The organism is Campylobacter armoricus (genome assembly GCF_013372105.1).
Classification (GTDB): domain Bacteria; phylum Campylobacterota; class Campylobacteria; order Campylobacterales; family Campylobacteraceae; genus Campylobacter_D; species Campylobacter_D armoricus.
In genome coordinates, this window is sequence record NZ_CP053825.1 from 56975 (window position 1) to 172317 (window position 115343).

General features: G+C 28.7%; 122 protein-coding genes, 2 tRNA genes and 4 pseudogenes (2 of these 128 running past the window's edge). 83 read left to right on the forward strand and 45 right to left on the reverse strand.

Features of this window, described 5'->3' with window-relative positions; genetic code table 11:
• The 12 genes and pseudogenes from CARM_RS00340 to flgE all read left to right on the forward strand — a co-directional run.
• On the forward strand, positions 1 to 935 hold the 3' portion of the coding sequence (locus CARM_RS00340) for a DNA-directed RNA polymerase subunit alpha (RefSeq protein ID WP_139426338.1). Its footprint begins 79 nt before the window's first position; the window shows 935 of its 1014 coding nt (coding positions 80-1014); its start codon lies beyond the left edge, outside the window; the stop codon is at positions 933 to 935.
• 3 nt (positions 936 to 938) lie between these two features.
• On the forward strand, positions 939 to 1292 hold the full coding sequence (rplQ, locus tag CARM_RS00345; RefSeq protein ID WP_012660847.1) for a 50S ribosomal protein L17: 354 nt from the start codon (positions 939 to 941) through the stop codon (positions 1290 to 1292).
• Between the two features lie 117 nt (positions 1293 to 1409).
• Positions 1410 to 2309, forward strand: a complete 900-nt coding sequence (gene hisG / locus CARM_RS00350) for an ATP phosphoribosyltransferase (protein WP_139426336.1) — start codon at positions 1410 to 1412, stop codon at positions 2307 to 2309.
• Between the two features lie 8 nt (positions 2310 to 2317).
• Positions 2318 to 3598 carry a histidinol dehydrogenase gene (gene hisD, locus CARM_RS00355; protein WP_139426333.1) on the forward strand — a complete coding sequence of 427 codons (1281 nt, stop codon included), beginning with the start codon at positions 2318 to 2320 and terminating at the stop codon, positions 3596 to 3598.
• Positions 3595 to 4662 (forward strand): bifunctional histidinol-phosphatase/imidazoleglycerol-phosphate dehydratase HisB, encoded by a 1068-nt coding sequence (gene hisB / locus CARM_RS00360; RefSeq protein WP_139426331.1) that lies wholly within the window; start codon positions 3595 to 3597, stop codon positions 4660 to 4662. Before hisD ends, hisB begins: the two co-directional genes overlap by 4 nt.
• A gap of 66 nt (positions 4663 to 4728) precedes the next feature.
• Positions 4729 to 5427 (forward strand): hypothetical protein, encoded by a 699-nt coding sequence (locus CARM_RS00365; RefSeq protein WP_139426329.1) that lies wholly within the window; start codon positions 4729 to 4731, stop codon positions 5425 to 5427.
• A gap of 21 nt (positions 5428 to 5448) precedes the next feature.
• Positions 5449 to 6030: an imidazole glycerol phosphate synthase subunit HisH gene (hisH, locus tag CARM_RS00370; RefSeq protein WP_139426327.1), complete on the forward strand. Its 582-nt coding sequence runs from the start codon at positions 5449 to 5451 to the stop codon at positions 6028 to 6030.
• A 6-nt stretch (positions 6031 to 6036) separates the two neighbouring features.
• Positions 6037 to 6771 (forward strand): 1-(5-phosphoribosyl)-5-[(5-phosphoribosylamino)methylideneamino] imidazole-4-carboxamide isomerase, encoded by a 735-nt coding sequence (locus CARM_RS00375; RefSeq protein WP_139426325.1) that lies wholly within the window; start codon positions 6037 to 6039, stop codon positions 6769 to 6771.
• The gene (hisF, locus tag CARM_RS00380) at positions 6753 to 7520 is read left to right on the forward strand and encodes an imidazole glycerol phosphate synthase subunit HisF (protein ID WP_139426322.1); all 768 of its coding nucleotides are present in this window, start codon (positions 6753 to 6755) and stop codon (positions 7518 to 7520) included. The genes CARM_RS00375 and hisF overlap by 19 nt, the downstream gene beginning before the upstream one ends.
• Positions 7521 to 7529: 9 nt before the next feature.
• Positions 7530 to 8156: a bifunctional phosphoribosyl-AMP cyclohydrolase/phosphoribosyl-ATP diphosphatase HisIE gene (gene hisIE, locus CARM_RS00385; protein WP_139426320.1), complete on the forward strand. Its 627-nt coding sequence runs from the start codon at positions 7530 to 7532 to the stop codon at positions 8154 to 8156.
• Positions 8157 to 8453: 297 nt separating this feature from the next.
• Positions 8454 to 9032: pseudogene (locus CARM_RS08545) on the forward strand (NYN domain-containing protein); the annotation flags it as partial.
• Positions 9033 to 9190: 158 nt separating this feature from the next.
• Positions 9191 to 11614, forward strand: a complete 2424-nt coding sequence (gene flgE / locus CARM_RS00395; protein WP_139426318.1) for a flagellar hook protein FlgE — start codon at positions 9191 to 9193, stop codon at positions 11612 to 11614.
• Positions 11615 to 11777: 163 nt separating this feature from the next.
• Here the strand turns inward: flgE and CARM_RS00400 are convergent, their stop codons facing one another.
• The gene (locus CARM_RS00400) at positions 11778 to 12359 is read right to left on the reverse strand and encodes an ATPase (protein ID WP_139426315.1); all 582 of its coding nucleotides are present in this window, start codon (positions 12357 to 12359) and stop codon (positions 11778 to 11780) included.
• A 128-nt stretch (positions 12360 to 12487) separates the two neighbouring features.
• Complete coding sequence (locus CARM_RS00405; protein ID WP_139426313.1) at positions 12488 to 13729, reverse strand: multidrug effflux MFS transporter; 1242 nt, start codon at positions 13727 to 13729, stop codon at positions 12488 to 12490.
• Positions 13730 to 13854: 125 nt separating this feature from the next.
• Here CARM_RS00405 and CARM_RS00410 point away from each other — a divergent pair, with 125 nt between their 5' ends.
• The 12 genes from CARM_RS00410 to CARM_RS00465 all read left to right on the forward strand — a co-directional run bounded on the left by CARM_RS00410 (position 13855) and on the right by CARM_RS00465 (position 24522).
• Positions 13855 to 14124 carry a NifU family protein gene (locus CARM_RS00410; protein WP_139426397.1) on the forward strand — a complete coding sequence of 90 codons (270 nt, stop codon included), beginning with the start codon at positions 13855 to 13857 and terminating at the stop codon, positions 14122 to 14124.
• Positions 14111 to 14650, forward strand: coding sequence for a histidine kinase (locus CARM_RS00415; protein ID WP_139426311.1), 540 nt, complete (start codon positions 14111 to 14113; stop codon positions 14648 to 14650). Before CARM_RS00410 ends, CARM_RS00415 begins: the two co-directional genes overlap by 14 nt.
• Positions 14634 to 15917: a UDP-N-acetylmuramoyl-L-alanyl-D-glutamate--2,6-diaminopimelate ligase gene (locus CARM_RS00420; protein WP_139426308.1), complete on the forward strand. Its 1284-nt coding sequence runs from the start codon at positions 14634 to 14636 to the stop codon at positions 15915 to 15917. The genes CARM_RS00415 and CARM_RS00420 overlap by 17 nt, the downstream gene beginning before the upstream one ends.
• Positions 15918 to 16223: a YbaB/EbfC family nucleoid-associated protein gene (locus CARM_RS00425; protein WP_139426305.1), complete on the forward strand. Its 306-nt coding sequence runs from the start codon at positions 15918 to 15920 to the stop codon at positions 16221 to 16223. It abuts the gene before it with no gap.
• On the forward strand, positions 16220 to 17299 hold the full coding sequence (locus CARM_RS00430; RefSeq protein WP_139426302.1) for a DUF7488 domain-containing protein: 1080 nt from the start codon (positions 16220 to 16222) through the stop codon (positions 17297 to 17299). The genes CARM_RS00425 and CARM_RS00430 overlap by 4 nt, the downstream gene beginning before the upstream one ends.
• Positions 17299 to 18138: a polyprenyl synthetase family protein gene (locus tag CARM_RS00435; RefSeq protein WP_139426395.1), complete on the forward strand. Its 840-nt coding sequence runs from the start codon at positions 17299 to 17301 to the stop codon at positions 18136 to 18138. The genes CARM_RS00430 and CARM_RS00435 overlap by 1 nt, the downstream gene beginning before the upstream one ends.
• A gap of 659 nt (positions 18139 to 18797) precedes the next feature.
• Positions 18798 to 20714, forward strand: coding sequence for a transketolase (tkt, locus tag CARM_RS00440; protein WP_139426393.1), 1917 nt, complete (start codon positions 18798 to 18800; stop codon positions 20712 to 20714).
• A 1-nt stretch (position 20715) separates the two neighbouring features.
• The gene (locus CARM_RS00445; protein ID WP_412842206.1) at positions 20716 to 21816 is read left to right on the forward strand and encodes an MlaE family lipid ABC transporter permease subunit; all 1101 of its coding nucleotides are present in this window, start codon (positions 20716 to 20718) and stop codon (positions 21814 to 21816) included.
• Complete coding sequence (locus CARM_RS00450) at positions 21813 to 22535, forward strand: ABC transporter ATP-binding protein (protein ID WP_139426298.1); 723 nt, start codon at positions 21813 to 21815, stop codon at positions 22533 to 22535. Before CARM_RS00445 ends, CARM_RS00450 begins: the two co-directional genes overlap by 4 nt.
• Complete coding sequence (locus tag CARM_RS00455; protein ID WP_139426296.1) at positions 22535 to 23362, forward strand: MlaD family protein; 828 nt, start codon at positions 22535 to 22537, stop codon at positions 23360 to 23362. The genes CARM_RS00450 and CARM_RS00455 overlap by 1 nt, the downstream gene beginning before the upstream one ends.
• Position 23363: 1 nt before the next feature.
• Complete coding sequence (locus tag CARM_RS00460; protein WP_139426294.1) at positions 23364 to 23957, forward strand: ABC-type transport auxiliary lipoprotein family protein; 594 nt, start codon at positions 23364 to 23366, stop codon at positions 23955 to 23957.
• 43 nt (positions 23958 to 24000) lie between these two features.
• Positions 24001 to 24522 carry a flagellar FLiS export co-chaperone gene (locus tag CARM_RS00465; protein WP_139426291.1) on the forward strand — a complete coding sequence of 174 codons (522 nt, stop codon included), beginning with the start codon at positions 24001 to 24003 and terminating at the stop codon, positions 24520 to 24522.
• Between the two features lie 25 nt (positions 24523 to 24547).
• Here the strand turns inward: CARM_RS00465 and CARM_RS00470 are convergent, their stop codons facing one another.
• The gene (locus CARM_RS00470) at positions 24548 to 25087 is read right to left on the reverse strand and encodes a superoxide dismutase family protein (RefSeq protein ID WP_139426289.1); all 540 of its coding nucleotides are present in this window, start codon (positions 25085 to 25087) and stop codon (positions 24548 to 24550) included.
• Positions 25088 to 25201: 114 nt separating this feature from the next.
• Between CARM_RS00470 and CARM_RS00475 the strand changes: the two genes are divergently transcribed.
• Both CARM_RS00475 and CARM_RS00480 read left to right on the forward strand, forming a co-directional pair.
• A complete protein-coding gene (locus CARM_RS00475; RefSeq protein ID WP_139426287.1) occupies positions 25202 to 26089 on the forward strand; it encodes a helix-turn-helix domain-containing protein in 888 nt (295 codons plus the stop codon).
• A gap of 52 nt (positions 26090 to 26141) precedes the next feature.
• On the forward strand, positions 26142 to 26978 hold the full coding sequence (locus CARM_RS00480; RefSeq protein ID WP_139426285.1) for an NHL repeat-containing protein: 837 nt from the start codon (positions 26142 to 26144) through the stop codon (positions 26976 to 26978).
• 20 nt (positions 26979 to 26998) lie between these two features.
• Here CARM_RS00480 and CARM_RS00485 read toward each other — a convergent pair whose 3' ends face one another.
• The 6 genes from CARM_RS00485 to CARM_RS00510 all read right to left on the reverse strand — a co-directional run bounded on the left by CARM_RS00485 (position 26999) and on the right by CARM_RS00510 (position 31228).
• Positions 26999 to 27262, reverse strand: a complete 264-nt coding sequence (locus CARM_RS00485; RefSeq protein WP_139426283.1) for a TFIIB-type zinc ribbon-containing protein — start codon at positions 27260 to 27262, stop codon at positions 26999 to 27001.
• 50 nt (positions 27263 to 27312) lie between these two features.
• Entirely contained in the window at positions 27313 to 28002 is a 690-nt protein-coding gene (gene ung, locus CARM_RS00490; protein ID WP_139426281.1) for a uracil-DNA glycosylase, read from the reverse strand.
• 8 nt (positions 28003 to 28010) lie between these two features.
• Positions 28011 to 29318, reverse strand: coding sequence for a sensor histidine kinase (locus CARM_RS00495; protein WP_139426279.1), 1308 nt, complete (start codon positions 29316 to 29318; stop codon positions 28011 to 28013).
• A complete protein-coding gene (locus CARM_RS00500) occupies positions 29308 to 29994 on the reverse strand; it encodes a response regulator transcription factor (RefSeq protein WP_139426276.1) in 687 nt (228 codons plus the stop codon). The genes CARM_RS00495 and CARM_RS00500 overlap by 11 nt, the downstream gene beginning before the upstream one ends.
• 1 nt (position 29995) lies before the next feature.
• Positions 29996 to 30415: a DUF1104 domain-containing protein gene (locus CARM_RS00505; protein WP_139426274.1), complete on the reverse strand. Its 420-nt coding sequence runs from the start codon at positions 30413 to 30415 to the stop codon at positions 29996 to 29998.
• A gap of 63 nt (positions 30416 to 30478) precedes the next feature.
• Positions 30479 to 31228: an SIMPL domain-containing protein gene (locus tag CARM_RS00510; protein ID WP_161593808.1), complete on the reverse strand. Its 750-nt coding sequence runs from the start codon at positions 31226 to 31228 to the stop codon at positions 30479 to 30481.
• A gap of 90 nt (positions 31229 to 31318) precedes the next feature.
• Between CARM_RS00510 and mutY the strand changes: the two genes are divergently transcribed.
• Both mutY and CARM_RS00520 read left to right on the forward strand, forming a co-directional pair.
• The gene (gene mutY / locus CARM_RS00515) at positions 31319 to 32353 is read left to right on the forward strand and encodes an A/G-specific adenine glycosylase (protein WP_139426270.1); all 1035 of its coding nucleotides are present in this window, start codon (positions 31319 to 31321) and stop codon (positions 32351 to 32353) included.
• On the forward strand, positions 32343 to 33194 hold the full coding sequence (locus tag CARM_RS00520) for a radical SAM/SPASM domain-containing protein (RefSeq protein WP_139426268.1): 852 nt from the start codon (positions 32343 to 32345) through the stop codon (positions 33192 to 33194). The genes mutY and CARM_RS00520 overlap by 11 nt, the downstream gene beginning before the upstream one ends.
• Here the strand turns inward: CARM_RS00520 and CARM_RS00525 are convergent.
• On the reverse strand, positions 33183 to 34052 hold the full coding sequence (locus tag CARM_RS00525; protein WP_139426266.1) for a hypothetical protein: 870 nt from the start codon (positions 34050 to 34052) through the stop codon (positions 33183 to 33185). The two genes, CARM_RS00520 and CARM_RS00525, sit on opposite strands and share 12 nt — an antisense overlap.
• 105 nt (positions 34053 to 34157) lie before the next feature.
• Here CARM_RS00525 and CARM_RS00530 point away from each other — a divergent pair.
• Positions 34158 to 34245 (forward strand) — tRNA-Ser (locus tag CARM_RS00530).
• Here the strand turns inward: CARM_RS00530 and CARM_RS00535 are convergent.
• Positions 34246 to 34887 (reverse strand): putative metalloprotease CJM1_0395 family protein, encoded by a 642-nt coding sequence (locus CARM_RS00535; protein WP_139426264.1) that lies wholly within the window; start codon positions 34885 to 34887, stop codon positions 34246 to 34248.
• 130 nt (positions 34888 to 35017) lie between these two features.
• Here CARM_RS00535 and CARM_RS00540 point away from each other — a divergent pair.
• Positions 35018 to 35094, forward strand: a tRNA-Met gene (locus CARM_RS00540).
• 510 nt (positions 35095 to 35604) lie between these two features.
• On the opposite strand, the gene CARM_RS00545 is transcribed toward CARM_RS00540, so the two are convergent.
• From CARM_RS00545 to moaC, 7 genes and pseudogenes are all read right to left on the reverse strand, one after another.
• Positions 35605 to 36939: an anaerobic C4-dicarboxylate transporter gene (locus CARM_RS00545; RefSeq protein WP_139453973.1), complete on the reverse strand. Its 1335-nt coding sequence runs from the start codon at positions 36937 to 36939 to the stop codon at positions 35605 to 35607.
• Between the two features lie 18 nt (positions 36940 to 36957).
• Positions 36958 to 38370: an aspartate ammonia-lyase gene (locus tag CARM_RS00550; RefSeq protein WP_139426260.1), complete on the reverse strand. Its 1413-nt coding sequence runs from the start codon at positions 38368 to 38370 to the stop codon at positions 36958 to 36960.
• Between the two features lie 306 nt (positions 38371 to 38676).
• A complete protein-coding gene (locus CARM_RS08550; RefSeq protein WP_425321095.1) occupies positions 38677 to 39783 on the reverse strand; it encodes a methyl-accepting chemotaxis protein in 1107 nt (368 codons plus the stop codon).
• Positions 39784 to 39888: 105 nt separating this feature from the next.
• Positions 39889 to 40650: pseudogene (locus tag CARM_RS08555) on the reverse strand (cache domain-containing protein); the annotation flags it as partial.
• A gap of 69 nt (positions 40651 to 40719) precedes the next feature.
• Positions 40720 to 41841 (reverse strand): hypothetical protein, encoded by a 1122-nt coding sequence (locus CARM_RS00560; RefSeq protein WP_139427235.1) that lies wholly within the window; start codon positions 41839 to 41841, stop codon positions 40720 to 40722.
• A gap of 12 nt (positions 41842 to 41853) precedes the next feature.
• A complete protein-coding gene (locus CARM_RS00565; protein WP_139427233.1) occupies positions 41854 to 42117 on the reverse strand; it encodes an HP0495 family protein in 264 nt (87 codons plus the stop codon).
• Complete coding sequence (gene moaC, locus CARM_RS00570; RefSeq protein ID WP_139427231.1) at positions 42095 to 42568, reverse strand: cyclic pyranopterin monophosphate synthase MoaC; 474 nt, start codon at positions 42566 to 42568, stop codon at positions 42095 to 42097. The genes CARM_RS00565 and moaC overlap by 23 nt, the downstream gene beginning before the upstream one ends.
• Positions 42569 to 42651: 83 nt before the next feature.
• On the opposite strand from moaC, the gene CARM_RS00575 reads away from it, so the two are divergent.
• Together CARM_RS00575 and CARM_RS08560 are read left to right on the forward strand one after the other, a co-directional pair.
• Positions 42652 to 42813 (forward strand): highly acidic protein, encoded by a 162-nt coding sequence (locus CARM_RS00575; RefSeq protein ID WP_139427229.1) that lies wholly within the window; start codon positions 42652 to 42654, stop codon positions 42811 to 42813.
• A gap of 2 nt (positions 42814 to 42815) precedes the next feature.
• Positions 42816 to 43998 (forward strand): annotated as a pseudogene (locus CARM_RS08560) (MFS transporter).
• On the opposite strand, the pseudogene cheQ reads toward CARM_RS08560, so the two are convergent.
• Positions 43967 to 44442: pseudogene (cheQ, locus tag CARM_RS00585) on the reverse strand (cheVAW transcriptional regulator CheQ). The pseudogenes CARM_RS08560 and cheQ overlap by 32 nt on opposite strands.
• 102 nt (positions 44443 to 44544) lie before the next feature.
• On the opposite strand from cheQ, the gene CARM_RS00590 reads away from it, so the two are divergent.
• The gene (locus CARM_RS00590) at positions 44545 to 44928 is read left to right on the forward strand and encodes a group III truncated hemoglobin (protein WP_139427225.1); all 384 of its coding nucleotides are present in this window, start codon (positions 44545 to 44547) and stop codon (positions 44926 to 44928) included.
• Between the two features lie 14 nt (positions 44929 to 44942).
• Here the strand turns inward: CARM_RS00590 and CARM_RS00595 are convergent, their stop codons facing one another.
• The 4 genes from CARM_RS00595 to recA form a co-directional block, all read right to left on the reverse strand.
• A complete protein-coding gene (locus CARM_RS00595; RefSeq protein WP_139427223.1) occupies positions 44943 to 45626 on the reverse strand; it encodes an AMIN domain-containing protein in 684 nt (227 codons plus the stop codon).
• Positions 45616 to 45777: a hypothetical protein gene (locus tag CARM_RS08395; RefSeq protein WP_236103531.1), complete on the reverse strand. Its 162-nt coding sequence runs from the start codon at positions 45775 to 45777 to the stop codon at positions 45616 to 45618. Before CARM_RS08395 ends, CARM_RS00595 begins: the two co-directional genes overlap by 11 nt.
• A 116-nt stretch (positions 45778 to 45893) precedes the next feature.
• On the reverse strand, positions 45894 to 47138 hold the full coding sequence (gene eno / locus CARM_RS00605) for a phosphopyruvate hydratase (RefSeq protein WP_139427220.1): 1245 nt from the start codon (positions 47136 to 47138) through the stop codon (positions 45894 to 45896).
• Complete coding sequence (gene recA / locus CARM_RS00610; protein ID WP_139427218.1) at positions 47138 to 48172, reverse strand: recombinase RecA; 1035 nt, start codon at positions 48170 to 48172, stop codon at positions 47138 to 47140. Before recA ends, eno begins: the two co-directional genes overlap by 1 nt.
• Positions 48173 to 48279: 107 nt before the next feature.
• Between recA and CARM_RS00615 the strand changes: the two genes are divergently transcribed.
• The 3 genes from CARM_RS00615 to CARM_RS00625 are packed head-to-tail and all read left to right on the forward strand — an operon-like array spanning position 48280 to position 50210.
• Positions 48280 to 49143 (forward strand): menaquinone biosynthesis family protein, encoded by an 864-nt coding sequence (locus tag CARM_RS00615; RefSeq protein ID WP_139427216.1) that lies wholly within the window; start codon positions 48280 to 48282, stop codon positions 49141 to 49143.
• A gap of 27 nt (positions 49144 to 49170) precedes the next feature.
• Complete coding sequence (gene fliQ / locus CARM_RS00620; RefSeq protein ID WP_139427214.1) at positions 49171 to 49437, forward strand: flagellar biosynthesis protein FliQ; 267 nt, start codon at positions 49171 to 49173, stop codon at positions 49435 to 49437.
• Positions 49434 to 50210 (forward strand): UDP-N-acetylmuramate dehydrogenase, encoded by a 777-nt coding sequence (locus CARM_RS00625; protein WP_139427212.1) that lies wholly within the window; start codon positions 49434 to 49436, stop codon positions 50208 to 50210. The genes fliQ and CARM_RS00625 overlap by 4 nt, the downstream gene beginning before the upstream one ends.
• On the opposite strand, the gene CARM_RS00630 is transcribed toward CARM_RS00625, so the two are convergent.
• From CARM_RS00630 to topA, 5 genes are read right to left on the reverse strand one after another with little or no spacing between them, the layout of a single operon-like run.
• Positions 50203 to 50853, reverse strand: coding sequence for a hypothetical protein (locus tag CARM_RS00630; protein WP_139427210.1), 651 nt, complete (start codon positions 50851 to 50853; stop codon positions 50203 to 50205). The genes CARM_RS00625 and CARM_RS00630 overlap by 8 nt on opposite strands.
• Positions 50853 to 51611 (reverse strand): 3'(2'),5'-bisphosphate nucleotidase CysQ family protein, encoded by a 759-nt coding sequence (locus tag CARM_RS00635; protein WP_139427208.1) that lies wholly within the window; start codon positions 51609 to 51611, stop codon positions 50853 to 50855. Before CARM_RS00635 ends, CARM_RS00630 begins: the two co-directional genes overlap by 1 nt.
• A 39-nt stretch (positions 51612 to 51650) precedes the next feature.
• Complete coding sequence (locus CARM_RS00640) at positions 51651 to 52829, reverse strand: cation:proton antiporter (RefSeq protein WP_139427206.1); 1179 nt, start codon at positions 52827 to 52829, stop codon at positions 51651 to 51653.
• On the reverse strand, positions 52810 to 53646 hold the full coding sequence (locus tag CARM_RS00645) for a biotin synthase (protein ID WP_139427204.1): 837 nt from the start codon (positions 53644 to 53646) through the stop codon (positions 52810 to 52812). The genes CARM_RS00640 and CARM_RS00645 overlap by 20 nt, the downstream gene beginning before the upstream one ends.
• A 1-nt stretch (position 53647) precedes the next feature.
• Positions 53648 to 55732: a type I DNA topoisomerase gene (gene topA / locus CARM_RS00650; RefSeq protein WP_412842211.1), complete on the reverse strand. Its 2085-nt coding sequence runs from the start codon at positions 55730 to 55732 to the stop codon at positions 53648 to 53650.
• Positions 55733 to 55897: 165 nt separating this feature from the next.
• Here topA and CARM_RS00655 point away from each other — a divergent pair, with 165 nt between their 5' ends.
• From CARM_RS00655 to CARM_RS00665, 3 genes are all read left to right on the forward strand, one after another.
• A complete protein-coding gene (locus CARM_RS00655) occupies positions 55898 to 57613 on the forward strand; it encodes a motility associated factor glycosyltransferase family protein (protein ID WP_139427200.1) in 1716 nt (571 codons plus the stop codon).
• Positions 57614 to 57696: 83 nt separating this feature from the next.
• Complete coding sequence (locus CARM_RS00660) at positions 57697 to 59418, forward strand: flagellin A (protein WP_139454175.1); 1722 nt, start codon at positions 57697 to 57699, stop codon at positions 59416 to 59418.
• 787 nt (positions 59419 to 60205) lie between these two features.
• On the forward strand, positions 60206 to 61915 hold the full coding sequence (locus CARM_RS00665) for a flagellin A (RefSeq protein WP_151899163.1): 1710 nt from the start codon (positions 60206 to 60208) through the stop codon (positions 61913 to 61915).
• A gap of 28 nt (positions 61916 to 61943) precedes the next feature.
• Here the strand turns inward: CARM_RS00665 and CARM_RS00670 are convergent, their stop codons facing one another.
• The 5 genes from CARM_RS00670 to pseI are packed head-to-tail and all read right to left on the reverse strand — an operon-like array spanning position 61944 to position 70435.
• A complete protein-coding gene (locus CARM_RS00670) occupies positions 61944 to 63830 on the reverse strand; it encodes a motility associated factor glycosyltransferase family protein (protein ID WP_139427333.1) in 1887 nt (628 codons plus the stop codon).
• A gap of 34 nt (positions 63831 to 63864) precedes the next feature.
• Positions 63865 to 65715 (reverse strand): motility associated factor glycosyltransferase family protein, encoded by a 1851-nt coding sequence (locus CARM_RS00675; protein ID WP_139471208.1) that lies wholly within the window; start codon positions 65713 to 65715, stop codon positions 63865 to 63867.
• 1 nt (position 65716) lies between these two features.
• Complete coding sequence (locus tag CARM_RS00680) at positions 65717 to 67453, reverse strand: motility associated factor glycosyltransferase family protein (protein ID WP_139427337.1); 1737 nt, start codon at positions 67451 to 67453, stop codon at positions 65717 to 65719.
• 55 nt (positions 67454 to 67508) lie between these two features.
• Positions 67509 to 69398 (reverse strand): motility associated factor glycosyltransferase family protein, encoded by a 1890-nt coding sequence (locus CARM_RS00685; protein WP_139493257.1) that lies wholly within the window; start codon positions 69396 to 69398, stop codon positions 67509 to 67511.
• Positions 69399 to 69400: 2 nt separating this feature from the next.
• Positions 69401 to 70435, reverse strand: coding sequence for a pseudaminic acid synthase (pseI, locus tag CARM_RS00690; protein WP_139426626.1), 1035 nt, complete (start codon positions 70433 to 70435; stop codon positions 69401 to 69403).
• Positions 70436 to 70549: 114 nt separating this feature from the next.
• Here pseI and CARM_RS00695 point away from each other — a divergent pair, with 114 nt between their 5' ends.
• The 3 genes from CARM_RS00695 to CARM_RS00705 are packed head-to-tail and all read left to right on the forward strand — an operon-like array spanning position 70550 to position 72026.
• The gene (locus CARM_RS00695; RefSeq protein WP_139426624.1) at positions 70550 to 70972 is read left to right on the forward strand and encodes a chemotaxis protein CheX; all 423 of its coding nucleotides are present in this window, start codon (positions 70550 to 70552) and stop codon (positions 70970 to 70972) included.
• The gene (gene fliN / locus CARM_RS00700) at positions 70969 to 71265 is read left to right on the forward strand and encodes a flagellar motor switch protein FliN (protein WP_039617302.1); all 297 of its coding nucleotides are present in this window, start codon (positions 70969 to 70971) and stop codon (positions 71263 to 71265) included. The genes CARM_RS00695 and fliN overlap by 4 nt, the downstream gene beginning before the upstream one ends.
• Positions 71262 to 72026 (forward strand): hypothetical protein, encoded by a 765-nt coding sequence (locus tag CARM_RS00705; protein WP_139426622.1) that lies wholly within the window; start codon positions 71262 to 71264, stop codon positions 72024 to 72026. The genes fliN and CARM_RS00705 overlap by 4 nt, the downstream gene beginning before the upstream one ends.
• Here CARM_RS00705 and CARM_RS00710 read toward each other — a convergent pair.
• From CARM_RS00710 to plsY, 5 genes are all read right to left on the reverse strand, one after another.
• On the reverse strand, positions 72023 to 73519 hold the full coding sequence (locus tag CARM_RS00710; protein ID WP_139426620.1) for a Ppx/GppA phosphatase family protein: 1497 nt from the start codon (positions 73517 to 73519) through the stop codon (positions 72023 to 72025). The genes CARM_RS00705 and CARM_RS00710 overlap by 4 nt on opposite strands.
• On the reverse strand, positions 73519 to 73764 hold the full coding sequence (locus tag CARM_RS00715) for a YfhL family 4Fe-4S dicluster ferredoxin (RefSeq protein WP_012660922.1): 246 nt from the start codon (positions 73762 to 73764) through the stop codon (positions 73519 to 73521). Before CARM_RS00715 ends, CARM_RS00710 begins: the two co-directional genes overlap by 1 nt.
• Before the next feature lie 122 nt (positions 73765 to 73886).
• Entirely contained in the window at positions 73887 to 74561 is a 675-nt protein-coding gene (hsrA, locus tag CARM_RS00720; protein WP_139426618.1) for a homeostatic response regulator transcription factor HsrA, read from the reverse strand.
• Between the two features lie 76 nt (positions 74562 to 74637).
• Entirely contained in the window at positions 74638 to 74955 is a 318-nt protein-coding gene (locus CARM_RS00725) for a dihydroneopterin aldolase (protein ID WP_139426615.1), read from the reverse strand.
• Complete coding sequence (plsY, locus tag CARM_RS00730) at positions 74940 to 75551, reverse strand: glycerol-3-phosphate 1-O-acyltransferase PlsY (protein WP_139426613.1); 612 nt, start codon at positions 75549 to 75551, stop codon at positions 74940 to 74942. The genes CARM_RS00725 and plsY overlap by 16 nt, the downstream gene beginning before the upstream one ends.
• Positions 75552 to 75765: 214 nt before the next feature.
• Between plsY and CARM_RS00735 the strand changes: the two genes are divergently transcribed.
• The 34 genes from CARM_RS00735 (at position 75766) to recO (ending at position 102210) form a co-directional block, all read left to right on the forward strand.
• Positions 75766 to 76800 carry a cytochrome-c peroxidase gene (locus CARM_RS00735; protein ID WP_139426611.1) on the forward strand — a complete coding sequence of 345 codons (1035 nt, stop codon included), beginning with the start codon at positions 75766 to 75768 and terminating at the stop codon, positions 76798 to 76800.
• Between the two features lie 191 nt (positions 76801 to 76991).
• Positions 76992 to 78338, forward strand: coding sequence for a COG3014 family protein (locus tag CARM_RS00740; RefSeq protein ID WP_139426609.1), 1347 nt, complete (start codon positions 76992 to 76994; stop codon positions 78336 to 78338).
• Complete coding sequence (locus tag CARM_RS00745) at positions 78335 to 78664, forward strand: YcfL family putative periplasmic lipoprotein (RefSeq protein ID WP_139426607.1); 330 nt, start codon at positions 78335 to 78337, stop codon at positions 78662 to 78664. Before CARM_RS00740 ends, CARM_RS00745 begins: the two co-directional genes overlap by 4 nt.
• A gap of 13 nt (positions 78665 to 78677) precedes the next feature.
• On the forward strand, positions 78678 to 79307 hold the full coding sequence (gene lpoB / locus CARM_RS00750) for a penicillin-binding protein activator LpoB (RefSeq protein WP_139426605.1): 630 nt from the start codon (positions 78678 to 78680) through the stop codon (positions 79305 to 79307).
• Between the two features lie 25 nt (positions 79308 to 79332).
• Entirely contained in the window at positions 79333 to 80667 is a 1335-nt protein-coding gene (locus tag CARM_RS00755; RefSeq protein WP_139426630.1) for a DUF6844 domain-containing protein, read from the forward strand.
• Between the two features lie 9 nt (positions 80668 to 80676).
• Positions 80677 to 81834: a hypothetical protein gene (locus CARM_RS00760; protein WP_139426603.1), complete on the forward strand. Its 1158-nt coding sequence runs from the start codon at positions 80677 to 80679 to the stop codon at positions 81832 to 81834.
• Positions 81835 to 81955: 121 nt separating this feature from the next.
• On the forward strand, positions 81956 to 82264 hold the full coding sequence (gene rplU / locus CARM_RS00765) for a 50S ribosomal protein L21 (protein ID WP_039666480.1): 309 nt from the start codon (positions 81956 to 81958) through the stop codon (positions 82262 to 82264).
• Positions 82265 to 82274: 10 nt separating this feature from the next.
• Positions 82275 to 82529 (forward strand): 50S ribosomal protein L27, encoded by a 255-nt coding sequence (gene rpmA, locus CARM_RS00770; RefSeq protein WP_002862355.1) that lies wholly within the window; start codon positions 82275 to 82277, stop codon positions 82527 to 82529.
• Between the two features lie 97 nt (positions 82530 to 82626).
• The gene (obgE, locus tag CARM_RS00775) at positions 82627 to 83667 is read left to right on the forward strand and encodes a GTPase ObgE (protein WP_139426601.1); all 1041 of its coding nucleotides are present in this window, start codon (positions 82627 to 82629) and stop codon (positions 83665 to 83667) included.
• 193 nt (positions 83668 to 83860) lie between these two features.
• Positions 83861 to 84160 carry a TfoX/Sxy family protein gene (locus CARM_RS00780; protein ID WP_139426599.1) on the forward strand — a complete coding sequence of 100 codons (300 nt, stop codon included), beginning with the start codon at positions 83861 to 83863 and terminating at the stop codon, positions 84158 to 84160.
• On the forward strand, positions 84135 to 84623 hold the full coding sequence (locus tag CARM_RS00785; RefSeq protein ID WP_139426597.1) for a DUF6194 family protein: 489 nt from the start codon (positions 84135 to 84137) through the stop codon (positions 84621 to 84623). The genes CARM_RS00780 and CARM_RS00785 overlap by 26 nt, the downstream gene beginning before the upstream one ends.
• A gap of 74 nt (positions 84624 to 84697) precedes the next feature.
• Positions 84698 to 85609, forward strand: coding sequence for a methionyl-tRNA formyltransferase (gene fmt, locus CARM_RS00790; protein ID WP_139426594.1), 912 nt, complete (start codon positions 84698 to 84700; stop codon positions 85607 to 85609).
• Complete coding sequence (locus CARM_RS00795; protein ID WP_139426592.1) at positions 85590 to 86225, forward strand: biotin--[acetyl-CoA-carboxylase] ligase; 636 nt, start codon at positions 85590 to 85592, stop codon at positions 86223 to 86225. The genes fmt and CARM_RS00795 overlap by 20 nt, the downstream gene beginning before the upstream one ends.
• Positions 86222 to 87004 carry a ParA family protein gene (locus CARM_RS00800; RefSeq protein ID WP_012660935.1) on the forward strand — a complete coding sequence of 261 codons (783 nt, stop codon included), beginning with the start codon at positions 86222 to 86224 and terminating at the stop codon, positions 87002 to 87004. The genes CARM_RS00795 and CARM_RS00800 overlap by 4 nt, the downstream gene beginning before the upstream one ends.
• A gap of 3 nt (positions 87005 to 87007) precedes the next feature.
• Positions 87008 to 87841, forward strand: a complete 834-nt coding sequence (locus tag CARM_RS00805) for a ParB/RepB/Spo0J family partition protein (protein WP_139426591.1) — start codon at positions 87008 to 87010, stop codon at positions 87839 to 87841.
• 59 nt (positions 87842 to 87900) lie between these two features.
• Complete coding sequence (locus CARM_RS00810) at positions 87901 to 88326, forward strand: FoF1 ATP synthase subunit B' (protein ID WP_139426589.1); 426 nt, start codon at positions 87901 to 87903, stop codon at positions 88324 to 88326.
• A gap of 10 nt (positions 88327 to 88336) precedes the next feature.
• Positions 88337 to 88843 (forward strand): F0F1 ATP synthase subunit B, encoded by a 507-nt coding sequence (locus CARM_RS00815; RefSeq protein ID WP_139426587.1) that lies wholly within the window; start codon positions 88337 to 88339, stop codon positions 88841 to 88843.
• On the forward strand, positions 88843 to 89364 hold the full coding sequence (locus CARM_RS00820) for a F0F1 ATP synthase subunit delta (RefSeq protein WP_139426585.1): 522 nt from the start codon (positions 88843 to 88845) through the stop codon (positions 89362 to 89364). The genes CARM_RS00815 and CARM_RS00820 overlap by 1 nt, the downstream gene beginning before the upstream one ends.
• 9 nt (positions 89365 to 89373) lie before the next feature.
• On the forward strand, positions 89374 to 90879 hold the full coding sequence (gene atpA, locus CARM_RS00825) for a F0F1 ATP synthase subunit alpha (protein ID WP_139426583.1): 1506 nt from the start codon (positions 89374 to 89376) through the stop codon (positions 90877 to 90879).
• 9 nt (positions 90880 to 90888) lie between these two features.
• Positions 90889 to 91773, forward strand: a complete 885-nt coding sequence (atpG, locus tag CARM_RS00830) for an ATP synthase F1 subunit gamma (protein ID WP_139426581.1) — start codon at positions 90889 to 90891, stop codon at positions 91771 to 91773.
• A 14-nt stretch (positions 91774 to 91787) separates the two neighbouring features.
• A complete protein-coding gene (gene atpD, locus CARM_RS00835; RefSeq protein WP_139426579.1) occupies positions 91788 to 93242 on the forward strand; it encodes a F0F1 ATP synthase subunit beta in 1455 nt (484 codons plus the stop codon).
• Between the two features lie 4 nt (positions 93243 to 93246).
• Entirely contained in the window at positions 93247 to 93639 is a 393-nt protein-coding gene (gene atpC / locus CARM_RS00840; protein WP_139426577.1) for an ATP synthase F1 subunit epsilon, read from the forward strand.
• The gene (locus tag CARM_RS00845; RefSeq protein WP_139426575.1) at positions 93639 to 94202 is read left to right on the forward strand and encodes a MotA/TolQ/ExbB proton channel family protein; all 564 of its coding nucleotides are present in this window, start codon (positions 93639 to 93641) and stop codon (positions 94200 to 94202) included. Before atpC ends, CARM_RS00845 begins: the two co-directional genes overlap by 1 nt.
• 3 nt (positions 94203 to 94205) lie before the next feature.
• Complete coding sequence (locus CARM_RS00850) at positions 94206 to 94592, forward strand: ExbD/TolR family protein (RefSeq protein WP_139426573.1); 387 nt, start codon at positions 94206 to 94208, stop codon at positions 94590 to 94592.
• Positions 94593 to 94595: 3 nt separating this feature from the next.
• Positions 94596 to 95372, forward strand: coding sequence for a TonB C-terminal domain-containing protein (locus tag CARM_RS00855; RefSeq protein ID WP_139426571.1), 777 nt, complete (start codon positions 94596 to 94598; stop codon positions 95370 to 95372).
• Positions 95372 to 96571 carry a Tol-Pal system protein TolB gene (gene tolB / locus CARM_RS00860; RefSeq protein ID WP_139426570.1) on the forward strand — a complete coding sequence of 400 codons (1200 nt, stop codon included), beginning with the start codon at positions 95372 to 95374 and terminating at the stop codon, positions 96569 to 96571. The genes CARM_RS00855 and tolB overlap by 1 nt, the downstream gene beginning before the upstream one ends.
• A gap of 64 nt (positions 96572 to 96635) precedes the next feature.
• On the forward strand, positions 96636 to 97121 hold the full coding sequence (pal, locus tag CARM_RS00865) for a peptidoglycan-associated lipoprotein Pal (protein ID WP_139426568.1): 486 nt from the start codon (positions 96636 to 96638) through the stop codon (positions 97119 to 97121).
• An 11-nt stretch (positions 97122 to 97132) separates the two neighbouring features.
• A complete protein-coding gene (locus CARM_RS00870; protein ID WP_139426566.1) occupies positions 97133 to 98122 on the forward strand; it encodes a tetratricopeptide repeat protein in 990 nt (329 codons plus the stop codon).
• A gap of 22 nt (positions 98123 to 98144) precedes the next feature.
• Complete coding sequence (locus CARM_RS00875) at positions 98145 to 98729, forward strand: FKBP-type peptidyl-prolyl cis-trans isomerase (RefSeq protein WP_139426564.1); 585 nt, start codon at positions 98145 to 98147, stop codon at positions 98727 to 98729.
• Positions 98729 to 99649 carry an ACP S-malonyltransferase gene (gene fabD / locus CARM_RS00880; protein WP_139426562.1) on the forward strand — a complete coding sequence of 307 codons (921 nt, stop codon included), beginning with the start codon at positions 98729 to 98731 and terminating at the stop codon, positions 99647 to 99649. The genes CARM_RS00875 and fabD overlap by 1 nt, the downstream gene beginning before the upstream one ends.
• The gene (locus CARM_RS00885; RefSeq protein WP_139426559.1) at positions 99646 to 100332 is read left to right on the forward strand and encodes a 5'-methylthioadenosine/adenosylhomocysteine nucleosidase; all 687 of its coding nucleotides are present in this window, start codon (positions 99646 to 99648) and stop codon (positions 100330 to 100332) included. The genes fabD and CARM_RS00885 overlap by 4 nt, the downstream gene beginning before the upstream one ends.
• A complete protein-coding gene (locus CARM_RS00890) occupies positions 100329 to 101090 on the forward strand; it encodes a PP-loop family protein (protein ID WP_139426557.1) in 762 nt (253 codons plus the stop codon). Before CARM_RS00885 ends, CARM_RS00890 begins: the two co-directional genes overlap by 4 nt.
• Positions 101083 to 101595, forward strand: coding sequence for a cysteine hydrolase family protein (locus tag CARM_RS00895; protein WP_139426555.1), 513 nt, complete (start codon positions 101083 to 101085; stop codon positions 101593 to 101595). The genes CARM_RS00890 and CARM_RS00895 overlap by 8 nt, the downstream gene beginning before the upstream one ends.
• Complete coding sequence (gene recO, locus CARM_RS00900; RefSeq protein WP_139426553.1) at positions 101596 to 102210, forward strand: recombination protein RecO; 615 nt, start codon at positions 101596 to 101598, stop codon at positions 102208 to 102210.
• Here the strand turns inward: recO and CARM_RS00905 are convergent.
• From CARM_RS00905 to bamA, 7 genes are all read right to left on the reverse strand, one after another.
• Entirely contained in the window at positions 102194 to 102514 is a 321-nt protein-coding gene (locus tag CARM_RS00905; RefSeq protein ID WP_139426551.1) for a hypothetical protein, read from the reverse strand. The genes recO and CARM_RS00905 overlap by 17 nt on opposite strands.
• A 61-nt stretch (positions 102515 to 102575) precedes the next feature.
• A complete protein-coding gene (locus CARM_RS00910; RefSeq protein WP_139426549.1) occupies positions 102576 to 103502 on the reverse strand; it encodes a tRNA dihydrouridine synthase in 927 nt (308 codons plus the stop codon).
• Positions 103499 to 104482: a hypothetical protein gene (locus tag CARM_RS00915; protein WP_139426547.1), complete on the reverse strand. Its 984-nt coding sequence runs from the start codon at positions 104480 to 104482 to the stop codon at positions 103499 to 103501. Before CARM_RS00915 ends, CARM_RS00910 begins: the two co-directional genes overlap by 4 nt.
• On the reverse strand, positions 104479 to 104835 hold the full coding sequence (dksA, locus tag CARM_RS00920; RefSeq protein WP_139426545.1) for an RNA polymerase-binding protein DksA: 357 nt from the start codon (positions 104833 to 104835) through the stop codon (positions 104479 to 104481). Before dksA ends, CARM_RS00915 begins: the two co-directional genes overlap by 4 nt.
• Before the next feature lie 8 nt (positions 104836 to 104843).
• Positions 104844 to 105299: a 23S rRNA (pseudouridine(1915)-N(3))-methyltransferase RlmH gene (locus CARM_RS00925; RefSeq protein WP_139426543.1), complete on the reverse strand. Its 456-nt coding sequence runs from the start codon at positions 105297 to 105299 to the stop codon at positions 104844 to 104846.
• Between the two features lie 2 nt (positions 105300 to 105301).
• Complete coding sequence (gene accD / locus CARM_RS00930) at positions 105302 to 106144, reverse strand: acetyl-CoA carboxylase, carboxyltransferase subunit beta (protein ID WP_139426541.1); 843 nt, start codon at positions 106142 to 106144, stop codon at positions 105302 to 105304.
• Between the two features lie 52 nt (positions 106145 to 106196).
• The gene (bamA, locus tag CARM_RS00935; RefSeq protein ID WP_139426539.1) at positions 106197 to 108413 is read right to left on the reverse strand and encodes an outer membrane protein assembly factor BamA; all 2217 of its coding nucleotides are present in this window, start codon (positions 108411 to 108413) and stop codon (positions 106197 to 106199) included.
• Positions 108414 to 108491: 78 nt separating this feature from the next.
• Here bamA and CARM_RS00940 point away from each other — a divergent pair, with 78 nt between their 5' ends.
• From CARM_RS00940 to infB, 7 genes are all read left to right on the forward strand, one after another.
• The gene (locus CARM_RS00940; RefSeq protein ID WP_139426537.1) at positions 108492 to 109319 is read left to right on the forward strand and encodes a prephenate dehydrogenase; all 828 of its coding nucleotides are present in this window, start codon (positions 108492 to 108494) and stop codon (positions 109317 to 109319) included.
• A gap of 85 nt (positions 109320 to 109404) precedes the next feature.
• Positions 109405 to 110775: a peptidoglycan metallopeptidase Pgp6 gene (pgp6, locus tag CARM_RS00945; protein ID WP_236633224.1), complete on the forward strand. Its 1371-nt coding sequence runs from the start codon at positions 109405 to 109407 to the stop codon at positions 110773 to 110775.
• Between the two features lie 2 nt (positions 110776 to 110777).
• A complete protein-coding gene (lpxC, locus tag CARM_RS00950; RefSeq protein WP_139426533.1) occupies positions 110778 to 111662 on the forward strand; it encodes a UDP-3-O-acyl-N-acetylglucosamine deacetylase in 885 nt (294 codons plus the stop codon).
• Positions 111663 to 111703: 41 nt separating this feature from the next.
• Positions 111704 to 112111, forward strand: coding sequence for a tRNA threonylcarbamoyladenosine biosynthesis protein TsaB (locus CARM_RS00955; protein WP_139426531.1), 408 nt, complete (start codon positions 111704 to 111706; stop codon positions 112109 to 112111).
• Between the two features lie 8 nt (positions 112112 to 112119).
• Entirely contained in the window at positions 112120 to 112998 is an 879-nt protein-coding gene (gene thrB, locus CARM_RS00960; protein ID WP_139426529.1) for a homoserine kinase, read from the forward strand.
• 24 nt (positions 112999 to 113022) lie between these two features.
• Positions 113023 to 113289, forward strand: coding sequence for a YlxR family protein (locus CARM_RS00965; protein WP_139426527.1), 267 nt, complete (start codon positions 113023 to 113025; stop codon positions 113287 to 113289).
• Positions 113270 to 115343, forward strand: partial view of a translation initiation factor IF-2 gene (infB, locus tag CARM_RS00970; RefSeq protein WP_139426526.1) — the 5' portion only. It continues 521 nt past the right edge of the window; 2074 of the gene's 2595 nt are visible here — the first part of the coding sequence; the start codon lies at positions 113270 to 113272; its stop codon lies beyond the right edge, outside the window. Before CARM_RS00965 ends, infB begins: the two co-directional genes overlap by 20 nt.

Consider the following 115343-nt stretch of genomic DNA (forward strand, 5'->3'; position numbering starts at 1 on the left):
GTGCATGGCCTTTTGAAATTGGTTATGCTATTACTTTAGCACACCCTTTACGCCGTTTGCTTTATTCAAGCACGGTTGGTTTTGCTCCCACTGGAGTAAAAATTAAAGGTGTTGCACATGAATTTGATAGTATGCGTGGCATGCTTGAAGATGTAGCATTGTTTATTATCAATCTAAAAAAATTAAGATTTAAAATAAAAACAGAGTCTGAAAAAGAAATTGTTACATTTAATTTTAAAGGACCAAAAGAAATTTGCGGAAAAGATTTAAATAATGATATTGTCGAGGTTGTTAATGTAGATAGCTATCTTGCAACAATCAATGAAGATGCAGATTTAGAATTTACTTTGATTATAGAAAAAGGTATTGGTTATGTGCCTTCAGAAGAAATCCAAAATTTCTTAGATCCTGATTTCATAGCGCTTGATGCATTTTTTACTCCAGTAAAACATGCAGTTTATGATATAGAAAAAGTGCTTTTTGAAGATAATCCAGATTATGAAAAAGTTGTTTTTACAATTACAACCGATGGACAAATTTCACCAAGTGATGCTTTTAAAAATGCTTTAGAAGCAATGTATAAACAATTATCAGTGTTTGACAAAATTGCAAATGCACAAAGCGTCGCAAGAAATCAAACACCGAGCAGTGAAGTAGAGCATGTAAAATTACTTCAAAATATAACTGAATTAAATTTAAGTGCTAGAAGTTTTAATTGCTTAGAAAAAGCAAATGTAGTTTATATCGGCGAACTTGCTCTAATGAGTGTAAGCGAACTAGCGGATTTAAAAAATCTAGGAAAAAAATCTCTTGATGAGATTAAAAGTGTAATGGAAACTATAGGATTTCCTATAGGTGGTTCGAAACTCAATGATAGTGCAAAAGAAACGCTAAAGAAAAAAATTATAGAATTAAAAGCACAAAATGAAGGATAATCAATGAGACATAGACATGGATATAGAAAATTAGGTCGCACTTCTACCCACCGTGCTGCCTTGTTAAAAAACCTTACCATTGCTATTATTAAAGCAGGTAAAATAGAAACAACATTACCTAAAGCAAAAGAATTAAGAGGTTATGTTGAAAGATTAATTACTCGTGCAAGAAAGGGTGATTTTAATGCTCATAGAGCAGTATTTGCAAGTTTGCAAGATAAAGAAGCTACAAATAAACTTGTAACTGAAATTGCACCGAAATTTGCAGATAGAAATGGTGGATATACTAGAATCATCAAAACTAGAATTCGCCGTGGTGATGCTGCTGAAATGGCTTTCATAGAATTCGTAGCTTAAATTTTAGCCTTTTTTAAGGCTAAAATTTCCTATTCTCATTGTATTTACTCATTATTCTTTGTATTTTTACTCTTTTTTTGCTACTATTAATTATCTTAACTACAAAAAAGGTATAAAATGCAAGAAAATTCAAGATTGCGTATAGCTATACAAAAATCAGGTCGTTTAAGTAAAGATTCTATAGCCTTGCTTGAGTCTATAGGCGTAAAACTTCGCATACATGAACAAAGTTTGATTGCTTTTTCTACTAATTTACCGATTGATCTACTTAGAGTAAGAGATGATGATATACCAGGACTTATTTTTGATGGAGTAGTTGATCTTGGTATAGTTGGAGAAAATGTTTTAGAAGAAAATGAACTTGAAAGAAAATCAAAAAACGAAAACGCAGATTTTATAATGCTTAAAAAACTTGATTTTGGCGGATGTCGTTTGTCTTTAGCATTGCCAGAAAAGTGTGAATATAAAGGTATAGAAAGTTTTAAAAATTTACGCATAGCAACTTCTTATCCACAGCTTTTAAAGCGTTTTATGGAGGAAAATAATATTCCTTATAAAACTTGTATGCTAACAGGTTCAGTTGAAGTGGCACCAAGTGCAAATTTAGCTGATGGAATTTGTGATTTAGTTTCAAGTGGGGCTACTTTAAAAGCAAATGGACTTAAAGAAGTTATGGTAATTTATAAATCCAAAGCTTGTATTATCCAAAGAAAAGAAAGTTTAACTTCTTGCAAGCAAGAGTTAATTGATAAATTACTTATTAGGATTAATGGAGTTATGCAAGCTAGAGAATCAAAATATATTATGCTTCATGCTCCTATTGAAAAACTAGAAAAAATTACAGCCTTATTACCAGGTGTTGAAAAACCTACTATTTTACCTTTAGAAAATGATAAAGCCAAAGTTGCATTGCATATGGTTAGTCAAGAAAATTTATTTTGGGAGACTATGGAAGCTTTAAAAAAAGAAGGCGCAAGTGCAATTTTGGTTTTACCTATTGAAAAAATGCTCTCTTAAGGATATAAATGCAAATATTAGATTTTCAAAAATTAAATACAAAAGAACAAGAGTTAGCGCTAAAACGCCCTGCTATAAGTGCTAATACGCAAGTTAAAACTATAGTAGAAGACATTATAGAAAATGTTAAAACAAATGGTGATGAAGCATTAAAACAAATGGCATTGAAATTTGATAAAGTAGAGATAAACTCTATTAAATTAAGCCAAGAAGAGCTTAGTAGTTTAGCAGGACAAGTTGATGAAGAGCTAAAACAAGCTATTAAAATAGCTTATGATAATATTTATAAATTCCATAAAGCACAAGAGAGTAAAACCATAGAAGTACAAACTTTTGAAGGGGTAACTTGCAAAGTAATAACTAGGGCTATAGAAAAAGTAGGTCTTTATATACCAGGTGGCTTAGCACCTTTATTTTCCACTGCTTTGATGCTTGCTATTCCAGCAAAGATAGCTCAGTGCAAACACATAGCTTTAGCTTCTCCGCCACCTTTGCACCCTGCCATTACTTATGTGGCAAAACTTTGTGGGGTTGATGAAGTATATCAAATGGGTGGAGCAGGTGCGATAGCAGCACTAGCTTATGGAACGCAAAGCGTAAAAAAAGTAGATAAAATTTTTGGTCCAGGAAATGCCTTTGTAACAGAAGCTAAAAAGCAAGTTAATAATCATGGAGTAGCCATTGATATGCAAGCAGGGCCTTCAGAAGTACTAGTTTTAGCAGATGAGTTTGCTAATGCTAAATTTATAGCTTCAGATTTACTCTCACAAGCTGAACATGGAGCAGATTCTCAAGCTATTTTAGTTTGCACAAGTGAAAAATTAGCCAAAGAAGTAGATAGTGAAGTTGCTTTACAGCTTGAAAAACTTTCACGCAAAGAAATTGCTTCAAAATCTTTAGAGCATTCTAAAATCATTCTTGCAAAAGATATAAAACATGCCATAAGCATTTCAAATGATTATGCACCAGAACATTTAATCATTCATACACAAAATTCATCTAATTTGCTTGATGATATTATGCATGCAGGTTCGGTATTTTTAGGTGAGTATTCTCCAGAATCTATGGGAGATTATGCAAGTGGGACTAATCATGTATTGCCAACTTATGGTTTTGCAAGGTCATATTCTTCTTTAGGACTTGCTGATTTTATGAAAAGAATGAGTGTGCAAGAACTTAGCAAAGAAGGTTTTAAAAAACTTGGACCTATAGTGGAAATTTTAGCAGCTGCTGAAGGGCTTGATGGGCATAAAAATGCCGTAAGTTTAAGATTAGAAAGCTTAAAATGAGTGCAAAAATTTTATTTATAGATAGAGATGGCACACTCATTGATGAGCCTAAAAATGATTTTCAAATTGATTCTTTAGAAAAGCTTGAATTTGAAAAAGGTGCTATCAATGCACTTTTAAAGTTAAAAAATTTTGGTTTTAAATTTGTGATAGTGAGTAATCAAGACGGCCTAGGCACAAATTCTTTCCCTAAAGAAGACTTTGATAAAGCTCATGAGAAGATGCTAAGTGTTTTTCAAAGTTGTGGTATAGAATTTGAAGATATTTTTATATGCCCGCATTTTGAGCATGAAAATTGTGCTTGTAGAAAGCCAAAAACAGCTATGCTTGAAAACTATATCAAAAACAAACTTTATGATAAAAACAAAAGCTTTGTCATAGGCGATAGGCTTAGCGATATGCTCTTAGCGCAAAATCTTGGAATTCAAGGTTTAAAATACGACAAAAACGATTTTAACTGGAAACAAATTGCTAATTTTATTTTGCAAAATTATCGTAGTGCTTGTATAGAGCGTAATACCAAAGAAACTCAAATTCAAGTTAAAATAGCTTTTAACGACACTTCAAAAGCTAATATTAACACAGGTATAGCTTTTTTTGATCATATGTTAGAGCAAATTGCTACGCATGCAAATATTTCTTTAAGCATTGAATGCAAAGGGGATTTGGAAGTTGATGAGCATCACAGCGTAGAAGATGTAGCACTTGCTTTGGGCGAGGCTATCAAAATAGCACTAGATCAAAAAATAGGCATTGCAAGATATGGTTTTGTTTTGCCTATGGATGAGAGTTTGGCAAGTTGTGCGATTGATTTTTGCAATAGACCACATTTGGTTTATAAGGCTAAATTTAAAAAAGAAAAGCTTGGAGAATTAAGCACAGAAATGATAGAGCATTTTTTCTACTCACTAAGCTATGCTATGGGAGCTAGTTTGCATTTAAAAGTTAAAGGCAAAAACGATCATCACAAAGCCGAAGGACTTTTTAAAGCCTTTGCAAGAGCTTTAAAAATGGCTATTAAAATAGAAAATGAAAACCTAGCAAGCTCTAAAGGAGTGATATGAAAAATTTTTTTATAATGCAAGTGTTTGTGAAATATGATCGCTTGTTATGTTATATGAGACTTAACAATGAAACAAAAAGATAATGTTATAGAAGCTTTTAAAAATAATAATAACTTTGCAACTTTAAGTCAGCTTTATATGCTGACAGATGTTAGTAAATGGGAAACAAAAACACCTTTTGCAAGCATTAGAAGAATATTACAAACAAATAAAGAATTTTATAAAATCACAGCAGGACTTTGGGGTTTAACAGAGAAAAAGCATGAGATTGAAAAAAAATTAAATTTGATAAATAACGAATGCCAGTTTAGCCATTCTTATTATCAAGGGCTTATTGTCTCAATTGGAAATTTAAGAGGCTTTCAAACTTTTATTCCTAGTCAAGATAAGAATAAATACTTTATGGATACTAGGTTAGGCGACTTGGCTACTTTAGATTCTCTTTATAGTTTTACATATGATGAATTGACACAAAAAGCTAAATTTAGCGATTGTATTTGGTTTAATGAACGAAAAATGCCTCATGCTTTTTATGAGGTAGAGCATTCTACTAATATAAAAAATTCTATTAACCGTTTTTATGAGCTTCAAGATTTTAGAGCAAAATTTTTTATTGTTGCGCATAAAAATAGATATAGAGAATTTCAAAATATAATTTCAAATTCTATTTATGAAAAAATAAAAGATATTGTATATTTTGCAGATTATGAGAGTATTGCTAAGCAATATGAGAAAGAGAGTGTAAAATATGAAATGGGAATTTAATTTTTCAAGAAAGTGTTTATCATGAATTTAGCCATTATAGATACAGGTTGTGCGAATTTAGCTTCTTTGAAATTTGCTCTTGATCGTTTAGGGCAAAATAGTATCATAACTCATGATTTAAAAGAACTCTCACAAGCAGATAAGCTTTTACTCCCTGGTGTTGGCACTGCAGCTAAAGCGATGGAGAATTTACAAGCATTAAATTTAGAAAATTTTATCCAAACTACTACTAAGCCCCTTTTAGGAATTTGTCTTGGTATGCAAATTCTAGGTGAATTTTCAGAAGAGCTACACCAAAAAACACTTGGTATTATGCCTTTTAAAACGCAAAAATTCCAAGAAAAAGCTAATTTTACCTTTCCGCATATGGGGTGGAATCAAGTATCAAGCACACATGAGCTTTTTAAAGGCTTAAACGGGGCTTATTTTTATTTTGTGCATAGTTATTGTGTGGGTTTAAATGAATACACCATAGCAGAGTGTGAATACTCTACTAAATTTAGTGCAAGTTTAAATAAAGACAATTTCTATGGCGTGCAGTTTCACCCTGAAAGAAGTGGCGAGGCAGGTGAAGTGTTATTAAAAAATTTCATAAATATGTAGGTAAAAATGCAAACTCAAATCATTCCAGCATTAGACTTAATCGATGGCAAGGTAGTAAGACTTTATAAAGGTGATTATGCTAAAAAACAAGAATACAGCTTTGATCCTTTAGCTAAATTTCAAGAGTATGAAGCACAAGGCATATCGTGGCTTCATTTGGTGGATTTAAGTGGTGCAAAAGATCCTAGCAAAAGGCAATTACAACTCATAGAAAAATTAGCCTTAAATGTCAAAGTAAATTTGCAAGTAGGCGGAGGCATACGCACTAAAGATGAGATTAAGGCTTTATTTGATAGCGGTGTTAAACGCGTAGTTATAGGCTCTTTAGCAGTTAAAAATAAAGCCTTTACACAAGAGCTTTTGAGTGAATTTGGCGTAGAAAATATAGTCTTAGCGCTTGATAGTGTTTGTATTAAAGGTGAGTTTTTTGTAGCCACTGATGCGTGGAGCAAAACAAGCGATGAGAGTTTGTTTGAGCTTTTAAATTTTTATAAAGATATAAAGCATATTTTATGCACTGATATTTCCAAAGATGGCACGATGAGTGGAGCAAATATAGCTTTATACAACGCTTTGCATGAAAAATTCCCACATTTACAAACCCAAGCAAGCGGAGGTGTGGCGAGTTTGCAAGATTTTATCGATTTAAAAGGCATAGTAAGTGGTATCATCACAGGCAAAGCCTTGCTTGATGGAAAATTTAGCATTAAGGAGGCTAAAGAATGCTTGCAAAACGCATAATAGCATGTTTGGATGTCAAAGATGGTAGAGTTGTAAAAGGGGTGCAGTTTAAAAACCATGAAGATATGGGCGATATCATAGAGCTTGCTAAATTTTACTCACAAAATGGCATTGATGAGCTAGTATTTTATGATATTACAGCTTCAGCTAAAAATGAGCGTGTAGATAGGGCTTGGGTAAGCAAGGTCGCACAAAATATCTCCATACCATTTTGCGTAGCAGGTGGTATAAAAAGCGAAGATGACGCAAAAGAGCTTTTGGCAAATGGAGCTGATAAAATTTCTATTAATTCCCCTGCTTTAAATGATCCTGATTTAATCTCACGCCTTGCTAAAAATTTTGGCGTGCAGTGTGTTGTTGTAGGTATAGACTCGTTTAAAGATGAAAATGGCGAGCTTTTGGTTTATAAATATACAGGCGATGAGAGCAAATCTCATCATAGTGGTAAAAAAACACTAGAATGGGTAAAGCAAGTATGCGAGTTAGGAGCCGGGGAAATCGTGCTAAATATGATGAATCAAGATGGCATGAAAAAAGGTTATGATTTAGATCAACTTGCTAAGGTTAGAAAAATTTGCCCTGTGCCTTTGATAGCAAGTGGTGGAGCAGGTGCTAAAGAGCATTTTTTAGACGCTTTTAAGCTCGGAGTAGATGGAGCTTTAGCTGCTTCGATTTTTCATAAAAAGCTTATAGATATAAAAGAATTAAAACTTTTTTTAAAAGATCAAGGCATCACAATACGCATTTAAGGACAAAAAATGGATATCAATCAAGAAGAATTTATAAAAAGCATTAATTGGAACAAAGTAGCAAATTTAGTCCCTGTCATAGTGCAAGATTTTCACTCGTGTGAAGTTTTAATGCAAGGCTTTATGAACGAACAAGCCTTAAGAGAAAGTTTCAAGCATAAAAAAGTCGTATTTTACTCCCGCACAAAAGAGCGTTTGTGGATGAAAGGTGAAGAAAGTGGAAATTTTTTAAATATCATAGATTTAGGGCTTGATTGTGATAAAGATTGTATTTTAGTTTTGGTTAAACCAAGCGGAGCTACTTGCCATAGTGGTGATGTTTCTTGTTTTGAGCAAATTTCTAAAAAGGCTGATTTTGTATTTTTATCACGCCTTGAAAAACTTATTTACTCAAGGAAAAATGCTGCCCCAAATTCTTCTTATACGGCTGAACTTTTTGCAAAAGGCACCAAACGCATCGCACAAAAGGTAGGCGAAGAAGGCGTAGAAACATCCTTAGCAGCCACGGCAAAAGACAAAGACGAGTTAATCTGCGAAGCAGCTGACTTGCTTTATCATTTAGATGTTTTATTAGCCGATGCAAATTTGAGTTTAAATGATGTCATAGCAAAATTGAAAGAAAGAAATAAAAGTTAAGCGTGATTTCTCACGCTTAATTAAGCAATATTTTTGAAAAGATTCACTAACTATATCGAGTAATTTTAAAAAAACTTTATAAAATTTTTACAAATATCTTTTTAAAAAGTTATAGTAGTTTTAATTTATTTTTTATGTTAGAATAAATTATCACATAAGCAAGAAGTCGTCTAGCTATTTATTTTATGAGTAACCTTAACGAAGACATAATTTTTCCTACAGCCTAGAAAAACCGCAGTTTTAGTGGATTTGTCTTTTTTTATAGAAAGATATAATACTTTAAAACATATCAAAGATATGACTCCTGAAGAACTAGCAAAACGATTAAAAGATTATGTGTTTGAGTCTGTTAGAAGAAATAAAGATTATTTATATAGAGTGTATATTTATGATTGTGAGCCATTAAATAAAATATTCCTATGCCACCTATAGAAAAAACAGATAAATCATTAAATCTTGGAAAAACTGATACTTTTAAATTTAGAATTAGCTTGTTGGATTGTCTAAGACAACAGCCGTATTTTGCTGTAAGATTGGGCGAGATTGATGAAAATAGTTTTCAATGGAAAATCAAAGATTATAAAAAATTTAAACAGCTTTTGCAAAAAGAAATAGAAATTGATAGCTTACTGCTGATGATTTTGTTTTAGATATCAGACAAAAAGGCGTTGATATGAAAATAGGATTTAGATATTGCCACTTTATCTATAAAAAAACAAATCGAAAAAATCATTCTTATTACCGCAGATAGCGATTTTATACCAGCTATAAACATACAAGAAAAGAAGGGTTATTGTTCAGTTATATCCCATGAGAGTTCCAAATTCTCAAATCAAAAAAGGTCTATTAGAGCATATAGATATTCTCTCATCAGTTTTAAAAATACTAGCAATTCTTAATTACACAATTCACATTATAAATTTATACAAGTTTTATAAATATCTTCATTTTTGGAACACTTCTTGCTTTTATATTTGCAAGCAATAGAAGATTGTGAGATATTCACAAAACAATATTTTTTAAAGGATTTAATTATGATGAGATCTCTTTGGGCTGGAGTTTCAGGACTTCAAGCACACCAATACGCAATGGATGTAGAAGGTAACAACATAGCCAATGTTAATACATTTGGTTTTAAGTATTCTCGTGCGGATTTTTCTACACTTATGAGCCAAACTTCTAAAATCGCCACAGCTCCAGATGGGGATTTAGGTGGTAAAAACCCTATGCAAGTAGGTCTTGGTGCAGGTGTAAATTCTACCACAAGAATCCACTCACAAGGTAATATCCAAACCACAGATAAAAACACAGACTTAGCTATCAACGGAGATGGATTTTTCATCGTATCAAATGATGGTGGTGTAACACAATTTTTTACTCGTGCAGGGGATTTTAAAACAGACGCAGTAGGAAATTTCGTAGATAATAACGGCTACACAGTCCAAGGATGGAATTATAATCAAGAAACAGGTCAGATTGATTCATCTAAATCAGTAGAAGACATAGTCATCCCACCAGGTATGAGTATGCCAGCTAAACAAAGCTCTATAGTAAAACTTACAGCAAACCTAGATAGTGGTAATACTCTAGGTTCAAATGCTTCAGCTAAAAGACCTATCTATGCTCTTGATTCAGCTCATGGCAGAAGAAATGATACAGGAACAGCTATAGATGAAAATGATACAGGCCATACTGAATTTTATACTACTTCAAAAACTGGAGCCCAAGTAACCGAAAAAGGTGTAGATATGGGAGTGGTGTTTAATGCTAAAGGAGAAGGTTTAAATTTAAGAGATGGTCAAGGTATATGGGTAAGCTATGCTGAGGCTAAGTATCAAGCTCCAGCATTTGTAAATCCTGATTTACCTACTAATGAAAGTGATATACAACCAAATGCTAATTATACTTTTTGGGGTTATACTAAACAAGATGGCACACAAGTTCCTGCTACTTTAGACATTACTATAAATGGAACACACATTACAGCAACTGGTGTAGGTAGAGAAACATTTTTAAATGCTATCAATGCAAAAACAGCCGAAACTGGTGTAGTAGCTTCTATAGTAGATGGTAAAATGACCTTTACAAACGATAATAGCACGGGAACTACAGCTAAAAGTAAAAATATAAATATTAGCGTAGGGACTACAAATACAGCTGGAGAAGTTACAGCTACAACTGGAACTACTGGAAATGTGACTATCCCAGTTCCACCAGCAGGTCATAATATAACAGGACTTGCTACTCCAGTCCAAGTCATCACAGCTCATGAGTATATTTATAGTTCAAATAATGTAGATATAGGAAAAGATCCTAATCCAAAGGCAACAAATGTCAATGATGCAAATATGCCTAGTGCAACAGGACAAAGGACTTTCCACACCACTGAAGATTTAAGAGAATTAATGCAAAGAGATGCTAGGTTTGCAGTAGATTATGATGGAGATGGCTCTATAGAAAATTATAACACTGGTGGAACAACAAACGGACAAGATGTTAATATAGGCGTAGAAGTTGTAGTAGAAAGTGATGGTAGATTTAAAATAACTAATCCTAAAATAGATAATAATTCTAAAGATATGACTTTTAAAATTACAGGTTATTCTAATGAAGCAAATAAAATAGCTACGAATGATAAATTTACAAATATCTTTAGTGCTTTAGATGGAAATTTCAATGCAGGAAATAATGAGAAGTATTCTCAAGATATGTATCTATCAGCTCATACTGCTAGTATAGAAATTTTTGACTCATTAGGAACTAGACACGAGCTAACCGTGCAATTTACCAAACAAACCAAAACAGCAGATGGTGGTGCTGAATGGTCTATCATCATCTCAGTGCCTGAGCCTGCTGAGATAAATTTTAGCGGAGATGGTGCCCCTGGTAATATAGTAGTAGGAAATTTAAGATTTGGTAATGATGGTTCGCTTCAAAGCTATACGCCAAATGTATTAAACTTTACAGGAAATAACGGCTCAAAACCTGATCAAGTAATAAAACTTGACTTTGGGACAACTGGAGCTTTTGATGGTTTAACAAGCTATGATAAAGACTCAGCTACTACTAAACAAGAAACAGATGGCTACACAGGAGGTAATCTAAAGCAAGATGCACTAAGAACTGATGAAAATGGTTATATCTATGGAGAATTTACTAATGGTAAAACTCTAGCTTTGGCTAAGGTTGCTTTAGCGTCTTTCCCAAATAATATGGGTCTTGAAGAAATAGGAAATAATCTTTTCAAAACAACGGCAAATTCAGGAACTCCTACTATAGGCCATGCTGGAGAAGGTGGTAGAGGTGGGCTCAAATCTTCTGCGATAGAAATGTCAAATGTGGATTTGAGTCGTTCATTAACTCAGCTTATCGTTATACAAAGAGGATATCAAGCAAGCTCTAAAACTATCACTACAAGTGATCAGCTTTTAAATACTTTGCTTCAATTAAAACAATAATTCTAACCCAAGGTTTTAAAGCCTTGGGGTCAAGCTTTACAAGGTTATCAAGGTAGCCTTGTAATACTTGATAGCCTTGAGCCTTCAATCTATTGCTAACTCACTTCTTTTTTGCCTAAGGAGTGAGTAGCATGATTTCATATCGACAAAAGAAAATGAAAATTTATAAATTTTTGCTTTTAAAATTTATCATTAGTGGTTCTAGCCATTTGGTGATTTCAAATACTTCTAGTTTGTTGTTTTTAAATTCTAAGAGTTTTTTATAATTTTGAGTATTGTCAAAAATAGTGATGTGATTGCAAAATTTTGCAATGATGTTAAAATTTTTTAAAGACTCGTGGTATCTTTTTTCTATGAGTTCTTCTTTTATATCGTGTCCGCCCTTAGCCACGCGAATCTTAACTCTTTGCTTTGCTGTATTTGGAGAATCTAATCCTATGTAGTAAAGATTTATAGTGTAAGAATTTTTTTGTAACTTTTTGAATAAAGATAAAATGCTAGTGCCACAAAGTGTAGTTTCTTGGTTAAAATCATAAGCTTTTTTGATATAGTTTTCACGCATTTTAATGGCTATTCTTGAAGCTCTAAATTGATCTTCTTGATTTTTCCAATCACCAAAGCTACTTACGATTTCATCGATGTTGATTCTAAGTCCAAAGTCTTTGTTTTTTTCAAGTTCATTATAATACAAGGTAGTTTTTCCAGATCCATTAACTCCTGCAAAAATAGTAGCTATTTTTTTCATTAATAAAGCCTTTGTTGAATGATGTGAAATTTTAACATAAATTGTTTATAAGTGTTTTGAAAATAAATATAAAGTTTTTTGAAAAAGGTTCGATATAGTCAGTGAATCTTTTCAAAAATATTGCTTAATTAAGCGTGAGAAATCACGCTTAACTTTTTTGTGATTTTATTTAACTTTCTTTTATTAATCAAACTTAGATAAGAAATCAAAGATAAAAACGAACAAGCACCCAAAATACTAGCTAAAAGTATAGGTGTATTAGCATTTAAAAGACTGACTAAAAATGCCATCACTCCAGCCATAGCAAATTGAGCTGCACCTAAAAGTGCTGAAGCACTACCTGCATTTTGCTTTGATCTTGCCATAGCTAAAGTGGTGGTATTTGGTAAGATAAAACCTAAACTTGCTATGATAAAACATAAAGGAATTTCAAAGGCCCAAAAACCTAGGTTAAAAGTTGCTCCTAAAATGAGTAAAAAGGTTAAAAAAGTAATCATTATAAGCGCTCTAGGTAAAACATAATAAGGCGAGAGTTTAAGAACTATCCTTGCGTTTATATTAGCACATATAACAAAACTTAAAGCATGTGCTCCAAAAAGAGCTGCGTATTGTTGTGGGCTAAGCTCAAAAACGCGTGTAAAAACAAAAGATGAGCCAGTTAAATAAGCAAAAAACCCTGCAAAGATTAAATTCCCGCAAAGCAAATATACGACAAAACGACGATCTTTTAGGATTTTTTTGTAACTTCTTGCAACTTCTTTGTGATTGAATTTTTTTCCTTGTGTATTGTGGTTGCTTTCTTTTAAAACAAAAACCACAAGCAAAAATAAAATAAAACCTAATATAAAAAGTGTTAAAAATATACTACGCCAAGAAAAAAATTCAAGCAAAATTCCACCAAAAGTAGGCGAGAGCATAGGAGCTAGTGAAGTAAAAACCATCATCAAAGCATAAACCCCCGCAGCTTCTTTAAGCTCAAAAACATCATTTACTATAGCTCTTGCTACAACTACACCCACACAACCTCCCAAAGCTTCAAAAAAACGCAAAGCTATAAAAGCATGAATGGAATCAACTAAAACACAAGCAATACTTGAAGAAATAAAAAGAAAAAGTCCTATATATAAAGGTTTTTTTCTTCCAAAGACATCACTTAATGGTCCATAAAAAAGCTGACCCAAAGAAAATGCTATAAAAAAACTTGCAAGAGAAAGTTGAGTATAAAAAGAATTAGTTTGAAAGCTTTTTTCTACTTCATTTAAAGCAGGTAAATACATATCAGTAGAAAGCGGTGCTATAGCAGATAAAAAGCCTAGTATGATAATGAGTTTTAATTTTTCAAAACCTTTGATTTGTGTGTATTTTTGCATAAAATTTCCTAAAATATTTTTATCATTGTATAGCAAAAAGTCTAAAATAAACAATAATTTACATTTTTTAAAGGCAAATAAGATAAAATTAAACTAAAAAATATTTAAGGAAAAAAATTATGAATATGCCTTTTAGTGATGATGAACTAATTGAGCCTGTGAAAGCAAGTTTAGCTAAAACTATGCATATTTTAGAAAAAGATGGCGGTGGGCTTGATTTTTTAGGGATTAAAAATGGTGTTGTTTATGTGAAATTAACTGGGGCTTGCCATGGTTGTCCTTCAAGTGGAACGACTCTGAAATATGGCTTAGAAAAACAGCTTAAAATCGATATACACCCAGATATAACCATAATAAATTTAGCAGGCGGAGAAAGCGAATTTGCAAAATTATAAAAAAATAGCCATAGAGTGTTTTTATAACAAGGACTTTAAAAATGCTAAAATGTATTTTTCACTAGCATACCAAAAGCGTAAAAATAAAAGATTATTAACTTTTATAAATATTTGTGATTTAGCATTAAAAAGCCCTGAAGAAGCTTTTGTCTTTTTTGAATTTTTCTTGCAAAATTATAAAAATTCTAAAGTAGATAAAGACTTAGAAAAATTAATCAATCTTAGTCAAAGTGTGAAATTTGATGAAGAAAGTGAAGATTTTGATGGTTTAAGTTATCAGGATTTTTTACTCAGTGAAGAAAAAGTTGGGTTTAAACAAGCTTTAGAAAATGTTATAATATCTAATAAACTTATTATAAATGATAAAGAAGATTTTGTGGATTTTTTGGAAAAACTTTTAGAGTATGGTTATAAAGATATGCTTGTAGCTTATATGGAAGATGTTTCAGCACATTTTTATTCTAATTATAGATTTATCAAACTTAGCGAGAAAATCAAGGAATTAAAATATGATAGTAAAGATTGAAAATACTTTCATTTGCGATAATTCTAACGAATGTGAAAAAGGGTGTTTTTTTCTAAAAACTTCTCAAAATGAAAAATTTCTTAATCAAGCTTTGGAAAAAAAGGCAAAAATTATAAGTATAGACGAGTGTAAGAAATTTTTAAATATAGATGAAAATATTAAAATCATAGGCATTACTGGAACAAATGGTAAAACTACTACAGCAGGAGCGATTTATTCTATCTTGCTTGATTTAGGTTTTAAATGTGCTTTGATGGGAACTAGGGGTAGTTTTATAAATGATAAAAATATCACTCCAAAAGGCTTAACCACTGCACCTATTTTACAAACTTTAGAACTTTTATCTTTAGCAAGTAAGGAAAAATGTGAATTTTTGATTATGGAAGTAAGCTCGCATGCTTTAGTCCAAAATCGCATAGAAGGGCTTGAGTTTAAGGCTAAAATTTTTACTAATATCACTCAAGATCATTTAGATTTTCATAAGGATTTTCAAAACTATCAAGCAGCAAAAGAAAGCTTTTTTACTGATGAGTGTATGAAATTTATCAATAAAGATGCAAAAGCTATAAAATTTAATGTAAAAGGTGCTTTTACTTATGGAGTGGAAAATCCAAGCTATTATCATATAAAAGCTTATGCTTTAAAAAATGGCATAGAAGCTGTGGTAAATTTTGGCAAAGAAAGCTTTATGATAGATTCTTCTTTAGTAGGGCTTTTTAATCTTTATAATCTTTTAGCTGCAAGTGCTTGCGTGAATGAGCTTGTTAAGCCGAATTTAAAAGAACTTGAAAGAGCTATTAGTAATTTTGGTGGCATAGAAGGTAGAATGCAAATAGTTGCAAAAGATGTGATTGTGGATTTTGCTCATACACCAGATGGTATAGAAAAGGTTTTAGACGCTTTGAAATACCGTGATTTGATTGTAGTTTTTGGAGCAGGGGGAAATAGGGATAAAACCAAGCGTCCATTAATGGCAAAAATTGCTAAGCATTATGCTAAAAAACTTATTATCACAAGTGATAATCCGCGTTTTGAAGAACCTATGGATATTATAAATGATATTTTAAGTGGTATAGAAAAAGATGAAAATGTTTTCGTAGAATGTGATAGAAAAGAAGCTATAAAAAAAGCTTTAGAGTTTAAAAATAAAGATGAATTTGTCGTAATTTTAGGAAAAGGTGATGAAACTTATCAAGAAATTAAAGGAGTAAAATATCCTTTTAATGATAAAGAAGTAGTATTAGAGATATTAAAAGAAGGAAAATAAATGTTTGAAAATATGGATTTTTCTAAAATGGGTGAGCTTTTAACAAAAGCTCAAGAAAAAGCAAATGAATTAGAGCAAGAAGCTTTAAAAAAAGAATTTAGTGCAAAAAGTGGCGGTGGCTTAGTAAAAGTTAGTGCTAATGGAAAAGGCGAAATTATCGATATAAATATTGATGATTCTTTGTTAGAAGATAAAGAATCTATGCAAATTTTACTAATTGCTGCGATTAATGATGTGCTTAAAATGGTAGAGCAAAATAAAAAATCAATGGCTAGTAATTTATTTAGCGGAATGGGAATGATATGAGAATTTTACTTTGTATGATGGCAATAGCAGGAGCATTATTTGCAATTCCAAGACCAACTTTTAATGATTTTTTAGGTTGTTATGAAAAAAATAAGGCTAGTATGCTAATTTATGAGGGTTTGCCTGCTTTTGCATTAAATGAAAATACTTTAGCGGTAGTAAAAACTAAAAATGCAAAATTAAATAGCTATACAAAATATGATCCGTTTTTAAATTTGTATTTAGTAAAAACAGATTTTAGTTTAATCCCTGCTCCTATGGGAGATGAAGAAGAGCTAACACGCAATAGCTGGGTGGGAATTTTGGATAATAACCAAAGCTATATAGGGCATTTAAAATACTTTGGACAAAGCTTAACAGAGCGAGATCAGCTTGATTTTGCTTCTAAAATCGGAGAGCTTAATTCACCATGTTGTAAAATGCTTGGTATAACTTTAGAAGATGGTAAGCTTATAGGAAATCGTTATTTAAAACACTTTGCAAAATATCCTGATGTTTATTGGGGTGATATAGGTGTAGATTTTGATATGCGTGATGGTAAAATTTATGTAAAAAATGTGCGTAAAAACGGACAATTTTTGCTTAATGATGAGCTTGTGAGTGTAGATGGACAAGTTTATGATGATATAAGAAAATTAAATGAGAAAATTTTATTTGCTGATCGCGGTGCAACTTTATATTTTAATATGCTAAGAGACAATAAAGATATAAATATTTCTACAGCAGTTTTTGATAAAGATTTGGGTATATTTGCTAAGCCTAAAAAAGTAGTTCAAGCTAAACCAACTTCTTTTTATAGCAATCTAGGATTACGCGTAGATACGAAAATGAATGTTACGGAAGTTACTTCAAATTCTAAAGCGCAAATGGCTGGATTTATGAAAGGTGATAAGATTTTAAGAATCAATAATCAAAAAATCAATAATTTTAATGAGCTTCAGGCTGTATTAGCTCAAGCTAATACTTTTGATGTTTTAGTTTCAAGACAAGCAAGTAATATACCTTCGGCTAAAAATAATGATTTTGAGCATTTTAATAAAGGGTATTTTGACTTTTTCATAAGGCTTAATAAGTGATTTTAGAAAAATTTAAACAACATTTAAAGCAAAATTTCCCTAAGATACAAAGCTTTCATCCTTTTTTTAATGAGGCTTTAAAGTGGATGCTAGAAGCTGGCGGGAAACATTTTAGAGCACAACTTCTTTTAGGTATAGTCAATGCTAAAAATCCTGCTTTATTTAATCAAGCTTTAAATGTTGCATTAGCTTTAGAATTTATTCATACTTATTCTTTAATACATGATGATTTACCTGCTATGGATAATGCTTCTTTGCGCAGAGGAAAGCAAACTTTGCATAAAAAATACGATGAGACTACAGCTATTTTGGTAGGAGATGCTCTAAACACGCAAGCTTTTTTGCTACTTTCAAAACTTGATTTAAAAGAAAATGTTAGATTAAAACTCATAGAAACCTTAGCTTTTAATGCAGGACTTAATGGTATGATTATCGGTCAAGCTATTGATTGTTATTTTGAAGATAAACCATTAAATTTAGAACAAGTTGAGTTTTTGCATATACATAAAACCGCAAGATTAATAGCAGCTAGTTTAAAAATGGGTTGTGAAATTTGTGAGTTAAGCCAAGAAGATAGTGAAAAAATATACCAAATAGGATTAAAGTTAGGACTTATTTTTCAAATAAATGATGATATTATTGATGCGACTTTAGACACAAAAGAAGCAGGCAAGCCAACCCATAATGATTTGCATAAAAATTCTTTTGTGAATTTGCTTGGCTTAGAAGAGGCTATAAATTCAAAAAACCGCTTAAAAGCTGAGTGTGAGCAAAATTTGACTAGTGTAGATGAGGCGGTTGCAAAAACGATAAATGATTTAATAAGGCAATATCTTTAAGGGAATAAATGAATAAGCAAGATATAGAAGATTTAAAATTTAAAGACAAAATAAGAGAAAAAAAGCACACACTTTTTTATAGTCTTTTATTTTGGTGTATTGCTTTTGGATGGGGGATATATTTTTTCGAAAATCCTATGAATAGCAAGTATCCTTTTATCCCTTCTGTTTATCCGTATTATTCTCTTTATGTTTTTGCTATTTGCTATATTATTTTTGCTATTTTTTGGATAAAAATTCTTTATGATTTTAGCTTAAAAGTAGAATATTTTATTTGGTTTTTGGTTATTACTTTTTTGTGGGGCATACTGCAAAATGATATTTTATACATACGCATGGTAGATTATGATAAACATAGAGTTATCCTAAGTATTCTTAAAATGATTTTATTATTTTTTATGAGTGCAAGTTTTTGTTTATGGATAAGATATTTAGTGAAAATTAGCGAAAAGAAGTTTTTAAAATGTGTGCTTATAAGCTCTGCTGTATTGGCAATAATTGCATTTTTGTGTCTGTTTTATTTTAATAAAATTCCAACACTCTTATATCCATTAAGCTCAGGAATGGCTCATATGGTTTTATTTTATAGCTTGGCTTTATTGGTTCTTGCAATCGCTTTGGCAAATTTTGATTTTGTAAATATTATAAAAAGGAAAAAAATGGATAAAAAAATTCTACAAAAACAAGCAAACACTATAAGATTTTTATGTGCTGATATGATACAAAAGGCAAATAGTGGCCATCCGGGTGCTCCTATGGGTTTAGCTGATATTATGAGTGTATTAAGCACTCATTTAGTGCATAATCCAAAAGACCCAACTTGGTTAAATCGCGATAGATTAGTCTTTTCAGGGGGTCATGCTAGTGCTTTGCTTTATAGTTTTTTGCATTTAAGCGGTTATGATGTAAGTTTAGAAGATTTAAAAAATTTCCGTCAATTACACTCTAAAACCCCAGGTCATCCAGAAATTTTTACTCCAGGTGTTGAAATAGCTACAGGGCCTTTAGGACAAGGTATTGCAAATGCGGTTGGTTTTGCTATGGCTGCTAAAAAAGCAAGTTTGCTTTTGGGTGAGGATATTATCAATCATAAGGTATATTGTTTATGTGGTGATGGGGATTTGCAAGAAGGAATTTCTTATGAGGCTTGTTCTTTAGCAGGACTTCATAAGCTTGATAATTTAATCATCATTTATGATAGTAATAATATTTCTATTGAAGGTGATGTAAGCATTGCTTTTGATGAAAATATTAAAGAGCGTTTTAGAGCGCAAAATTTTGAAGTGCTTGAGATAGATGGGCATGATTTTGAACAAATTGATTTGGCGCTTAAAACAGCTAAAGAAAGCAAAAAGCCTTGTTTGATTATAGCTCATACTACGATAGCTAAAGGAGCTTTAGAGCTTGAGGGAAGTCATCATTCTCACGGAGCACCTTTGGGTGAAGAGCTTATCAAGAAAGCAAAAGAAGCTTTGGGCTTTGATCCACAAAAAACTTTTGAAATTGCTGAAGAAGTTAAAATTCGCTTTAGTGGAGCGATAGAACTTGGAGATTTAGCACAAGCTAAATGGCAAGATAAGGTAAATAAGCTTGATTTAGAAAAACAAGCTTTATTAAAAGAGCTTTTAGAGCCTGATTTTACCAAAATAGAATTTCCTGATTTTAAAGGTAAAGATTTAGCTACTAGAGATAGCAATGGTATGATTTTAAATGCTATAGCTAAGGCTTTACCAGGATTTTTAGGTGGAAGTGCGGATTTAGGTCCATCAAATAAAACAGAGCTTAAAGATATGGGTGATTTTCCAAATGGAAAAAATATCCATTATGGTATAAGAGAGCATGCAATGGCTGCTATATCAAACGCTTTTGCAAGATATGGTTTATTTTTGCCATTTTGTGCTACATTTTTTATATTTAGCGAGTATTTAAAACCTGCTGCAAGAATAGCAGCTTTGATGAAAATCAAACACTTTTTTATCTTTACTCATGATAGTATAGGTGTAGGTGAAGATGGTCCGACCCATCAACCTATAGAGCAACTTAGCACTTTTAGAGCTATGCCAAATTCATTGACATTTAGAGTAGCTGATGGAGTTGAAAATGTAAAAGCATGGCAAATAGCTTTAAAAACTTCTATGCCAAGTGTTTTTGTTTTATCACGCCAAAAACTTAGTGCTTTAAGTGAGCCAGTTTTTGGAGATGTTGAAAATGGAGCATATTTACTAGAAGAAAATGCAAATGCAAAATTCACACTTTTAGCAAGCGGTAGTGAAGTAGCATTATGCTTAAAAACAGCAAAAATTTTAAAAGAAAAAGACGTGAGTGTTAATGTAGTTTCTATGCCTTGTTATGAATTGTTTATCAAACAAGAAAAGGCTTATAAAGATAGAATTTTACAAGGTAAGGTTATAGGCGTAGAAGCTGCAAATTCAAATGAGCTTTATAGATTTTGTGATGAGCTTTATGGTATAGAGAGTTTTGGGGAAAGTGGTAAAGATAAAGATGTATTTGAGCATTTTGGATTTAGTGAAGAAAAATTAAGCTCATATGTTTTAAGTTTATGTAATGAAAAATAAAATCATCAAAGATGTTAAAAATCAAGAATGCATTTTTAGCGTCTTTGGTATATGGGATAAAACTAGCGTAGGAAAATTTGAAAAATTAGATTTTCCTACTCAAAAAAATATTATTTTTGATTTTGCAAATTTAGATTTCATAGATACTGCAGGGATTAGGTATTTTTTAGCTTTAGAAAATGAACTTCAGCAAAAAGATTATAAATTTAGCAGGATAAATCTTAAAAGCGAGCATGCTAAGCTTTTTGAACTTTGTCAAAAACATTATAAAGCTTATAGTTATACTCAAGAACATAAAAATAATTTAAAAGATTTTTTTGAAAATTTAGGCAAGAAAGTTGTAATTTCTTTTACACTTTTAGTGCAGTTTTTAAATTTCATAGGGCTTATTGTTTATACTTGTTTTAAAACACTTTTAAATCCTAAAAAACTTCGCTTTAGGGCATTTTTATACCATGTAGAAAATAGTGCTATTAATGCTTTGCCTATTATTATGCTTACTTCTTTGTTAGTAGGTGTGGTGCTTGCTTATCAAGCTGCTTATCAACTTGCACAATTTGGAGCTAATATTTATATAGTGGATTTAATGGGGATTTCTGCTACTAGAGAACTTGCGCCATTAATTAGTGCTATTGTTATTGCAGGTAGAAGTGCGAGTTCATATACAGCTCAAATTGGAGTGATGAAACTTACTGATGAAATAGATGCAATGAAAACTATGGGGTTTAAAGAAAGTGAATTTATCATTTTACCTAGAGTTTTAGCCTTGACTTTTGCTATGCCTTTAGTAGTTATAATAGCTGATATTTTGAGTGTTTTGGGTGGAATTATAGTTGCTTGGGTGAGTTTAGAAATTAATATGAGTGAATTTATGAGTCGATTTAAAGAAGCTGTGGAGTTAAAACATATCATTATAGGTCTTGTAAAAGCACCTATTTTTGGATTTTTGATAGCTTCTATTGCTTGTTTTAGAGGATTTTTCGTGCAAAAAACAACAGAAAGTATAGGTATTTATACGACAAAAAGTGTGGTAAATGCTATCTTTTGGGTGATAGCTTTTGATGCGATTTTTTCAGTATTTTTAACAAAGGCTGGATTTTGATCATAAAAGCAAAAAATATTAGCACTTATTTTGGAAGTAAATGTGTCCATGAAGATATTAGCTTTGAAATTGAAAACAATGAAATATTTGGTATTTTAGGTGGTAGCGGTAGCGGTAAATCTGTGCTTTTAAGACAAATGCTAATGCTTGAGCATTTTGACAATGGCGAGTATGAAATTTTAGGTAAAAAATTAAAAAATATTAGCGATGAAGATGCTTTGTTTTTACAAAAACAATGGGGAGTTGTTTTTCAATATGGAGCATTGTTTAGTTTTTTTAATATACTTGAAAATATCAGCATACCTTTGGTTGAATATACAAAGCTTAGTAAAAACGATATTAAAGAAATAGCGATGATGAAGCTTAAAATGGTAGGACTTGATGAGAGTGTGGCAAAGCTTTACCCTAGTGAGTTGAGTGGGGGTATGAAAAAAAGAGTGGCTATAGCTAGAGCTTTAGCACTTGATAGCAAATTGCTTTTTTTAGATGAACCAACTTCAGGTCTTGATCCTTATAGTTCAAGAGAATTTGATGAGTTGCTTTTGAGTTTAAAACAAAGTTTTAAATTATGTGTGATTTTAATTACTCATGATAAAGAAAGTATGAAAAATGTTTTAGATAGATTTTTGATAATAGAAAATAAAAAAGTTGGGTTTTTAGGAAATATTAATAGTTTAAAAATTCAAAATGAAAGATTATATGAAAGGTTTATGCAATAATGGAAAATAAGGCAAATTACATATTAATTGGGATTTTTGTTAGTGTATTATTTTTTATTAGTTTGTTTTTTATAGTTTGGTATGGTAATTTAAAAGATGAAAAATCTTTCAAATATTATGAAATTTTTATGGAAGAATCTGTTGCTGGACTTAGTGTAAAAGCACCTGTTAAGTTTTTAGGTGTTGATGTGGGAAGTGTTGAGCATATTGGTATTGATAATTTAAGTGATAAATTAAGAGTAAGAATTTTAGTAAAACTTGATTCTAATTTAGTGATAAAAACGGATACTTATGCAAGTTTGCAAATTCAGGGTATAACAGGATTTAAATTCATTCAGCTTGCTGGAGGTAGTGAAGAAGCTGAGGTGTTAAAAACTACAAATGATACTTATCCTATTATAAAATCAAAAGAAAGTTTTTTTGCTAGTATTGATAAACAAACAACTAATCTTTTAGATTTAATCACAAGTGCAAAAGAAAAATTAGAAAATTTACTAAGTGAAAAAAACCTAAAAAATATAGAACTCACACTACAAAATTCTTCACAATTTTTTACATATTTAAACACTCAAACACCTTTTTTATTAGAAAATTTAAACAATACTTCGCTCAAGATTTCTAAAAGCTCAAATGATTTATCATTATTTTTAAACCATGCAAATTCTGAATTAACAGAGTTAAGTAAAAGTAGAATACTTTTAAATGATAATTTGGATATTTTAAGAATTGTATTTTTAGATTTTTCACAATTGCTTGAAAAAATAAAACAAAACCCATCAAATTTAATTTATAAAGATAAAAAAATTCAATATGCTCCAGGAGAATAATATGAGAATATTATATTTTATATTTATTGCTTTGTTTTTTAATGCATGTTCTTTAGTAAGTCCTAATCAAACTTTACCCGCAAATAAATATTTTGATATAACATTAGAAAAAAATACTTCATATAAATCAAAGCAAACAAATTCTACTATAATAGTTGCTTTACCTAAAGGATTAACTTATACTAATGAAATTTTTTATAAAAAAGATGGTATTGTTAATGCTTATGCTTATCATTTTTGGAAAGAAAATCCTGCATTGATGATAAAAACTTTTATGGAATTTCATTTACAAAATTTAGGAATTTTTAAAGCAGTTTTAAATCAAGATAGTTTGGCTAGTTCTGATTATGTTTTAGAAAGTAAAGTGGATATTTTGGAACAAAATTTTAGTGATGAAGTGCATTCAAAAATAAAATTTGGTATTAATTTAAATTTAGTCCAAATAAGCACAAAAAAACCCTTAGCAAATAAGTATTTTTACTATGAAAAAGAATTAAATAGTAACAATCCTCAACTTTTAATCCAAAAATATGATGAGATATTTATTTTATTTGCTGATGATATGCAAAAATGGATAAGTAAAAATTTGGAATAAAAAATGCTTTTCCTTATCATAGCAATGATAAGGAAGGTGTATTATGAGAGATGAATTAGAAATTCTACAAAAACACTTAGGACAAGCAGGTTCTAGCATAGATGGTGCCAATTTAAAACACCAAACGCAAAAATTTAGTGAAGATATTACTGATGCTAATGATTTTGTCGGTGCTTTGCAGATTTTAGATTCTTCGTTGAAAAAAATTTCAAAGCTTTTGGAAGATAAAAACTACGAAGATATTCAAGATAAAGTATTAATCGCAAGTGAGAGTTTGAAAATAGTAGATAATTGCTCGTTTTTAGGTAATGCTTTATTTGATAATGATTATAATATAAATGTGAATTCAAAGGTTTTTATTTTCGAAATTTGTAATCCTTTAAAAATTTTAGAAACTAGTGATTATGAAGGTATGAAAGCCTATATAGAAGATAAAAGAGAAGAAATAGCTTCTATGCTTTCAGAACTTGCTGTAGCCATTGCTACATATAGTCCTAGTCAAAGTTTTGGTAGATCAAATTTTGACTATACGAATGATTTAGATTTTACTAAACTTTTTAAATAATACTAAAGGCTTAAAGCCTTTAGTATTATTTGATAACTCCACAAGCCATTCTAGCACCACCGCCACCAAGTGCTGCTGGATGATCGCTGTGATTATCTCCTCCAAAGTGAATCATTAAAGAATGGTTTTTCAATTCATCAAGAGTTTTGATTTTTGGTGCTAATACAGGGTTGATTGCTTTACCATCTTTTTCTACATAAAGTGGTGGTAAATCTCCTTTATGACCTTTATCATCCCATGGGCTTGAGTGTGCGTTTGTTTTTTCAGGATCCCAATGTCCTCCAGCTTTCAAACCCAAGCCTTTATCGGTTGCTCCACAATCTGCATTTTCATGAATGTGAAAACCATGAATTCCACTTTCTAAGCCTTCAAGATTTGGATAAAATGCTATTCCATAAGGAGTTTGCACTGCTACTACTTCTCCTGCATTTTTGTTGGCATTTTTATCAAGAATTTCCATTTTTATGATTAAATGATCTTTTTGTGCCTTTGGATCAAAATTTTCCAAATTTGCTCCAAATAAAAAACTTGATAACAATAATGAGCCTAATATAATTTTTCCCATTTTCTCTCCTTATTATTAAAAATTATTTTATTGTAACATATATTATTAGTTAAAAATTATTTTTTGTTATTAATTATAAAGTATAATAATCAAAAAACTTATAAAAAGATATTTATGTTAATATTTCCAAATGATTTGAAAAAAATTAGTAATAATGTTTTATTTACTCAGTTATTTTCGCTTTGTTATTATCAAAAAAATTCATCAATAACTACAAATCAAGAAGTATTGTTTAATGATTATGCTTTGGTTTTGATTTTAAAAGGAAGCAAAAAAATTTATTCTATAGATAATCAATTTATTATAGATAAAGATGAAATTGTATTTTTTTCAAAAAATTCTTTTTCTATAAGAGATTATGTAAATGATGATAATATTTACAAATCCATTATTTTATGTTTTAAAGAAAGCATTTTGGTAGAATTAATTTTTAAATATAAAGAGATAATTTTTAAATTAGATTCCTTGAAAAACAATAAAAATCTTTTTAAATTAAAAACTGATTTGATTACCAAAAGCATATTTGAATCTTTTATTCCTTGTATTAATTTTTCTCATAAAAATAATGAAAACTTGTTGAGATTGAAATTTGAGGAATTATTTTTATCTTTATTGTATAGCGAAGACAATATGGAATTTTTATCATTTTTAAAAACTATTTTGGGTGGGTTTAAATTGGAGTTATATAAAATGTTTGCGTATTGTCAAAATGATTTTGAAAATGTAGCTTCTATGGCTAAATTTAGTAAAATGGATATAGCAAGTTTTAGCCGTAATTTTAAACAAAGTTTTGGAATCAGTGCTAAAGAATGGCTTGATAATAAGCGTTTTGAAAAGGCTAAATTTTTACTTGAATTTTCTACAAAAAATATCACTCAAATTTGCACCGAATTAGGATTTAATTCACCAGCGTGGTTTATAGCAAGATATAAAAAAAGATATGGTATAACTCCAAAACAAGAGCAAAAATCAAAAAACTTATATTTTTTATCTTATAAATGATAGATTTATATTTTAAAATTTATTACAATTTGTAAAAAAAGAAAGGATAATTATGAAAAAAAGTATTTTAGCGTTATCAATTTTTGCATTTTGTAGTGCAAATGCTTTGGATATTCAAGAATTTAAAGGTTTTTCTCATCCAGAGAGTGTATATGTAGATGGGAATTTTGTTTATCTATCTAATGTAGGAAAGGAATTAGCTCCATTAAATAAAGATAATGATGGGTTTATTTCAAAATTAGATAAAAATGGAAAGGTTATAGAATTAGGATTTATTAAAAATCTTAATGCTCCAAAAGGAATGTCTAAAATAGGTGATATTTTATATGTAGTGGATATTGATATAGTGTATGGCTTTAATGTAAAAAATAAAAAAGAAGTATTTAAACTTCCTATAAAAAATGCAGTTTTTTTAAATGATATTGCAGTGTTAAATGAAGATATTTTATTAATAAGTGATACAGGTACTGGATATATCCATAAGGTATTTTTAAAAGACAAAAAGTATGAAAATTTTATACATTTAGATCCAAAATATGGTGGTCCTAATGGCTTGTTGTTAGATAAAAACACTTTATTTGTGGCAGGGTATGATCCAAGTGATAAGTTAGGTGGTAAAATCATCAGCATTGATTTAGATACAAATAAAATTCAAGAATTAAGTCAAAAAATAGAGCAGTTTGATGGTATAGTATTTGATAAAAATAAAAATATCTTAGTGTCAAGTTGGGGTAGAGATTTACAAGGGTATATTTATTCTTTAAAAGATGGCAAGGAAACTAAACTTGATTTAGATTCTATAAAAGGTCCTGCAGATATGTTTTTTGATGGTGAGTATTTGTGGATTCCAAAAATGGCGGAAAATGCTTTAATAAAAATAAAATTATAAGGACTTTTAAGCCTTTAGGCTTAAAAGTCAAACAACTCTCCTAGCCAACTTTCTTTTTTCTTATGTTTATAGCCATTATTATGATTATAGTTTGGTTGGCTATAGCTTTGATGGCTATAGCTTTGTTGAGTGCTTTGAGTATTTTGAGTAGCATTTCTTTCTATAATTTTATCAAGTTCGCCACGATCAAGCCAAACTCCACGACATTTTGGGCAATAATCAATCTCAACACCATTTCTTTCACTCATCATTAAAGCAGTATTTTCACAAACTGGACAATTCATCTTTTTCCTTTTATTAAAAAATTTTATAAAGTATATAGATTTAAGGTAAATTATGAGTTTAAATTCCAATCAATTATATCTTTATGCATAAAAGTTAAAATGTCGTTGGTTTTAGAAAAATGTTTGCAACCCAAAAAAGCATTTCTTGCTAAAGGGGAAGGATGTGCTGCTTCTAAAACATAATGTTTTCTTGTGTCAATTAGATTTTTTTTATTTTTTGCATAAGTTCCCCAAAGTAAAAATATTAAACCTTCTTTTTCTTGACTTAGTTTTGAAATGACCGCATCTGTGAAATTTTGCCATCCAAAATTTGCATGGGAGGCAGGTTTGTTAGCTTCCACACTCAAAATAGAATTTAAGAGTAAAACCCCTTGTTTTGCCCATTTGCTAAGATCTCCATGTTTTGCTATAGGGATATTTAAATCTTGTTGTAATTCTTTATAGATATTTAGTAAAGATGGTGGGATTTTAACCCCTATAGGCACACTAAAGCTAAGTCCCATAGCTTGGTTTGGGTTATGGTAAGGATCTTGACCTAAAATTATAATTTTTAAATCTTTTAAAGGAGTAAGGTTAAAAGCATTAAAAATTAAATTCGCTGGCGGGTATATGGTTTTGCCTTCATTTAAAGTTTTGATATATTTGACTTTTATGTCTAAAAAATATGATTTTAAAAATTCATCTTTTAAAAATTCTTTCCAATTATCATTGATTTTTATTTTTTCTAAAACAATTTCCATATATATCCTTACCAAGAAAGTATAAATTCGCTTCCTTTATCTTTCTCGCTTAGTATTTTAATGTTTATATTATTTTTATCTGCTATTTTTTTTACCAAATTTAAGCCTATACCAAAGCCACCTTGATCTTGATTAAAACGCTTATAGCGAGTAAAGATTTGGGCAATTTCTTTTTGACTCATTCCCTGACCTTCATCTTTAATACTTAGTGTTTTTTTATCTAATGTAATAGATATTTTTTTAAAAGCACTAGTATATTTTATAGCATTACTTAAAAGATTATCAAGCAATATTTGAATTTCTTCTTTATTAGCATAAAAAAATTGCTCTGAAAGATTTTTTTCTAAAATAAGATTTTTTTGTGTAATTAAAATTTCAAAGTATTCTAACCTTTGCTCAATTAATTCTTTTAAATCAATATTTGCTTTAATGTTGTCTTTTTGTATAAAAAAATTTAAGGCTATAAGATTTTGATAAATATGGTTTAAATTTTTGCTAGCTAATTTAATGTGATTTAATTTTTTTATGTTGCTTTGGTTTAAATTTGTATCATCAAATTTTTTTACACTAGCTAATATTACACTTAGTGGTGTGTTTATTTCATGAGTTGTATCTTTGATAAAATCATTTAATGTATTAAATTGTTCTTTTATATTTTTAAAAACAAGCAGTATTAATACATAAGCAATAAATGCAAGTAGAATAATGCAAATAAGAGCATAAAAAATCGTTTTTAATTTTAATTTCCATAGTTCGTTGGAAAAATCATTAATATTAATATTGTTATAGTTATCTTTGCTATATTGTTCTTTTTGAAAACCAAGATCATCTGTTTCTATGATAATATGAATATTTTTATGTCTTAAAAATTTAAAATAATGTCTAGGTTTTTTTATGTCATTACTATCTATATAAGCATCAAGATTTCGAACTCTTAGAAAATCTATAAATAATTTTTGATTTTTAGTATAAATAAAATCATTTTTTTTTAGTTGGTTTAAGATTCCAAAAGCATCAAAAGAAAGATTGCTAAATATGGTTTTATTATCTATGATAATAGCAAATGAAGTATTAAGTTTGTTAGAAATATCAGCAAAGTTGATTTTTTCTAGCGGAATTTGATTATGTCTTGATTCTATGATATTTTGTAAAATATAATTATGATGAGTGTATATATGTGTGAGTTGATTTAAGCGAATATAGCTTGCTTCTTTTTGATAAAAAGTTACAAAAAATATGGTTAGAAAAAAACTACTAGTGATGATATAAAGTGCTAGAATTTTGAAAATAGTATTATTAAAATTTTCACTTTTCATCTTCTAGCCTAACAGCATAACCTATATTTCTTTGATTAGCGATAATATCTTTCCCTAAAATTTTTCTTAGATTTTTTATATAAACTCTAAGACTCATAATGGTTGGTTCTTCATCAAAAGTCCAAATTTCATCAAAAATTTTCTCAAGGCTTACAAAATGAGGACGATTTTTTAAAAGTAACGCTAAAAGATCTTTTTCTTTATTTGTTAAATCAATAATTTTTTTATTTTGATAAAGAGTTTTATTAATAGGATCAAAAGAAATATTTTTTGAAGAATTTAGCGAAATTAATTCTTCTTTTTGATGGTTAAAATTTCTTTTTATAATATTTTTAACTCGTATAATCAGCTCGTCTATGTCAAATGGCTTTTTAATATAATCATCACAACCTACTAAAAATCCTTGTTTTACATCATCAAGCATAGATAAAGAAGTTAAAAATATAGCAGGAGTGCTTTTTGCACTTTCTCTTAGTTCCTTTAAGACTTCAAAACCATTTCCTTTTGGAACTTTTACATCAAAAATCCAAAGATCAAAATTTTTTTCATATGCTTTTTCTAAAGTTTCTTGTGCATCATACACACAAGAAACTTCAAAACCTTCATCTTCTAAGGCATCTTTGATGATTTCATTTAAACTTAAATCATCTTCTAAAAGTAAAATTCTAGCAGACATTTTACCTCATTGGGCAATCATATGGTTGTGTTTGAGAGTGATATCCTCTATGATGCATACCTTTAGAATAGCCTCTATGGTGTAGATTAAGCTCTCTTATTTCTTTGCCATTCATTTTATCGGTTATATTTTGCATATTTTGTTGTACAATAACTCTTCTTTGACTTCTTTCTTGCGGAGTTAATTTAGAAACATTTTCTCTTAGGTTGTTTCTAAATTGGTAATGATATTCTTGAGCGTCATTGTATTTCATTTCATTCATTCTCTTACGCATTTCTATCATTAAATCTGCTTGATCTTGTGCTGAAACACTTTTTGCTAGATTTAAAATCTCATCATTGCTTTTTTTTGAAAAATCAGCACCTAAAGCTAAAGTAGCAGCCAAAGAACTTATGATAAATAAACTTATAGTTTTTTTCATTTTTTCTCCTTTAAATAAATGATAAGGAATTATAAAGCTTCAAAATAAAGCAAAAATGAAATTTTATTGACATTCAAAAATTATATCAGCTTTTAAAATTTGCCTTTCATTTTTAACAATAGGCAAAACAACTCTATCTGCTGCTACAGCTAAATTCGAACTAAAAAATTTTGCATTGTTTCCATCAAAATAAATATTTTTTATTTTGCAAGTTTTTGCTAATACTTTAGAGTAGTGTTGTGCTTTTTCATCTGCTTTATTTAATGCTAAATCATAGAGAATTTCTTTATTGTTTTCTAAAGTAACTTCGTCAAAACTTGCTTGTAATGCTTTGGTATTAAAAGTAATTAAAGTGTTTGTTGAAGCAATATTTTCTATATCTTTAAGCAATTGTTCATATTTTTTACTTTGATCTTGTGAAAATTGACAAGTAAAATTAGAATATAATTTATAACCATTAAGAACTTTTTGTCCTTGGTAGTAATTATAGTTTGGTTGTAGTGTATAACTACCACCTTTGCAAAAATCCTCTTTTGATATACGCTCTGAAATTTCTTTAAATGTTTTAGCTATTTGATTTTTTTCTTCTTGCGAGATTGTAGTTTTTTCACTAAGCTCATCACTAGCACTAAAATCTAATATAGCATTGTAAATATTTGGAGTAAGTTCATTAAAAACTTCTATGCTTCTTGAGAATTCAAACCCTTGCTTTTGATTTTTTAAACCTAGAAATTCGGTATTAAAAATAACGCCTAATATAAATAAAAACAAACATAACAGACCTAATCCTAGTCCTTTTAAAAAACTTTTCATCATTGTTTCCTTTTTAAAATATTTTTTTAATTTTAGCACAAAGCTTTTAAGAATTGATTGTATAATTTTTCAAAAAATAAAGACAGGCTAATGTATCAAATTCATCAAAATATTTTAAAATGGTATAGTATAAATGGTAGAAAGAATTTACCTTGGCGTATCTTGCATGATAAATATAAAAAATATGGCAGTGAAAATGATTTAAGAAGATTAAAAGATATTGATATTGCTTATGGGGTTTATGTTAGTGAGATTATGTTGCAACAAACTCAAGTTAAGAGTGTTTTACAAAATTATTATTTTCAATTTTTATCTAAATTTCCTTCCTTGCAAATACTTTCTATGGCAAATGAAGATGAAGTTTTAAAAGCTTGGCAAGGACTTGGATATTATACAAGAGCTAGAAATTTACATAAAAGTGCAAAAATTTGTGTGCAAAAATTTAATGCAAAATTACCTTATGATATAAAAGAGCTTAAAATGCTTCCTGGTATTGGAGAATACACAGCAGGTGCTATAGCTTGTTTTGGGTTTTTACAAGCTAAAGCTTTTGTAGATGCAAATATCAAAAGAGTTTTAAGTAGATTTTTTAGTTTGCAAAATCCAAATTCTAAACTTTTAATGCAAAAAGCAAATGAATTTTTAAACTATAATAATGCATTTGAACATAATCAAGCATTGCTAGACATAGGAGCTTTAGTATGTCTTCCTAAAAATGCAAAATGCAATTTTTGTCCTTTAGTAAAACATTGTAGTGGTAAGAATGAATATGAGAAATTTCATATTCGAAAAAAAATTCAATATGAAAATATTGTTTTAAAAATACTTATAGTGCAAAAAAATAATAAATTGTTATTTGTAAAAAGCAAAGAAAAGCTATATTTTAATTTGTATAATTTTTTAGAATATAAAAATGAAAAAAACGCAATATATATTGGAGAATTTAAACATTCTTATACTAAATATAAAATTGTTGCTAAAGTGTATTTTTTAAAAAATGATTATTTTAAAGATAACGATGAACACAAAGCTTTATCCTATGAACAACTAGAACATAATGCTTTATCTAAATTAACACTAAAAGCCTTAGAGCTTTTAAAAAAGAGTGTTTATTATGCAATTTGAGAAAATTTATATTGAATTAAGTGATATTTGTGGTTTAAAATGTGATTTTTGCCCCACTCAAAAAGCTCAAAGAAAATCTATGAGTCTTGAAAATTTTGAAAAAATTTGCAAAAGCATACATAAAAATGCAAAGATTTTTACTTTTCATGTGCTTGGAGATCCTTTAAGAATTTTAAATTTAAAAGAATATCTAGATATAGCATTAAAATATAATATGCAAATAGAACTTACCTCAAGTGGATTTTATTTTGATAATGAGAAAATAAATCTAGTGTTAAACTATAAAAATATACATCAGATTAATATATCTTTAGGGGCTTTTTTATCACAAAGTAGAGTGGATTTAAGTGAGTATTTTAACCCTATTTTAAAATTAATTTTTTTGCATTTAGAAAAGAAAAACAATTCTTTTATTAATCTAAGACTTTGGAATTTAGATAAAAATTTCACACCACCATCCGAAAATGAAAAAATATATAAATTTTTAGAGCAAGTTTTTAAAGTAAAAATTCAAACACAAAAAATAAAAAACCGCTTAGAAAGGCATATTATCTTGCATCAGGCTAAACTTTTTAAATGGCCTTCTTTAAAAGATGAGGTTATTAGAGAAAAAGGATATTGTTATGCTTTAAATGGGCAAATTGCTATTTTGAGTGATGGGAGTTTAGTGCCTTGCTGTTTAGATGCCAAAGCAGATATGAAACTTGGAAATTGTTTTGAAAAAGATTTTAATGAACTTTTAAAATCTCCTTTATATATAGAGTTAAAAGAAGGTTTCAAACAAGGAATTTTAAAAGCTGAGCTTTGCAAAAGATGTAATTTTTTGAATTTAAAATCTTAAATCAATATTTTTAACTTCATTTTCTTGTTGATTGTTATATTCGATTTCTTCTTCATCTATGATATTATCTTTTGCATACTTAAATAATTCATCGGTAATTTTCGTAGCTATACCTCTAAGTGCTTTTTGTTTGCTAAATTCACTTGTAGAAGTCATTTTGTATTCTAGGATATTAGTTGTTATAGGTTGCATTGTGCTAAAATCTATTAGATTATATTCAATGTTGATTTTATATACTTGAGTATCGGTTTCTTCTTGGATTTGTTCTATATTTGGATTTAAAATAAGCAAAAAATTTGCTCCTAAAGTAGCATAAGTATTGATGATTTCATCATTATTTGTATTATTTTCAAGTAAAATATTTCTTTCTTGATTGTAAATTTTTAGATGATTTTTATCTAAAATTTTAAATTTTTTACCTTGTAATAAAACACTTAATAATTCTTGTTCAAATTTAGATGATAAATTATTTTTTATTTTATTCACAATTATTAATGAGCTTTTATCTTCAAAATTTTTTTCACTATAAAGTTTTTTATATACAACAATTTTAGCGTGATATTCATTTGTGTTTGTTTGAGTTAGAGATCGGATTTCATAGCTATTAAAAATTCCATTACTTACAACATCAATTTCTTCTTCATAGCCCATATCAAAATTTCCATTAAATGTAAAATCAAATTTTGCTAATTTTACTTGTCTTAAATTATCTATTTTTTTTAGTGCATCATTAATTGCATTTTTTATAGCTTCATTTCTTGAAATACCAAAACCCTCACCTTCGCTTTTTTTATTTAGCGTATCTTGTGCTTGAGCAATATAAAGTAAGATAAATAAAATAAAAATCTTTTTTATCATTTTTATCCTCGAATTTGTATTTGTTTTTTACTATTTTATTATATGTTGAGAAAATAAATGCATATTTTCTATAAATTTAAAAAATTAAGCTATAATTTATATTTTAGAGAGGTGTCCGAGTGGTTGAAGGAGCACGCCTGGAACGCGTGTGTGGGGCAACTCACCGAGGGTTCGAATCCCTTCCTCTCTGCCATTATGCACTTTTGTTATACTGACTCCCTATATAATCTTGTGAAGAATTTTGTGTATATGATTTTATAGCTTGTGAGTTTGTATTGTATTCTTTGTCATTTTCATTTGTATCTTTTTCATTTTGAGCTTTTAATTCTTCTGCTTTTTTCTTAGCCTGCTCTATGCGTGATTCATTTTGCATTTGCATAGCATTGGCTGCAACTTTATAATCTTGCGGACTAGGATCAGCTGGTGCCATTGCAGCAGCAATTATTTGCATAGCATTAGCTATAGTTTCTTCTGGAGTATTTCCTTTTTGCATTTTTATAGGAACTTCTCCTTCGATTGCATACATTCTATTATCAGGACCTCTTGTATAGCCATAACTAGCACCACCAGCTAAGGCACCACCAGCGGCCATATGAGCTGCTTCATGGGCTTTTACTTCTCTATCTATTTTTTCGAGTTCTCTAACTTGTCTTACTTCTTCTTCGCTTAATTCTTTACCATTAACTTTTTGGGTCTTTTCTTCATTGTTATTTTTTTTATCTTCTGTGGAATTTTGGATTTCAGAATTTGTATTTTCCTGATTGTTTTCTTTTTCTTTATTTTTGTAAGGATTTTGTATATATAAAACACTATTGTAATTTGAGTTAATTTGCATTAAAACCCTTTTTTAATATTATTTTATATTTGTATCACAAAAAACTTAAAAAGTCTATAAATTTTTATAAACTTAATTTTTATAAAAAGTTAAGCAAAATAAAGTATAATTTCAATTCTTTGGTATTTATGTCAGGGTAGCTCAGCTGGCTAGAGCGCTGGTCTCATAAGCCGGAGGTCGGGAGTTCAAGTCTCCCCCTTGACACCATTGGTGTTTTATTACTTCTTCTCATTAGGTTTTAAGTAGTATAAGTATGTGATATTAGTATCATGATTTTAATATTTCTTGCAATGGTTTCAAATTTTCTTGATAAATTTTCATCTATTATAATTTTTTAGTTCTATGGTATTTGTTAAAAGATCTATGATTTCAAATTTAAAACTTTACAAGGTCTATCTGCTAGGATAATTAAAGATTCTCTTAAAAATTTTTTCTTCAAAATCTATTTTGCAAACTAAAATCAACAAAATATTAATATGATAAGTCCTATCTACTTATAGATGAAAGATTTTAAAAAATGTATTGAAAATAATATAGCTCTAGTGTTGTATAATAGGAAGCATAAAGATAAAAGCATTTTATTAGTAATAAATAAAATTCTTATATTTTCTATTCGAAAGATAATTTTATCACAATAAAATCTAAAATTAAAATTTTTTTATTTAAAACTTATATAGAGAAAGAAACTTTCCACTTTAAAAGTGGAAAGTTAGAGTATTAAAGCATTCCTACTGCTAAGAAACCTAGGGCAACAGCTATAGCTATAGCTAACACACCAGGTATAAAGAATGCGTGGTTGAAAATGAATTTTCCAATTCTTGTTGTGCCTGTATCGTCCATTTGAACTGCACCTAGCAAAGTTGGATAGGTTGGAAGAACGAAAAGTGCTGAAACAGCAGCAAAACAAGCAACTAGCATATAAGAATCTCCAGGATTTGTAGCTGAAATTCCTAATGCGGCAACGATAACTGGAACAATAGCTTTTGCTGTAGCTGCTTGAGAATATAAAAGCATACTAGCAAAGAAGAAAGCAACAGCAAGCATAGCTGGAGTTTGTTTAACCCATTCACCTGCTACTTCTTTAATACCTGCTTCATGTCCTGCAACGAAAGTATTACCAAGCCAAGCAACACCAAATACACATACACAAGCTGTCATACCTGATTTAAATACACTTGTGTCTAAAATTTTAGCAGGCTCAACCTTACATAAGAATGTGATTAAAGTCGCAGCTGTTAATAAGAAACTCATAATAGCAGCATCTCTTGGGATAACTACTGGATCAATCCATTTGATATTATTAGAAATTGCTGTAGCATAAAGAACAACCGCTAATACTGTGATTAAGAAAATAGCAACTGAAAGTTTTGCACCTGGTTTGTCTTCACTTTGTAAAACATCTGAAGCACTTTTTACAAGACCAGCTTTTAAGCGTTCTTGATATACAGGGTCTTTACTAAGATCCATAGGAGTGATTAAGCTTACGATGAAAGCTGTAATCATACAAGCAGCAAAAGTAGTTACAATCCAAATACCAATCAATGCAGGATAGTTCCAACCAAGTGGTTCTAATACACCAGTCATATAAACAACTGCTGCACTAACAGGAGAAGCTGTAATACCAATTTGTGAAGCTACAACCATTAGTGAAAGTGGAACTGATGGTTTGATGTTTTGTGATTTTGCAACATCAATAACAACTGGCATTAATGAAAATACTGCATTACCAGTTCCTGCTAAAATAGTAAGCAACCAACCGCAAGCTGGTGCAAGATAGTTGATAAATCTTGGATGTTTGCGTAAAATTCTTTCAGTAACTTTTACCATATAATCCAAACCACCTGCTTGTTGCATTGCTGAAATTGCAGCAATAGCTGCAGCAATAATCAAGATAACATCCCAAGGAATGTTACCTGGTTTCATACCTAAAACAAGACCTAAAATAACAACACCCAAACCTCCGGCATAGCCTATTGCTATGCCACCAAGGCGGATACCTATGAATATTGCCCCAAGGAAGACAACAAGTTGTAAAATAATCATAATATCCATGATTAAACTCCTAAATTATTAAGCTTTTCTTTTTTCTGTCATATGTGGATTTAACATATTTTCTGGTGTTAAAATCTCATCAATTTTTTCTTTTGATAAATACCCTCTTTCAAGACAAATATCACCAACTGCTTTACCAGTTTCTAAAGCCTCTTTAGCGATACTTGCTGATTTTTCATAACCTAAAACAGGATTAAATGCAGTTACTATACCGATTGAATTTAGTACAAGTTTTTTGCAATTTTCAGGGTTTGCTTTTAACCCTTTAACAGCTTTTTCTGCTAGAGTTTTCATAGCGTTTTCAAGCAGCACTATAGAGTTAAATAAGCCATAAGCAATACCTGGTTCAAATGCATTAAGTTCGAATTCACCTCTTTCAGAGCAAAGCATGATAGTAACATCATTACCTATAACTTCATAGCAAGCTTCGCCAACTACTTCACAAATTACAGGATTTACTTTACCTGGCATAATAGAACTACCTGGTTGCATAGCAGGTAAGCTAATTTCAGCTAGACCGCATCTTGGACCTGAATTCATCAATCTTAAGTCGTTTGCAATTTTAGAAAGTCTAACTGCTGCTGTTTTTAAAGCACCACTTACATGAACAAAATCAGCTGTATCTTGAGTAGCAGCAATAAAATCTTCAGCAGGCTTGAAATCAACACCAGTGATTTCTTTTAATTTTTTCTCAACCACAAATTTATAATCAGGGTGGCAGTTAATTCCTGTGCCAATAGCTGTTGCACCAAGATTTAAATAAGTCATAGAATCTCTAGCTGCTGTGATTTTTTCAATATCACTTTTGATATAAGTAGCAAATGCATTAAAAGTATTACCTAGTGTAGTAGGAACTGCATCTTCAAGCTCTGTTCTACCCATTTTAATAATATCTTTGTAATCTTTAGCTTTAATTTCAAGCTCAGTTTTTAAATTTTCCATAGCTTTTAAAAGATCAGTAAGTTTTGCATAAGTTGCTACTTTGATTGAGCTTGGATAGGTGTCGTTTGTAGATTGTCCTAAGTTTGTATGATCATTTGGGTGAAGATATTGGTATTCACCTTTTTTGTGTCCCATACTTTCAAGAGCAATATTAGTGATAACTTCATTAGTATTCATATTTGTACTAGTTCCAGCACCACCTTGAATCATATCTACTACAAACTGATCTAAAAATTCGCCAGCAATCAATCTATCGCAAGCTTTAGCAATAGCATCAGCTTTGTCTGCATCAAGAACTCCAACTTCTTTGTTAGCAAGAGCAGCTGCTTTTTTTACTTGAGCGAAAGCTTTTACAAAATAAGGATAATCTTGTAATTTTCTACCACTCATATGGAAGTTTTCTAGTGCCCTAAAAGTTTGCACTCCATAATAAACTTCATCAGAAATTTCTAATTCGCCAATAAAGTCGTGTTCTTTTCTTGTTCCCATGATGTACTCCTTGTGGGTTTTATTTAAGTTTTGTTTATAAACTTAGGAAGTATTATATAACAATTTTTTATAAAAGTTTAATAAATTTTCATATTTTTTTGCAAATTTTAATAAAAAAATATGAACTAATAATGTTTATTTTTTATATAAATTAAATATTATGAAATTTTATTGATTTGTTATAGTATGAAAAATAAATTTGTATTTAAAAACTAAATCTAAATAAATTGAAAGTAATTGCAGGATAAACAATTTTAATTAGTTTGATAATTAAAATTAGCAAGCTTTAAGCTTGCTAATTATTTATTAAAACCTCTTCTTCCTAGCATCTTCTAAGATATCATTAGCTATCTTATTAACATTATCAGATATTACTGCACTATCATTAGCTATTTTTAAGTTCTCTTGGGTTACATGATCAATTTGAGCTACAGCATCATTTATTTGAGTAATACCTGTAGTTTGTTCTTTAATACTCTCACCCATTTCATTAATAGATTGAACTAAGATATTAGTATTAGCTTCTATTTCACCTAAAGACTTTTGAGTTCTTTCAGCTAGGTTTCTAACTTCATCAGCAACAACAGCAAAGCCTCTACCGTGCTCACCTGCACGAGCAGCTTCAATAGCAGCATTTAATGCAAGCAAGTTAATTTGATCAGCAATATCTCCTATAATAGAAGTAACATTTTTAATCTCTTCACTTTGAGCAATAACTTCACTAGTTTTATGCGATACATTTTGCATAGAAGAAGTAATTTCTTCTAGTGCTGCTGCTGTTTCTTCTAAAGAAGAAGCTTGGCTTGATGAAGAATCTGTTAAATCTTTAACAGCACTTTGTAATTTACCACTTTCAGTAGCAAGTAAAGAAGCAAATTCTGATGATTGTCTTAACATAACTACTATTTCTTTACCTAAGGTATTAGTAGTTACTTCAACTCCACCTTTAGCATTTTTAACCTCAGTTGTAAAGTCTAATGCCTTATAGCTATCAAATACTCTATTAATTTCATTCATATTAGAACCAATTTTTGCTTCTAATACATTAAGCATTTCATTTAATACATTTTTTAATTCTATTAATTGAGGATTAGCAGGAATTGCAGTAATTCTTGCTGTTAGATTACCACTTTCTATTTCTTTAGCTGTATCTACTGATTGTTCTACTGCTTTAGCATCTTGTTCTAGTGCATTTTTAGTTTTAGTGATATTTTCATTGATAGCTTTAGCCATAGCACCAAACTCATCATTAGTATTAACATTAATCATAGTAGAGTCTTTTGTTTTATGATTGATGAAATCAAAGAATGAGTTAAGGCCGGTTTGGATTGCTTGAAGTGGGGATAGATAGCGCGAAACTATGAAATACAAACCGGCTATACTTATTGCAATCATAATTGCAACAATCGACATTTGTATAAAAGCAATTTGTTTGATTGGTTTATTGATAATTTCAGCACTTTCTGTACTACATACAAGATAGTCAAAAACATTTGCACAAACACCAAGTCTTTCTTGCCCTTTTAGACCATATTCAAAAAATTGATGATCTCCATTTTGTTTATACGCATTAAGAACAGGAGAATGATCCACAGAAGGCTCTAATAGTTGTTTATTTTTAGCAACAAATATTTTTCCATCTTGGTTAAATAAAAAACTATTTCCTGGTTTGTTTTCAAAGTCTTTTTGCAAATTAGCAATTGGGATATCAACTCCAATTACACCTATAAATTTATTGTTTTTATATATAGCTTTTGTGTAAGTAATAACATATTGATTAGTTGCCTTATCAATATAAGGTGAAGTTACATATACATTATTTATTTTTTTTGCTTCTATATACCAAGTTCTAGTTCGTGTATCGTAATTTACAGCTTTGCCATAAATTACGATATTTGTATCTTTTTTGTCACTACTATCATCGCTAACTATATTCTCTCCATTATCCAAGCCTATAAAAACTGCTAAAACCCCAGATGCTTTTCGATAAGCTTTTAAAGTTGGACCAATATTTTCAATGAGAGCTTCTTGAGAATTTAGCTGTTCATATGAAAATTCTAAAATACTATCCTCTAGATGTGTAATGAGTTCAATATTATCTTTTCTAAAGGTTTCAAGTGAAATTTTTGAAACTTGTAAGATATCAGTTTGTCTATTAAGTTCATTTTGATATAAAAAATTTTTTGTAAAAATGAAGCTTGTAATTCCTAGTATGATTAGTGCTAAAGCAGCAAAAACATTAGCCAAAAGAGAAAGTTTAATTTTTAAACTTGAAAACATAATTTACTCCTAAAATTTTGAAGTATATTATAATTATTGGATATAAATTATTAGTTAATAATTTATATCTTATTTTTTAACTAATTTTTTTGCCTTTTCCCAAAGTCTTACACCTAATTTTTTTGCATTATTTCTATCTATGATTTTGTATTTTTGACTAGCAATTTTTTCAAGTTCGCTTAATTCTTTGGCTAGAATATTAAGTTTGTTTTGTGCTAATTTGCTAAAATCATCAATTCTTGGATTTTGTTTAAGCTCATTGATTTTTATTAAAATTTGTTCTCTATTTTCTTGAATTAGGCGTTTGAATTTAGCAAATATAGTATCAAATTTATTTTCTAATAAATCTTTGAGTATATCTTTTACAGGATTATTTAATTCTAGTGATATTTTTTTAAGCATTTGGATAAATTCTTGCTCTATGTCAATTAATTCTTTTTCTTTTTGTCTTAATTCTTGTTCTAAACCACTATAAGCAAAGCTTGCTTTAAATTTTTCAATTGCTAAAGAAATCCCTTCTTGTGTTCCATAAATGGTTCCTATACATAAATCATATGCAAAAACCTTTGATTCATTGGCTAGTTCAAAAGCAACATTTAAAATCACTTGAGAGATTTTTAAAATCCTCTCTTTTTCAAAACTTCCTTCACAGATTGCATTAAATACTAGGTTTTTAGCAATTTCACAAGAGGTAAGTTCTATATTTTCACCTTTTTCTAAAGTAGTTATAAAAGCACTTTCGGCAGTTTCTTTTAGAAGTCCTAGTATTTCTATATCATAAAGCATAGCATCATTCACACTTATATCAAATTCATTTAAATTTAAATCCTTTAAAGTTTTTTCTAAATCAAAAAAATTATCACAAATTTTGTGTTTAATAGTATTTTTTTGCTCTTCAATTTTAGCTTTTAATTTACTAAGTTCATTAATATAAGTAAAAAATATTTTTTTATCCTCTTCTACTCTAGCTTTAACAATACCTTGAATTATTTTAGAGATGTTTTCTTCATTTACAAGATTAAGTTTTTCTAATACCTTGGAAAAGACAGCAAAAAGCTCTTCATTGCCAGTATTCTCAAAGCTAATTTTCTTATAACTTAGGTTAAAGACAAGCTCACTAATCAAGTTTGGAATTTCATTTTTTTCACAAGCTAAGAGAGAATTTTCAAAAATAATGGCTAAATTTTTCATAGTTTTCCTTTTTTATAATACAAATTTGGCTTTACTTTTTAATTGATTAAAAATATTTAAACGATCATTTTTGCTATCGACATAAACACTTAAAAGGTAACTTTTATATGTACCTTGTTTGCTAGTATTTGAGATTTTATATTTAAATTCTCTTTCGTTAAGTATTTGGGTAAAAACTTCTAGCGCATCAACTTCGGCTTCAAAAACGACTTTATAATCCCAAAAAGTAGGATAATTTATAATAGGTTCTTTTTTAAGATCGCAGATATTTACCACTTTTTCCTCCTTCTTTGCTTTCTAAAACTATATCAGTAATTTGCATACTTTTATCAATGGCTTTAACCATATCATAAATAGTTAAAAGCCCTATGCTAACAGCTGTTAAACTTTCCATTTCTACACCTGTTTTTCCTTCACATTTAACACTTACAAAAAGTTTAAAAGAATATTCTTTTTTATTTTCTTCTATATGAGTTTGAACTTTTGAAATCATCAAAGGATGACACATTGGAATGAGATTTGAAGTTTGTTTAGCTCCCATGATGGCTGCTATAATGGCAGTTTGTAAAACAGGCCCCTTTTTAGCTTTATTTTCTATAATAGTTTCAAAAGCTTCTTTACTCATATATATTTTACCACTTGCACAAGCTTCCCTTTGGGTGATATCTTTTTGGCTTACATCTACCATTTTGGGATGATTTTTTTCATCTAAATGCGTTAAATTCATATTTTTCCTTAATTATGGTTTGAAAATTATACCAAAATGTATATTTTTATAATAAAATATCGAAAAATATTAAAGGATTTATAATGGCTTATGATGATGAAGAATTTGAAAATTATGATGATGAAATGTATGATGAAGCAGATGATGATACTTATACAAACAATCAAAGATCGTATAATTATGATGATGATGATTATGAATACGATGATGATTATAGTGATGATGATAGCTATGAGATGGATTGATAGTGAGTAAAAATCTTAGAAAAAAAGATATTAAAGTTGTAAGGCTTCCTTTTTTTGGGAGAGACTTTTAAAATTTTATGATTTTTGTATTTTTTTGCAAGTTTTATTTCTAAAATTTTTCCCTGAAAATTTAAATTCTTTAGGATATTTAGCTAGAGCATTTGGTGTATAATGGCTCCTTTTGGATATAAGTTTGGCTGTAAGAAAATGTTTATGTTTATATTTATTGATGGTTGTGCTAACTTTTCTACTTGCTTTTATACCTACTTATGAAAGTATAGGGTGTTTATGTATAATATTTTTAGTGTTTGTAAGGATTTGTCAAGGTAAGCTATAGATGGAGAATTACCTGGTGCTTGGGTTTTTGTGTTTGAGTATGTTCTAAAGGGTTAAAAACATACTTATCTTGGAATTTTACTAAGTAGTTTTGTATTTTTGATGATAAATAAGTTTTTTTACACAAGAAGAGCTTTGTGAGAGAGTTTGGAGAATTCCATTTTTATTGGATGAAATTTTTGGGATTATTTTTGCTTATTTGCGTCAATTTTTTAAGAGAAACTCCTGTTTTTGAGTAAATGAAAAAAGACAAGGCTTTAAAAAATTTTCTTTAAAAGAAGTGTTTAAAAGCTAAGTTAGGTATAACACTTTCTATGTTAATAACTTGTTTAATTGCTTGTATTGTTGTGATGATTTAATCATACTTTCTTTTATAGTAAAAATGTTAAATATTGATATAAGCATTCAAACTTATACGCAAATACTTGGTATAGTTGTACTTGCAATTGGCTGTATATTAATTGAAATTTTGCCTGATAAAATAGGCATAACAAAAGCTTGTGTGATTTTTCTTAATTTATTTGTTTTTAATATTTTTTATACCAAAACCCTAATTGATAAAGTAAGTATTCACTGCATATTTGTTTGTTTTTTGCTGGAGTGATGAATTTTTGTCCTTTAATGATGAGTTGAAGTATTTGATGCTAAGATTAAATTTTCAGGGCTTAGTTTTTCATATAATATTGCTTGCATGAGCCAGTGTTTTACCCTACAACTTGCTTTGAGAAATTTAGAAAATATTACTCGTTTTTCTTTGAGATTTTTATGCTAGTTATGAATATAATCTCACTTTTGGCTGCTTTGATATTTAAATCTCTTAGTAATAACCAACACACATACTCTCGGTGATCTTGATACGCTTTTCTAAAGGAGTGGGGCTAAAGAAATGGCATTTTTCGATATAAATATTGCAGTTATAATCAAGTTTTAAAAAATCGTAAAATGCCTTTAAATTTACAAATTTAACCCCGCATACTTCTTTAATATCTAAAATTTTATAAATTTGAGAATTATTTTTTTCTACTAAATGAGATGGACTAGGGTTGTGAAAGAACAAAAAGCACTTGCTAAAACAAAACCATTTAAATTTTCACATTCTTTTATAAGATCTTGATATTTTTTTAAAATACTTTGTTTGCGTAAAAACACTACTCTTGTGCCTTGATAGCGTGCTACTTGAGTATTTTTCCAAAATTTATAAGCATTTTTAGAAATATTTGCTAATTTGTGTAATTGTATATTTAAAACATAATCATCTAAAAATTGATTAGGTGGTAAAATGGTATAAGTCATATTCTTTTCTTCATTTTTTAAAAAATTATACTAAAAATTAACTTTTGTTCATATTTTTATTTTGTGCTTTTAATATAATTTTGAAAATTTTAAAGGGTAAAAATGAAATTTAAAACTATCAATCATGAAGGTATAAAAAAACTTATGGATATTTTTTATGCAAAGATTAGAATGGATAAAGACTTAGGACCTATTTTTAATGATAAAATAGGAATAGATGATGAAAGTTGGAAAAAACATAAAGAAAAAATTGCAAGTTTTTGGGCTGGAATGTTTTTAAATGATCCAAGTTATAATGGTTCTCCATTGAGAGCTCATCATGAATTACCTCCATTTCCAAGAGAATTTTTTAATATTTGGCTTAATTTATTTGATGAGAGTTTGCAAGAAGTTTTTGAAGATGAGCCAAGGAGTATTATTATCGAAAGAGCTAAAATGATAGCTCAAAGATTTCAAATGATTATTTATGATCATAGATTTGTATAAGAGTTTTTAAACTCTTAGCGATAATTGAAAGTGTGTAAATTTTCACTATGTGAGTATTTGTAGCTGTATTTTCCATCAAGATATATTACTAAACGATAATATCCTTTATGTGATCCAAATACAACTTTTTTAACTTTTGCTGTATTTACCTGTAGGGTTTTTGTGTTGAAATTTTGCTTTTTAGCAAAATCTATAATGATTTTTGTAGGATCTCCTATAGATAAATTTCTAAGCATTTTATCTTCTGTTTTAATGTTGATTTTGTTGTTGTAAAAACTGATAGATAAAAAGTTATAAATGTTACCACTAAATAAAGGTGTTTCTATATTTAATGTGGTGTTGTTTTCTTCTATTTTGGTATTTTTTGCCCCTTGCTCTTGTGGCACAGTAACAGAAACATCTAATATTGGAGTAGCATTTGGACTTTTTGTTTTTATAAAAGAATAAGTATCATGCCAATTAATGCTTTTATAAATATCTAAAGTTGTTTGTTGTTCAGATCCATCAAGATTAATATATGTTATAGTGATATTTTTTAAAATTCTAGCTTCAGAATTAAAATTAAAATCTTGTCTTTGAAAAGGATTAAGTTGTGCAAATTCGATTTTTTGCTGTTGTAAGTTGTTATCAAATGGATTATCTTTTGCGTGCAAAAATACACAAAAAATTAAAGATAAAATAACAATATTAATTCTCATGCGAATTTTCTCCTTTAAGCCTTAAAAGCTGTAAATATTCTTTTTGTGCTTGAGCGTTTTTAGCTTTTAAAATATTTATATTTTTTTCTAATTTTTTTTGTTCTTCTTTAAGTGTTAATAAAACATCTAAAGAAGATTTTCCAAAAAACATATTACCAAAATATATAGCAACTATAATAACTATAAATGATAAAACAATAGTTTTTATTAGATGATGATGAGCTTCCTTTTTTTTAGAATGCTCATCATACTCTTTTAATAAATCACTCAGAGTTTATCTCCTAAATATTCATCATTATCAAGTTCAATTTCTAGCAAACGATTGTATTTAGCCGTCCTTTCACCTCTTGCTAAAGCTCCTGTTTTAATTTGTCCTGTATTTAATGCTACGGCAAAATCAGCTATAAAAGTATCTTCACTCTCACCACTTCTATGGCTCATAATACATTTATAGTTATTTCTATGAGCTAATCTAACCGTTCTCATGGTTTGAGTGATGGTTCCAATTTGGTTTGGTTTGATTAATACAGCATTTGCCATATTTTTCATGATACCTTCTCTTAAAATATCTTCATTGGTTACAAACAAATCATCGCCTACAAGCTGAATTTTATTGCCAAGTTTTTGAGTGAGCTTAATCCAACCTTCATAATCATCTTCAGCCAAACCATCTTCGATACTAAAAATAGGATATTTAGCACATAATTCTTCATAACGAGCGATTAAGTCCTCGCTTGAGAAAACTTTACCTTCTAAGTGATATTTACCATCTTTGTAAAGTTCGCTACTTGCTACATCTAATGCTAGTTTGATTTTATTTTCATAGCCTGCTTTTTTAATGCAAGTCATTAAAAGATCAAGAGGTTCTGTATTGTTTGCTAAATTTGGAGCAAAACCACCTTCGTCGCCTAAGGCAGTAGAGTGGCCTAAACTAGCTAATTCTTTTTTCAATACTGCATAAATTTCACAAACTGATCTTAATCCTTCTTTAAAACTTGAAAATCCAAAAGGCATAATCATAAATTCTTGAAAATCCACACTATTATTTGCGTGTGCGCCACCATTGATGATGTTGCACATTGGCACAGGTAATACACTTGCATTTGCTCCACCTAAATAACGATATAAAGGCACACCCAAAGCATTAGCAGTAGCACGCGCTGTAGCCATAGAAATTCCTAAAGTTGCATTTGCTCCTAGATTTGAGTAGTTTTTTGTTCCATCAAGTTCTAAAAGGGTGTTATCTAGTTGAGTTTGATTGAAAGCATCAAGACCTATGATGTTTTCAGCTATAGTTCCATTGATATTTTCTATCGCTTTTAAAACACCTTTTCCACCAAATCTTTCATCATTATCTCTTAATTCTAAAGCCTCTTTTTTTCCTGTGCTTGCTCCGCTTGGCACAATAGCACTGCCAACACTACCATCACTTAATACAACTTCAGCTTTTATAGTAGGATTACCTCTACTATCTAAAACTTCAAAAGCTCTTAAATCTTCAATAATCAGCATTATTCTTCTCCTTCATCATCATCTTTTGCACCTAAAATCATACTATCTATACCGATTGAATTTTGTATAGCTTGTGTGATTTCATCTGCAATAGCCGGATTTTCTTTTAAAAAGGCTTTAGCGTTTTCTCTACCTTGTCCGAGTTTAGAAGCTTTGTATGAAAACCAAGCACCGCTTTTATCTATAATATCAAGTTTTACACCATAGTCAATTAATTCGCCTTCGCGGCTTACACCTTCACCAAACATTACATCAAATTCGGCTTGTTTAAAAGGCGGTGCAACTTTATTTTTAGCTACTTTTACTTTAACGCGATTTCCTATAGGCTCATCATTTTGTTTTAGAGTAGCTGTTTTTCTTACATCTAAACGCACTGAAGCATAAAATTTCAAAGCGTTTCCGCCTGTAGTTGTTTCAGGGGTTCCATATCCCATCATACCTATTTTCATACGAATTTGATTGATAAAAATTACCGTGGTATTCATTTTATGAACGATACCGGTTAATTTTCTTAAAGCTTGGCTCATTAATCTAGCTTGAAGACCTACATGCTGATCACCCATATCGCCTTCAATTTCTGCTTTTGGAGTTAAAGCAGCAACGCTATCTACTACTATTAGATCAATAGCCCCACTTCTTGCTATGGTTTCAACGATTTCTAAAGCTTGCTCGCCAAAATCTGGCTGAGAAATATAAAGATTTTCTGTATCAACACCCAAATTTTTTGCATATCTTACATCAAGTGCGTGCTCAGCGTCTATAAATGCACAAACTCCGCCTTTTTTCTGGCATTCTGCTATGATATGCAAAGTAAGTGTGGTTTTACCTGAACTCTCAGGACCATAAATTTCTATAATTCTTCCTTTTGGAATACCACCTATACCTAAGGCTAAATCAAGTCCAACTGAACCTGTAGGAATAGAGTCAATCTTTTCAACTTCTTTATCACCGAGCCTTAAAATGGTTCCTTTTCCAAAGGTCTTATCAAGACTTTTTAAAGCTGCATCAAGTGATTTTCTTTTATTATCATCCATATTATTAATCCTTTTTTAATATGTTTAAAATTGTATCAAAAAGAAATTTAATATAAGTTTTTATTTTGATTTTTGCTAAAATACTTTTTTAAAATTTAAGGAATGGAATGAATAAAAAAATTAATGTAGCACATTCTCCCGATGCTGATGATATTTTTATGTATATGGCGATTAAATTTGGCTGGATTGGAAATGCTTATAAATATGAAAATATAGCTTTAGATATACAAACTTTAAATGAATTAGCGTTGCAAAATATTTACGATGTTAGTGCAATTTCTTTTGCACTTTATCCTTTAATAGCTAGTGAATATGCTTTGTTAAAAACTGCTGTAAGTTTTGGTGAGGGTTATGGACCAAAACTTATTAAGAAAAAAGATAAAAAATTAAAACCAAATTTCAAAGTCGCATTAAGCGGAGCGCATACTACTAATGCTTTAATTTTTCGTATAAAATACCCACAAGCTAGGATAGTTTATAAGAATTTTTTAGAAATTGAAAAAGCTGTTTTAGAAGGAGAAGTTGATGCAGGGGTGCTTATACATGAGAGTATTTTAGAATTTGATTCTAGTTTATGTGTAGAAGCTGAACTTTGGGATATATGGCAAGAATTAGTAAAAGATGATTTACCTTTGCCTTTGGGTGGTATGGCACTTAGAAGATCTTTGCCAATTAGTGATGCTATAGCTATTGAAAAAGATTTGATTAAGGCGGTAGAAGTAGCTGATCATAATAGAAAAATTCTAGCTTCTATGCTTTTAGAGCGTAATTTAATACGCGTTGATGCGCAAAAACTTGATATATATTTAAATTTATATGCTAATAAAAATTCTATTAATATGAATGATAAACAATATATTGCTATTGATAAGCTTTTTGAGCTTGGTTTTAATCATGGATTTTATGATAAGTTGATTATAAGTAAAGACTATCTTATACCTAGTGAGTATGAAGAATTTAGAAATTCTTGATAGAATTTAAATTTTTAAGGAGAAAAAATGGAAAGTACTTTAGTGGCTTTGGGTGTGCAAACTTTTAAAATTACACTTATGCTTTCTTTGCCTATGCTTTTAGCAGGACTTATTGCAGGACTTGTAATAAGTATTTTTCAAGCTGTTACACAAATTAATGAAGCTACACTTTCTTTTGTGCCAAAAATTTTACTTGTTGTTGTGGTGATAGTATTTTTAATGCCTTGGATGATAAGCTCTATGATGGATTTTACCATTAATATGTTAAATCAAATTCCAAGCTTTGTTCGATGATTATTGATTTTTCTAAATACTCTTCTGTTCGTATAGGGGAAAGCTTTGAAGTGCAAGTACTTGAAGAGCTTTGTGAGTTTGATGGCTTTTTAATAGGTGGAGCAAATAATTTGCTTGTTTCGCCTAAGCCAAAAAAACTTGGAATTTTAGGAAAAAAATTTGATTTTATTCATATTTTAGATGAAAATAAAAAAGGTGTATTTTTAGAGATAGGCTCTAGCGTAAAATCTTTTAAAATGTATCATTTTGCCAAAGAAAATAATCTAAAAGGATTTGAGTTTTTAAGAAATATCCCAGGAACTTTGGGTGGAATTTTAAAAATGAATGCAGGTTTAAAAGATGAAAATATCAGTAAAAATTTACTTAGCATTAGAATTTTTGACAAAGAAATTTTAAAACAAAATATAGCTTTTGATTATAGATTTAATCCCATTAAAGAAGTAATGTTTAGTGCAAAGTTTTTTTTAGAATATGGATTTAATCTGGCTAAAGATGAACTTTTGAAAAATGCAAGAAAAAACCAACCAAAAGGGGCAAGTTTTGGATCCATTTTTAAAAATCCTAAAAATGATTATGCTGGAAGATTAATAGAAGCAGTGGGGCTTAAAGGTTTTAGTAAAAATGATGCAATGTTTAGCAATGAACATGCCAATTTTTTGATTAATAAAAAATATGCTAATTTTGATGATGCTATTTTTTTGATAGAGCTTGCTAAAAAAAGAGTGTTTGAAGAATTTGGCATTATTTTAGAAGAAGAAGTGGTGATTATATAGTATTTTTAATATCTTCATAAACAATTGTAGCTATCTCTTGAACTAATTCTTGATAAGATCTGTTTTTATCGTTTGTGCTAAATTGAGTATTTATAGTAAGAATTTTATGATCTTTTAATTTTTTTGTTTTAGCATTAAAAAGTTTGTATTCTATATCAGCCTTGACTTCAAAATTTGAAAAAAGCAAGAAATTTTGCTGGCTTGCTTGAATACTTTTTAAATCTAGTAAAATAATAAAATCAGCTTTTTTAAAACGATTAAATTCTAAAAATTCACTTGCATTGATGAAATTTTTATTTGCTTGTGTGATATTTTGACTATTGATATAGCTTTGATTTTCTTTTTGGCTAAGCAAGGCAAAATTGTTTTGCTCATTTAAAATAGCGCTTAATGCTTTTAGTGTGTCTTTTGCCATGGTTTTAGCATCGATTTTTAAATTTGAAAAATAAAAATTATATTCTTTTTCATAGCTTGGTACTAAAGCTAAGGTGTTAATGTGTGAGAGTTTATCATAATTTATATTTTGATTAAGATTAATAATATTAAATTCATCGTTATTTTGCAATTTGATGATTTTTTTATTTGCAAAAGAATTTGCATAAATAGCGCTTAAAAAACACAAAAACACCAAAAAAAATCTCACTAAAAACCTTTTAATTTAAATTCATTCTTAGCAAAAGCTATAAAACTTGGAAGTTTAAAATCAGGACTATTATAATCTAAAGCCTTTTTATCAAAATCATATAAAATTCCACCATTTTGTTTGATTAAAAAATCTCCAGCAGCTATATCCCAAGCTTTTGGACCGCCAAAACGCGGATAAATTCCAGCTTTTGCTTCAAGTAAATATACAAATTTTAAAGCAGATGAAACCTTAATACCTTCAAGATGATTTTGAATGAAAAAATCTTCATTATTATCATGGTTTTTAGAGTAAAGGGCTATTTTTTTAACCTTTTCATACTGCTCTAAGCTAAGATTTAAAATTTCATTATTTTTATAAACTTTTGTGTGAATATGTGCGTAATAAAAAGCATTATTTTCTGCATCGCCTATAAGTGAAAGCATAGGAGTATTTTTATGGATTAATGCAATTAATACACAATATTCTTTATCTTTTTTAGCGTAAGATTTGGTGCCATCAAGTGGGTCTATAAGCCAAAAATACTCTAAATTTTTTCTTTCTTCATAAGAAAGTATATTTTCTTCAGAGCATATAGCTATATCACTTGAAGCTAAAATTTCACTAATAGCTTCATTGGATTTTATATCAGCCAAACCTACTGGAGATTCATCATCTTTAAGCCACAAGGTATTTTTATCTTTATATTCAAGTAATACCTTAGAAGCTTCTTTACCTGCTTTTAAAGCTAGTTCTAAAAGTGTATCTAAATTTTTCATAAAAAAAGTATAGCAATTTTATATAAATACTTAGTAGAATTATTTTCTACTAAGATTATTGATAAATTTAATCAAACTAATAGCCAAAATTGCTTCAAGTAAAGCTGTAAGTACCAAACCTGAATATATATCTTGAGTGATGATATTGGTTTGGTAAGAAAGCGTAGCTACTGCTATGAGTAAAGTTAGTGGCATAGAATGGCTTAGACCAAACAAAAAGGTATTTTTTAAACCAAGTATTTTTACAAAAGTCATGGCACAAAGTATTCTTAGTCCTATCATAAAAGCAGTTAATGAAAAAGCTATGATTAAAACTTGAGGATTTAAAAGCATTTGGAGTTTAAAGCTAGAGCCTATATAGATAAAAAATATAGGGATTAAAAAGCCATAACCAAAACTAGAAAGTTTATGCTCTAAATCTTTTTTATGATCAAAAAAAGTAGCTATAAATGAACCTGCTATAAAAGCTCCAAGTGCAACTTCAAGCTTGAAATAAATCATAATCGCAACTATAGCAATAAATATAGCCATACAAAATCTTATATCTTTTTCGTTTTGATCTTGCCAAGGCATGAGTATGGTTTTTAGTTGTGGATACCACCAAAAAAGCACTTCTAAAAATTTAAATCCAAAAATACAAAGTGCTAAAAATCCCACTAGGTATAATAAATTTTGAGTAAGTGAAAAAATATCAGCACCTTTTCCTAAAAATGCTGCAGCTATAGTAAGTAAAACTATGCTTACAACTTCAGCTAAAGTAGCTACTACCATAGATACATTAAGCCACTCACAATTTTTACCAAAATCTCTATAAAGCGTTGAAAGCAAACCTACACTCATAACAGGTATGATAATGACAAAAATATAAGAAATATCAATGCTCTCAACCGCTAAAATACTAAAAGCATATAAAAGTATGATATAAATAAAGGCTTTATTTAATAAGCTTTTTTCTGTATTTAAAAAGGTTTTAAGATTAATCTCCATACCTGCTATAAACATAAGATAATAAAACCCAGCATTAGCCAAAAGTTTAAAATTCTCACTCTCGCCTATAAAGCCCAAAAATCCTATAAAAGAGCCAAGCATAATTTCTGTGGCTGAAAGTGGAAGTTTTAAAAATTTAGCAATATAAGGTGAAGTAAGCAAACATCCTGCCACCACTAATAAAATTTTTAAATCTATAGCAACTTGAGCATCAATGGCACCCGCTAGCAAAGCTAAATCCCATTTGTTTTAGTTTTTGTATATCTTTGCTAGGTTCTTCACCTTTAGTGGTAAGATAATCCCCTACCACTATAGCACTAGCTCCTGCATTAAAAATTTCATATTGTCTTTCTTTTAGCACAACTTCTCTACCACCTGCTATCATAATATGTGTATTTGGTAAATCTTTTTTTGTATCTTTAATGATATTTAATGCCTCATCAGGATTAAGCAAGTCTTGTTTTAGTTTTAAATTTTCATTAGGTATAAAAAAATTAATAGGCGAAGAAAAAGGATCAAGTTCTTTTAAACTTGCTCTAAAACTTTTTCTATCAGCCTCATTTTCTCCAAGTCCATAAATTCCACCACAGCAAAGCATTAATCCTGCTTCTTTAGCATAAAGATTAGTTTGAAATCTTTGCTCCCAAGTATGCGTAGAACAAATGTTTGGGAAAAATTCTTTAGAGGTTTCTAAGTTGTGATTGTAAGAAAAAATTCCCGCTTTTTTTAATTCTTTGAGTTGTTCTAAATTTGCTATACCATTACAAGCTATGAGTAAAAGTCCTTCTACTTCTTTTTGCACCGCGTGAGCTACTTTGCATACATACTCAAGTTTTTCATCATCAAGCCCAGCTCCAGCTGTAACCAAACAAAAACCTAAAGCTTCGTTTTTCTTAGCCATTTTAGCTTCTAAGATGATTTGGTCAATATCTTTTCTTTTGTATTTGTTGATATTAGTTTTTACATGAGCACTTTGAGTGCAGTATTTACAATCTTCCCCACACCCTCCACTTGCTATATTAGATATAGCACAAAGCATAATTTCCATATTAAATTTCCTTTTTGATTTTGCATTTTAAGCACTCTAAAAATGTGCCTTTTTTAAGCTCTTTGATAATCATAGTTTCACCACATTCGCTACATCTTTCTTCACTTGGTTTATATTTGCTTATATAGTTGCATTTTGGATAAGCACTACACCCATAAAATTTACCACGCTTAGAAAAACGCTCCACGATTTCACCTTCTTGACAACTTGGACATTTTACGCCTATGGTGTTGAGTTTTTTCTCGCTTTTTTCTTCATTTTGTGTTTCTTGTTTTAAATTTCTTGAGTATTTGCATTTTGGAAAATTTAAACAAGCCACAAATTCACCATATCTTCCTTTTCTTATAGCAAGTTCGCCTCCACAATCAGGGCAAGTTTCATCTAATTTAGTGAAAGTTTTTTGGCTTTTTATATTTTTTTTACCCTCATCAATTTTTCTCATAAAAGGAAAATAAAACTCTCTTAAAACCTCTTGCCAGTCCATCTTGCCTTCTGCAATGATATCAAGCTTATCTTCCATTTTAGAAGTAAAATCACTATCTACTATATCACTAAAATTTTGCTCTAAAACTTCTGTTACGACAAAGGCTATTTCATTAGGTATGATTTGCTTTTTATCTATATATACATACTCTCTTGCACTAAGTAAAGAAATAGTTGGAGCATAAGTAGAAGGGCGTCCTATGCCAAGATTTTCTAGTCTTTTTACAAGTCCAGCTTCTGAATATCTTGAAGGTGGTTCGGTAAAATGTGAGTTTAATTCTATATTTTGGATAAGAAGTGTATCTTCTATTTTTAAATTAGGTAAGATTTTATCTTTATCCATATCTCCATATACTTTATAATGTCCATCAAATAAAATTTTTCTACCACTTATTTTAAAACTTGCTTCGTTTGATTTTGCATAGACATTTTGAGTTTGAGATATCGCAGGATTCATCTGTGAAGCTAGGAAACGATTATAGATTAAAGTATATAATCTTGCTTCATCTTTTTCTAAAAACTCATTTGCAAGTTTTGGGGTAAAGCTTAGATTAGTCGGTCTTATAGCTTCATGTGCTTCTTGAGCACCTTTGCTTTTAGTTGTATAAATATTTGCTTTGCTTGGTAAGTATTCTTTACCAAATTCATCTTTTATAAGTTTTCTCACTTCTTCTAGTGCTTCTTTGGCTATGTTTAAGCTATCTGTCCTCATATAAGTAATTACACCCATTACACCTTGGTGGGTTTTTACGCCCTCATAAAGCTTTTGAGCTATCATCATAGTTTTTTTAGGATTAAAACCTAGGCGATTGCTTGCGCTTTGTTGTAAGGTTGAAGTCATAAAAGGAGCTTGTGGGGCTATTTTTCTATCTTTGCTTTCTATATCTTTGATTTTAAAGCTAGCATTTTTACAAGCTTCAAAGATAAGTTTAGCTCTATCTTCATTGGTTATGCTTAATCTTTCTAATTTTTGGTTTTGAAATTCAATTAATTCAGCTTGCAAGTCTTTTTCAAAAACCATATCGATACTAAAGTATTTTAAAGGCACAAAAGCTTTGATTTCTCTTTCTCTATCGACTATGATTTTTAAAGCTGCACTTTGCACACGCCCAGCACTTAGACCTTTTTGAATTTTTTGATTAAGCAAAGGACTTAGTTTATAACCTACTATGCGATCAAGTAAGCGTCTAGTTTGCTGGGCATTGACGCTATTTACATTTAAAGTTCTTGGATTTTTCAAAGCATTTTCTATAGCATTTTTAGTGATTTCATGAAAAACTATGCGTGGCAAGGAATTTTCATCTTTATTAATAGCCTTAGCTATATGATAAGCTATGGCTTCACCCTCGCGATCCTCATCGGTTGCAAGGTAGATAGTTTTAGCTTTTTTAGCTTTTTCTTTGAGCTCTTTTACTAAATTTGAATGATCATTTGAAATTCTATATTCTGGTTTAAAATTTTCATCTTCTATTTTTATACCAAAGCTTGTTTTGGGTAAATCTCTAATATGTCCTTTAGAAGCTATGACTTCATAGTCTTTGCCTAGAAAATTACCTATAGTTTTAGCTTTGGCAGGTGATTCTACTATGATTAAATTTTTCATTATTTTCCTTGTGAGGATTAAAATTAGTAAAAGTGTATAAAAAAAAAATAAATTTTTTGCTTATAAATAAAATCTTACCGATTAAAACAATAATACAATCAGTCTTTCTTTAGTATTTTAAAATATTGTTATAATATAAAAAACAAATACACAAGGGAAGATTTAATGCTAAAAAGAAATTTAGAAAGCTTAGAATTTACAAATAAACCTTTAAAAGAAAAAATTTTATCTTTAAAAGAAGAAGAATATATAAATATTTTTCCAAGTCAAATTCCTATCATACCATCTAAAGAAGCCTTGAGTATGCCAAATATATTTTTTTGTGGCATAGGTGAAGGGCTTTTTTTAAAAAAATTGATTAATAAACATATTTTTATTTTTGATAAGGTTGAATTTTTTGCTAGTGTTTTAAGTAAGATTGATTTAAGTATGGAGCTTTCAAGCGGGAAAATTTATCTTTGTGATATAGAAGAAAAAAGGCTAGAAGAGCAGCTTTGCTTGCTTTTTTCTCAAAAGGATTGTTTTGAGTATTTAGGTCTTTTTAAGCTTTTATCTTATAGTGAATTTTATGAGCAAAGTGCTATGTTTGATTTTGTTTATAATATGTGTTTGAGTGTGATAAAAAGAGTGGTTGGAAATGTCGATACAAGCTTTACTATGGATGCTAAAATTTACAAGCAATTTTTAGCTAATATCCCTAGTATTCTTGAGAATATACCTTTTCAAAGATTTATTTATGAAAATAAAGCTAAAAATAAAAGTGTTATTGTAGTTTGTGCTGGACCTTCTTTGAATAAACAACTTGAGCTTTTAAAAGCTTACCAAGATGATTATGTGATTTTTTCTTTGGATGCTACTTATAAGACTTTACTTAAAAATGAAATTTATCCAGATTTTGTTTTTTCTATGGATATTTATGAACAATGTATTTGTTTTTATGAAAATTTACCATCAAATAAAAAAGAACCAATATACATTGTAAGTTGTGCTGTAGATAAATCTTTGATGAAAATTTTAGAAAAAAAAGAAAATAAAATTTTTATTTTAAAAAATTTAGATTATCAGCAAAAATTGAATTTAAATGAATTTGGGTATTTAGACATAGGCATCAATGTGGCTCATTTTGCTTACTCTTTTGCTATTGCTTTGGGTTTTGCTAATGTTATTATGATAGGGCAAGATTTAGCTTTTAATGAAAAAGGCAATTCTCATGCAGATACCAGTGCTTTTACTTTTCATGATGTAGAAGCAGCTGAACATAAGGCTACAAAACTTGAAGTTTTAGCTTATGGTAAATCAGGATTTGTTCAAACTCATATAGGCTGGGATGAATTTAGAAAACGATTAGAAGTTTTATTTTTATCTCATCCTAATGTGAATTTTTATAATGCTACTGAAGGTGGAGCTTTTATTGATTATACTAAAGAGATTAGTTTTAAAGAAATTTTAGAAAAATTAAAAGATAAAAAACAAGATTTTATTTTACCTAATGCTCTAAGCGTTAATAGACAAAAAAAATACCTAAACAAAGTTTTAGAACTTTTGCAAAAAGATTTTTCAGAATTACAAAATTTAAACGATGATGCTACAAAACTTTTAAGTGTTTTGCAAAATTGCAAAGAAACTAATGCCAATTTAGCATTTGAAACCATCTTAGACTTGATTTTAAAATTTAATACCCTTTTAGATGAAGCTAAAATTTTACAAAGTTTTATGTATAAGCCTTTATTTTATCATAGAGGTTTTTTTAATGCTAGTTTATACCAAGATCCACAAAATGCTTTAGACAAATACATAGACTTTTTAAAAATTTTTATAGAATTTAGTAGTTTAAGTCTTGAAGCTATATCTCAAGCTAAGCAAAAATACAAATTTTCTTAAAAATATAAATTTTTTTTATACTTTTACGATATGGTTTTTGTAAATCGCATGGAAGCGATTAAGATTATTTAAAAGGATTTAAAATGGGATTTCGTATAAACACTAATGTGGCATCTTTGAATGCTCAAGCAAATGCAAATTTAAACTCAAGAGCTTTAGATACTTCTCTAAGCAGACTTAGTTCAGGTCTTAGAATCAACTCTGCAGCTGATGATGCTTCAGGTATGGCTATTGCTGATAGCTTAAGATCACAAGCTAATACTTTAGGCCAAGCTATAAATAATGGTAATGATGCTTTAGGTATCTTACAAACTGCTGATAAAGCTATGGATGAGCAACTTAAAATCTTAGATACCATTAAAGTAAAAGCTACTCAAGCAGCTCAAGATGGACAAAGCACAAAAACAAGAAATATGCTTCAAGCTGATATCAATCGTTTGATGGAAGAACTTGATAATATAGCAAATACTACAGCTTTTAATGGTAAGCAACTTTTAAGTGGTGGTTTTACTAATCAAGAATTCCAAATAGGTGCTCAATCAAATCAAACCATAAAAGCTACTATAGGTGCTACTCAATCAAGCAAAATCGGTGTTACTAGATTTGAAACTGGTTCTGCTGCTAAAAGTAGTGGTATAGCTCAACTTACTATTAAAAATTACAATGGTATAGATGATTTTAAATTCCAACCAGTGATAATTTCTACTTCAGTAGGAACAGGGCTTGGTGCTTTAGCTGAAGAGATTAATAGAAATGCTGATAAAACTGGTATTAGAGCAAATTTCTTAGTGCAAACTACAGGCGTAGGTCCTATAAAAGCTGGAAAAACAGATAAAGACTTTACTATTAATGGAGTAAAAATTGGTGAAGTAGAATACAAAGATGGTGATGAAAATGGAGCTTTGATTTCAGCTATAAATTCAGTTAAAGATACTACAGGGGTAGAAGCTTCTAAAGATGCTAATGGTAGATTAGTGCTTAACTCAAGAGATGGTAGAGGTATTAAAATCGAAGGTAGTATAGGAGCAGGTGCAGGTATTTTAGCAAAAGATAAAGAAAATTATGGTCGTTTATCTTTAGTGAAAAATGATGGTAAAGATATATTAATCTCAGGAACTGGACTTGAAGCTATTGGTATGGGTGCAGGAGATATGATTTCTCAAGCATCAGTTTCACTAAGAGAATCAAAAGGAAATATCGACACCAATGTAGCTGATGCTATGGGCTTTAATGCTTATAAGGGTGGTGGTAGAATGATAGTTACCTACTCATCTGTTTCTGCTTTTATGAGTGCTGCTGGAAGTGGTATGAGTGCAGGTTCAGGATTTTCTGTAGGTAGTGGTAAAGATATGTCTAAGCTTTATAATTCTACTGAAGCTTTAGCTTTTGTAACAGCTTTTTCGGCAGCATTTGGAGTGAGTGCCAAAGGTGATGGTTCTTCTCAGTTTGCAAATTTTGGACATTCTGATGCAAGCATAAAAGATATAGCCGCAAAGGATCAACAAGCAGGTGTTACTACACTCAAAGGTGCTATGGCTGTGATGGATATAGCTGAAACTGCTATTACTAATCTAGATCAAATTAGAGCTGATTTAGGTTCGGTGCAAAATCAAATCACTGCTACATTAAACAATATCAGTGTAACTCAAGTAAATATCAAATCAGCTGAATCAAACATTAGAGATGTGGATTTTGCGGCTGAAAGTGCAAACTTTGCTAAATTTAATATCTTAGCACAAAGTGGATCTTATGCTATGAGTCAGGCTAATGCTGTGCAACAAAATGTAATGAGATTATTACAATAATTAAGAAATCCAAAACACCTTGAAAATTTTTCAAGGTGTTTGAAACTTTTATTTGAAACTTTATTTGAAACTTTTATTTGAAACTTTTATTTGAAACTTTTATTTGAAACTTTTATTTGAAACTTTTATTTGAAACTTTTATTTGAAACTTTTATTTGAAACTTTTATTTGAAACTTTTATTTGAAACTTTTATTTGAAACTTTTATTTGAAACTTTTATTTGAAACTTTTATTTGAAACTTTTATTTGAAACTTTTATTTGAAACTTTTATTTGAAACTTTTATTTGAAACTTTTATTTGAAACTTTTATTTGAAACTTTTATTTGAAACTTTTATTTGAAACTTTTATTTGAAACTTTTATTTGAAACTTTTATTTGAAACTTTTATTTGAAACTTTTATTTGAAACTTTTATTTGAAACTTTTATTTGAAACTTTTATTTGAAACTTTTATTTGAAACTTTTATTTGAAACTTTTATTTGAAACTTTATTTGAAACTTTTATTTGAAACTTTTATTTGAAACTTTTATTTGAAACTTTTATTTGAAACTTTTATTTGAAACTTTTATTTGAAACTTTTATTTGAAACTTTTATTTGAAACTTTTATTTGAAACTTTTATTTGAAACTTTTATTTGAAACTTTTATTTGAAACTTTTATTTGAAACTTTTATTTGAAACTTTTATTTGAAACTTTTATTTGAAACTTTTATTTGAAACTTTTATTTGAAACTTGGAACGATTATTGCTTTTACTTTTTTTAAGCAATATTTTGAAAGGATTTAAAATGGGTTTTAGAATAAACACCAACATAGGTGCAATGAATGCACATGCAAATTCAACTATCACAGCAAGAGAATTAGATAAATCTCTAAGTAGACTTAGTTCAGGTCTTAGAATCAACTCTGCAGCTGATGATGCTTCAGGTATGGCTATTGCTGATAGTTTAAGATCACAAGCTGCCACTTTAGGTCAAGCTATAAATAATGGTAATGATGCTATAGGTATCTTACAAACTGCTGATAAAGCTATGGATGAGCAACTTAAAATCTTAGATACCATTAAAGTAAAAGCTACTCAAGCAGCTCAAGATGGACAAAGCACAAAAACAAGAAATATGCTTCAAGCTGATATCAATCGTTTGATGGAAGAACTTGATAATATAGCAAATACTACAGCTTTCAATGGTAAGCAACTTTTAAGTGGAAATTTTGTTAATCAAGAATTCCAAATGGGTGCTCAATCAAATCAAACCATAAAAGCTACTATAGGACCAACTCAATCAAGCAAAATCGGTGTTACTAGATTTGAAACTGGTTCTGCTGCTAAAAGTAGTGGTATAGCTCAACTTACTATTAAAAATTATAACGGAGTTGATGATTTTAAATTCCAACCAGTAGTGATTTCTACTTCAGTAGGAACAGGGCTTGGTGCTTTAGCTGAAGAGATTAATAGGGTAGCTGATAAAACTGGAGTTAGAGCAAATTTCTTAGTGCAAACTACAGGCGTAGGTCCTATAAAAGGTGGAACTACGAGTGATGATTTTAAAATCAATGGTGTTGTTATAGGTAAGATAGAATACAAAGATAGTGATGAAAATGGAGCTTTGGTTGCTGCTATAAATTCAGTTAAAGATACTACAGGGGTAGAAGCTTCAAGAGACCCTAATGGAAGACTTGTATTAAATTCAAGAGATGGTAGAGGTATCAAAATAGAAGGAGATATGGGTCCTGGTGCAGGTATTTTAGCAAAAGATAAAGAAAATTATGGTCGTTTATCTTTAGTGAAAAATGATGGTAAAGATATATTAATCTCAGGAACTGGACTTGAAGCTATTGGTATGGGTGCAGGAGATATGATTTCTCAAGCATCAGTTTCACTAAGAGAATCAAAAGGTAGAATTGATACCAATGTAGCTGATGCTATGGGCTTTAATGCTTATAAGGGTGGTGGTAGAATGATAGTTACCTACTCATCTGTTTCTGCTTTTATGAGTGCTGCTGGAAGTGGTATGAGTGCAGGTTCAGGATTTTCTGTAGGTAGTGGTAAAAATATGTCTTTAGTATATAACTCTACCGATGCTTTAGCTTTTGTAACAGCTTTTTCGGCAGCATTTGGAGTGAGTGCGGCTGGTGATGGTTCTTCTCAGTTTGCAAATTTTGTAGCAACTGCAAATATAGCAGGTAAAGATCAAACACCAGGTGTTACTACACTCAAAGGTGCTATGGCTGTGATGGATATAGTTGAAACTGCTACGGCAAATTTAGATGCTATTAGGGCTGATATAGGTTCGGTGCAAAATCAAATCACTGCTACATTAAACAATATTAGTGTAACTCAAGTAAATATCAAATCAGCTGAATCAAACATTAGAGATGTGGATTTTGCGGCTGAAAGTGCGAATTTTTCTAAATACAATATCTTAGCACAAAGTGGATCTTATGCTATGAGTCAGGCTAATGCTGTGCAACAAAATGTTTTAAAACTTTTACAATAATCCTAAAAGCGAGTATAAAAACTCGCTTTTATATTATATTTCTTTTTTCTAAAATATCTTGCAATGGCATAATGGCTATTTTCAAAGCTTTTTGCTGGACTAGAGCAAGTTCTGTTATATCTTCTAACCAAGTTTTATGTGCTTCAATCCAAGCTAAAAGTTTATTTTGTTTATCACTATCATTGTTTATAGCAAGAACATAAATTTTTGAAAAATTACTTTCCAAATGAAACAAAGAAGGACTTAAAACTTCTCTTAAAAAAATGAATTTATTGCTTTCTAATTTTTCTTTTAACTGATCTATTTTGGCGTTTAATTCATGAAGTGTATAGCGAATTTTTGTTTGGTTGTTTAATTCTTTATATAGTCTTTTACAATCTTTTAAAAAAACTTCACTATTTTTGATGTTTTGCTTGATTTGTTTATAAGCCTTTAGCATTAGCTCTTCACTTTTTTTGCGTTGTAAATTCTTTAATTTTGCAAAAGGTTTTTTAATCTCTTTTTGCAAAAGTGTTTGACATAAAGTTTTAAAAGGTTTTTCTATGGTTCCTTCTATCCTAGCACCACCTTCAGTAGCATTGTAAATTTTTGCTTTTGTTTGTTTATAGATTAAGCCTTCAAAAATTTGTTTAAACAATAACCAAACTTCTGAGCTTTGAACATAACCTTTTCCTCCATAGGCTAAGGTTTTGAATTTATCTTTATCTTTTTCAAATTCTTTTGCATAATAATCATCATAATCACTAAAAAAACCTTCGCTATGAGATTTTCCATCATCGTTATAAGCTAAGTCTTGACCTATTAAAATGATATTTTTATGTCCTAGCAAAAGAGCTAATTCGTAATTTAAATGTGCTACACTCATTCCACCACCAATATAACCAAATTCATGCAATCCCAAAGAATAAGCAAAAGGTAATGATCTTGAGATTAAAAGGTATTTTCTTTTATTTTTTTCTAAAAAATTGATACTATTTTTATGAACTAGAGAAACTAAAACAAAGGTAATATCTTTATCAAAGTCGCCAAAATCATTATCAAAACATTTTGCAACCGCATCATCTCTTTCTAGCATACAAACATAATCAGGTTTAATCCCTGCTCTTGCTAAGATAGGATATGCACTATCAGCACAGAAAATAGTAGCTTTGTTTGCGTATTTTTTAAGTAAAGGAAGTTGTTTTTTTAAAGATGGACCAGTGGCTACTAAGATGGCATTATCGCTTTTATTGCTTCTTTTTGCTTTTAACTCTTCAAGACTTGGATGAGTAAGCATTTTTGGTATATTTAAAACAAATTGTTCTATGCCTTGCATCGCATCTATTGGGTCATTACCTCTTCTTAAAGCTATATTTTTAATCACTTTAGAATTTAAAGAATTTATTTTTTGAATTTCTTCTTTTTGTTCTTCGTAAAAAGAAGAATGAATATGAAGATTGTAAGTTTTTAAAAATAAATCCAAAAAAGAACACAAAATATCAGCTTTAGTATAATTCATCTCACTATTGAGAATAAGAATTAATCTACCTTGAGAGAGTTCTTTTGAAAAATCTATCATATTTAAAACTAAAAATATTAATTCTAAATCTCTTTCAAAAACTATAATTCTTTTGTGCTCTTTATTAAGCAATAAACTTTTATATAAAATTCCATTTCCTAGACCATAAAAAAATAACACAGGGTATCTTGCGTATTCTTTTTTGAAAAATGCTAATTTTTCTTCTAATTCTTTCAAGGGATTTTGATTATAAATAAGTTTAGAATTTTGAAAGATGATATTACAATGTAAAGGGTCTTTTCCAAACTCGTAGGTATAATTTTTACTTTCTTTTACTTTACTTAGTTTTTGTCTTAAATTTTTGTATTCTCCACCTTTGAGTGCTTTTAAATTTTTTTTAAAAATTTCTGTTTTCATTTATACTCCCTCTTTATCTTGAAAAAGTATATCGTCATTTTTTAATATATTTTTCTAACTTATTTCTTAAAACTTCATTTTCAATAATATCTTTATTTTTTAATATAAGATTTTTTAAACTTTCTAGGGTAATTAATATAAGCTGAAAATACTCTAAATGTAAATTAACCCAAGCTTGATTTTTTTGTAAAAGAATATTTTTATCACTTGGAATGATTATGTAAATTTTAGCTAAAGTAAAACGCATTTGATCTAAATAACAAGCAAGTAAAGTTTTAATCAATTCATTGTTTTTAAAATCATCTAAATCAAAATCATCTAAAAATTGAATGATTTTTGAAAAATCATTAAAATTATCTTTGATAAATAAAATCATATCAGCATATTTTTGCAAATAATGCGTGATATCTTTTAAAAGTAAATTGATTTGATAGTAAGTTTTTAAAAGATATTCTTGTTTTTTGGTATATTTTAAATTATCTAATTTTTTAAAATTTTTATCAATTTTTTCTTTTAATAAATCCTCGCACAATTTTTTAAAAGATTTTTCTATACTTCCTTCTATCCTAGCTCCACCTTCAGTAGCATTGTAAATTTTAGCTTTTGAAAGAGTAAAAAGGTGTTGCAGATTTACTCTAAACATGTCCCATACAATATGTGTTTTAACAAATCCTTTTCCACCATAAGCTATAGTGTTAAATTTATCCATTTGACTTTCGTAAGTTGGGCTATGTTTGTAATTTTTTGGATGAGAATGCCCTAAATCATTATATGCTAAATCTTGACCGACAAAAATAATATTTTCAAATTCCAATAAATTAGCAACTATAAAAGCTAAATGTGCTACTGAAAGTGCATAATCTACATAACCAAAAGCATTGAGTTTAAAATATGTTTCAAAGGTTTCTTTTGAGATTAGCATAAAATTTCTTTTATTTTTCTCTAAATATTTTATAGCATTTGGATGGACTAGTGAGCTTAATATAAAGAGAATATTTTTATCAAAATCTTTAAAATCATTATTAAAAAATTCAGCTGTAATTTCACCTCTTTCAACCATAAAAACATAATCAGGTTTGATATTTTTTTCTTCTAAAATAGGATAAGCACTATCAGCACAAAAAATCACGACATTTTCTTGATATTGTTTTAATAAAGGAAGTTGTTTGCTTAAAGATGGTCCGGTTGAAACTATGATGGCATTTTTAGCTTTAGCTTTTCTTTTATCTAGCAGTTCTTTCAAGCAAGGTTTTGATAGCATAATAGGAATATTTTGCATAAACTGATCTATACCTTGTAAGGTATCTTTTGCATCTGTGCCTTTTATGGTGGCTATGGATCTTATATTAGATAGTATTTTTTGATTTAAATTTAAAATGCTTTGCTCAAATTGCTCATAATATTGACAATGAGGTTCTAAAAAATAAGTTCTTATAAATTCTCTAAATGGATTTTTAGACATTAAAGCAAGCAAAGCACAATTTTGTGGATTTTCTTCAGCAATGATTAATTTACCTTGTTTTAATTCTTGTGAAAAATCAATATAAAAAAATAAAAGATATATAAGCTCAAAATCCTTTTCAAAAACTACAATATGTTTTAAATTTGGATTTTGCAAAAGAGCTTTATATAAAATTCCATTTCCAAATCCATAAAAATAAAGCACCGGATAAAGCCTATAATTTTGATGATAAAAATTTAATTTAGAGTTTAGTTCCAGTAAAGTATTTTCATAGATTACCCCCCCCCATTCATCAATAATATTAATATCTAAAGAATCTTTGCCTTGTAAAATTTTGTATTTTGTTTTTTTAATATTTTTAAAAATAGTTTGAAAATTTTCATTTAAAGCGGAAATATTTTTTTTAAAAAGAGCTTTATCCATTTTAGACCTTTAAATTTTCTTTTATGGTTTGATTGTATTTTTCTAAATAAAGGATAACTTCTTCAAAAAAAGCTAGTTGAGAATTTAAAAAATACTTTTTATCTAAATCTTTACTAACTTTATATCTTAAAACTTCACATTCATTTTGAAAACATCTAGCTTGTAAAATATCTGAGAAAAATTCGCTTTGTGGCAGTTTGATTCTTAATTTTTCAAGTTTTTCTAAATTTTGTTCTTTTAAGGCTTTTTGACACTCTTTGATAAAATTTTCACTTTGTTTGATTTGTTTTTGTAATTTTTCCTTGCATTGTTTTAGCTTTTTGCTAGGATTTTTTGGTTTTGATAAAACAAAACTTTTATCAATTTTTTCTTTTAATAAAGTTTCACATAATTCTTTGAAAGGTTTTTCTATACTTCCTTCTATCCTAGCTCCACCTTCAGTGGCATTGTAAGTGGTGATTTTTAAAACATCTCTTGTTAGAGCAATATCTTTTTCAAAACTTTTTAAAAATAAATACCAAGTTAGTTGAGTTTTAACCTCACCTAATCCACCATAAGCAGGAATTTTTTTATAAACTACTTCTTCATCTCCTTGATCGCCATATAGGTGTTCTTTAGGATGAGATTTACCATCATCACTATATGCTAGATCTTGACCTATTAAAATGATATTTTCAAACTTTAATGCACCTGCTAGCTCATAAGCCATATTTGCAACACTTAATCCATTTCCCAAAAAGCCATATTCGTTTAATCCAAGCTTACTTTCAAAAAATAAAGGCCTTAAAACAAGCATATATTCTCTACCATTTTTTTCTAAGTATTCTATGGTTTTAGGATGGGTTAAAGAAGATATGATAAATAAAACATTTTTATCAAAATCTTTAAAATCATTATTAAAAAATTCACTTGTAAAATCAACTCTTTCTAAGGAAAATACATAATCAGGCTGGATATTTTCTTTAGCTAAAATAGGATAAGAACTATCAGCACAAAAAATCACAACATTTTCTTGGTATTGTTTTAATAAAGGCAATTGTTTTGTTAAAGATGGTCCGGTTGAAACTATGATGGCATTTTTAGCTTTAGCTTTTCTTTCTTTTAAAAAATTTTTAAAAGGAGAACTGAAGATAATTTTTTCAAGATTGATAACATTATGTTTAATTCCAATTAATGCATCTTTTGGATCATTTCCTCGAGTTAGCATTAAGCTCTTAACTAAATTTAATAAATTTTGCATAATATTTTGAGCATTTGGTGTATAAAAATTAATATAAAAATCATTATAAAAATGAAAATTAAAAATTTTTAAAGTATGTTTGATATGAGGGTAGTTAAATAAAATTTTAAGTTGAGCTGTATTGATATTTGGTGGGTAAAATAAAATGAGTTTTTCTTTTTGTAAAAGAGTAGTAAAATCAAATAAATGAAAAGCAAGATATAAAATTTCTAATTCTTCTTCAAAAACTATAATATGCTTTAGGTGTTGATTTTTTAAAAGTTCTATAAAAAAAATTCCATCACCAAAACCATAAAAAAATAACACTGGATATAGATTGAATTTTTCAAAGTCAAAAGAGTGGTTTTTATCTAAAAAGATTTGATTTTGTGTATCAAAAATTTTATTATCTATAAGTTGAAATCTTTGAGTGCTGGTTAATTTTCTTAGATTATAGGCTAATATTTGATCAACTTCAAAAAGAGCTTGGGTGTTTTTTAAAAATAATTCTTTATTCATTTAAAATCCAAATTTTTATTTTATTATATCAAAACTACATATGTTTTATAAAATATCAAAGTGAAGCATTTTTTATTCTAAAAATTTGCTTTTGGAGATTTTTATTTATCAGTTCTTTTTCTAAATTGATAATATTTTTTTCAAGACTTTCTTGTAGTTTTTTTATATGACCTATTATAAGTTCTAACCATTCTAAATGCTCTTTAATCCAAAGATAATTTTTGTTAAAAACATCTTCTTTTGTTTTAGGATTTAATACATAAATTCGAGCTAAGTTAAGTTCAAATTGAGTATTTAAAGGATTAAGTAATTCTTTTAAAACTTTTATTTTTTCAAATTTAATTTTAAAACAATCTAACTCTTTAATTAATGATGAAAAGTTCTTTTCATCATTTCCCATAAAATTTAATCTATTTGATAGATCAAGACATTCTATACTTAAAGATTTACATAGCTTTATGACTTGGTGAATTTTATAAAATGCCTTTAGCATTAATTCTTTTTGTTTATTTTCATTTAATTTTTCAAGTTTTACAAAAGGCTTATTAAGTTTTTTTGTTAGAAGTTGTTCGCATACTTGTTTGAAAGGTTTTTCTATGGTGTGATTGATTCTAGCTCCACCTTCAGTGCAATTATAGGTTGTGATATGTGTGCTAGAAGAAATAAAAAATTCTAACATTTGTTTAAAAATCATCCAAGTTTCATGTGTTTTAACCAAACCATCTCCACCATAAGCTAAAACTTCTTCATGCTCATAACTAGTGCTTTCGTAATTTGCACTATAGTGATATTCTTTAGGATGAGAAGAACCATCTTTTGCATAGGCTAAGTCTTGTCCTATAAAAATGATATTTTCAAATTCTAAATTTAGAGCTAAAAAATATGCCATAGTTGCTACACTTGGAGATGAATGCAAACTACCAAATTTTTTTAATCCAAGATGATGAGTAAAACCTGAACTTCTTTGTAAAAACACAATTGTATGATTTTTATTTAAAAATGTAATTGTATTTTTATGAACAACATTAGCCAATACAAACACTATATCTTTATCAAATTCTTTAAAATCATTATTAAAAAATTCACTTGTAACTTCAGTTCTTTCCAAAGATAAAACATAATCAGGTTTTATATCATATTTTGCTAGTATAGGATAAGCACTATCAGCACAAATTATACTAGCATAATTAGCATATTGTTTTAACAAAGGAAGTTGTTTGATTAAAGAAGGTCCAGTTGAAACTATAATAGCATTGTTTGCTTGTTTTTTTCTTTTTAAACATAATTGCTTAAAAGAATGATTACTAATAATTTTAGGTAAATTATAGATAAAATTTTCTATACCCATTAGAGCATCTTGGGAAGAATTTCCATTACTTAATACAATTTGCTTGATGTGTTCTTGTATTGTTATATTGAGTTTTAAAATATCTTCTTGATATTTTTCATAATAATCACAATGAATATCTAAAAAATACACACGCAAGAAATTAAAAAAAGGGTTGTTGAAAAAAAGCATTTGAAAATCAATCGCTTTTAAATCATTAGTATCCAAAACAATCAAAGCATTATTTTTTAATTCTTCACTAAAATCTATATAATGAAAACTTAAATAAATAAATTCTAATTCTTTTTCAAAAACAACAATCTTTTGTCTGTTTTTATTTTGTAAAAGAGCTTTATATAAAATTCCATTTCCAAATCCATAAAAATAAAGCACAGGATATAAAAGATATTTATCATTGTATAAATTTAATTTTTCATTTAATTGCAAAAGCACATCTTCATAAAGCCTATACCCCCCCCCATTATTTATAAAATTAATATCTAAAGGATCATTGCCTATAATTACTCTAAAATGATTTTGTTGAAAATTTTTTAATTTTTCTTTTAATGGTATGTTATTTAATGCGTTTATGTTTTTTTCAAATAAAGTTTTTTGCATTTTTATCCTTTGAAGTGTTTTTCTTTTAAAGCTTGGGCAAATTCTATATCACAGCTTGCTTTTTTACCTAGTATAATAGGTAAAAACTTAGGGTGCAAACCTAAACTAGGTCTTACGCTTTTTACATTCTCTTCTGTGAAAATTTCACCTTTTTTTATGTTTTTGCTAGCATATAAGCTTCTTGCAAAATGACGATTTTTTAAAGTTTTTTCATCCATTTTAAATTCTTTGCTTCCTAAAGCTTGCTCGCTTTGTCGCACCATAGAGCACATTTGCTTAAACTCATTAAAATCAAGGCTAAATTTAGCATCAGCACTATTTAAATTTTTATCAAGTATAAAGTGTTTTTCAATTACTCTTGCGCCTAGTGCTACAGCTAAAACAGGAGCTAAAAAGCCTTCGCTGTGGTCGCTTAAGCCTATTGTAGTTTGAAATTTATCTTTTAAGGTTTTTATTATGTTTAAATTTAAATCTTGTATTTGAGAAGGATAGGCCGAAGTGCATTTTAATAAAATTAGATTAGAATTTGACTCCTGTTTAAAAATTTTTACAATTTCTTCTAATTCTTCTTCATAAGCAATACCCGTAGAAACCAAAGTAGGTTTTTTTTCTTTTGCAACAAGCCTTATAAATTCATAATCATTTGCTTCAAAAGAAGCTATTTTGTAAGCTGGTGGATTAAATTGTTTTAAAAAATCTAAATCTTTTTTAGAAAAAGGACTAGAAAAACATATAAGCCCTTCGTTTTTAGCACATTCAAAAAGTTTTTTATGCCATTCATAAGGTGTTTTAGCTTCATTGTATAATTCATATAATTTGCGTCCATGCCATAAGCCACCTTCTATAATAAAATCTTTTTTATCAGAATTTAATGTTAAACTATCTGGGGTATAAGTTTGAATTTTGATAGCATCAGCTCCTGCTTTTTTTGCTGCTTGTATGGTTTTTAAGGCTACTTCAAGACTATTTGCATGATTTGCTGAAAGTTCGGCTATGATAAAAACTTTTTCATCAAGGTTAAAATTTTCTATAAACATTAAAGCCCTTTTTTGTTTAAATAAAAATTTACCATATTTTATATTTTAATTATTAATTATGATTAAAGGTTTATTTAGTAAAATAAATTTATTATAAGTTTTAAGGATTATGCTATGAATAAAACCCTAGAATATTCAATATATCACTTTTGCGAGCATATTTTGAAGTTGAAAATTATGCCAACTAGTGTAATTAGAGGTGAGCTTTATGGTGCTTCTATACCTTTATATTTTAAAGATGAAGAGTATAGTTTTTATTTGTTTTTTCAAAAAAAAGCCCTAAATGAAATTGCACAATTTTTATTACATGAAGATTTAAAAGAAGATGGTTTGGCTGATTTGGTAAAAGAAGTGGCAAATCAAATTATAGGTTATGCTAAAAAGTTACTTAATGATACTAATGGCAAAGATGAATATCGTTTAGGTGTTCCTGAATATTTGGGGCGTATAGATGGATTTTCAAAAATAAAACTCAAGGAAAAATTTACTTATGAAATGAAAAACGCTCGTTTTAGAATAGGCTATAAAAAACTATGATAGAAGATCATTTAGGATTATTACAATCTTATGAGGATATTTTAGATATAAGTGTTGATTTTGTTAGTGAGCTTGGCACGACTAATATGAGCGTTAGGGACCTTTTAAAGCTAGAAGTAGGTTCTGTTATAGATCTTGAAAAGCCAGCAGGTGAAAGTGTAGAACTTTATTTAAATAAAAGAATTTTTGGTAAAGGCGAGGTTATGGTGTATGAAAAAAATCTTGCCATAAGGATTAATGAAATCTTAGATTCGAAGTCTGTGTTGCAATACTTTAAAAAAGAATTGCAATGAAATTTTTATGGTTTTTATTTTTAGTTTTCTTTCCACTTTTTGGTGCGAATATTCTTGATTATAATATCTATCCAAGAGATGATAGGGTAGATATTACATTTTCTTTTGATGGCCCTTATGATTTAGGTATTAGCCAAAATAAAAAAGGGAATATTGTGATTTTTACTTTAAATGCAAAAATTTCAAAAGAAGAAGATAAGACAATTAATTCTAAGATTATAAAAAAAGTTAAAATATTTTCAGAAGGCGAGAAAACATTTATTGCTTTAAATATTGGTGATGATGTAGATATAAAAGCTGATACAATCGGTGATAAATTTGGTTTAAGACTACGAGCACAAAAAAAAGATAGTTTTGTATCACAAGAACAGCCAGTTTTAAATAATCAAACAACTACGGGAGTAAATATGCAAGAGTATGATTTTACAAATTACATTTTAGTTGTAAGTGTTTTAGTTCTTTTGCTTATAGTGCTTTGGTTTTTTAAAAATTATTTAAAACAAAAACATCCTATAGATAGAAATTTCAATATGATATTTCAAAGATCTCTTGATAGGAATAATCAGCTTATAGTTTTTGAGTATGGGTTAAAACGCTATATAATGATAATTGGAAATTCTAATGTTGTTTTAGAAACTAGTGATGCCTTAGAAAAAAATGAAAATATAAATTCGCAAAAATCGCAAGAAAAAGATTTTGATTCGTATTTTGAAGCAAATAAACAAAGATTGCAAAATTTAATTTCAAAACAAAATAATTAATTTTTTTGATTAAAGGCTAAAATAATCAGCTTTGGTTTTGATATTTTTTTAATCTCTTCTTTAGAAAAATAAATTTCTTTTTTAGATGAGTAAATATATAAAGTATAATTTTTTAACTCAAAGTTGAGATTTTCATCTGTATCTTTTGCTAATTTTCTAGCCAATGATAGAATAAAATTAAACCAAATTAAAATATGATTATTTGGTAATAATTCTTTATAATGCTCTATTGTTAAAGGATTGATTTTTTTACCATTTGCTTTTAAGAGAGTAGAAATAAGTAAAATTTCTTTATGTGAAAAACCAAAATGCAAGCCATTTAGTGCCATATATGCACTATGTTCATTTGCAAAGTAAAAATTTATTCTCTCTCCAATATGGGCAAGCTTTGCCGCGTTTAGAAGATTTTTTTTGTAATTTATATCTATTTTGTGTATGGGTAGGAGTGCTTCAAATATCTTGTTTGCATAATAAGAACTTCTATCAGTATAATCAACGCAAAAACGATCTTGCAATGACTTTAAGCTAGGATTGAAATTTGGTGGAAAATTAGCATTAAATTTTGAAAAATCCGTTGTTTCGTTTTTGATTTTTGTGTGTTTGTGAAATATATTTGATAAAAATACCCCTTCTCTTACTCCAACAGCTGAGGTAATGATTGTTTTTGCTCTTAAATTTTTTGCTATGTTTAAAAATATTATGCAGCCTTCTTTAATAGTATCAAAACGATCTTTTTTAATATTAAAATCAATTAAATTTTTAGCATTTTGAATTTTTTCTATATAGCTTTTTTCCTTATCAAAATTGTAACTAAAATTATGAATCATTTTTAAAGGATATGAATTTTTTTTCATAATAGAATTTGATAATGCTCTTAAACTACCACCTATGGCGATGATATTGTCATTTTGAAATGATTTTGGAATCTGCAAAAGAGTTTCTTTTATAAATTGCTCTAATGCATCAAATTTTTTCATATCATAATAAAGCTCTTTTAATCTTACTGTTCCAAGATCCAAAGAAATACAATCAATTATTTTACCATCTTTAATTAAGCATAGTTCTGTAGAGCCTCCACCTATATCTATAGTGGTGGCATTTTGAATGTTTGATAATAAATTTAAAGTAGCCAATCCACCCAGGAAAGATTCTGTTTTGCCATTAATGCATTTTATATTTAAACCGACATTTTTATTAATTCTTGTGATAAATTCTTTAGCATTAGGTGCATCTCTTAGGGCAGAAGTTCCAACAACAATAATTTTTCTACATTTTTCTTTAATAGCTTTTTCTTTAAAATAAAGTAATGCTTTTTGTGCTTTAAGCATCGCATCTTCTTGAAGAATTTTATTATTATTGTAAGCATTTTCTCCAAGCCTAACTTTTTTTTTGTGCTCACTACAAATAAAAAAACCATATCTTGAGGTTCTCTCAAAAATTACCATACGAACAGAGTTAGAACCAAGATCAATTACTGCTGTTTTTTTTGCCATTAAATATCTTTGTTTTTATGTTTAAGACGAAGTTCGTCAATACTTTCAACATTATCAGGATCAGGTATGATACAATCAACAGGACAAGCTACTATACAGGCTGGTTCTGAAAATTCATTCACACACTCAGTGCAAAGATCAGGATCTATAACATAAATAGGATCATTATCATAGATTGCTTCATCTGGGCATTCTTCCCTACATGCATCACAGGATATACATTCTCTAGTGATTAAAAGTGACATATTTTTCCTTTTTATGAATAATAAAGCTAACTTATACTATATAAAAACTTATATGTAATTTAAAAAGGTAAGAAAATTTAAATTTTTGTTTTATCAGAATGAAAATTCATTCTGATAATTTTTTAGTTTGTTTTTTTAGGGAAGCAAAAGCGATAACCTCTACGACGCACCGTTTCTATAGTAGAGATATTAAGCGGTTTATCCATTTTTTGTCTAATTTGATTGATTGCAACTTCAATAACATTTGGAGTTACTAATTCAGGTTCCTCCCATATTGCGTCTAGGAGTTGTTCTTTTGAAACAATTTGATCAGAGTGTCTAGCTAGGTGAGTTAAAACTTCAAAAGGTTTACCTTTTAATTCAATATCTTTACCTTGATAAGTAATTTTTTCTTCATCTGGATCAATAATCAAATCATCTATTTTAATTACATTGGTTCCGCCAAATCTAAGCCTAGCTTCAATTCTTGCCATTAAAATATCAAAATCTAAAGGCTTTTTTATATAATCATCAGCACCAGCTTTTAATGCTTTGATTTCATTTTCTTTATTTGCTTTTGAGCAAATTGCTATTATAGCAGTTCTTGGAGATTTATGTTTTATAACATTAATCAAATCACTTGCATCAGAACTTCCGATTATCCAGTTTGATAACACTAAATCATAATGTCTAATACCTATAAAATACTCAGCGTCTTTAAAATTTTCTGAAGTATCACTTTGATATCCAAATTCAGTTAAAGCATTAGATAGTGTTTTGTTTAGTGATGCTTCATTTTCTACAACTAAAATGCGCATTTTATTCCTTATTGAAGAATTTTTATGCGAAAGCATAGCATAAATTAAGCAAATATTCAAAATTCTTTAAAAATTTTTAATATTTTTTGACGATACTTGCTCCAACAAGTGCGTTTTTTATAACATCTGGTTTATAGCAAGTAATGCTTATAAATTTAAGCTTTTTATGATATTTTTTTATGCTTTTGCATAGATATTTTAAAGATTTTTCTATAGTTTTAAATTTTTTCTTTTTGTAAATTATTTCAATTTTTTCGCATAATTTAGCATAATCTAAAAAATTTTTACTTTTTGCTTCTAATTCTATAAGAACTTTTTGTTCTTGAATTCTCTCATAGTCCAAAAGACCTATAATACATTTAAATTCTAAATTTATTTTTATATGACTTTGCATTCTTGTTTTCCAATAAGTCTTAAAATATTTGGTATATGCTTATAAACTACTATAAAAGCAATGATAAAAATAGGTGCATGTGTATTGATAACTGGTATTTCATAGTGAAAAATAAAAGAGGTGGTGATTAAAACTATCAAAGCACCAAGAGAAGCTAAACTTGAAATTTTAAAAACTTTTCCTATAACAAACCATGTTAAAAACGCACATATAATTTCAAAAGGTAAAAATACTGCTAAAACTCCAGCCCCAGTAGCCACTCCTTTGCCACCTTCAAATTTTAAATAAGGTGAAAAGCAATGCCCAAATACTGCCAAAACAGCCATAGTCCATAAAATATTTTCATCATAACCTAAATTTTTCACAATTAATATAGGTAAAATTCCTTTTAAAGCATCTAAAACAATGGTTGCTATAGCAAGCGCTTTGGCAAGTTTTGGATCACTTTTTTTTACTACCCTTAAAACATTAGTTGCACCTATGCTTTTACTTCCTGTATTTTTGATATTTGTTTTAGCAAAAATTTGAGCTAGTAAAAGACCAAATGGTATGGCACCTATAAGATAAGCTAAAAGATAAATTATCAAATTTTCCATTCTATATTTCACTCTATTAAAATAATTTAGACAAATAATATATCAAAAGTAACAATAAAAAAAACTGAAATTAATATTTAAGAGATATTTTATCTTATAATAATTTTTATTTATAAATATAAATTTTTTATTTTATTTAAAGAAAATTATAGATATATTTTCAATAAGTTTATTTTAAATAAGCTTTATTTTATCTTATTTCTAGGAGTAGATAATGAAAAAAATTTCATTATTAGTTGCATCATCATTATTAGTTGCATCAACTGCTTTAGCTAATGATAAAGCTTTATTAGATGAAGCAAAATCTGCAGGTTTAGCACCACTGCCAAAAGATCAAGCAGGCGTTGAAAAGCTTTTAAAAGAAATGGGCATTAAGGCTAGTAAATTTTCTAAAGAAAAAGCCAATCTTGGTAAGAAATTATATTTTGAGCCAAGACTTTCTAAAAGTGGTTTGATTTCTTGTAATACCTGTCATAATTTAGGTATGGGTGGTGCTGATGGTATAGCTGCTGCTGTAGGACATAAATGGACTGCTAATCCACATCATTTAAATTCGCCAACCGTTTATAATTCAGTGTTAAATTCAACTCAATTTTGGGATGGTAGAGCAGGAACTTTAGCAGATCAAGCAAAAGGTCCAATCGAAGCAGAGCCTGAAATGGCAACTCCGGCAAAATTAGCAGTAGAAAAAATTTCTTCTATGCCAGAATATGTAAAAGAATTTAAAAAAATATATGGTGGCGATGGAGTAACTTTTGACAATATTGCAGATGCTATTGCTACATTTGAAAGAACACTTTTAACTCCATCTAAATTTGATAAATTCTTAGAAGGTGATACTAAAGCTTTAAGTAAAAAAGAAAAAGAAGGTTTAAAAACTTTTATTGATAAAGGTTGTACAGCTTGCCACACTGGAGTAAATTTAGGTGGTAGTATGCAAGCTTTCCAAGTAGCAGCACAATATAAATTTGCTAATATTGGTGATTTTAAAGGTGATGCAAATGGTTTAGTTAAAACTCCAACATTAAGAAATATAGCTGAAACAGCTCCGTATTTCCACAATGGTGCTATTTGGTCTTTACAAGAAGCAATTAAAGAAATGGGTAGTGTTCAACTTGGTATAGAAATTTCTGATAAAGAAGCAGCTTCTATAGAAATTTTCTTAAATGCTTTAACAGGTAAAAAACCAAACATTACTTATCCTCAGTTACCAAAAGCAACTGAAAAAACTCCAAAACCAGAGCTTTGATAAAGTTTTCCCTAAAGTTCATTCTTTAGGGAAATATTATTTATAATTAAATATATTCAATTCTTTCTTATTTTTTAAATTACTATTTTCATTGTATTTGCAATGATAATATATAAACAATATAATTATTGATTTATATGTTTTTTGTGTATAATTTTAAATAATTATTCATTTAACTTAAGGATTTGTTTATGAAAAATAAATTTCTGTTTAGTATTGTTATTGCAACGGCAGTTTTATTTAGTGCATGTGCTAATTATGCAAAAGTAAATAATGACTTGGAACAAAAATTAGTTCAAAAGGTGTGTTCTAAGGATTTTTTTATTCAAGAAATGGCTAAGGTAGATAAAAATGATGATCCAGTTTATGTGGGATTAAATGCAGGTTTAATTGCAAAAAATTGTGGCGATTTTAATCTTAGTAATGAATTTTTTGATAAGGTAGAAGAATCTTATCAGGTTGATGTTGATTTAAGAAGCGGTGTTCAAAAAGTTGCTAAAACAGCTGCAACTACATTGATAAATGATTCTATATTAGATTATGATGGTTCCTTATATGAAAGAATTATGGTTAATGTATATAAGGGCTTAAATTTTATGAGCGAAGGTGATTTTAATAATGCAAGAGTAGAATTTAAAAGAGCATTACTCCGTCAAGATAGAGCAAAAGATTACTTTAAAGCCCAAATTGCTAAAAACAAAGCAGAATTAGAAAAGGCCAAAAAAGAAGATCCAAATTTTAATAAAAACTTTACCGATTCAGCAAAACAAATAAACGCTCAGTATGATGCTTTATTTGAAGAATTTTCAACAAGCAAAAATTTCACAAATCCTTATGCGACTTATTTGGCTTCAATTTTTTATTATATGAGTAAAGATTATACCTTAGCCAAAGACTTATTTAAAGAGATTAAAGTTTTAAATCCAAAAAATGGTGAAATCAATAAAGAATGGAAGATAATAAGTCGTACTCATAAAGATAAAAAATATATTTTTGTGGTGTATGAAAATGGTTTTGGTGTGATAAAAGATGAATTTAAATTAACCTTACCTCTTATTTTAAATGATACACTAACTACAGCTTCTATTGCGTTGCCTACTTTAAAGAAAAGAAGTCAATCTTTTGAGTATTTAAGTGTAAATGATGCTAATACTACAAAATTAGTTGATTTAGATAATGTTGTAGCAAGTGAGTTTAAATTTGAACAACCAGCAATAGTTACAAAGGCTGTAGTTTCTGCTATTTTAAAAACAACATTAAATGCAGCAGTTGCTAATAATGACTCAACAGGAGGATTTTTAAGTTTAGCTAGTGGTATTGTAACAGCCGCAACAACTCAAGCTGATGTTAGATCTTGGAGAGGATTGCCGCAAAATATTGGTGTTGTTATAGTAAAAAATACAGGCAAGGTTGTAATTAAAACTCCTAATAAAAGTGAATTATTTAATAAACAAGTTAATCCAAATAAAAATGTATTGATTATAGTGCGTTCTTTTACTCCTAGTATTGCTCCAAGCATAAATATTATAGAAAAATGAAAAAGATAATTTTTTTATTGTTATTAAATTGTATGTTATTGGTTTCACAAGATGCTCTTGATACAAACTTTAAACATACAAATGTAAAAAGTGTAAAAGAAAGAATAAATAATGCAGGATTATTAGAAGTGCAGATTATTTTTTATAGTTCTGTTGATAAAAAACTTTCTTATAAAATAGAATGGTTTGATAAAGATGGTTTTGTGTTAAAAAATACTATTGATAGAAACTATAAAAATATTAACTTATTAGCTAAACAAGAGTATATTATACAAAATATAGCTAGTAATAAGGAAGCAAAAAAATATAAAATATATATTAAATAAAAAAGGATAAATAATGAAAAAAATTAAAATTTTAACAAGTGTGGCAATTATAGGTGTTTTATTTAGTGCGTGTATGCAACAACCTGCTTATGTAGATGGAACTGCAGCTAAAGTAAAGAAAGGCGATTCTTTAAGCATGGCTTTAACTGGTGAAGATTTTGATAATACCGCTAAAGAAATGCTAAATAGTTTGTTTAGTTCAGGATATGTTGTCAAAAAAATAGGAAATTCGGGTAAGGCGGTAGTTGCAGTCTATGATGTAGTAAATAACACTGCTTTGAGAATTGATACTAGAAATTTGACTGATTTGATGGTAGAAGAGCTTATAAATTCGGGTAAATTTGCAGCTTCAGCTACTCAAGGTAATGATAATGCAACCCAAAATAATATGGATGAGCTTATAAGTGATAAAGATGATGATAGGTATGATAAAGCAACAGTGTCAAAAAAATACACTCAAATCAGTGCTTCTTTAACTTTACAAGGAAGAATTGATCAGCAAAATGTAAAGTTAAACAATGGAAAAACTCAAGTTGAGTATTTTTTTGTAATGAAATTAGCTGAAAAAGTTAGTGGTTTGGTGGTATGGCAAAAAACTAATAGAATCAATAAGCTTGGTTCAAGTAAAACCGTAAGTTGGTAATAATAAAATAATAAGGAAAGATATGATGAAAAAAAGATTTATTATTGGATCATTATTGGTAGTTAGTTTTCTTTATGCTCAAGCAACTTCACAGGTTGAAATCACTCAAGAAGATGTTAAAGTTCAAAATGAAATATCTGATGCAAGCTCTAAGGATATTTCCCCTAAATCACTAGATGATTTTTTCGAAGAATTTGCTAAAGATTTTAATATAGAATATGGAGTAACAAAAAAAGGAAAAACTTTTTACACAGGTAGAAGCGAAGTATCAATAAATGATAATGACCCTCAATTTGCACAAGCTTTACAAAATGCTTATCAAAGAGCTATGTTAAATTTGCAAACAGAATTTATCAAAGATGCTTTTGGAAGAATAGCTGTTAGTAAAATACAAAATTATGAATCTGATGGATCTTCTAATGCAAAAGAATTTGAAGAGCTTTCAAAAGGTGGAGTTTTATCACAAATTTTTGACAAGCTTACTCAACTTACTGGAGCAAAATTAGATAAAGCATTAAAAGATTTAGGTATAAATGTAGAAGGTTTAACAGAAGAAAGAAAAAAGACATTATTAAAAAAAGAATTTCTTAGTAAAACTATAACAACTGCTGTTGGTTCTATGAGTGGTTTAGTTCCTGTTCAAACTATAATTACACAAAGAAGAGGACAATATGATATAGGTGTAATTGCTGTTGTATCAAGTAAAACGCGTCAACTTGCAAAAGATATGGCACTATCACGCAAAAGCAATATAACTGGAAAAGGAAAAAATATTAGTGAATATTTGCCTCAAGATGATAAAGGTTTTCTTAATGAATATGGTATTCGTTTAGTTTATGATGAAAAAGGCTTGCCAGTAATTTTAAGTTATGGAAATTGGGGGTATGTTGCTGATGCTAATAATGCTAAGAAAACAAATATTTTAGAAGATAAAGCTAAAAACACTGCAGCAACAATGGCTGATGTAGCTATTGTTGAATTTATTAATACAAATTTAAGTCTTGTTGATGAAACTACAACTGGAGAAAGTTATGAAGAAATCATCAAGCAAAGTTTTAATATAAATGACAATACTACTCAAGAAGAAACTCAAAATTTTATGAATATTATCGAAAAAATAAATACAAAAATAAAGGCTAGTGCTAGTGGAAAAATTCGTGGTATATCAACATTAAAAAAATGGAGTTATACAAGCGATAATGGTGTAGAGCATGTTGGGGTTGTAAGATTTTATTCTTATGCTAATGTGGCAAATATCAATGAAACATTAAATCCAAAATCTTCTAAAGTTCCTATTAAAAAATCTTCTTCAAATATCCAAAGAAGTTCTAATGTTGTAAATGATATAGATGATTTTTAGGAATATTTTATGAGATATTTAATAGTTTGTATCATAGGTTTATTTTTACACTTAAATTTGAATGCAAAGATTGTTAGTTCTACTTCTAGTTATTCAAGCAGTGGTGAAGGTGTTGGGGTAACTAGAGATGAGGCTGTGAATAACGCCATTATAGAAGCCATTGGAAAATTAAATGGAGTTAGTATTGATTCAGCAAAAGAAGTTTTTATTAATATTGATTCAGATAGTAAAAAAACTAATATTAAGGATAATTATAAAGAAGAGCTTTTAAAGGTTACAAAAGGTAAGATAGATACCTACGAGATTAATAATATAGAACAAAACGATAAAGGATATACTGCTAGTGTAACGGTTTTTAAAACGACTATAAGCAAAAAATACCAAACCCCAGGCTTAAATTCTAACAACAGAAGAAATATTACGATTTTTAGTACTTCTTCTAGTTATAAAGAGCTTAGCAATATTTTGCAACAAAAAATAATTACAAATTTAATTCAAAGCAGAAAATTTAATGTTTTAGATCGTGATTCTAAGGGTTATTATGATATGGAAAAAGCTTTGATAAAATCTCCTGATGCATATAAAGATGAAATATATAAATTAAAGAATGTTTTGGCTACTGATTATATATTATTATTTAATGTTGGTGGAGTTGATCTTAAAACGAAAGGTAGCAGAAATAAAATAGATGTTGTGGTGGATTATCGTGTGCTTTTATTTGCTACAAGGCAGATTAAATTTTCAAACACTTTAACCATGTCAGCTTCTATTAAAGGCGATTCTTTAGTTGCAAGTGAAAAGCTAAGTGAAAAAATAGCAAAGAAAATTTCAGATGATATATTAAATGCTATTTATCCTTTAAAAATTGCACAAGTTAGCAACAATGAAGTAGTTTTTTCGCAAACTTTAAGCAATGATGATATTTATGAGTGTTATTCTTTGGGTGAAGTGATAAAGGATGTTTATACTAAAGAAAATACAGCAAGAATAGAAACAAAAAGTGGAAAGGTTCAAATTATACGCTCAACACCAAAATTATCATATGCAAAAATTCTTGAAGGAAGTGTTAAAAAAGGAGATATTTGCAGGCCTTTAGATGATGGTGGTGTTGGAATGGAAAAACAACATAGTGTTAATCAAAATGGCACAGTAAATTTAGGATGGTAATTAACCTAAATTTAAAATTATTTGAGTATAATCTCAAGTTTTAACCACTAAAGCTTTCTAAATTTATGTTTTATACATAATGCTTTATGGTGCTACCAAAATATTTTAAGAAAGGATAGCTATGTATGCTATTATAAAACACAGCGGAAAGCAATATAGAGTAAGCCAAGGTGATGAGCTTAAACTAGATCGTTTTGAAGCTGAAGTAAAATCAAGTGTAGAAGTAAGCGAAGTTCTTGCTGTATGCGATAAAGAATTAAAGGTAGGTGCGCCTTTTGTTGCGGGTGCAAAAGTTGTTTTAGAAGTGGTTGCTCATGGAAAAGACAAAAAAGTTGTTATATACAAAAAAAGACGCAGAAAAGACTCTAAGCTAAAACGCGGTTTTAGAAGACAATTTACTCGCGTTAGAGTAGTAGATATTAAAGCATAAGGAGTAAAGAATGGCACACAAGAAAGGTCAAGGTTCAACTCAGAATAATCGTGATTCTATAGGTCGTCGTCTAGGTGTTAAAAAATTTGGTGGAGAATTTGTTCGTGCTGGTAATATTATCATCCGCCAAAGAGGAACAGCAACTCATGCAGGTAATAATGTAGGCATGGGAAAAGATCATACAATTTTTGCTTTAATTGATGGTTTTGTAAAATTCGAAAGAAAAGATAAAAATAGAAAAAAAGTTTCTGTTTATCCTGCATAATTTTTAAGGCTACTTTGTAGCCTTTTTCTTCTTTTTAATCTTAATATATTAAAAAAATTATAATATCATTTTAAAAAATTTATACTTTGGTGATTATATGTTTATAGATAATGTGAAACTTGTTTTAAGTTCGGGTAATGGTGGTAAAGGTGCAGTAAGTTTTCGCCGTGAAAAACATGTGCCACTTGGTGGACCTGATGGTGGTGATGGCGGAAATGGAGGTCATGTATATTTTATCTGCGATAATAATACTCATACCTTAGTTCATTTTAAAGGTAAAAAAGAGCTTAAGGCTCAAAATGGCCAACCAGGTTTAGGGCGAAATAAAAATGGTAAAAGAGGGGAAAATTTAGAATTAATTGTTCCGCAAGGAACCCAAGTAATTGATGCACAAAGTGGAGAAGTTTTGCTTGATATGCTTGTTGAAGGTCAAAAAGAATTATTTTTAAAAGGTGGTAAAGGCGGTCTTGGCAATACTCATTTTAAAAACTCCACTAATCAACGTCCAGATTATGCCCAACCAGGTGTTGCAGGAAAAACTTTAAGTGTGCGTTTAGAATTAAAACTCATAGCAGATGTAGGGCTTGTTGGTTTTCCAAATGTAGGAAAATCCACTCTTATAAGTGTAGTATCTAATGCAAAACCTGAAATTGCTAATTATGAATTTACCACTCTAACCCCAAAGCTTGGTATGGTTGAGGTGGATGATTATAATTCTTTTGTAATGGCGGATATCCCAGGTATTATAGAAGGCGCGAGCGATGGAAAAGGTTTGGGATTTGAATTTTTAAGACACATAGAAAGGACTTCATTTTTACTTTTTGTGCTTGATCCGTTAAGAGAAATGAGTTTGAAAGAACAATTTTGTATCTTAAGAAAGGAATTGGAAAAATTTTCAAGCAAGCTTTATGCAAGAAATTTTGGAATAATGCTTTCAAAAAGTGATAGTGTAAATTTAGGTGAGGAATTTGCTCAAAAAATGGAGGATGATTATAGTGAATTAAAAGCTTATTTGCAAAGTCAAAACAATCCACAAAGTTTTTTGATTAAAGTATCAAGTCTTGAAAAAACAGGACTTAAAGATCTTAAATTTATGCTTTTAGAGGAGATTAAAAAATTAAGAAAAAACGAAAAATGATGAAAAATAAAAAGCCAAAAAACAACACTTTGTAATTAATTATAGCTTTAATCCATTTTAATTATTTTATGTATCTTATTATCTTGGTAAAATTTAATGCTTGTTTTTTTGGAATTTTTGATTTATTTTAGGAATTGGTTATTTTATTTATACTAAAATCAATTATAAAAATTTCTTTATAAAAAAGGGAATTATGGCAAGTAGCGAAGATTTTAAAGATTTTGTTTTAGAGCAACTTAGATTTTGTGAAAGCAAAATTGTTTTTAGTGCAAGAAAGATGTTTGGTGAATATTGTATTTATGCTGATAATAAGCCTATATTTTTACTTTGTGATGATGTTTTATATGTCAAACAATTTTCTTTTTTAAATGAACTTTTAAAAGATAACGATTTGGGCATTCCCTATCCAAAAGCTAAACAATGGTATATTTTAGATATTGAAGATATTGAAATTCTAAAAAAGGTAATTGAAAAATTTGCAAGCAAAATGTAAAAATGGTTTAAATATAGATTTTATCCAAGAATATATCAAGTCTAATTTTAAAGGCTTGGTATATAAATTTACCTATAAAGAACATAGCTTTTTTTATAATCCCGATAAGGTTTTAAAAAATGGAGTTTATTTTTGTACTATTAAAGAAAATGATGGCATAAATGATAATGCTTCGAATTTAAATAGAGAAGGTGTGTTTCGTCTAAGTTGCTCTCTTTGTGATCAAGATTACCAAAATCTTTTTGGTCAAAAACCTAAAAAAGCTTTAAAGGGGGAGGTTGTTAGTTTAAATTATGATTTTTCTATGCTTGATTTTATCATGCCTCATCCAATTTATGCTTATATGGGATATATTTGTATTAATAGTCCTTCTAGAAAAAATTTCGAAATTTTTAAAGATTATCTTGAGCTTTCATATCAAAAAGCTATAAAAACCTACCAAAAAAGAATAAAAAGCAATTAAATATCTTTTAAAACCTTAAAATTATAAAATTTACACATATTTAATATAATACACTATTTGATAATAGGAAAATCATGAAAAATATTATTTTTATGGGGACTCCCTCTTATGCAACTTGTATTTTAAAAGAGCTTGTTAATAAAGGGTTTAATGTCCAAGCTTTATTAACCCAGCCTGATAAACCTGTGGGAAGAAAGCAAATTTTAACTCCAAGTGATACTAAAAAATTTGTTTTAGAAAATAATTTAAATATAGAAATTTTCACTCCAAAAACCTTAAAAGATGAAAACATAATTAATGAAATAAAAAGTTTAAAACCTGATTTTATAGTTGTTGCTGCTTATGGGAAAATTTTGCCAAAAGAAATTTTAGATATTGCTCCTTGCATAAACTTACATGCTTCGTTGTTACCAAAGTATCGTGGTGCTTCTCCTATACAAAGTGCTATTTTAAATGGGGATAAAATAAGTGGAATTTGTACTATGCTTATGGAAGAAGGTCTTGATAGTGGTGCAATTTTAGAAAGCATAGAATGCAATATCGAGGGTAAAAATTCAGTAGAAGTTTTTACTATGCTTTCAAATTTAGCAGCTAAGCTTACTATTTCTACGCTTTTGAATTTTGAAAAAATTATTCCAAAAAAACAAGATGAAAGTTTAGTTACACATTGTAAAAAAATCAAAAAAGAAGATGGGTTGATTGCTTTGGATAATGCAAATGAAATTTATCAAAAATTTTTAGCTTTTACACCTTGGCCTGGAATTTTTTTAGAAAATGGTATGAAATTTTTAGATATAGAATTAGTTGATAGTGAAAAAAATCAAGACTCAGGTGTGGTTTTGCAAATAGAGAAGGAAAGCTTTTTGCTTTCATGTAAAAAAGGTATTTTAAGGATTAAAATTTTACAAGAAAGTGGAAAAAAAGCCTTAGATGCTAAGACTTATTTGAATGGAAAAAGGTTAAAACTTGGAGATAGTTTATTTTGATGAGCTTGAATCAACACAAATTTATTTAAGTGATAAAATCCGTAGTGGAGAAATTACTAGCAGCACTGCTATTTGTGCTTTTATTCAAAGTGCTGGTATAGGTAGTAGGGATAATACTTGGCAAAGCAAGCAAGGAAATTTACATGTTTCATTTTGTATAAAAATACAAGAATTAACACAAGATCTTCCTTTGGCTTCTGCTAGTATATATTTTGCATTTTTAATGAAAGAGGTATTGCAAAGACAAAATTCAAAAGTATGGATTAAATGGCCTAATGATTTTTATATAGATGATAAAAAAATAGGTGGATTAATGAGTTCTAAAATCAATGATTTTTTGGTTGTAGGAATGGGAATTAATCTTAAATATGCTCCATTTAATGCTGAAATTTTAGATATAGAAGTAGATATACAAAAACTTTTAATTGAATATTTTTCTTATGTAGATGAGAAAATTTTATGGAAGAATATTTTTAGCAAGTATATGTTAGAATTTGAAAAATCAAGAAATTTTTTTATACACAATGAAGGTAAAATTTTATCTTTAAAAGATGCTTTGTTGTATAAAGATGGTTCTATATTGTTAGATAATAAAAGGATATATAGTTTAAGATGAGTGAGATAATAACTATTGCAAATCAAAAAGGTGGAGTAGGTAAAACTACTACTGCTATTAATCTAGCAGCTTCTTTAGCGGTAGCTGAAAAAAAAGTTCTTTTGATAGATATTGACCCACAAGCGAATGCTACAACAGGACTTGGTTTTAATAGAAGTAATTATGAATATAATATTTATCATGTTTTTATAGGTAGAAAAAAGCTTTCTGAGATTATTTTAAAAACTGAACTTCCACAATTATATTTAGCTCCTTCAAATATTTCTTTAGTTGGGATTGAACAAGAAGTTGTAAAAGAAAGTGGTGAGTATAGAACAATTTTAAGAGAAAAAATTAAAGAGATTGCTAAAGATTATGATTTTATTATCATCGATTCACCTCCTGCACTTGGAAGTATCACGGTAAATGCATTTGCAGCAAGTGATAGTGTTATTATTCCTATACAATGTGAGTTTTATGCACTTGAAGGCGTGGCGATGGTTTTAAACACCATAAAATTTGTGAAAAAAACTATTAATCCAAAGCTAAAAATCAAAGGTTTTTTACCGACTATGTATAGCTCGCAAAATAATCTTTCAAAAGACACCGTAGAAGATTTAAAGCAAAATTTCAAACAAAAATTATTTAGAACAGGTGATAATGAAGATGATTTTATCATTATACCAAGGAATGTAAAATTAGCTGAAAGTCCAAGTTATGGAAAACCTATAATACTTTATGATATAAAATCTCCAGGTTCAGTGGCATATCAAAATTTAGCACATTCTATATTAGGATAAAAAATGGCAAAAAAAAGTGCATTAGGAAGAGGTTTAAGTAGCATTTTAGCTGATATTGATGAAGTTTATGAAAAAGAACTAGGCTCCAATGAAGGTAGAATAGAGGAAATTGATATAGAATTAATTAGCCCAAATCCTTATCAACCAAGAAAAAATTTTAATACGCAAGCTTTGGAAGAGCTTGCAGGATCTATTAAAGAATATGGTTTGATTCAGCCTATAGTTGTTTTTAAAAAAGATGAATTTAACTATATTTTAATAGCAGGTGAGAGAAGATATAGGGCATGCAAGTTTTTAGGAAAAGAGCAAATTAAAGCCATTGTTTTAAATGTTAATGATATAAAATTAAGAGAAATAGCCTTAATAGAAAATATTCAAAGAGAAAATTTAAATCCTATAGAGTTGGCACATTCATACAAAGAACTATTAGAAATTCATAATATTACTCAAGAAAAATTGGCCGATCTTATTCATAAATCAAGACCACAAATTGCTAATACGCTAAGACTTTTAAATTTAAATAAACAAACACAAGATTTTATTATTGAAGGCAAAATTTCTCAAGGTCATGCAAAAGTTTTAGTGGGACTTGAAAAGGATAAAGAAAAAATGATAGTTGATACTATCATAGGTCAAAAGCTTAATGTAAGAGATACAGAAAAGTTAATTAAAAATTTTAAAAACAAAAATACAAATAATAAAAAGTATCAATCTATAATAAAATTAAAAGAAAAATTAAATAATTTAGGCTTTAAAACACAGAGTAAAAATTTAAAATTGACTATAGAATTTATAGATGAAGATGAGGTAGTAAAATTTATAAGAACATTGGATTAAATATGTTTTTAGGTATATTTTGATAAAATAAAAAGATTTATTTTATTTTAGGAGTATTAATGTTTAATGATGTACATTTTTCCATCATGATAGCTACAGGTGTTATTTTTTTACTTTTAATAGTGATTTTAAATTCCATGCTTTATAAACCTTTGATTAAATTTATGGATTCTAGAGATTTAACTATTAAAAATGATGAAGAAAAAATGAAAAAAAACTCTGATGATATTTCAAATGTTGAGATTGAATTAGAAAAAATTCATATCCAAACAAGAGATGAGATTAATCAAATTAAATCTAAAGCAATTGAAGAAGCAAAATTTAAACAGGAGAAAGAATTATCAGCACGAAAAAAAGAACTGGAAGAGCAAATGGTTGTATTTCTCAAAAGTCTTAAAGAAAAAGAAAAAGAATTAAAAGAAGAAATGCGTTTAAAAATGCCAGAATTTAAACATAGCTTTAAGCAAAGCTTAAATAAAATTTAAAGGAAAGACGATGAAAAATTTTTTAGTATTGATATTTCCTTTTTATGCTTTTGCAGCAGGTAATGGAAGTGGAGAATACGATATAATTCCAAGAGTGGTTAATTTTATTTTATTTGCTGCTATTTTGTATTATTTCATTGCAACTCCTTTGAAGAATTTTTACAATGGAAGAATTACAAAAATTGCTTCTAGAATGAATGAAATTCAAGAAAAGCTTATTGCAAGTAAAAATCATAAATTAGAAATGATGAAAAAGCTTGATTTGGCAAAACAAGAAGCTATTAATGCGGTTGTGTTGGCGAAAAAAGAGGCTGAAATTATTGCTGATAAAATTGATAATGAAACAAAAATGGAACTTAAAGCATTAGAAAAAACATTTGAAGAGCATAAAGAATACGAAATGAGAAGAATGGAAAAAGAAGTTGTTCAGGCGGTGTTGGATGAAATTTTTGATGATGAGAGTTTGCAATTGCAGCAAAAAGAAATTTTAAATATTATGATGAAAAAGGTATCTTAATGGAAAATGTAATTGCAAAAACTTATGCTAAAGCTATATTAGAAAGAAATGATTTTGAATTTTTTTATAATAATTTAATATTACTTAGTTCTGCGTATAATTGTGAGAAATTTATAAATATTTTAAATTCTTATGAAGTAAAACAAGAAAAGAAATTAGAATTGCTGCTTTCTTTGTTGGATAATGTTAGTGATACTTTTAAAAATTTTCTTGCTTTAGTTATTAATAATAATAGAGAAATGTTGATTCCGGATATTACTAAAGAATTAAGTGAGCAAAAAGCATTAAAAGAGAATACCTTTTTAGGACAAGTTTATTCAAAAGAAGAGTTAAGCAAAGACGATATTAAAAATTTGGAAGAAAAACTTAGTCAAAAATTTAATGCAAATATTAGACTAGATAGTAAAATAAGTGATAACGACAGTGTAAAAATTAGCTTAGATGGACTTGGATATGAAATTTCATTTTCAATGCAAAATTTAAAAGCTAAAATGAATGAATATATATTAAAAGCAATTTAAGGAGACTTAATGAAATTTAAAGCAGATGAGATTAGTTCTATTATAAAAGAAAGAATTGAAAAATTTGATTTCAATCTTGAAATAGAAGAAACTGGTAAAATTATTTCAATTGCTGATGGTGTTGCTAAAGTATATGGACTTAAAAATGCTATGGCAGGAGAAATGGTTGAATTTGAAAATGGTGAAAAAGGTATGGTTCTTAACCTTGAAGAATCAAGTGTAGGTATCGTTATTTTGGGAAAAGGACTTGGTCTTAAAGAGGGGAGTTCTGTAAAAAGGTTAAAAAAACTTTTAAAAGTTCCAGTTGGTGATGCATTAATCGGGCGTGTTGTAAATGCTTTAGGCGAGCCAATTGATGCCAAAGGTGTGATTGAAGCTAGTGAATATCGTTTTGTTGAAGAAAAAGCAAAAGGTATTATGGCTAGAAAAAGTGTTCATGAGCCATTACATACAGGTATTAAAGCAATTGATGCTTTAGTTCCAATTGGTAGAGGACAAAGAGAGTTGATTATCGGCGATAGACAGACAGGTAAAACTACTGTTGCGATTGATACAATTATTAGTCAAAAAGGAAAAGATGTTGTTTGTATTTATGTTGCAATCGGTCAAAAACAAAGCACAGTTGCTCAAGTGGTTAAAAAACTTGAAGAGTACGGTGCAATGGATTATAGTATAGTTGTTAATGCAGGTGCTTCCGATCCTGCTGCACTGCAATATCTTGCACCATATACTGGTGTAACCATGGGTGAATATTTTAGAGATAATTCAAGACATGCTTTGATTGTTTATGATGATTTAAGCAAACACGCTGTTGCTTATCGTGAAATGTCATTGATTTTGCGTCGTCCTCCAGGTCGTGAAGCTTATCCAGGAGATGTGTTTTATTTGCATTCAAGATTACTTGAAAGAGCAAGCAAATTAAGTGATGAATTAGGAGCAGGAAGTTTAACAGCTTTACCAATCATCGAAACTCAAGCAGGCGATGTTTCAGCGTATATTCCAACAAATGTTATTTCAATTACAGATGGTCAAATTTTCTTAGAAACTGATTTATTTAATTCAGGTATTCGTCCAGCAATTAATGTTGGTCTTTCTGTATCCCGTGTTGGTGGTGCTGCTCAAATTAAAGCAACAAAACAAGTTTCAGGAACACTAAGATTAGATTTGGCTCAATATAGAGAATTGCAAGCTTTTGCTCAATTTGCAAGTGATTTAGATGAAGCTAGTAGAAAACAATTAGAGCGTGGACAAAGAATGGTTGAGGTGTTAAAGCAACCTCCGTATTCACCACTTTCAGCAGAAAATCAAGTTGTAATGATTTATGCAGGAACTAAGGGATATTTAGATGATATTGCTGTTTCAAAAATTGGTGAATTTGAAACAGCTTTGTATCCGTTTATTGAAGCTAAATATCCAGAGATTTTTGAGCAAATTAGAACAAAAAAAGCTTTAGATAAAGATTTAGAAGAAAAATTAGCTAAAGCATTGAGTGAGTTTAAAGCAAACCACATATAAGGTTTTTAAATGTCTAATTTAAAAGAAATTAAAAGAAAAATAAAAAGTGTTCATAATACACAAAAAACAACAAATGCAATGAAGCTTGTTTCTACTGCTAAACTTAGAAAAGCAGAAGAAGCAGCTAAAAAATCAAAAGTTTTTGCTCAAAAAATTGATGAAGTTTTATCAGAAATTGCATTCAAGATTAATCAATACAATGGTGTTGATGATAAACTTCTTTTTTTTAGAAAAAAAGATAATATAGAAAAAGTAGATATTATTTTTATTACTGCTGATAAAGGTTTATGCGGTGGTTTTAATATAAAAACCATTAAGGCTGTTAATGAAATGCTTGAAGAATGTAAAGCAAAAAAAATAAAAGTAAGGTTAAGAGCCATTGGAAAAACCGGTATAGAATATTTTAATTTTCAAAATATTGAAATTTTAGAGAAATATTTAGATACTAGCTCAAGCCCAAATTACGAAAAAGCATGTTTGATAATTCAAAGTGCTGTGGATGATTTTGTGAATGAGGTTACAGATAAAGTTGTTATTATACATAATGGATATAAAAATATGATTTCTCAGGAAATTCGTATCAATGAATTGTTGCCAGTTCAAGCTATTGCAAGTAAAGAAGAACAAGATTCTCAATCTCTAATGGACTTAGAGCCTGAAGATGAGGAAATTTTAAACGACTTGTTAAAAACTTATTTTGAGTATAATATGTATTTTTCTTTAGTTGATTCTTTAGCAGCAGAGCATAGTGCAAGAATGCAAGCTATGGATAATGCTACTAATAATGCAAAAGCTAGAGTGAAACAGCTTAATTTAGCTTATAATAAAGCTAGACAAGAATCTATTACAACGGAATTGATAGAAATTATCAGTGGCGTTGAGTCAATGAAATAATTTTAGGAGTGATGATGCAAGGTTTTATTTCTCAAGTTTTAGGACCAGTTGTTGATGTGGAATTTAAAGATTATCTTCCACAAATTAATGAAGCAATTATAGTAAATTATGAGTTAGAAGGTAAGGAATGTAAATTAGTTCTTGAAGTAGCAGCACATTTGGGTGATAATAAAGTAAGAACTATTGCTATGGATATGACTGATGGCCTTGTAAGAGGTTTAAAAGTTGAAGCTACCGGCAATCCTATAAGCGTTCCTGTGGGTGAAAAAGTATTAGGAAGGATTTTTAATGTTACTGGAGATTTAATAGATGAGGGTGAAAATATAGATTTTGACAAAAAATGGTCTATACATAGAGATCCTCCTCCATTTGAAGAACAAAGTACGAAAAGTGAAATTTTTGAAACAGGTATTAAAGTAGTAGATTTATTAGCTCCTTATGCTAAAGGTGGTAAAGTAGGACTTTTTGGTGGTGCAGGTGTTGGTAAAACCGTTATTATTATGGAATTAATCCATAATGTTGCATTTAAACATAGTGGATATTCAGTATTTGCAGGCGTTGGCGAGAGAACGCGTGAAGGTAATGATCTATATAATGAGATGAAAGAAAGTAATGTTTTAGATAAAGTTGCATTATGTTATGGGCAAATGAACGAACCACCAGGAGCAAGAAATCGCATTGCTTTGACTGGTTTAACTATGGCTGAATATTTTAGAGATGAAATGGGACTTGATGTTTTAATGTTTATAGATAATATTTTTAGATTTTCTCAATCAGGTTCAGAAATGTCAGCACTTTTAGGAAGAATTCCTTCGGCTGTTGGTTACCAGCCAACTTTAGCTAGTGAAATGGGTAAATTCCAAGAAAGAATTACTTCAACTAAGAAAGGTTCTATTACTTCAGTTCAAGCTGTATATGTACCAGCAGATGACTTGACTGACCCTGCACCAGCAACTGTTTTTGCGCATTTGGATGCAACCACTGTTTTAAATAGATCAATTGCCGAAAAAGGTATTTATCCAGCAGTTGATCCACTTGATTCTACATCAAGAATGCTTGATCCTCAAATCATAGGTGAAGAGCACTATAAAGTAGCTCGTGGAGTTCAATCAGTATTGCAAAAATACAAGGACTTACAAGATATAATTGCAATTTTAGGTATGGATGAGCTAAGCGAAGAAGATAAATTAATTGTTGAAAGAGCAAGAAAAATTGAAAAATTCTTATCTCAACCATTCTTTGTAGCTGAAGTATTTACTGGAAGTCCAGGGAAATATATCTCTCTTGAAGAAACTATAGCTGGTTTTAAAGGCATTTTAGAAGGTAAATATGATGATTTACCGGAAAATGCTTTCTATATGGTGGGTAATATAGATGAAGCTATAGCAAAAGCTGAAACGCTTAAAGAGGTAAGTAGAAAAGATGTTTGTCTAGATAATTGTAAAGTGGATAAAGCTAAAAAAGGTTAATTTTATGAAAGATTTAATATCTTTAGAAATTATTACTCCTCTTGGTATGATTTATCAAGGGGAAGTAAAACTAGTTGTTTTGCCAGGAAGTGAAGGAGAATTTGGAGTTTTAAGAGGTCATGCATCCTTGATTTCATCACTTAAAGCTGGAGTTATTGATATAGAAAAATCAGATTCAACTCACGAATTAATAGCGATTGATTCAGGTCATGCTAAAGTTTCTGAAACAAAAATTAGTGTATTAGCTAAAGGTGCTGTATGGGTTGGAGGAAATAGTGATAATGAAATTGCACAAAAATTAGAAGAAGCAAAAATGCTAATTAAATCAATGAGTAGCGATAGTACAGCTTTGGCATCTACTTTTGCTAAGCTAGATAATAGTGTAAGGCAAAGATAGTGGATTTTCAAGCTATTTTTCATTTTTTTGACAACACAAGTTTGGTCACATATGTAGTTTTAGTTTGGCTTTCTATGTATTTTATCCTTAGTTTTAGTATTTTATTTTCAAGATTGATGCTTATTAATAAATGGATACAAAATGAAAGTCAAGCTTTAGAAGCCTTAATGAAAGGTGAAAATGATTTAAGTCAAAGTGCATCAGTTTTGAAAAAATGCAAAGAAATTGATGAAACTAAAATGAATATCTATAAGAATTCGGTAGAAAAAAAAGCAACTATTGGATTAACTTGGCTGAGTATTGTAGCTTCTACTTCACCATTTATAGGGCTTTTTGGAACTGTTATTTCTATTCTTGAGACTTTTGGTGGTTTAGAAATGCAAAATTCATTAAGTATTATAGCTCCTAAGATTAGTGAAGCATTAGTCGCTACAGGATGTGGAATTTTAGTTGCAATTCCTGCATATAGTTTTCATTTGATTATAAAAAGAAAAGCTTATGAATTGATTAATATTTTAGATAGCGAAATTAAATTATTAATCAGTAATTTCTCGAAGGCATAATAAATGTTTTTAGAGGATAAACCAGAACTAAATATTACACCTTTAGTGGATATTATGCTGGTTTTATTAGCTATATTAATGGTTACAGCACCAAGTATTACATATGAGGAAAAAGTTCAACTTCCACAAGGCTCACAAAAGACTTCAAGTGCTCCTAATATAAAAAGTTTGATTGTAACTATTAATGCTAAAAAAGAGATTTTTATAGGAAAAGATAAATTTGATTTTGTAAGTTTTGCAGATAATATGAATGCGTTAAAAATTCAATATAATACTCAAGAAATTGTTTTTATAAGAGCAGATAAAAATTTAAAATATGATGATGTAATGAGTGTTTTGAGAACTATGAAACACTTGGGTTTTCAAAAAGTTGCTTTGCAAACTGAGTAAAAAATGGAAGAAAATTCTAAAAATAACATAAGAGCTTTTGTTTATGCAATTTTAATTTATTTTTTTGTTGTTTTTTTAGTATTTTTTAAATTAATTGAGTTTAAAACCAAAGCTGTTGAATATACTGATGATCCTAATAGTTTTATTAATATTGAAATTGGAGATAATATTAATAAAAATCAAGTAAATATGATACAAGAATTGCAAAAAGAGAATTTGCAAAATTTATTCGAAGAAAATATTTTACAAAAATATACCACAAATAAGAGTGTAAATACTCAAGATATTGAACAGCAAGCTAGTGTTTTTGATGAATTATTTGGAAAAATAGAAGATTATCAAGAAGAAAAAACTACAAAAGTACAATCTTCAATGCCATCAAAAAAACCTATTTTTACACAAAGGGAAAAAATTAATGATTTTTCAAAGCAGTTAAATGAAAATTTGCAAATTAATCAAGAATTAGGTCAATCTTTAATGGAACAAAAAATAGGTATCTATGATCAATTTTTGGGAGCTGTAAGAAAATACCTTGAAGATAGATGGAGAATTTACAATCCTAGCGGGAATTTAAGTATAGAAGTAGAATTTGTAATAGATAATAATGGGTGTTTTTACCTGCTAAATGCTACCAGTGCATATAGCGATAGTTTTGATAAAAAAGTAAAAGAATTTTTGCAAAATTTAGAAGGAAAGTATATAACTTTACCTCCAAATGGTAAAATAATAAAAATCAAAATGCAGCTTAGTGATGTAATTGAGTTTAAAACGGAGAAGTGATGAAAAAAATATTGATGTTATTATTTTTTTGTTCGATATTATTTGGACAAGATGCGACAATTTCTGTTGTAAATAAAGGTATACAATTGCCTAAAATTTATATTAAAGATCAATCCAAACTTAATGATTTAGATCTTAAAAAAAGTTTTTATAATATGCTATCTAATGACATTAAAGTAAGTTCAAATTTTGAATTAATCCAAGATGAAAAGCAAAGTGATTATATTTTTTCTTATACTTTAAATAAGAATGGAAAACTTTTAGATATTGATGTAGAAATTTTAGCTGCAGGTGAAACTAAAACAAGATTTTATGAACAAATTTTATCTATAGAGGAATATCCTTTTTTAGCACATAAAAGTATTGTTCAAATGGTAAAAAAATTAGGCTTTGCACCAGTTGATTGGATGGATCATAAAATTTTAATAGCTAGAACTCAAGGTAATAAACAAAGCGATATTTTATTAGCTGATTATACTTTAACCTATCAAAAAGTATTAATTTCAAAAGGTTTAAATCTATTTCCTAAGTGGGCAAATAAAGAACAGGATGCTTTTTATTTTACAGCTTATGAAGATGAAATTCCAACACTTTATAAGTATAATATAAAAAATAAGAATATTATAAAAATCATTTCAAGTAAAGGCATGATAGTTGCTTCTGATGTTAGTGATGATGGTAAAAAAATACTTCTTACTATGGCGCCAAAAGATCAGCCAGATGTATATTTATATGATATAGGTACAAAAAATCTTATACAAATTACAAACTATACAGGAATTGATGTAAATGGTAATTTTGTAGATAATGATAAAAATATAGTCTTTGTATCCGATCGCTTGGGTTATCCAAATATTTTTATGCAAAATATGGATTCTAATTTAACACAGCAAGTAGTTTTTCATGGTAAAAACAATTCTTCGGTTTCTACTCATAAACATTATATGGTATATTCTAGTAGAGAAGCAAATCAAAGAGGGGTTTTTAATCTTTATTTAATGTCAACGCAAAGTGATTATATAAGACAGCTTACTGCAAATGGAAAAAATCTTTTTCCAAGATTTTCTAGTGATGGAGAAAGTGTAGTTTTTATTAAATACTTAGGCTCACAAAGTGCTTTGGGTGTGATAAGGATTAATGCAAATAAAGCATTCCATTATGGTTTAAAAGTTGGAAAAATTCAATCAATTGATTGGTAAGATATAAAAATATCATTTTTTTTGTTATAATTAAATATTATTTTTAATAAAAAAGGGGAAAGTAATGAAAAAAATCATTTTTGCTTCAATTACTGCGTTTGCTGTTATTGTCAGTGGTTGTGCTACAAAAAATACAAGTGTAAGTAGCTCAAGTAGTGTTGATAGTTCTAAAGGAAGTGGTGGTTCAGATAGATTTGAAAATCTTGAGTCTTTAAATTCTATTGCTAATGTGTATTTTGATTTTGATAAATTTGATGTTAGAAAAGATATGCAAAAAGTAATTGCTAATAATGCAGAAATATTTAATAAAGAAGCTTCTAATGCTACAATTGTAGTTGAAGGAAATTGTGATGAATGGGGAACTGATGAATATAATCAAGCTTTAGGATTAAAAAGAGCAAAATCAGTAAAGGAATCTTTAGTTGCTCAAGGTGTTAGTGCGGATAGAATTAGCGTAAAAAGTTATGGTGAGACTAATCCTGTATGTACTGAAAGAACTAAAACTTGTGATGCACAAAATCGTCGTGCAGAATTTAAATTAGCAAAATAAGCTTTATAATAATGAAAAAAAAATTATTATCCGTAGCTCTTTTGGGAGCTACTTTTTTATATGCTGAAATTTCAGCATTTGATGCAGGAAAAGTAGATACAAAAACACCTTATGGATTAACTCAAAATGAAAAATTACAATATGAAAATCAAGAACGATTAAAAGCTTTAAATGAATACTATACTAATTTAACTAGCAAATTAAATACCGCAATAGAAAATATAGAAGGCTTACAAAGTGTAACAGAAGGTTTGAATGTTCAGTATTCTAAAGTTAATACAAAATTATTTTCATTAGAAGAAAATCATCAAAATTTCGATACAAATATTACTCATGAAATTCAAAATTTGAGAGCTTATGTAGAAGAAAATAGACAAATTCAAGAAAAAAATCATCAAGAAATCCAAAAAATACTAAGTGAAATTACAACTTTAATTAATAAAATTAATGATGATTATGCATCTAAAGAAGATATGAATCAAAGTATAGCTTTTTTTCAATCAGAAATAGCTAAGGTGCAAAATCAAGCAAATGCTTCTAAAATTATTCCTATAGTTAATGATATGAATAAAACTCAAGAAAATATTCAAGAAGTAAATACAACGAATGTAGAAATAATTGAAAAAAAAGATGATAGTTGGAAAAAATTACAATCTAGTGAAATTTTACAGCAAGCAATTGTTGAAACGAATAAAAATCAATTTGAAAATGCAAAAGAAAAATTTGAGCATTTAATTAGCATACACTATAAACCGGCAAGATCTACATTTTGGCTTGGAGAAATTAGATATAAACAGCAAGACTATGCCGGAGCTTTGGGATTTTATAAAAAAAGTTCAGCTATAAGTACAAAAGGTGATTATGTCCCAAAATTGCTTTACCATACTGCTATTAGTTTAGATAAAGTTGGAGATACTAAAAGTGCTAACAAATTTTATAAAGCACTAAAGACAGCATATCCTGATAGTCCTGAAGCAAAAGCTTCACCAGATAGAAAATAATTTAAGAGAGGATTTATAAAAAATGGCTATAGAAAAAAATAGTGTAGTTTCAATGTTTTACGAGTTAAAAGATGCAAATACAAATGAAGTTTTAGAGTCAAATATCTATGCTGAACCTATTTCTTTTATTTTAGGTAAAGGTCAAATTTTAGAAGGATTGGAAAATGAAATTCAAAAACTTAATGCTCCTTGTAATGCTGATATCATAATAAAAAAAGAAAATGCTTTGGGTGAGTATGATGCAAATGCTTTGCAAACTTTACCAAAAGAGCAATTTGCTGGAATTGATTTACAAATTGGTATGGAGCTTTTTGGTGAAAGTGAAGATGGTAATACTGTCAGAGTTATAGTTAGAGAAATTACTGAGAATGAAGTTACCATTGATTATAATCATGCTTATGCGGGGAGAGATTTACTATTTTCACTAAATATTGTAGATGTAAGAGCTGCAAGTGAAGATGAAATTTTAACAGGAATAATTGCAGGTAGTAGAAGTTGTGGATGTGGCGGTGGAGGACATCATGATCACCATCACGGACATGGTGGCGGTGGATGTTGTGGTGGCCATGGAAATGGTGGTGGTTGCTGTGGAGGACACCATCATTAATGAATAGTGTATTTATTTTTCCAGGACAGGGCTCCCAAAGTGTTGGAATGGGACTTAGTTTTTATGAAAATTCATCTAAGGCAAAGAAATTGCTAGATCATGCTAGTGAATATTGTAAAATTGATTTTAAACACTTGCTTTTTGAGAATAATGAAGATTTAAACAAAAGTGAATTTACACAAATGGCTATTGTGCTAAATTCATTAATGGCTTATGAAGCTTTAAGAGAACAAATTGATATAGAAGCGAAGTTTAGTTTGGGTCATTCATTGGGAGAATTTAGTGCTTTAGCGACGCAAGGTGCATTTGATTTTTTAGATGTAATTGCGCTTGTTAATAAACGCGGCCAATTTATGCAAGCGGATTGTTCTAAAATTGAAGCTGGTATGATGGTAGTTTTGGGACTTGAAGATAAAATTGCAGAAGAAATTTGTCAAAAAGCATTTAATGATGGAAAAAAAATTTTTGCAGCAAATTATAATTGTGATGGACAAATTGTATTAGCAGGTTTAAAACCTGACTTAACTACTTATGAAATCGAATTTAAAAATGCTGGTGCAAAAAGAACTATGCTTTTAAATATGAGTGTTGCAAGTCATTGTCCGTTATTGAAAAATGCATCTTTAAAACTTACAAAAGAATTGGAACTTGTATTAAAAGATAATTTTAAGAGTGTGGTTTCAAATGTCAATGCTAAAGCATATAGTGATAAAAATCAAGCTTTGAAGCTTTTAAGTGAGCAACTTATTAGACCTGTTCTTTATAAACAAAGCATCGAGGCAATAGATGATGAAGTAGATTTTTATATTGAATTTGGTGCAAGTGTATTAAAGGGTTTGAATAAAAAAATTACTAAAAAGGAAACTTATGCTTTAAGTAAGATGGAAGATATTGATGAAATTTTAAAGGCGATTAAATGAAAATAGCTATTTTAGGAGCTATGCCTGAAGAGGTTACTCCTTTATTAGAAACATTAAAAGAATATCAAGCAATTGAATATGCAAATAATACTTATTATCTTACAAAATATAAAAATCATGAATTAATCATTGCTTATTCTAAGATAGGAAAGGTTAATTCTACTCTTAGTGCAACTATTATGATAGAAAAATTTAAAGCAGAACTTTTACTTTTTACAGGTGTTGCTGGAGCTTTTAATCCCAGTTTAGAAATAGGTGATTTAATCTATGCTACAAAATTAGTTCAATATGATTTGGATATTACAGCTTTTGGACACCCATTAGGTTATGTTCCTGGTAATAAAATTTTTATAAAAACAGATGAAAAATTAAATAATCTTGCTTTAGAAGTGGCTAAAGAGCTTGGCATTAGATTACAATCAGGTATTATTGCTACAGGTGATGAATTTATTTGTGATGAGAATAAAAAGTCAAAAATTAGAGAAATTTTTAATGCAGATGCTTGCGAAATGGAAGGGGCTAGTGTAGCTTTGGTGTGTGATGCTTTGAAAATTCCTTGTCTTATTTTGAGATCAATGAGTGATAAAGCGGGTGAAAAGGCTGAATTTGATTTTGATGAATTTGTAGAAAAATCAGCACAAATTTCGGCTAATTTTGTTTTGAAAATTTGTGAGAAATTATGATAAATCTTAGCAAAAAATTAATAAGAGAAGTTGCAAAAGCAAATGCTAAATTTTCTTTAATAAAAGATAATGATAAAGTCTTATTAGGACTTAGTGGTGGAAAAGACTCATTGGCTTTGGCACATCTTCTAAAGCGTATGCAAGTACATGCGCCTTTTAAATTTGAACTTAAAGCGGTAACTTTAAGTTATGGTATGGGTGAAGATTATACTAAACTTCATAACCACTGCAAAGAATATGGTATTGATCATGAGGTGATTGATTCTAATATTTATGAAATTTCAGGTGATACTATTAGAAAGAATTCAAGTTTTTGTAGCTATTTTTCAAGAATGAGACGAGGTGCTTTATATACCTATGCTTTAGAAAATAATTTTAATAAATTAGCTATAGCGCATCATTTAGATGATGCTGTTGAAAGCTTTTTTATGAATTTTATATATAATGGCTCTCTTAGAAGTTTAGCTCCAAAATATAAAAGCAAAAGAGGGGTAGAGGTTATTCGTCCTTTAATTTTTGTAAGAGAAAGACAATTAAGAGAAAATGCTATTACTAATGAATTAGAAGTAATTGGCAATGAATTTTGTCCTGGTATGAAATTAAGTGAAAAAAATGTTAAATTTCCCCATGCAAGAGAAGAGGCTAAACAGCTTTTAGCAAATTTAGAAAAAGAAAATCCAAAATTATTTACAAGTTTAAAAACTGCATTTGAAAATATCCATACAGATAGTTTTTTTGTGGTCAAGGATAATGGCTAAGCTTTTAGTTGTTGTTGATTATCAAAATGATTTTATTGATGGTAGCTTGGGCTTTGAAGAAGCTACCAAGATAAAAGATAATATTCTTACTCTTTTAAAAAATCATCAAGGTGATATCGTTTTTACTTTCGATACACACGATGAGAATTATTTAAAGACTCAAGAGGGAAAAAATTTACCTATTTATCATTGTATTAGAGATACTCTAGGTTGGAAAATGTCAAGTGATTTTGATGTGTATTTAGAAAAAGCAAAAAAAATCTTTTATAAGAATGCTTTTGGTAGCTTAGAATTAGCTAATTTTTTGAAAGAAAACTATTATGAAAGTATAGAATTTTGCGGTCTTGTTTCGCATATTTGTGTATTTAGCAATGTTATTTTAGCTCAAAGTGCAACTCCTAATTCTAAGATTACTTTATATAAAAACGCTACTGCAAGTTTTGACAAGCAACTGGAAAAAAGTGCTTATGAAATATTACAAGCTTATGGTGTAAAACTTTTATAAATGCAAGGATTTATTTTACATACTCAAAGTGTAAAAGATGAAGATTTGATTGTCTATCTTTTAAGTGCTAAAAAAGTTATTAAAAGTTATAGATTTTATGGCATGAGGCATTCTAATATTTTAAGTGGTTATAAAATAGATTTTGAGTTGGAAGAAAATTCTAGGTTTTTACCTAGATTAAAAGATGTTTTACATATAGGATTTTCTTGGATTTTAGATAGAGAAAAAATGTATTTTTGGCAAGAATTTATCAAACTTTTTTATTGGCATTTGAAAGATATTGAAGAAATTGATAAATTCTATTTTGAACTTTTGGAAGATTGTTCTAAAAGATTTGAAAAACAAGACTGCAAACGCGTGATTGTAGATGCTTATTTAAAGATTTTAAATCATGAAGGGCGTTTGCATAAAGAGTTTAATTGTTTTTTATGTGATGGGCGTATAAAAGAAAATGTGGTTTTAATAAGAGCTTTCTTACCTGCACATAACAATTGTTGTTTTGGTTATGAATTTAAAATTAATGATGTTTTGCAATTTTATGAAAGTTTTAATTCATCGCATTTTAACGATGAATATATTGATAAATTATATAAAATTATCAAAGAGGGTTTTTAAGAGTAAAATCATACATCATAATAGCCTCTTGTCTTAATCTCGCAATAATATTTTGTGTATCAATGCGACTATTTTTTATAATATTTTCTTTACTATTTTTAATATCTTCTAGTAAATTTCCAAGTTGTTTTTGAGAATTTTCCAAACAAGTGTTGATACATTTTGGTTGTTCTTGTTTTAAAATTTCTTCAAAATTTAAACTTTGATTATTAAGCTTTGAAGCATATGCTGCTAGATTATTTGCACTTGTTCTAATGCCACCTAATGATTTGTAAATCCCTTTTGAATTGATATGAGCTGCCATGAACCTTCCTTGTTTTATGGTATCTCTTCATTCATATTGCTTGATATCTTACAAGCAAAAATCATTCCTTATTGAAAAAATCATGAATATACTTACGCATTAATTCTATATCATTAATACGATTAATCTGATCTCTAAAATTTGAAGCATCTTCATAGCCTTTAGAGTATTCATGTAAATGTTTTCTAAATATACTTATACCTTGTTCTTTGTAATGTTTTACCATTTCTTCAAAATGTGTAAATATAATTTTATTTTTCATGGTTTTGTCAATTTTTTTACCATGCTTAATTTCATAAAATATCCAAGGTTTTCCAATACTTGCGCGTCCTATCATCAAAGCATCGCTTTTAGTTATCTCAAATACTTTTTTAGCATTTTCCTCATTTATATCTCCATTTGCTACTAAAGGAATTTTGATATTTTCTTTGGCTAACGCTATAGCTTCATAATCTGCATTTCCACTATACATTTGTTTTCTAGTTCTTCCATGCATGCTGATAAAATCAACCCCAGCATTTTCACAAGCTTTAGCTATAATGACAGGATTTTTTTTATCAAATCCTAGTCTTACTTTTACACTAGTTAATTTTTTATTGCTAGTTGTTTTTATGGTTTCTAAAATTTTTTTTAATTTATCAAGATCTTGCAAAAGCGCACTGCCTGCACACTGTTTGATGACTTTATTTACAGGACAACCACAATTAAAATCAATTCCATCTATAAAATCAAAATGATTTAGAATTTCTACTGCTTTTTGGATAATACTTTCATCAGATCCTGCAAGTTGAACTATATAAGGTTTTTCAAGTTCAGCTTTTTCTAGCATTTTAAGGGTTTTTGAACTCTCATATACTAAAGCATTAGAACTTATCATTTCACTAACTGTCACATCAGCTCCAAATTGTTTAACTAGATTTCTTAAAGGTAAATCTGAAAATCCAGCCATAGGAGCTAAAAATAAAGGTTTTTTGCTGAAATCTATCATTGTATAAAATTTTCAAGATTGATTTTTTTATTGTGTTCTCTTAAAAATAAAATAAGTCTAAAATCTTTATATTCATTTTGATCATTGCCAAGCTCGCTTAATAATTCATCATACATTCCAAATTCAGCCAATGTATAAAAATACGCTCTTAGAGCTTGAACTTGGTTGTCTTTTAATTTTTTATATAATGCAATTAAAATTTGAGGTTCTACTTTTTTGCAAAGAATTTTTGCAATTTTCATATATGTACTTTCATCTAGTATATTCATACTTAATAAAACTTCTATTTCTGCATGGTTTAATTCTATATTTTCATCTGTAAATCTATGAAAAATTAATAAAATATCATCTTGACTTTTTTGTATTTTAAGTGTTTTAATTTGATTATATGGTGCATTTTTTAATACCTGTTCGTAGGCAAATATTTCAAGTTCATTAGATAAGTTTTCTTTATTTTTAATAAAAGAAAAAGCATAATTACTATCTTTTTGAAAATGATTTTTTTCATTGTGTATAAAAAATTCGTTATTAGATTCAAGCTTGTATTTTTTTAAATCTACAAAATCATTATTTTTTAGTTGTTCAAAAATATCAATAATAGCATCTATTTTAGGATTTTGATTTTTCTCTTTAAAATATAATGCTTGTGTATTTTTTGCTATTTCTTGGAATTCTTGAGTTTTAAATTTTATTTTACTTATTTTTTTTAGAAAAATATCAATAATAAAATTTTCATAATTTTTGCTATCTTTGATAAGATTTTTATATTGTAAATGTTTTAAAAACCCATAAAAGCTCATATGTATTAATGCTAAAACCATTAATACAAAAGCAGGTAAAATGATCCATAAACTAATAGGTAGTGTTAATTCAAAAGAAGAAAGTATAAAAGTATAATTTCCTAAATTTAGATTATAGACTAAGGTTGCTACAATTAAAAGATATACAAAACTTGCAAAGAAAAATAATTTTATTTTCATAATTCTTTCCTTTTTTCTAAGTTCTCACGACAATTTATGCAGTATTTTGCATGAGGTTTTATTTTCAATCTTTCAGGGTGAATATTATCCTCACAATACTCACAAATACCATAAGTATTATTTTCTATTTTACTTAATGATTGTTTAATTTCTTCTAACTCGATTTTTAAATTTTCATTAATCTTAAAATCAATATGTGAGCTATTATCAATTTGCTGTAAATCAACTTCATCTCTGGGTTCGCTATCGTGTAAATTATGTATATTGTCTATATTACCTTGAAGCTGGTTTAAAATTTCTTTTTGTCTTTGGATTAAAATGTTTTTTATCTCACCTAAATTTAATTCTTGCATAAACGCTCCTATTTATGATATGGATGATTTGTATTAATACAAAATGCACGATAAATTTGCTCTAAAAGCATAGTTTTTGCAAATTTATGCACTAAAGTCATCTTGCTGAGTGCTATACTTGTATGCATTTGTGTGGTAAAATCTTGTTCAAATCCATAAGCACCACCAATAAAAAAAGAAATTTCATTTTTATCTTGGAGTAATTTTGCAAATTCTATACTTGTAAGCTCCTTGCCTTTTTCGTCTAATGCTATACAAAACCCTTTTTTGTAAGGGTTAAAGGCATTTGTATAAGATTTTTTAGCTTCTATTGCATTTGTGTTTTGTGCTAAAGCTACTTTATTATTGAAAATACATATATCATTAAAAATGCAAAATTTTTTAATGAGTTTAATGTAGTGTTCATTTATTTTGCTAAAATCATCTTTATTGTTTTTCTGAATGCTTAAAAGATTAATTTGCATTTTTAGTTTTTAGAAAAAAATCTTAAAAAATCTGCTATAAATTTTTTATGACTACTTCTTTCTACAATAGCATCAATCAATCCATGTTCGAGTAAAAATTCAGCCTTTTGGAAGCCTTCAGGTAAATCAGCTCCTATGGTTTGTTTAATCACTCTAGCTCCAGCAAAACCCACTAAAGCACCAGGCTCAGCTATGATAATATCTCCAAGCCAGGCAAAAGAAGCACTAACTCCACCCATTGTTGGATCTGTTAATACTGAAATATAAGGTAGTTTTTCCTCGGCTAATAATTTTAATGCGGCGCTAGTTTTACTCATTTGCATTAAAGAATAAGTACTTTCTTGCATTCTAGCACCACCGCTTGCACTTACTATAATCACAGGAGTTTTCTTTTCTATAGCTCTTTCTATAGCTCTAAGAATTTTTTCCCCTTCAACCGAGCCTAAACTTCCACCCATAAAAGAAAAATCAAAAACAACTAATTGTGTCTTAATTCCATCTATAGTGCATTCCCCGCTTATTGCGGCACTTTTTCTACCTGTTTTTTCTTCATTTTCTGCTAATCTTTTCTTATAGGATTTACTATCGACAAATTTTAACGGATCAACCGCGTGTAAATCTTTATCCATTTCTACAAAAGTATTTTCATCACTTAGCAACTCTATGCGTTTTAATGGAGAAAGTCTCATATGAAAATTACATTTAGGGCATACATTATAACAAGTTTCTATTTCTTTATAATACATTAATGCATGACAAGAATTACATTTAACCCAATGATTTGGTGCTTCACTTGGAGTTGATTGTTTGCGTCTTATACTAGAAAAAATATCTAAAAAATTCATTATCGCTACCTAAATATAAAAATTTTAAAATTATAGCAAGATTTTATATTTTTTAAAATCTTGCACCCAACATAAATTCAAATTTGCTTAAATCATCTTTGGAATTTGTATTGAAAGGTTTAGCAAAAACTAAATTCAAAGCTCCTAATGGAGTTAGCCATTCAAAACCTATACCAGTACTCCATCTTTGAATTTGAGTTAAAGAACTTTGCCCTATAGCTCCATAATCAAAAAATACACTTCCTCTTAATTTTATTCTATCAAAAATAGGAAAGCTAAGCTCTACAGAATTTGCAAAAGCCACAGTACCACCTGTTTCATCACCCCATTCATTTTTTGGACTAACACTTCTTCTATCAAAACCTCTAATAGTTCCTATGCCTCCAAGATATAGTTTTTCATTGATTGGTAAATACCCTTGATCCCATACTTTATAAAAGCTAGCTTTGTAACGATAGATCAAATCCCATCCTATAAAATCTTCTAAACCTTGATAATAGTTAAATTTAGTAACAGAGCTTATAAATTCTTGATCACCACCCAAGCCTGCATATTCAAGTGAGGTTGATGCAATAAAGCCAGATCTTGGTAAATAATAATCATCGGTATTGTTAAATACTATTGAAGGTGTTAAAGAACTTTTATAAGTTTTACCAAGCTTATATCCTTGTGCAATTAAACGATTGCTTAAATGATATATATCACTTTGTTCAAGATTATAAGTTAAATCTATATTTGTATATCTTCCTAAAGATTTGCCAACACTTACATTAAAACCATAGTTTCTTTCATCATAGCTATCCCATTCTAAGCGATCTGAATATAAAGATCCTCCAAGAGAATAATCACTATCATTAACTCTAGGATTTCTTAAAGACACTCTACCTGAAAGTGTATCATCGCCTTTATCAACGCTAACACTTCCTTTCATACCAGAACCTAATATATTTGCATCAGATAAAGAAGCACTTAGTAAAATTCCATCACTAGTTCCATATCCAATACCGCCAGAAATAGCTCCTGTTGAAGCCTCTTTTACTTCTATTATTAAATCAATATGTGTGTCATCTATTCTTTGTTCTTTTATATTCACATTCTCAAAATAAGCAGTTCTTCTTAATGCGTTTCTTGAGTCTGTTAAATCAGTTCTATTATAAAGATTTCCCTCGGTTAAATAAAGCTCTCTACGAATAACTCTATCAACCGTTTTAGTATTGCCAGAAATAATAACATTTCTAACATAAACTTTCTCGTTTGGTATTACTTTAAAAACAACCACTGCTTCATGATTTTCTTTATCTTTTTGTATGTCAGGGATAACTTGCACAAAAGCATAACCTAAATCTGCTGTTTTTGTTTCTATGGTTTTTATATCTTCTCTCAATTTTTCTATATTAACTATTTTTCCAATACTTAATTTTAAATCATTTACCAAAGCTTCATTTTCTTCATCACTAAAAATTGGATTAAAGATTTTAATATCTTTGACCTTATAAACTTCACCTTCGTTAATAAAATATGTCAAATCAGCTTGATAAGTATCTGTGTAAGTATTTAAAAATGCAGGTGATACACTAACATCTAGATAACCTTCTTTTAAATATACATCCGAAATTCTTGAACTATCATTTGCAAGATCAAAAATTTTAAGTTTGCCATCATTAAATCCCCACATCCATCCTAGGATTTCTTTTTGTTTGTTAGCTATGACAGGTTCAATATCTGAATAGCTCAATTTTTTTGCTCCACTTAAATGAACTTTTTCTATGATAATGTTTTCACCACGATTTACGATAAATGTTAGTTTAAGAGAGTTTGAGTTGCTTAGTTTTTCGCTTTTTATTTCTACTATGGTGTCATAAAATCCTTTGGCTTGATAAAAAAGCTTAATTTTTTCTGCTGATTCTTTAGCTGAATTTTCATCATATAAAATTCCGGGTTTTAATCCTACTAAAGATTCTATTTGTTTTCTATCATTGCTTGCTATACCTTGAATATCAACTTTTCCAATTGAAGGTTTTTCTATTACTTTAAAGATTATTATGCTATTTTTTTCTTCAACTAATATATCTTTGAAATAATTTCTATCAAAAAGATTTTTAATTGCCATATCTATACTAGCAGCATCAATTTTTTGACCAATTTTTAATTTTGAAATCGCAATAGCACTTTCTTTGGAAAGTTGCGATAAACCTTCAAATTTAATATCTTTAATCGTAGCTGCACATAAAGAACTTGAAAGTGCAAAAAAAACAAACCATTTTTTCATTATTTATACCTAAATTTTTATATACAAAAGCGTTATAATACCAAAATATTTTTAACTAATGCTTTTTAAGGAAAATTTATGAAAATAGGTATAGTAGGACTTGGCTTAATAGGTGGTTCATTGGGGATTAGTTTAAAGGAAAATAAACTAATAGATTTAGTTTGTGGATATGATATTAATAAAGAATTTGAGCAAATTGCTTTGAATAAAAAGTTAGTGGATAAGATTGTTGATTTTGAAGAATTAAAAAAATGCAATATGATTTTTTTAGCTATTCCTGTAAATGCTATTGTAAAATTTTTACAACAACTTCAGGATATTCCCAAAGATTGCACCATCGTAGAACTTGGAAGTACTAAAGAAAAAATTATTAAAAATTTACCTTGTAATTTACAAAGACAATTCATTGCAGCCCATCCTATGGCAGGAACTGAAAATAGTGGACCAAATGCAGCTATAAAAGATTTATATAAAAATGCTGTTTGTGTTTTATGTGATATACAAAATGCAGATCATATTCATCAAAAAAGAGCTATAGAAATTTTCTCAGATTTAGGAATGAAACTTGTATTTATGGATAGCATATCACATGATCATCATGCTTCTATTATTTCACATTTACCACATGTAATTAGTTTTTCTTTGGCAAATTTTGTAATGAAAGAAGAAAATAAAAAAAATATTGCCCATTTAGGTGGTCCTTCTTTTAAAGATATGTGTAGGATTGCTAAATCAAATCCTCAAATGTGGAGTGGTATTTTTGAACAAAATAAACAAAATTTATTAAATTCAATTGACTTGTTTCAAAAAGAATTACAAGAATGTAAGAAAATGATAGAAAAATGTGATATTAATGAGCTTGAAAATTGGATAAAAGATGCTAATAAATTAAGAGAAATTTTATAAATTTTTTTATAATTTACTCTTAATTTGCTAAAGCATAATATATTTTTAACAAAAAATAGATTGAAAGTGAAGAAATATGGTTTTTGTGCGTAAAAGATCAAACAAAAAATGGGTTTTTATAGTTTTTTTGATAATTTTAGCTTTTATAGTATTTGTTTTAAATACGAGTTTATTTGAGAAAAATGCTCCATCAATTCAAACAAAATCAGATATTATTTATAGCAATTTAAATGATCCTATATCAATAGAAATAAATGATGAAAGTGTCTTAAAAGATATTAAGGTAACTTTGTATAAAGCAAATGAGATTAATGGAGAAACTTTAGTTAATGAACATGTTAAAGGTAATAAAAAAAATATTCATTTTGATTTAAAATTGCCAAAACCAGCTTATAAAGAAAATATTGATTTATATAAATTAGTAATAGAAGCAAATGATAGTAGCTTTTGGAATTTTTTCTTGGGTAATCAGACTATAAAAGAATTAAAAATCATAATAGATACCAAAAAACCTTTTGTAGAAATTTTAGACAATTCTTATCAAATTGAACAAGGTGGGGTTGGTAGTGTAGTATTTAAAGCAAGTGATGAAAATTTACAAGAAGTATATATTACAAATGACAAAGATAAAATATATCAAGCAACGCCTTATATAAAAGAAGGATATTATGCAGCTTTAATCCCTTGGGAAGCGACTGAAGAGCATTTTAGAGCTTATGTTGTAGCAGTAGATAAGGCAGGAAATATAAATAAACAAAGAATTAGATACTATTTTGCAAATAAAAAATATCGTATTTCTAATATAAAAGTAAGTGATAGATTTTTAGATGGTAAAATAGAATTTCTAGCCCAACAATATGCTCCAAAAGATAGAGAGTTAAGTAGGCTTGAAAAATTTAAATTTGTAAATGAAGAGCTAAGAGCTTCTAATGAAGTAATTATCCATAATATTACTAGTAAAGTACCTGATACTTTAATAAATAATTTTAAAATAAATCTTTTTAAACCTTTAAAAAATGGACAAAAAGTAGCCGATTATGCTGATCATAGATTTTATTCTTATAATAATCAAGCTTTTAGCAGTTCTTATCATATGGGGCTTGATCTAGCAAGTACAAAAGAAGCACCTATTATAAGTAGCAATAATGGAGAGGTTGTTTTTGTTCAAGAAAATGGAATTTATGGTTTAAATATTATAATTTATCATGGTTTTGGAATTTATACTCTTTATGGACATTGCACAGTAGCTGAAGTAAATGTAGGGGATAAAATTAGAGTAGGCGATGTGATAGGAACAACAGGAACAACAGGTTTGGCATTAGGCGATCATGTGCATTTTGGAGTATTGGTACAAGGTGTTGAGGTGCGACCTGAACAATGGCAAGATGCTAAGTGGATAAGAGAAAATATCTATAATGTATTAGAATCAAGTAAAAAAAGAATTTTAAGTGAATAAATATGAATCAAACTACAATAGCAAGAGAAGTTAAAGGTGTTGGTATAGGTTTGCATAAAGGTGAACCCATAAGTATAAAATTAGAACCATTAGAAGCTGGAAATGGTATAGTATTTTATAGAAGTGATTTGGGAATTTCTTACGAAGCAAAACCTGAAAATGTAATTGATACGCAAATGGCTACTGTCATTGGTGATCATAGAGGTTATGTTTCTACTATAGAGCATTTAATGAGTGCTATTAATGCTTATGGTATAGATAATGTGCGTATAGTTTTAAATGCTAATGAGGCTCCTGTAATGGATGGTAGTAGCATAGGTTTTTGTATGATGCTTGAAGAAGCTGGTATAAAAGAGCTTGATGAAGCAAAAAAAATTTTAGTGATTAAAAAAACTATAGAAGTTAAAGAAGGTAATAAATTTGTGCGTTTAAGTCCTACTGATATGCCTATTATAAACTATACAATTGAATTTGATAATCCTATTATAGGAAAACAAAATTATTGTTTTGAATTTAGTAAGGAAAATTACATCAATGAAATTGCAAGAGCAAGAACTTTTGGATTTTTAAAAGATGTCCAAGCTTTAAGAGCTATGAATTTAGGTCTTGGAGGAAGTTTGGAAAATGCAGTTGTGATAGATGATAACCGTATCTTAAACCCTGAGGGTTTGCGTTTTAAAGATGAGTTTGTAAGACATAAAATTTTAGATGCTATCGGGGATTTAACTTTACTTGGATGTAGAGTTTTTGGAGATTATACTTCTTATGCAGGTTCGCACAAGCTTAATCATCTTTTAACTAAAGAACTTTTAAAAGATCCTAGCACTTATGAAGTGGTAAGCTTGGAAAAAAGCACACATAAAGTCTATGAAAGGGTTTTTGCATAAAAAAGGTTACTTTACTATTAAATGCCATTGCAAAACCTTTAATGCTTGGTATTTATGAAAAAGATGAGTTGTTAAAAATTATTGAGAGTGATTTAAAAGTTAGCGAGTGTTTGCCAAAAATTATACAAGAATTGCTTTTGCAATATGAATTTGAAAAACTTATTTATGTGCATGGGCCAGGTTCTTATATGGGTATAAAAATTTCTTATGTTTCTTTTAAAGCTTTAGCTATGGTTAAAAATATTCCTTTAAAAGCAATTAGTGCTTTTGAGTTAAATAATAATACACCTATAGCGGCAAATAAGCATTTATGTTTTGTAAAAAAATATGATGGTGAAATTGCATTGGAAAAAATACAAGCAGGAAATTTCTTTATGCCTCAAAGTTTAAAAGGTTTGAATTTAAGTAAAGAAAATACACCCTTTTATGTTTTAGATGCGATTAATTAAGGTTAAGAATGAAAATTTTAGTTCCTGCTACAAGTGCGAATTTGGGTCCTGGTTTTGATTGTTTGGGTTTAAGTTTAAAGTATTTTAATCAAACCATAATTGAAAAATCTAAATTTTTTAGTATCAGCATACATGGGCAAGGTGAAAATAATATCTATCTTAAAAAAAATAATACTTTTGTAAATATATTTTATGAAATTTATCAAAAACTTAGTGGAAAAAAAGATACTTTCCGTTTTATTTTTCAAAATAACATTCCTTTATCAAGAGGTATGGGAAGTTCTTCTGCTGTGATAGTAGGAGCTATTGCTTGTGCTTATGAATTAAGCGGGTTTAAAATAGACAAAAATATCATTTTAAATGAAGCTTTAAAATATGAAAATCATCCAGATAATATTGCACCAGCTACTCTTGGTGGTTTTGTGTGTGCATTAACTTACAATGAAAAAGTTTTAACTATAAAAAAAGAAATAGATAAAGGTTTGCAAGCTGTTATTACTATACCTAATATACCTATGAATACCCAAAAATCAAGAGCAGTTTTGGCTAAAAAAATCAACTTAGAAGATGGTGTTTTTAATCTTTGCCATGCTTCATTTTTGACGGCTTGTTTTTTAGAAAAAAAATATGATTTATTAAAATACGCAAGTTTAGATAAACTTCATCAAATTCAAAGAATGAAACTTTTGCCAGAACTTTTTGAAATACAAAAATTATCTTTAGAAAACAATGCCCTTATGAGCACTCTTTCAGGTTCAGGTTCAAGTTTTTTTACCTTAGCTTATAAAGATGATGCAAAAAACATTAAAGAAAAAATCAAAAATAAATTTGCTAAATTTAGGGTTGAGCTTTTAGATTTTGATGATGAGGGTTTTAAAATTTGCTAAAAATTCCAAAAAAAAGATATAATTTTGAAAAATCATATACCCATTAGAATGTGCATCGTTTGTAAAGGGCGTCACGAAAAGCAAAATTTGCATCAATTTCAAATAAAAAATTCTCAAATTGTCACTAAAGTGGAGTTTGGTAGAAGTATGTATATTTGTAATTTGTGTTTTGATAAAGATGAAAAAACATTGCAAAAAGCTTTTATGAGGGCTTGCAAAGGCAGTTTTTGTGGTAGTATAAAACAGCAGGATTTAAAGGAGATATTTTTTAATGGCAGATGTAAAGATTAGTGAAATTGCTCAAGAGTTAGGATATACTAGTAAAGAGATTATAGAAAAAGCTAATGAAATGGGCTTGGAAGATATAAAATCCCCTAACAAAAAAGTATCTTCTGAAATTGCAGAGGCAATTTATCAATATGTGCAATCAGGTGAGATATTAGATGTGGTGAAAAAAGTGGCAAAGCCTAAAAAAGAAAGTGTTGCTAAAAAAACTACAACTAAAAAAGAAGCAAAAACTTCTACCAAAGTGATAAGTGAGAAAAAAGAAGAAATTAAAAAAGAAGAAAAACAGCCTGAAAATCCTATTAAAAACGAAGTTTTAGAAGAAAAAAAAGAAGAAGTTAAACTAGATGAAAAATTAGGTTCTAATTTAAATTTAGCCAAAAGAAGAGGTTTGGTTATTGTTAAAAAGAAAAAAGAAGAAGGTAAAGATAATCTAATAGATAAAGAAGAAAAACCTAGTGTGCAAACAACTCAAGGTTTAAGTCTTAGTATGATTTTTTCTAATTCTGATGAGAATTTAAAAAGAAAGAAAAAAGAAAAGAAAAATCATCCAGTTGTAAGTAAAAAAGAAAGCACTACTAAAATGGATCTTTTAGGTGATAAAGATTTTGCTGATATTTCTTTAGAAGATGAAGATATGGTGGTTTTACCTGATTTTAGTGTAAAAGAAAACAAGCCAGCACAACCAGCTAATAAAAAACAACCAAATATCTTAAAACAATCTTTAAATAATTCTATCAATCCTTTTGGCGAAGGTGGAATTCAAAGAAGAAGCCGCAAAAAACCACCTAAGAAGATAGAAAAAAAAGAAAGCGAAGCTATAACAAGTGTTAATATACCTAAAGAAATTCGTGTTTATGAATTTGCTGATAAAATAGGCAAAAATACAGGTGAAATTATTTCAAAGCTTTTTATGCTAGGGCTTATGACTACTAAGAATGATTTCTTAGATGAGGCTGCTATAGAAATTTTAGCTGAAGAATTTGGTATAGAGATTAATATAATAGACGAAGCAAATGAATTTGACTATGTAAAAGATTATGACGAAAATCAAGTAGAAGAAAATTTAAGCCAAAGAGCACCAGTTATTACTATTATGGGACATGTTGATCATGGTAAAACTTCTTTACTTGATTTTATAAGAAAATCTCGTATCGCAAGCGGTGAAGCAGGTGGCATAACTCAGCATGTTGGTGCTTATATGGTAGAAAAAAATGGAAGAAAAATAACCTTTATAGATACTCCAGGTCATGAAGCTTTTACAGCTATGCGTGCAAGAGGAGCTAGTATAACAGATATTGTTATTATAGTTGTTGCAGCAGATGATGGAGTAAAACCACAAACAAAAGAAGCTATAAATCACGCAAAAGCTGCTAATGTGCCTATAATCATAGCAATAAATAAAATGGATAAAGAAAACGCAAATCCAGATATGGTAAAAACTCAGCTTGCTGAAATGGAAATAATGCCAGTAGAATGGGGTGGATCTTATGAATTTGTCCCTGTTTCAGCTAAAAAAGGTGATGGTATAGAAGATTTACTTGAGATAGTTTTACTTCAAGCTGATATTTTAGAATTAAAAGCAAATCCTAAAACTAAAGCAAAAGCTAGTATTATAGAATCTTCAGTTCAAAAAGGTAGAGGTCCTGTAGCTACTATAATAGTTCAAAATGGAACTTTAAAAGTTGGCGATACTATGGTAGCTGGTGTTGCTTATGGTAAAGTTCGTGCTATGAGTGATGATCAAGGAAAACCTTTAAAAGAAATAAAACCAGGTGAATGTGGAGTTATCATAGGACTTAGTGAAGTAGCTGATGCAGGTGAAACTTTAATAGTTGTAGATAGTGATAAGCAAGCAAGAGAATACGCAAATAAACGCCATGAGTATAATCGCCAAAAAGAACTTAGCAAATCAACAAAAGTAAGTATAGACGAACTTGGAGATAAGATTAAAGAAGGAAGTTTAAAAGCATTACCTGTAATTTTAAAAGCTGATGTGCAAGGATCTTTAGAGGCACTTAAAGCTAGTTTAGAAAAACTTAGAAATGATGAAATTAAAG

What these genes read in the sequence shown, in the direction of transcription:
- rplQ (WP_012660847.1), top strand. Translation starts at nt 939, where the DNA reads ATGAGACATAGACATGGATATAGAAAATTAGGTCGCACTTCTACCCAC.
- hisG (WP_139426336.1), top strand. Translation starts at nt 1,410, where the DNA reads ATGCAAGAAAATTCAAGATTGCGTATAGCTATACAAAAATCAGGTCGT.
- hisD (WP_139426333.1), top strand. Translation starts at nt 2,318, where the DNA reads ATGCAAATATTAGATTTTCAAAAATTAAATACAAAAGAACAAGAGTTA.
- hisB (WP_139426331.1), top strand. Translation starts at nt 3,595, where the DNA reads ATGAGTGCAAAAATTTTATTTATAGATAGAGATGGCACACTCATTGAT.
- CARM_RS00365 (WP_139426329.1), top strand. Translation starts at nt 4,729, where the DNA reads ATGAAACAAAAAGATAATGTTATAGAAGCTTTTAAAAATAATAATAAC.
- hisH (WP_139426327.1), top strand. Translation starts at nt 5,449, where the DNA reads ATGAATTTAGCCATTATAGATACAGGTTGTGCGAATTTAGCTTCTTTG.
- CARM_RS00375 (WP_139426325.1), top strand. Translation starts at nt 6,037, where the DNA reads ATGCAAACTCAAATCATTCCAGCATTAGACTTAATCGATGGCAAGGTA.
- hisF (WP_139426322.1), top strand. Translation starts at nt 6,753, where the DNA reads ATGCTTGCAAAACGCATAATAGCATGTTTGGATGTCAAAGATGGTAGA.
- hisIE (WP_139426320.1), top strand. Translation starts at nt 7,530, where the DNA reads ATGGATATCAATCAAGAAGAATTTATAAAAAGCATTAATTGGAACAAA.
- flgE (WP_139426318.1), top strand. Translation starts at nt 9,191, where the DNA reads ATGATGAGATCTCTTTGGGCTGGAGTTTCAGGACTTCAAGCACACCAA.
- CARM_RS00400 (WP_139426315.1), bottom strand. Translation starts at nt 12,359, where the DNA reads ATGAAAAAAATAGCTACTATTTTTGCAGGAGTTAATGGATCTGGAAAA.
- CARM_RS00405 (WP_139426313.1), bottom strand. Translation starts at nt 13,729, where the DNA reads ATGCAAAAATACACACAAATCAAAGGTTTTGAAAAATTAAAACTCATT.
- CARM_RS00410 (WP_139426397.1), top strand. Translation starts at nt 13,855, where the DNA reads ATGCCTTTTAGTGATGATGAACTAATTGAGCCTGTGAAAGCAAGTTTA.
- CARM_RS00420 (WP_139426308.1), top strand. Translation starts at nt 14,634, where the DNA reads ATGATAGTAAAGATTGAAAATACTTTCATTTGCGATAATTCTAACGAA.
- CARM_RS00425 (WP_139426305.1), top strand. Translation starts at nt 15,918, where the DNA reads ATGTTTGAAAATATGGATTTTTCTAAAATGGGTGAGCTTTTAACAAAA.
- CARM_RS00430 (WP_139426302.1), top strand. Translation starts at nt 16,220, where the DNA reads ATGAGAATTTTACTTTGTATGATGGCAATAGCAGGAGCATTATTTGCA.
- tkt (WP_139426393.1), top strand. Translation starts at nt 18,798, where the DNA reads ATGGATAAAAAAATTCTACAAAAACAAGCAAACACTATAAGATTTTTA.
- CARM_RS00455 (WP_139426296.1), top strand. Translation starts at nt 22,535, where the DNA reads ATGGAAAATAAGGCAAATTACATATTAATTGGGATTTTTGTTAGTGTA.
- CARM_RS00460 (WP_139426294.1), top strand. Translation starts at nt 23,364, where the DNA reads ATGAGAATATTATATTTTATATTTATTGCTTTGTTTTTTAATGCATGT.
- CARM_RS00465 (WP_139426291.1), top strand. Translation starts at nt 24,001, where the DNA reads ATGAGAGATGAATTAGAAATTCTACAAAAACACTTAGGACAAGCAGGT.
- CARM_RS00470 (WP_139426289.1), bottom strand. Translation starts at nt 25,087, where the DNA reads ATGGGAAAAATTATATTAGGCTCATTATTGTTATCAAGTTTTTTATTT.
- CARM_RS00475 (WP_139426287.1), top strand. Translation starts at nt 25,202, where the DNA reads ATGTTAATATTTCCAAATGATTTGAAAAAAATTAGTAATAATGTTTTA.
- CARM_RS00480 (WP_139426285.1), top strand. Translation starts at nt 26,142, where the DNA reads ATGAAAAAAAGTATTTTAGCGTTATCAATTTTTGCATTTTGTAGTGCA.
- CARM_RS00485 (WP_139426283.1), bottom strand. Translation starts at nt 27,262, where the DNA reads ATGAATTGTCCAGTTTGTGAAAATACTGCTTTAATGATGAGTGAAAGA.
- ung (WP_139426281.1), bottom strand. Translation starts at nt 28,002, where the DNA reads ATGGAAATTGTTTTAGAAAAAATAAAAATCAATGATAATTGGAAAGAA.
- CARM_RS00495 (WP_139426279.1), bottom strand. Translation starts at nt 29,318, where the DNA reads ATGAAAAGTGAAAATTTTAATAATACTATTTTCAAAATTCTAGCACTT.
- CARM_RS00500 (WP_139426276.1), bottom strand. Translation starts at nt 29,994, where the DNA reads ATGTCTGCTAGAATTTTACTTTTAGAAGATGATTTAAGTTTAAATGAA.
- CARM_RS00505 (WP_139426274.1), bottom strand. Translation starts at nt 30,415, where the DNA reads ATGAAAAAAACTATAAGTTTATTTATCATAAGTTCTTTGGCTGCTACT.
- CARM_RS00510 (WP_161593808.1), bottom strand. Translation starts at nt 31,228, where the DNA reads ATGAAAAGTTTTTTAAAAGGACTAGGATTAGGTCTGTTATGTTTGTTT.
- mutY (WP_139426270.1), top strand. Translation starts at nt 31,319, where the DNA reads ATGTATCAAATTCATCAAAATATTTTAAAATGGTATAGTATAAATGGT.
- CARM_RS00520 (WP_139426268.1), top strand. Translation starts at nt 32,343, where the DNA reads ATGCAATTTGAGAAAATTTATATTGAATTAAGTGATATTTGTGGTTTA.
- CARM_RS00525 (WP_139426266.1), bottom strand. Translation starts at nt 34,052, where the DNA reads ATGATAAAAAAGATTTTTATTTTATTTATCTTACTTTATATTGCTCAA.
- CARM_RS00535 (WP_139426264.1), bottom strand. Translation starts at nt 34,887, where the DNA reads ATGCAAATTAACTCAAATTACAATAGTGTTTTATATATACAAAATCCT.
- CARM_RS00545 (WP_139453973.1), bottom strand. Translation starts at nt 36,939, where the DNA reads ATGGATATTATGATTATTTTACAACTTGTTGTCTTCCTTGGGGCAATA.
- CARM_RS00550 (WP_139426260.1), bottom strand. Translation starts at nt 38,370, where the DNA reads ATGGGAACAAGAAAAGAACACGACTTTATTGGCGAATTAGAAATTTCT.
- CARM_RS08550 (WP_425321095.1), bottom strand. Translation starts at nt 39,783, where the DNA reads ATGTCGATTGTTGCAATTATGATTGCAATAAGTATAGCCGGTTTGTAT.
- CARM_RS00560 (WP_139427235.1), bottom strand. Translation starts at nt 41,841, where the DNA reads ATGAAAAATTTAGCCATTATTTTTGAAAATTCTCTCTTAGCTTGTGAA.
- moaC (WP_139427231.1), bottom strand. Translation starts at nt 42,568, where the DNA reads ATGAATTTAACGCATTTAGATGAAAAAAATCATCCCAAAATGGTAGAT.
- CARM_RS00575 (WP_139427229.1), top strand. Translation starts at nt 42,652, where the DNA reads ATGGCTTATGATGATGAAGAATTTGAAAATTATGATGATGAAATGTAT.
- CARM_RS00590 (WP_139427225.1), top strand. Translation starts at nt 44,545, where the DNA reads ATGAAATTTAAAACTATCAATCATGAAGGTATAAAAAAACTTATGGAT.
- CARM_RS00595 (WP_139427223.1), bottom strand. Translation starts at nt 45,626, where the DNA reads ATGAGAATTAATATTGTTATTTTATCTTTAATTTTTTGTGTATTTTTG.
- CARM_RS08395 (WP_236103531.1), bottom strand. Translation starts at nt 45,777, where the DNA reads ATGTTTTTTGGAAAATCTTCTTTAGATGTTTTATTAACACTTAAAGAA.
- eno (WP_139427220.1), bottom strand. Translation starts at nt 47,138, where the DNA reads ATGCTGATTATTGAAGATTTAAGAGCTTTTGAAGTTTTAGATAGTAGA.
- recA (WP_139427218.1), bottom strand. Translation starts at nt 48,172, where the DNA reads ATGGATGATAATAAAAGAAAATCACTTGATGCAGCTTTAAAAAGTCTT.
- CARM_RS00615 (WP_139427216.1), top strand. Translation starts at nt 48,280, where the DNA reads ATGAATAAAAAAATTAATGTAGCACATTCTCCCGATGCTGATGATATT.
- fliQ (WP_139427214.1), top strand. Translation starts at nt 49,171, where the DNA reads ATGGAAAGTACTTTAGTGGCTTTGGGTGTGCAAACTTTTAAAATTACA.
- CARM_RS00625 (WP_139427212.1), top strand. Translation starts at nt 49,434, where the DNA reads ATGATTATTGATTTTTCTAAATACTCTTCTGTTCGTATAGGGGAAAGC.
- CARM_RS00635 (WP_139427208.1), bottom strand. Translation starts at nt 51,611, where the DNA reads ATGAAAAATTTAGATACACTTTTAGAACTAGCTTTAAAAGCAGGTAAA.
- CARM_RS00645 (WP_139427204.1), bottom strand. Translation starts at nt 53,646, where the DNA reads ATGGAAATTATGCTTTGTGCTATATCTAATATAGCAAGTGGAGGGTGT.
- topA (WP_412842211.1), bottom strand. Translation starts at nt 55,732, where the DNA reads ATGAAAAATTTAATCATAGTAGAATCACCTGCCAAAGCTAAAACTATA.
- CARM_RS00655 (WP_139427200.1), top strand. Translation starts at nt 55,898, where the DNA reads ATGCTAAAAAGAAATTTAGAAAGCTTAGAATTTACAAATAAACCTTTA.
- CARM_RS00660 (WP_139454175.1), top strand. Translation starts at nt 57,697, where the DNA reads ATGGGATTTCGTATAAACACTAATGTGGCATCTTTGAATGCTCAAGCA.
- CARM_RS00665 (WP_151899163.1), top strand. Translation starts at nt 60,206, where the DNA reads ATGGGTTTTAGAATAAACACCAACATAGGTGCAATGAATGCACATGCA.
- CARM_RS00670 (WP_139427333.1), bottom strand. Translation starts at nt 63,830, where the DNA reads ATGAAAACAGAAATTTTTAAAAAAAATTTAAAAGCACTCAAAGGTGGA.
- CARM_RS00675 (WP_139471208.1), bottom strand. Translation starts at nt 65,715, where the DNA reads ATGGATAAAGCTCTTTTTAAAAAAAATATTTCCGCTTTAAATGAAAAT.
- CARM_RS00680 (WP_139427337.1), bottom strand. Translation starts at nt 67,453, where the DNA reads ATGAATAAAGAATTATTTTTAAAAAACACCCAAGCTCTTTTTGAAGTT.
- CARM_RS00685 (WP_139493257.1), bottom strand. Translation starts at nt 69,398, where the DNA reads ATGCAAAAAACTTTATTTGAAAAAAACATAAACGCATTAAATAACATA.
- pseI (WP_139426626.1), bottom strand. Translation starts at nt 70,435, where the DNA reads ATGTTTATAGAAAATTTTAACCTTGATGAAAAAGTTTTTATCATAGCC.
- CARM_RS00695 (WP_139426624.1), top strand. Translation starts at nt 70,550, where the DNA reads ATGAATAAAACCCTAGAATATTCAATATATCACTTTTGCGAGCATATT.
- fliN (WP_039617302.1), top strand. Translation starts at nt 70,969, where the DNA reads ATGATAGAAGATCATTTAGGATTATTACAATCTTATGAGGATATTTTA.
- CARM_RS00705 (WP_139426622.1), top strand. Translation starts at nt 71,262, where the DNA reads ATGAAATTTTTATGGTTTTTATTTTTAGTTTTCTTTCCACTTTTTGGT.
- CARM_RS00710 (WP_139426620.1), bottom strand. Translation starts at nt 73,519, where the DNA reads ATGGCAAAAAAAACAGCAGTAATTGATCTTGGTTCTAACTCTGTTCGT.
- CARM_RS00715 (WP_012660922.1), bottom strand. Translation starts at nt 73,764, where the DNA reads ATGTCACTTTTAATCACTAGAGAATGTATATCCTGTGATGCATGTAGG.
- hsrA (WP_139426618.1), bottom strand. Translation starts at nt 74,561, where the DNA reads ATGCGCATTTTAGTTGTAGAAAATGAAGCATCACTAAACAAAACACTA.
- CARM_RS00725 (WP_139426615.1), bottom strand. Translation starts at nt 74,955, where the DNA reads ATGCAAAGTCATATAAAAATAAATTTAGAATTTAAATGTATTATAGGT.
- plsY (WP_139426613.1), bottom strand. Translation starts at nt 75,551, where the DNA reads ATGGAAAATTTGATAATTTATCTTTTAGCTTATCTTATAGGTGCCATA.
- CARM_RS00735 (WP_139426611.1), top strand. Translation starts at nt 75,766, where the DNA reads ATGAAAAAAATTTCATTATTAGTTGCATCATCATTATTAGTTGCATCA.
- CARM_RS00740 (WP_139426609.1), top strand. Translation starts at nt 76,992, where the DNA reads ATGAAAAATAAATTTCTGTTTAGTATTGTTATTGCAACGGCAGTTTTA.
- CARM_RS00745 (WP_139426607.1), top strand. Translation starts at nt 78,335, where the DNA reads ATGAAAAAGATAATTTTTTTATTGTTATTAAATTGTATGTTATTGGTT.
- lpoB (WP_139426605.1), top strand. Translation starts at nt 78,678, where the DNA reads ATGAAAAAAATTAAAATTTTAACAAGTGTGGCAATTATAGGTGTTTTA.
- CARM_RS00755 (WP_139426630.1), top strand. Translation starts at nt 79,333, where the DNA reads ATGAAAAAAAGATTTATTATTGGATCATTATTGGTAGTTAGTTTTCTT.
- CARM_RS00760 (WP_139426603.1), top strand. Translation starts at nt 80,677, where the DNA reads ATGAGATATTTAATAGTTTGTATCATAGGTTTATTTTTACACTTAAAT.
- rplU (WP_039666480.1), top strand. Translation starts at nt 81,956, where the DNA reads ATGTATGCTATTATAAAACACAGCGGAAAGCAATATAGAGTAAGCCAA.
- rpmA (WP_002862355.1), top strand. Translation starts at nt 82,275, where the DNA reads ATGGCACACAAGAAAGGTCAAGGTTCAACTCAGAATAATCGTGATTCT.
- obgE (WP_139426601.1), top strand. Translation starts at nt 82,627, where the DNA reads ATGTTTATAGATAATGTGAAACTTGTTTTAAGTTCGGGTAATGGTGGT.
- CARM_RS00780 (WP_139426599.1), top strand. Translation starts at nt 83,861, where the DNA reads ATGGCAAGTAGCGAAGATTTTAAAGATTTTGTTTTAGAGCAACTTAGA.
- fmt (WP_139426594.1), top strand. Translation starts at nt 84,698, where the DNA reads ATGAAAAATATTATTTTTATGGGGACTCCCTCTTATGCAACTTGTATT.
- CARM_RS00800 (WP_012660935.1), top strand. Translation starts at nt 86,222, where the DNA reads ATGAGTGAGATAATAACTATTGCAAATCAAAAAGGTGGAGTAGGTAAA.
- CARM_RS00805 (WP_139426591.1), top strand. Translation starts at nt 87,008, where the DNA reads ATGGCAAAAAAAAGTGCATTAGGAAGAGGTTTAAGTAGCATTTTAGCT.
- CARM_RS00810 (WP_139426589.1), top strand. Translation starts at nt 87,901, where the DNA reads ATGTTTAATGATGTACATTTTTCCATCATGATAGCTACAGGTGTTATT.
- CARM_RS00815 (WP_139426587.1), top strand. Translation starts at nt 88,337, where the DNA reads ATGAAAAATTTTTTAGTATTGATATTTCCTTTTTATGCTTTTGCAGCA.
- CARM_RS00820 (WP_139426585.1), top strand. Translation starts at nt 88,843, where the DNA reads ATGGAAAATGTAATTGCAAAAACTTATGCTAAAGCTATATTAGAAAGA.
- atpA (WP_139426583.1), top strand. Translation starts at nt 89,374, where the DNA reads ATGAAATTTAAAGCAGATGAGATTAGTTCTATTATAAAAGAAAGAATT.
- atpG (WP_139426581.1), top strand. Translation starts at nt 90,889, where the DNA reads ATGTCTAATTTAAAAGAAATTAAAAGAAAAATAAAAAGTGTTCATAAT.
- atpD (WP_139426579.1), top strand. Translation starts at nt 91,788, where the DNA reads ATGCAAGGTTTTATTTCTCAAGTTTTAGGACCAGTTGTTGATGTGGAA.
- atpC (WP_139426577.1), top strand. Translation starts at nt 93,247, where the DNA reads ATGAAAGATTTAATATCTTTAGAAATTATTACTCCTCTTGGTATGATT.
- CARM_RS00850 (WP_139426573.1), top strand. Translation starts at nt 94,206, where the DNA reads ATGTTTTTAGAGGATAAACCAGAACTAAATATTACACCTTTAGTGGAT.
- CARM_RS00855 (WP_139426571.1), top strand. Translation starts at nt 94,596, where the DNA reads ATGGAAGAAAATTCTAAAAATAACATAAGAGCTTTTGTTTATGCAATT.
- tolB (WP_139426570.1), top strand. Translation starts at nt 95,372, where the DNA reads ATGAAAAAAATATTGATGTTATTATTTTTTTGTTCGATATTATTTGGA.
- pal (WP_139426568.1), top strand. Translation starts at nt 96,636, where the DNA reads ATGAAAAAAATCATTTTTGCTTCAATTACTGCGTTTGCTGTTATTGTC.
- CARM_RS00870 (WP_139426566.1), top strand. Translation starts at nt 97,133, where the DNA reads ATGAAAAAAAAATTATTATCCGTAGCTCTTTTGGGAGCTACTTTTTTA.
- CARM_RS00875 (WP_139426564.1), top strand. Translation starts at nt 98,145, where the DNA reads ATGGCTATAGAAAAAAATAGTGTAGTTTCAATGTTTTACGAGTTAAAA.
- fabD (WP_139426562.1), top strand. Translation starts at nt 98,729, where the DNA reads ATGAATAGTGTATTTATTTTTCCAGGACAGGGCTCCCAAAGTGTTGGA.
- CARM_RS00885 (WP_139426559.1), top strand. Translation starts at nt 99,646, where the DNA reads ATGAAAATAGCTATTTTAGGAGCTATGCCTGAAGAGGTTACTCCTTTA.
- CARM_RS00890 (WP_139426557.1), top strand. Translation starts at nt 100,329, where the DNA reads ATGATAAATCTTAGCAAAAAATTAATAAGAGAAGTTGCAAAAGCAAAT.
- CARM_RS00895 (WP_139426555.1), top strand. Translation starts at nt 101,083, where the DNA reads ATGGCTAAGCTTTTAGTTGTTGTTGATTATCAAAATGATTTTATTGAT.
- recO (WP_139426553.1), top strand. Translation starts at nt 101,596, where the DNA reads ATGCAAGGATTTATTTTACATACTCAAAGTGTAAAAGATGAAGATTTG.
- CARM_RS00905 (WP_139426551.1), bottom strand. Translation starts at nt 102,514, where the DNA reads ATGGCAGCTCATATCAATTCAAAAGGGATTTACAAATCATTAGGTGGC.
- CARM_RS00910 (WP_139426549.1), bottom strand. Translation starts at nt 103,502, where the DNA reads ATGATAGATTTCAGCAAAAAACCTTTATTTTTAGCTCCTATGGCTGGA.
- CARM_RS00915 (WP_139426547.1), bottom strand. Translation starts at nt 104,482, where the DNA reads ATGAAAATAAAATTATTTTTCTTTGCAAGTTTTGTATATCTTTTAATT.
- dksA (WP_139426545.1), bottom strand. Translation starts at nt 104,835, where the DNA reads ATGCAAGAATTAAATTTAGGTGAGATAAAAAACATTTTAATCCAAAGA.
- CARM_RS00925 (WP_139426543.1), bottom strand. Translation starts at nt 105,299, where the DNA reads ATGCAAATTAATCTTTTAAGCATTCAGAAAAACAATAAAGATGATTTT.
- accD (WP_139426541.1), bottom strand. Translation starts at nt 106,144, where the DNA reads ATGAATTTTTTAGATATTTTTTCTAGTATAAGACGCAAACAATCAACT.
- bamA (WP_139426539.1), bottom strand. Translation starts at nt 108,413, where the DNA reads ATGAAAAAATGGTTTGTTTTTTTTGCACTTTCAAGTTCTTTATGTGCA.
- CARM_RS00940 (WP_139426537.1), top strand. Translation starts at nt 108,492, where the DNA reads ATGAAAATAGGTATAGTAGGACTTGGCTTAATAGGTGGTTCATTGGGG.
- lpxC (WP_139426533.1), top strand. Translation starts at nt 110,778, where the DNA reads ATGAATCAAACTACAATAGCAAGAGAAGTTAAAGGTGTTGGTATAGGT.
- CARM_RS00955 (WP_139426531.1), top strand. Translation starts at nt 111,704, where the DNA reads ATGCTTGGTATTTATGAAAAAGATGAGTTGTTAAAAATTATTGAGAGT.
- thrB (WP_139426529.1), top strand. Translation starts at nt 112,120, where the DNA reads ATGAAAATTTTAGTTCCTGCTACAAGTGCGAATTTGGGTCCTGGTTTT.